This window comes from Hymenobacter gelipurpurascens (assembly GCF_900187375.1).
In the GTDB taxonomy this organism is placed as follows: Bacteria; Bacteroidota; Bacteroidia; order Cytophagales; family Hymenobacteraceae; genus Hymenobacter; species Hymenobacter gelipurpurascens.
Window position 1 is genome coordinate 230,687 of the sequence record NZ_FYEW01000003.1, and the last position, 115,343, is coordinate 346,029.

97 protein-coding genes, 1 tRNA gene and 1 pseudogene (2 of these 99 running past the window's edge) are annotated in these 115,343 nt (G+C 56.0%); 62 read left to right on the forward strand and 37 right to left on the reverse strand.

The features are described from left to right. From CFT68_RS19260 to CFT68_RS19310, 11 genes are all read left to right on the forward strand, one after another. A protein-coding gene (locus CFT68_RS19260) for a DUF4272 domain-containing protein (RefSeq protein WP_170934867.1) crosses the window boundary here: on the forward strand, positions 1-486 show its 3' portion. The gene continues 228 nt to the left of window position 1, outside the view; 486 of the gene's 714 nt are visible here — the last part of the coding sequence; its start codon lies beyond the left edge, outside the window; the stop codon is at positions 484-486. Positions 487-601: 115 nt separating this feature from the next. Next, positions 602-1,972 carry a hypothetical protein gene (locus tag CFT68_RS19265; RefSeq protein WP_088845313.1) on the forward strand — a complete coding sequence of 457 codons (1,371 nt, stop codon included), beginning with the start codon at positions 602-604 and terminating at the stop codon, positions 1,970-1,972. Positions 1,973-2,146: 174 nt separating this feature from the next. Next, positions 2,147-2,539: a hypothetical protein gene (locus tag CFT68_RS19270; RefSeq protein WP_141106632.1), complete on the forward strand. Its 393-nt coding sequence runs from the start codon at positions 2,147-2,149 to the stop codon at positions 2,537-2,539. A gap of 99 nt (positions 2,540-2,638) precedes the next feature. Continuing rightward, complete coding sequence (locus CFT68_RS19275; protein ID WP_088845315.1) at positions 2,639-4,087, forward strand: hypothetical protein; 1,449 nt, start codon at positions 2,639-2,641, stop codon at positions 4,085-4,087. A 299-nt stretch (positions 4,088-4,386) separates the two neighbouring features. Then, positions 4,387-7,854 (forward strand): hypothetical protein, encoded by a 3,468-nt coding sequence (locus CFT68_RS19280; RefSeq protein WP_088845316.1) that lies wholly within the window; start codon positions 4,387-4,389, stop codon positions 7,852-7,854. Positions 7,855-8,068: 214 nt separating this feature from the next. Then, positions 8,069-9,568, forward strand: a complete 1,500-nt coding sequence (locus CFT68_RS19285) for a hypothetical protein (RefSeq protein WP_088845317.1) — start codon at positions 8,069-8,071, stop codon at positions 9,566-9,568. 224 nt (positions 9,569-9,792) lie between these two features. Further along, positions 9,793-11,253, forward strand: coding sequence for a hypothetical protein (locus CFT68_RS19290; RefSeq protein WP_088845318.1), 1,461 nt, complete (start codon positions 9,793-9,795; stop codon positions 11,251-11,253). A gap of 129 nt (positions 11,254-11,382) precedes the next feature. After that, positions 11,383-12,060, forward strand: coding sequence for a hypothetical protein (locus CFT68_RS19295; protein ID WP_088845319.1), 678 nt, complete (start codon positions 11,383-11,385; stop codon positions 12,058-12,060). Positions 12,061-12,146: 86 nt separating this feature from the next. Continuing rightward, a complete protein-coding gene (locus CFT68_RS19300) occupies positions 12,147-14,348 on the forward strand; it encodes a prolyl oligopeptidase family serine peptidase (protein ID WP_088845320.1) in 2,202 nt (733 codons plus the stop codon). Positions 14,349-14,475: 127 nt separating this feature from the next. Next, positions 14,476-14,709 carry a hypothetical protein gene (locus tag CFT68_RS19305; protein ID WP_088845321.1) on the forward strand — a complete coding sequence of 78 codons (234 nt, stop codon included), beginning with the start codon at positions 14,476-14,478 and terminating at the stop codon, positions 14,707-14,709. Positions 14,710-14,999: 290 nt separating this feature from the next. Next, a complete protein-coding gene (locus CFT68_RS19310; RefSeq protein WP_170934868.1) occupies positions 15,000-15,488 on the forward strand; it encodes a GNAT family N-acetyltransferase in 489 nt (162 codons plus the stop codon). 108 nt (positions 15,489-15,596) lie between these two features. Here the strand turns inward: CFT68_RS19310 and CFT68_RS19315 are convergent, their stop codons facing one another. From CFT68_RS19315 to CFT68_RS19345, 7 genes are all read right to left on the reverse strand, one after another. After that, complete coding sequence (locus CFT68_RS19315) at positions 15,597-15,899, reverse strand: DUF4286 family protein (protein WP_088845322.1); 303 nt, start codon at positions 15,897-15,899, stop codon at positions 15,597-15,599. 132 nt (positions 15,900-16,031) lie between these two features. Further along, positions 16,032-16,481, reverse strand: a complete 450-nt coding sequence (locus tag CFT68_RS19320; protein ID WP_088845323.1) for a DUF6526 family protein — start codon at positions 16,479-16,481, stop codon at positions 16,032-16,034. Between the two features lie 99 nt (positions 16,482-16,580). Beyond that, complete coding sequence (locus CFT68_RS19325; protein ID WP_088845324.1) at positions 16,581-16,958, reverse strand: hypothetical protein; 378 nt, start codon at positions 16,956-16,958, stop codon at positions 16,581-16,583. Positions 16,959-17,025: 67 nt separating this feature from the next. Next, a complete protein-coding gene (locus CFT68_RS19330; RefSeq protein WP_088845325.1) occupies positions 17,026-18,297 on the reverse strand; it encodes an MFS transporter in 1,272 nt (423 codons plus the stop codon). Between the two features lie 65 nt (positions 18,298-18,362). Then, positions 18,363-19,298, reverse strand: coding sequence for a cation diffusion facilitator family transporter (locus CFT68_RS19335; protein WP_088845326.1), 936 nt, complete (start codon positions 19,296-19,298; stop codon positions 18,363-18,365). Between the two features lie 265 nt (positions 19,299-19,563). Beyond that, entirely contained in the window at positions 19,564-22,011 is a 2,448-nt protein-coding gene (locus CFT68_RS19340; protein WP_088845327.1) for a TonB-dependent receptor, read from the reverse strand. A 228-nt stretch (positions 22,012-22,239) separates the two neighbouring features. Beyond that, positions 22,240-22,581, reverse strand: coding sequence for a hypothetical protein (locus tag CFT68_RS19345; protein ID WP_088845328.1), 342 nt, complete (start codon positions 22,579-22,581; stop codon positions 22,240-22,242). Positions 22,582-23,279: 698 nt separating this feature from the next. Between CFT68_RS19345 and CFT68_RS19350 the strand changes: the two genes are divergently transcribed. From CFT68_RS19350 to CFT68_RS19360, 3 genes are all read left to right on the forward strand, one after another. Further along, the gene (locus CFT68_RS19350; RefSeq protein ID WP_141106633.1) at positions 23,280-23,609 is read left to right on the forward strand and encodes a hypothetical protein; all 330 of its coding nucleotides are present in this window, start codon (positions 23,280-23,282) and stop codon (positions 23,607-23,609) included. Between the two features lie 164 nt (positions 23,610-23,773). After that, on the forward strand, positions 23,774-25,609 hold the full coding sequence (gene htpG / locus CFT68_RS19355; RefSeq protein WP_088845330.1) for a molecular chaperone HtpG: 1,836 nt from the start codon (positions 23,774-23,776) through the stop codon (positions 25,607-25,609). Between the two features lie 194 nt (positions 25,610-25,803). Beyond that, positions 25,804-26,766 carry a toxin-antitoxin system YwqK family antitoxin gene (locus CFT68_RS19360; RefSeq protein WP_141106634.1) on the forward strand — a complete coding sequence of 321 codons (963 nt, stop codon included), beginning with the start codon at positions 25,804-25,806 and terminating at the stop codon, positions 26,764-26,766. A 41-nt stretch (positions 26,767-26,807) separates the two neighbouring features. Here the strand turns inward: CFT68_RS19360 and CFT68_RS19365 are convergent, their stop codons facing one another. Then, positions 26,808-27,167, reverse strand: coding sequence for a YraN family protein (locus CFT68_RS19365; protein WP_088845332.1), 360 nt, complete (start codon positions 27,165-27,167; stop codon positions 26,808-26,810). A 292-nt stretch (positions 27,168-27,459) separates the two neighbouring features. Between CFT68_RS19365 and lipB the strand changes: the two genes are divergently transcribed. The 10 genes from lipB (at position 27,460) to porN (ending at position 37,858) form a co-directional block, all read left to right on the forward strand. Continuing rightward, positions 27,460-28,251, forward strand: a complete 792-nt coding sequence (gene lipB / locus CFT68_RS19370) for a lipoyl(octanoyl) transferase LipB (protein ID WP_088845333.1) — start codon at positions 27,460-27,462, stop codon at positions 28,249-28,251. Between the two features lie 10 nt (positions 28,252-28,261). After that, positions 28,262-28,681 carry a hypothetical protein gene (locus CFT68_RS19375; RefSeq protein ID WP_088845334.1) on the forward strand — a complete coding sequence of 140 codons (420 nt, stop codon included), beginning with the start codon at positions 28,262-28,264 and terminating at the stop codon, positions 28,679-28,681. A gap of 68 nt (positions 28,682-28,749) precedes the next feature. Next, complete coding sequence (locus tag CFT68_RS19380) at positions 28,750-29,817, forward strand: MraY family glycosyltransferase (protein WP_245815453.1); 1,068 nt, start codon at positions 28,750-28,752, stop codon at positions 29,815-29,817. Between the two features lie 22 nt (positions 29,818-29,839). Next, the gene (locus CFT68_RS19385) at positions 29,840-31,012 is read left to right on the forward strand and encodes a DUF4271 domain-containing protein (RefSeq protein WP_088845336.1); all 1,173 of its coding nucleotides are present in this window, start codon (positions 29,840-29,842) and stop codon (positions 31,010-31,012) included. A gap of 78 nt (positions 31,013-31,090) precedes the next feature. Beyond that, positions 31,091-31,921 (forward strand): uroporphyrinogen-III synthase, encoded by an 831-nt coding sequence (locus tag CFT68_RS19390; RefSeq protein WP_088845337.1) that lies wholly within the window; start codon positions 31,091-31,093, stop codon positions 31,919-31,921. A 138-nt stretch (positions 31,922-32,059) separates the two neighbouring features. Continuing rightward, entirely contained in the window at positions 32,060-33,052 is a 993-nt protein-coding gene (locus CFT68_RS19395) for a PorP/SprF family type IX secretion system membrane protein (RefSeq protein WP_088845338.1), read from the forward strand. Between the two features lie 238 nt (positions 33,053-33,290). Next, a complete protein-coding gene (porK, locus tag CFT68_RS19400; protein WP_088845339.1) occupies positions 33,291-34,310 on the forward strand; it encodes a T9SS ring complex lipoprotein PorK/GldK in 1,020 nt (339 codons plus the stop codon). Between the two features lie 109 nt (positions 34,311-34,419). After that, positions 34,420-35,226, forward strand: coding sequence for a type IX secretion system motor protein PorL/GldL (porL, locus tag CFT68_RS19405; RefSeq protein ID WP_088845340.1), 807 nt, complete (start codon positions 34,420-34,422; stop codon positions 35,224-35,226). Positions 35,227-35,285: 59 nt separating this feature from the next. After that, the gene (gene porM, locus CFT68_RS19410) at positions 35,286-36,866 is read left to right on the forward strand and encodes a type IX secretion system motor protein PorM/GldM (protein WP_088845341.1); all 1,581 of its coding nucleotides are present in this window, start codon (positions 35,286-35,288) and stop codon (positions 36,864-36,866) included. 47 nt (positions 36,867-36,913) lie between these two features. Further along, positions 36,914-37,858 carry a type IX secretion system ring subunit PorN/GldN gene (gene porN, locus CFT68_RS19415; protein ID WP_088845342.1) on the forward strand — a complete coding sequence of 315 codons (945 nt, stop codon included), beginning with the start codon at positions 36,914-36,916 and terminating at the stop codon, positions 37,856-37,858. A 120-nt stretch (positions 37,859-37,978) separates the two neighbouring features. Here porN and uvrC read toward each other — a convergent pair whose 3' ends face one another. The 3 genes from uvrC to porW form a co-directional block, all read right to left on the reverse strand. Continuing rightward, the gene (gene uvrC / locus CFT68_RS19420; RefSeq protein ID WP_088845343.1) at positions 37,979-39,781 is read right to left on the reverse strand and encodes an excinuclease ABC subunit UvrC; all 1,803 of its coding nucleotides are present in this window, start codon (positions 39,779-39,781) and stop codon (positions 37,979-37,981) included. A gap of 208 nt (positions 39,782-39,989) precedes the next feature. Beyond that, positions 39,990-42,329, reverse strand: coding sequence for a penicillin-binding protein 1A (locus tag CFT68_RS19425; RefSeq protein ID WP_088845344.1), 2,340 nt, complete (start codon positions 42,327-42,329; stop codon positions 39,990-39,992). Positions 42,330-42,424: 95 nt separating this feature from the next. Then, on the reverse strand, positions 42,425-45,523 hold the full coding sequence (porW, locus tag CFT68_RS19430; RefSeq protein WP_088845345.1) for a type IX secretion system periplasmic lipoprotein PorW/SprE: 3,099 nt from the start codon (positions 45,521-45,523) through the stop codon (positions 42,425-42,427). Positions 45,524-45,822: 299 nt separating this feature from the next. Between porW and CFT68_RS19435 the strand changes: the two genes are divergently transcribed. The 8 genes from CFT68_RS19435 (at position 45,823) to atpG (ending at position 51,772) form a co-directional block, all read left to right on the forward strand. Beyond that, entirely contained in the window at positions 45,823-46,074 is a 252-nt protein-coding gene (locus CFT68_RS19435) for an AtpZ/AtpI family protein (RefSeq protein ID WP_088845346.1), read from the forward strand. Positions 46,075-46,082: 8 nt separating this feature from the next. Next, entirely contained in the window at positions 46,083-46,490 is a 408-nt protein-coding gene (locus CFT68_RS19440) for a hypothetical protein (protein ID WP_088845347.1), read from the forward strand. A gap of 33 nt (positions 46,491-46,523) precedes the next feature. Further along, complete coding sequence (atpB, locus tag CFT68_RS19445; RefSeq protein WP_088845348.1) at positions 46,524-47,576, forward strand: F0F1 ATP synthase subunit A; 1,053 nt, start codon at positions 46,524-46,526, stop codon at positions 47,574-47,576. A 53-nt stretch (positions 47,577-47,629) separates the two neighbouring features. Then, positions 47,630-47,887 carry an ATP synthase F0 subunit C gene (atpE, locus tag CFT68_RS19450; protein ID WP_088845349.1) on the forward strand — a complete coding sequence of 86 codons (258 nt, stop codon included), beginning with the start codon at positions 47,630-47,632 and terminating at the stop codon, positions 47,885-47,887. Positions 47,888-48,057: 170 nt separating this feature from the next. Then, a complete protein-coding gene (locus CFT68_RS19455; protein ID WP_088845350.1) occupies positions 48,058-48,552 on the forward strand; it encodes a F0F1 ATP synthase subunit B in 495 nt (164 codons plus the stop codon). A gap of 86 nt (positions 48,553-48,638) precedes the next feature. After that, positions 48,639-49,199, forward strand: a complete 561-nt coding sequence (atpH, locus tag CFT68_RS19460; RefSeq protein ID WP_088845351.1) for an ATP synthase F1 subunit delta — start codon at positions 48,639-48,641, stop codon at positions 49,197-49,199. Between the two features lie 5 nt (positions 49,200-49,204). Further along, entirely contained in the window at positions 49,205-50,788 is a 1,584-nt protein-coding gene (gene atpA / locus CFT68_RS19465) for a F0F1 ATP synthase subunit alpha (RefSeq protein WP_088845352.1), read from the forward strand. 93 nt (positions 50,789-50,881) lie between these two features. Beyond that, positions 50,882-51,772, forward strand: a complete 891-nt coding sequence (atpG, locus tag CFT68_RS19470; protein ID WP_088845353.1) for an ATP synthase F1 subunit gamma — start codon at positions 50,882-50,884, stop codon at positions 51,770-51,772. 224 nt (positions 51,773-51,996) lie between these two features. Here atpG and CFT68_RS19475 read toward each other — a convergent pair whose 3' ends face one another. Continuing rightward, complete coding sequence (locus CFT68_RS19475; protein ID WP_088845354.1) at positions 51,997-52,722, reverse strand: HAD family hydrolase; 726 nt, start codon at positions 52,720-52,722, stop codon at positions 51,997-51,999. Between the two features lie 178 nt (positions 52,723-52,900). Between CFT68_RS19475 and pafA the strand changes: the two genes are divergently transcribed. The 5 genes from pafA (at position 52,901) to CFT68_RS19500 (ending at position 59,453) form a co-directional block, all read left to right on the forward strand. Beyond that, positions 52,901-54,613, forward strand: a complete 1,713-nt coding sequence (gene pafA / locus CFT68_RS19480; RefSeq protein WP_088845355.1) for an alkaline phosphatase PafA — start codon at positions 52,901-52,903, stop codon at positions 54,611-54,613. 138 nt (positions 54,614-54,751) lie between these two features. Continuing rightward, on the forward strand, positions 54,752-55,333 hold the full coding sequence (locus CFT68_RS19485; RefSeq protein ID WP_088845356.1) for an inorganic diphosphatase: 582 nt from the start codon (positions 54,752-54,754) through the stop codon (positions 55,331-55,333). Positions 55,334-55,468: 135 nt separating this feature from the next. Further along, on the forward strand, positions 55,469-56,152 hold the full coding sequence (locus CFT68_RS19490; RefSeq protein ID WP_245815454.1) for a DUF6766 family protein: 684 nt from the start codon (positions 55,469-55,471) through the stop codon (positions 56,150-56,152). 62 nt (positions 56,153-56,214) lie between these two features. Continuing rightward, positions 56,215-57,123 (forward strand): UbiA family prenyltransferase, encoded by a 909-nt coding sequence (locus CFT68_RS19495; protein ID WP_088845357.1) that lies wholly within the window; start codon positions 56,215-56,217, stop codon positions 57,121-57,123. A 44-nt stretch (positions 57,124-57,167) separates the two neighbouring features. Beyond that, positions 57,168-59,453, forward strand: coding sequence for a GH92 family glycosyl hydrolase (locus tag CFT68_RS19500; protein ID WP_088845358.1), 2,286 nt, complete (start codon positions 57,168-57,170; stop codon positions 59,451-59,453). On the opposite strand, the gene CFT68_RS19505 is transcribed toward CFT68_RS19500, so the two are convergent. Beyond that, positions 59,436-60,956 (reverse strand): NAD(P)H-hydrate dehydratase, encoded by a 1,521-nt coding sequence (locus CFT68_RS19505; RefSeq protein WP_088845359.1) that lies wholly within the window; start codon positions 60,954-60,956, stop codon positions 59,436-59,438. The two genes, CFT68_RS19500 and CFT68_RS19505, sit on opposite strands and share 18 nt — an antisense overlap. Positions 60,957-61,011: 55 nt before the next feature. Here CFT68_RS19505 and CFT68_RS19510 point away from each other — a divergent pair, with 55 nt between their 5' ends. From CFT68_RS19510 to sdaAA, 3 genes are all read left to right on the forward strand, one after another. Further along, positions 61,012-61,860, forward strand: a complete 849-nt coding sequence (locus CFT68_RS19510; protein WP_088845360.1) for a M949_RS01915 family surface polysaccharide biosynthesis protein — start codon at positions 61,012-61,014, stop codon at positions 61,858-61,860. Positions 61,861-61,968: 108 nt separating this feature from the next. Beyond that, positions 61,969-62,430 (forward strand): peptide-methionine (R)-S-oxide reductase MsrB, encoded by a 462-nt coding sequence (gene msrB, locus CFT68_RS19515; RefSeq protein WP_088845361.1) that lies wholly within the window; start codon positions 61,969-61,971, stop codon positions 62,428-62,430. 187 nt (positions 62,431-62,617) lie between these two features. Continuing rightward, positions 62,618-63,523, forward strand: coding sequence for an L-serine ammonia-lyase, iron-sulfur-dependent, subunit alpha (sdaAA, locus tag CFT68_RS19520; protein ID WP_088845362.1), 906 nt, complete (start codon positions 62,618-62,620; stop codon positions 63,521-63,523). 26 nt (positions 63,524-63,549) lie between these two features. Here sdaAA and CFT68_RS19525 read toward each other — a convergent pair whose 3' ends face one another. From CFT68_RS19525 to ispF, 5 genes are all read right to left on the reverse strand, one after another. Then, complete coding sequence (locus tag CFT68_RS19525; RefSeq protein ID WP_088845363.1) at positions 63,550-64,599, reverse strand: hypothetical protein; 1,050 nt, start codon at positions 64,597-64,599, stop codon at positions 63,550-63,552. Between the two features lie 87 nt (positions 64,600-64,686). After that, positions 64,687-66,090 (reverse strand): LutB/LldF family L-lactate oxidation iron-sulfur protein, encoded by a 1,404-nt coding sequence (locus CFT68_RS19530; RefSeq protein ID WP_088845364.1) that lies wholly within the window; start codon positions 66,088-66,090, stop codon positions 64,687-64,689. Between the two features lie 256 nt (positions 66,091-66,346). Further along, the gene (locus tag CFT68_RS19535; RefSeq protein WP_141106636.1) at positions 66,347-67,987 is read right to left on the reverse strand and encodes a M28 family peptidase; all 1,641 of its coding nucleotides are present in this window, start codon (positions 67,985-67,987) and stop codon (positions 66,347-66,349) included. A gap of 153 nt (positions 67,988-68,140) precedes the next feature. Continuing rightward, entirely contained in the window at positions 68,141-69,832 is a 1,692-nt protein-coding gene (locus tag CFT68_RS19540) for a M28 family peptidase (protein ID WP_088845366.1), read from the reverse strand. Between the two features lie 49 nt (positions 69,833-69,881). Further along, positions 69,882-70,361 (reverse strand): 2-C-methyl-D-erythritol 2,4-cyclodiphosphate synthase, encoded by a 480-nt coding sequence (gene ispF / locus CFT68_RS19545; RefSeq protein ID WP_088845367.1) that lies wholly within the window; start codon positions 70,359-70,361, stop codon positions 69,882-69,884. Between the two features lie 234 nt (positions 70,362-70,595). Between ispF and CFT68_RS19550 the strand changes: the two genes are divergently transcribed. The 5 genes from CFT68_RS19550 (at position 70,596) to CFT68_RS19570 (ending at position 77,997) form a co-directional block, all read left to right on the forward strand. Beyond that, positions 70,596-71,210 carry a TetR/AcrR family transcriptional regulator gene (locus tag CFT68_RS19550; RefSeq protein WP_088845368.1) on the forward strand — a complete coding sequence of 205 codons (615 nt, stop codon included), beginning with the start codon at positions 70,596-70,598 and terminating at the stop codon, positions 71,208-71,210. 24 nt (positions 71,211-71,234) lie between these two features. Beyond that, positions 71,235-72,911, forward strand: a complete 1,677-nt coding sequence (locus CFT68_RS19555) for a TolC family protein (RefSeq protein WP_088845369.1) — start codon at positions 71,235-71,237, stop codon at positions 72,909-72,911. Between the two features lie 75 nt (positions 72,912-72,986). Further along, positions 72,987-74,108, forward strand: a complete 1,122-nt coding sequence (locus tag CFT68_RS19560; RefSeq protein ID WP_088845370.1) for an efflux RND transporter periplasmic adaptor subunit — start codon at positions 72,987-72,989, stop codon at positions 74,106-74,108. A gap of 82 nt (positions 74,109-74,190) precedes the next feature. Then, positions 74,191-77,607 (forward strand): efflux RND transporter permease subunit, encoded by a 3,417-nt coding sequence (locus tag CFT68_RS19565; protein ID WP_088845371.1) that lies wholly within the window; start codon positions 74,191-74,193, stop codon positions 77,605-77,607. A gap of 129 nt (positions 77,608-77,736) precedes the next feature. Next, positions 77,737-77,997 (forward strand): acyl carrier protein, encoded by a 261-nt coding sequence (locus tag CFT68_RS19570; RefSeq protein WP_088845372.1) that lies wholly within the window; start codon positions 77,737-77,739, stop codon positions 77,995-77,997. 385 nt (positions 77,998-78,382) lie between these two features. On the opposite strand, the pseudogene CFT68_RS22440 reads toward CFT68_RS19570, so the two are convergent. Both CFT68_RS22440 and CFT68_RS19580 read right to left on the reverse strand, forming a co-directional pair. Beyond that, positions 78,383-78,458 (reverse strand): annotated as a pseudogene (locus CFT68_RS22440) (YkvA family protein); the annotation flags it as partial. A 454-nt stretch (positions 78,459-78,912) separates the two neighbouring features. Next, positions 78,913-79,524, reverse strand: a complete 612-nt coding sequence (locus tag CFT68_RS19580) for a C40 family peptidase (protein ID WP_088845374.1) — start codon at positions 79,522-79,524, stop codon at positions 78,913-78,915. 317 nt (positions 79,525-79,841) lie between these two features. On the opposite strand from CFT68_RS19580, the gene CFT68_RS19585 reads away from it, so the two are divergent. Together CFT68_RS19585 and CFT68_RS19590 are read left to right on the forward strand one after the other, a co-directional pair. After that, positions 79,842-80,219, forward strand: a complete 378-nt coding sequence (locus CFT68_RS19585; RefSeq protein ID WP_088845375.1) for a hypothetical protein — start codon at positions 79,842-79,844, stop codon at positions 80,217-80,219. A gap of 394 nt (positions 80,220-80,613) precedes the next feature. Further along, positions 80,614-81,204: a hypothetical protein gene (locus tag CFT68_RS19590; RefSeq protein WP_141106637.1), complete on the forward strand. Its 591-nt coding sequence runs from the start codon at positions 80,614-80,616 to the stop codon at positions 81,202-81,204. Between the two features lie 76 nt (positions 81,205-81,280). Here the strand turns inward: CFT68_RS19590 and CFT68_RS19595 are convergent. Then, positions 81,281-81,353 (reverse strand) — tRNA-Thr (locus tag CFT68_RS19595). Positions 81,354-81,513: 160 nt separating this feature from the next. On the opposite strand from CFT68_RS19595, the gene CFT68_RS19600 reads away from it, so the two are divergent. From CFT68_RS19600 to CFT68_RS19610, 3 genes are read left to right on the forward strand one after another with little or no spacing between them, the layout of a single operon-like run. Next, positions 81,514-81,972, forward strand: coding sequence for a hypothetical protein (locus tag CFT68_RS19600; RefSeq protein WP_088845377.1), 459 nt, complete (start codon positions 81,514-81,516; stop codon positions 81,970-81,972). A 39-nt stretch (positions 81,973-82,011) separates the two neighbouring features. Further along, a complete protein-coding gene (locus CFT68_RS19605) occupies positions 82,012-82,788 on the forward strand; it encodes an FkbM family methyltransferase (protein ID WP_088845378.1) in 777 nt (258 codons plus the stop codon). Beyond that, positions 82,788-83,075, forward strand: a complete 288-nt coding sequence (locus tag CFT68_RS19610) for a DUF4834 family protein (RefSeq protein ID WP_088845379.1) — start codon at positions 82,788-82,790, stop codon at positions 83,073-83,075. The genes CFT68_RS19605 and CFT68_RS19610 overlap by 1 nt, the downstream gene beginning before the upstream one ends. Positions 83,076-83,331: 256 nt before the next feature. Here the strand turns inward: CFT68_RS19610 and CFT68_RS19615 are convergent, their stop codons facing one another. From CFT68_RS19615 to CFT68_RS19625, 3 genes are all read right to left on the reverse strand, one after another. Beyond that, positions 83,332-85,962: a DUF5686 family protein gene (locus CFT68_RS19615; protein WP_088845380.1), complete on the reverse strand. Its 2,631-nt coding sequence runs from the start codon at positions 85,960-85,962 to the stop codon at positions 83,332-83,334. 127 nt (positions 85,963-86,089) lie between these two features. After that, complete coding sequence (locus tag CFT68_RS19620) at positions 86,090-87,070, reverse strand: ferritin-like domain-containing protein (RefSeq protein WP_088845381.1); 981 nt, start codon at positions 87,068-87,070, stop codon at positions 86,090-86,092. Between the two features lie 40 nt (positions 87,071-87,110). After that, positions 87,111-87,872: a ferritin-like domain-containing protein gene (locus CFT68_RS19625; RefSeq protein WP_088845382.1), complete on the reverse strand. Its 762-nt coding sequence runs from the start codon at positions 87,870-87,872 to the stop codon at positions 87,111-87,113. A gap of 427 nt (positions 87,873-88,299) precedes the next feature. Here CFT68_RS19625 and CFT68_RS19630 point away from each other — a divergent pair, with 427 nt between their 5' ends. Next, the gene (locus tag CFT68_RS19630; RefSeq protein WP_088845383.1) at positions 88,300-88,800 is read left to right on the forward strand and encodes a regulatory protein RecX; all 501 of its coding nucleotides are present in this window, start codon (positions 88,300-88,302) and stop codon (positions 88,798-88,800) included. 12 nt (positions 88,801-88,812) lie between these two features. Here CFT68_RS19630 and CFT68_RS19635 read toward each other — a convergent pair whose 3' ends face one another. The 4 genes from CFT68_RS19635 to CFT68_RS19650 form a co-directional block, all read right to left on the reverse strand. Continuing rightward, positions 88,813-89,442 (reverse strand): DUF4230 domain-containing protein, encoded by a 630-nt coding sequence (locus tag CFT68_RS19635; protein ID WP_088845384.1) that lies wholly within the window; start codon positions 89,440-89,442, stop codon positions 88,813-88,815. 135 nt (positions 89,443-89,577) lie between these two features. Then, positions 89,578-90,483 carry a 1-aminocyclopropane-1-carboxylate deaminase/D-cysteine desulfhydrase gene (locus CFT68_RS19640; RefSeq protein WP_088845385.1) on the reverse strand — a complete coding sequence of 302 codons (906 nt, stop codon included), beginning with the start codon at positions 90,481-90,483 and terminating at the stop codon, positions 89,578-89,580. A gap of 200 nt (positions 90,484-90,683) precedes the next feature. Then, positions 90,684-93,296, reverse strand: coding sequence for a YfhO family protein (locus CFT68_RS19645; protein WP_088845386.1), 2,613 nt, complete (start codon positions 93,294-93,296; stop codon positions 90,684-90,686). 208 nt (positions 93,297-93,504) lie between these two features. After that, positions 93,505-94,398 carry an EamA family transporter gene (locus CFT68_RS19650; RefSeq protein ID WP_088845387.1) on the reverse strand — a complete coding sequence of 298 codons (894 nt, stop codon included), beginning with the start codon at positions 94,396-94,398 and terminating at the stop codon, positions 93,505-93,507. Positions 94,399-94,541: 143 nt separating this feature from the next. Between CFT68_RS19650 and CFT68_RS19655 the strand changes: the two genes are divergently transcribed. The 3 genes from CFT68_RS19655 (at position 94,542) to CFT68_RS19665 (ending at position 99,620) form a co-directional block, all read left to right on the forward strand. Then, positions 94,542-97,055, forward strand: coding sequence for a bifunctional UDP-N-acetylmuramoyl-tripeptide:D-alanyl-D-alanine ligase/alanine racemase (locus CFT68_RS19655; protein ID WP_088845388.1), 2,514 nt, complete (start codon positions 94,542-94,544; stop codon positions 97,053-97,055). A 428-nt stretch (positions 97,056-97,483) separates the two neighbouring features. Further along, entirely contained in the window at positions 97,484-98,902 is a 1,419-nt protein-coding gene (locus CFT68_RS19660) for an alpha/beta hydrolase family protein (protein WP_088845389.1), read from the forward strand. A gap of 100 nt (positions 98,903-99,002) precedes the next feature. Then, positions 99,003-99,620 (forward strand): OmpA family protein, encoded by a 618-nt coding sequence (locus CFT68_RS19665; RefSeq protein ID WP_088845390.1) that lies wholly within the window; start codon positions 99,003-99,005, stop codon positions 99,618-99,620. Positions 99,621-99,766: 146 nt separating this feature from the next. Here the strand turns inward: CFT68_RS19665 and CFT68_RS19670 are convergent, their stop codons facing one another. Then, positions 99,767-100,669 (reverse strand): carboxypeptidase-like regulatory domain-containing protein, encoded by a 903-nt coding sequence (locus CFT68_RS19670; RefSeq protein WP_088845391.1) that lies wholly within the window; start codon positions 100,667-100,669, stop codon positions 99,767-99,769. 221 nt (positions 100,670-100,890) lie between these two features. Here CFT68_RS19670 and CFT68_RS19675 point away from each other — a divergent pair, with 221 nt between their 5' ends. Together CFT68_RS19675 and feoB are read left to right on the forward strand one after the other, a co-directional pair. Next, a complete protein-coding gene (locus CFT68_RS19675; RefSeq protein WP_088845392.1) occupies positions 100,891-101,154 on the forward strand; it encodes a FeoA family protein in 264 nt (87 codons plus the stop codon). Between the two features lie 18 nt (positions 101,155-101,172). Continuing rightward, positions 101,173-103,347, forward strand: coding sequence for a ferrous iron transport protein B (feoB, locus tag CFT68_RS19680; RefSeq protein ID WP_394340119.1), 2,175 nt, complete (start codon positions 101,173-101,175; stop codon positions 103,345-103,347). 91 nt (positions 103,348-103,438) lie between these two features. Here the strand turns inward: feoB and CFT68_RS19685 are convergent, their stop codons facing one another. The 8 genes from CFT68_RS19685 to CFT68_RS19720 form a co-directional block, all read right to left on the reverse strand. Further along, entirely contained in the window at positions 103,439-104,143 is a 705-nt protein-coding gene (locus CFT68_RS19685) for an SAM-dependent methyltransferase (RefSeq protein WP_088845394.1), read from the reverse strand. Positions 104,144-104,218: 75 nt separating this feature from the next. After that, entirely contained in the window at positions 104,219-105,001 is a 783-nt protein-coding gene (locus CFT68_RS19690; protein ID WP_088845395.1) for an alpha/beta fold hydrolase, read from the reverse strand. A 63-nt stretch (positions 105,002-105,064) separates the two neighbouring features. Beyond that, positions 105,065-106,966, reverse strand: a complete 1,902-nt coding sequence (locus tag CFT68_RS19695) for a sensor histidine kinase (protein WP_088845396.1) — start codon at positions 106,964-106,966, stop codon at positions 105,065-105,067. Between the two features lie 178 nt (positions 106,967-107,144). Beyond that, entirely contained in the window at positions 107,145-107,738 is a 594-nt protein-coding gene (locus tag CFT68_RS19700; protein WP_088845397.1) for a hypothetical protein, read from the reverse strand. 12 nt (positions 107,739-107,750) lie between these two features. Then, positions 107,751-108,809 (reverse strand): selenide, water dikinase SelD, encoded by a 1,059-nt coding sequence (gene selD, locus CFT68_RS19705; protein WP_088845398.1) that lies wholly within the window; start codon positions 108,807-108,809, stop codon positions 107,751-107,753. Positions 108,810-108,833: 24 nt separating this feature from the next. Further along, the gene (locus tag CFT68_RS19710; RefSeq protein ID WP_088845399.1) at positions 108,834-109,223 is read right to left on the reverse strand and encodes a VOC family protein; all 390 of its coding nucleotides are present in this window, start codon (positions 109,221-109,223) and stop codon (positions 108,834-108,836) included. A gap of 11 nt (positions 109,224-109,234) precedes the next feature. Then, entirely contained in the window at positions 109,235-110,260 is a 1,026-nt protein-coding gene (mnmH, locus tag CFT68_RS19715) for a tRNA 2-selenouridine(34) synthase MnmH (RefSeq protein ID WP_088845400.1), read from the reverse strand. Between the two features lie 94 nt (positions 110,261-110,354). Then, positions 110,355-111,068: a pyridoxine 5'-phosphate synthase gene (locus tag CFT68_RS19720; RefSeq protein ID WP_088845401.1), complete on the reverse strand. Its 714-nt coding sequence runs from the start codon at positions 111,066-111,068 to the stop codon at positions 110,355-110,357. 233 nt (positions 111,069-111,301) lie between these two features. On the opposite strand from CFT68_RS19720, the gene CFT68_RS19725 reads away from it, so the two are divergent. The 6 genes from CFT68_RS19725 to CFT68_RS19750 form a co-directional block, all read left to right on the forward strand. Continuing rightward, entirely contained in the window at positions 111,302-111,766 is a 465-nt protein-coding gene (locus tag CFT68_RS19725) for a GatB/YqeY domain-containing protein (RefSeq protein WP_088845402.1), read from the forward strand. Positions 111,767-111,864: 98 nt separating this feature from the next. Beyond that, positions 111,865-112,386 (forward strand): CvpA family protein, encoded by a 522-nt coding sequence (locus CFT68_RS19730; protein WP_088845403.1) that lies wholly within the window; start codon positions 111,865-111,867, stop codon positions 112,384-112,386. A 73-nt stretch (positions 112,387-112,459) separates the two neighbouring features. After that, on the forward strand, positions 112,460-113,077 hold the full coding sequence (locus CFT68_RS19735; RefSeq protein ID WP_088845404.1) for an anthranilate synthase component II: 618 nt from the start codon (positions 112,460-112,462) through the stop codon (positions 113,075-113,077). 4 nt (positions 113,078-113,081) lie between these two features. After that, the gene (locus tag CFT68_RS19740) at positions 113,082-113,864 is read left to right on the forward strand and encodes an alpha/beta fold hydrolase (RefSeq protein WP_088845405.1); all 783 of its coding nucleotides are present in this window, start codon (positions 113,082-113,084) and stop codon (positions 113,862-113,864) included. Positions 113,865-114,034: 170 nt separating this feature from the next. After that, on the forward strand, positions 114,035-114,712 hold the full coding sequence (locus CFT68_RS19745) for a CBS domain-containing protein (protein ID WP_088845406.1): 678 nt from the start codon (positions 114,035-114,037) through the stop codon (positions 114,710-114,712). After that, positions 114,712-115,343, forward strand: partial view of a POTRA domain-containing protein gene (locus CFT68_RS19750; protein WP_088845407.1) — the 5' portion only. Its footprint extends 859 nt past the window's final position; only the first 632 of its 1,491 coding nucleotides appear in the window; its start codon is at positions 114,712-114,714; its stop codon lies off the right edge, out of view. The genes CFT68_RS19745 and CFT68_RS19750 overlap by 1 nt, the downstream gene beginning before the upstream one ends.

Here is a 115,343-nt window from a genome sequence, read left to right on the forward strand (position 1 = left end):
ATCAATATCTCCTTTCAGGCACCTGTTGCCGTCATCAGAGAGTGGCTCACGACAGAGAATCTGTTAGCTCACGTTTCACCGGAAGAAGCCGCTATACTGGCAAAAAAGGATGAGCAGCTGACGGACCAGGAATTGACAAACCTGCGCTGGAACTTGGAAAGCTTATGGGCTATGATGTGGGCCACGCAGATGGTGCACGAACTAGACCCCGTGAAGTGGTGCGGCGACAATATGGCGTCGCTGTTGCCCAACCTAGAGAAAGGGGAGGGGAATGAAAAGCTAGCAAAGGTTCAGGCGTTGAGACCAGCGGCTGAACTGTACCAGATGCTGGACTTTTATTATCGCCTGCATTGGTATTGTGTAGATGAGCGGATACACGGCCGGGCTGCTACTGTGTCAGAATCCTTGGTGTATGAGCGACGGAAGGCATTAGAATGGATTTACAGCAACCAGGATGAATGGGACACTGTAGAAATGAACACATAATTTTTCTGCATCTACAGAGCAGTTAGGAAAGAATGACGCAGTAGAAGTAGGGAACCCGCAATTTCTCAACTACCACATGTATCCGGCGCGGCCATATTGTCGTTACTTTAGCCCGATGCGTCACTCCTCTTCCTTTTCCCGCCTGCTGCCTGTTCTAGGCCTGTCCGTTTTGTTACTGCCAGGCTGCTATTCCCGCTCCGACATGAAATCGGAGGATAGCGTTGCCAAAGGAACACCCGCCTCCGTGCCTCCCGAGGAAGCCCCCGGAGCCGTACCGGCCAAACCGCAAGCCGCCGATGCCGAAACTGCTGGCGCTACCACGCAGCCACTAAAGGCGGTGAATGTGTTTCTGGAGGTATCGGGCTCGATGGAAGGCTTTATGCCCAAAACCGGTGCTGGCGGCGAGAATACCAAGTTTCAGCAACACGTGGCGCAGTTTCTTTCGGAGGTAAACCGCACAGGCGCGGCGCGGCAGAAGATGTTTTATCGCATCAAGGAAAAGCCGTATCGGGATTCTTATCAGGGCATTTCCACCACCGTGCGTAGCGGCATTCAGCAGCCCGCCAAGAGCACCGATATCCCCTCGGTGCTGGATACGCTGATGACCAATTACTACCAGCCCGGCACGGTAAGCGTCCTGATTTCGGACTTTATCTACTCCCCGAAAAACACGGGCGCCATTCCGTACATCAAAACCGACATCACCGACGCCCTCACGCGCAGCGGCAGCCACCCCGAGTTGGCGGTTTCCGTGTATGGCTACACCTCCGATTTTCGCGGCACCTATTACCCAGCTCTGGTAGCCTCGGGCAAGAAAACTAACTGCTGCGACACGGAGATACCCTATTATATATGGGTGGTGGGCCCCGCCGATGCTGTGCGGCAGTTCGATAAGGCCTTGCTGGAGCAGCAGCCCGCTAAACAGGCCCACTTCGGCGTCACGTATCCGCAACCAAATTATTCGCTGCTGAGCAAATACCAGAACGTAGGAAGTTGGTACTACGGCGACGCCGGCGCCAGCAAGCGCAACGCCGAAAGCTACCGCGTAATAGCGGTGAGCGAAGCCTCCGCAAAGCAGCCTATAGAATTCGTGGTGGGCCTCGACCTGAGTGGCCTACCAGGGCAGTACCGTGACGTGGCCTACCTCAAACAAAACCTGAAGCTGGAAGGCGTTGATACCGATGCCAAACTGCTCGATGTGTCGGCTGCTACTGCCCAAACGAAGGCCAGCAGCGGCCCGGAAAGCAAGTTCACTCACTTCGCCAAAGTGCGCCTGACCCGGCAGCCCAAGGCCGCTAGGCCACTCGTGCTGCGCCTGCAGGACCAGCGCCCGGCCTGGGTTGCCCAGTGGACTACCAAGAACGATGCTACGCCCGCGCCCAAAACTTTCGCGCTTAGTGGCTTGCTCGATGGCCTTGAAGCACAGGGCGGAGAGGAAAGAAAGCCCATTTTTGAATTGCCATTGACCTTACAACCAGCCGAGTAGGTGGTTTGAGTGGCTCCTAGGCCAGTGCTGACCAAGCAACTTCAGTGCAATTGGAATGGTTTTAGTTCATTAACGAACCGAAATGCTTCCCGTACTCGGTTGCGGCCCTCACAATTTCGTTCTACCCTCATCGTTCAACAGGTTGCCAGCTGCATGTTGGCGCTACTTCCTTTCATGAAAGCACTCTTCCGCTCCATCTACGAACTCATCGGCGCCCCTCAACCTCCCGCCGATACCCCCGTGTACCGCGACGTAGTATTCCCCAACATTGGCCTGCTGAACATTGGTATCTCGCTCGCACTGGTAGTCATATTCTACTATGTCATCAACCGGATGATGGGCGTGGCCACCTTCAATAAAGGACGGCATTGGGCCATTTTCCTGGTGCTGAATGCCCTGATTGCTTTCGGAATAGCCATCGGCCAGGCCCATGCCCAGCAGGTCACCGACCATAGCTACATCTACTGGCTGGCTACCTGGAACGCCATCCTAGGCCTGTTCTGGTTCTTCATCTTCTCCCTGATTCTGCGCAAAGGCTCCACCAACGCCAGCACCACGCCTTTCTAGATTTCGAGAACTGAGAGCTTAGAACTGAGAATCGTTCTGCTGCGAGGCAGTTACCTCAGCTAGCTCTCCGTTCTAAGCTCTCAGTCTTCCTTCCAACTCATGGCTAAACTCTTTTTATTCGGTATTGGCGGCACGGGCTCCCGCGTGATTCGCTCGCTCACCATGCTGCTGGCCGCGGGCGTAGAATTGCCCAACTGTGACCGGGTAGTACCCATCATCATCGACCCGGACGCGCACAACGGCGACATGAACCGCACGGTGCAGCTGCTGCAGAGCTACCAGCAGATCTATAAGCGCCTCGGCCCCCGCGAAGAAGGTTTCTTCAAGACCGATATCAGCACGCTGAGCGGCATTTCGCAGGATGTAAACGGCTCAGTGAAAGATACCTTCATCTTTGACTTCGGCGGCATCAACCAAAGTTTCCGCCAGTATCTGAGCTACGACGGGCTGTCCGTTGACTCGAAAGGGTTGGTGGATTTGCTCTTCACGCAGGACAACCTGGAAAGCCCGCTAACCATTGGTTTCCGTGGCTCCCCGAACGTGGGCAGTATCGTGCTGAACAAGCTCGTGGAAAGCCCAGAAATGCGGTTTTTTGCCGATAACTTCCAGGATGGCGACCGGGTGTTTTTCGTATCGAGCATCTTCGGTGGCACGGGTGCGGCGGGTTTCCCGCTCATGCTTAAGAACCTGAAGGACACCAACACGCGCCTCAGCAACGCCCGCTACCTGCGCGACGCGCCTACTGGCGCCGTAACGGTGATGCCCTACTTCGCCCTCCAGAGCGAAGACAACGCCGTCATCGACTCCAACAACTTCCTGACGAAAACCAAGGCAGCGCTCAGCTACTACGAGCACAACCTCCAGGGCCTCGACGCGCTGTACTACCTCGCCGATACGCCCGATACTCCCTACGAAAACCAGCCTGGCGGCACCCAGCAGAAGAACAAGGCCCACGTAATTGAGCTTCTGGCCGCTCTGAGCATCGTGGACTTTATGCGCTACTCGCCAGCCGAGCTATGCACCGGCGGTCCGCACTTCCACGAGTATGGCCTACAGACGGACTCGCCAGAAATCCAGTTCAGCCACCTGCCCGAAGAGTCGCGCGAGATTATTGCCAAGCAGCTCACGCAGTTCCTCTACTTCACGCGCTACCACAAGCAGCACCTGCCCACCGATAAGGCGCCCTACGCCGACAACCTGAAGCTGGACTACGCCATGCGTAACGAACCCATCTTCCGGGAGCTGAACACCTTCCTGCACAGCCCCGACTCCGGCGTGGATCAGTGGCTGCAGGAGTTGGCCCAGAATCGTCGTTCTTTCCGTCCCTTCGACTTGCAGACCGACGATTTCAACGCCATGATTCTCGGCAAGCCCGTGGAAAAGAAGTGGAACGACTTCTTCAACAAAGGCCTCAGCCACAACTACCTCCTCGACAACCTCAACAAAACCGAGAAGTCTATCCAGGAACCCGACAACTTCCGCAAGATGCTGGAGCTGTTCTATGATGTGACCGACAAGGCATTTGAGGAGAAGGTGAAGGTTGTTTAAATAGAAGAACGAAAACTCCCCTCCTCAGCTGAGGAGTGGGCGCCGCCGCAAAGCGGTGGCTGGGGTGATTGACCTCGTTGCTGATGTTGTTTAGCTGCTTCGCTAGGCCAGTATGACTTCTAAAGTAGAACGTCATGTTGAGCAGAGTCGAAGCATCTCTACCTCTGGCTAATTACTGACCTAGACATCAACAACAAAGCGGTAGAGATGCTTCGGCAAGCGCCTAGGCTACTCAACCACCCCTAAATCCTCCTCATCTGAGGGGTGAACTAGCTTTCTAGAATAGATTTCAGCAGCACATGGCCAAAGTCCTTCGCTTACATAATAATGGCTCCCAGCAGGTTCAAGGCTGGCAGAAAACGGCGCCGGTAACGAGCACCGAAATCAATACCGTTACGGACCCAGCGGGCGGCAAATCCCGCAACCTGGCCGTGAGCATCCCGACGCCGTTTGCGCGGATGCACCTGTTTGAAACGGCTTTCGACTTCCTGGCCCGCGAAGGGCAGCGCAACCCCGGCTCAGTGTACCACGAGCTGACAACACACTTCTGGGACCTACTGGAGCTGCTCTATAACTACCACCTGTACACCCAGGCCGGTCGTAAAATCACGCTGCGCCGCTGGAATGCGGAGGCAGAAATCCGCCGCATGCGGCAGGATGAGGGCACGCGCCTGCTGGGTGAGACTTTGCAGCTGTACATGCAGGATGAGCGGTTCCGCGACTTCACTGACATGTATCTGGTGTACTATGAGTCGCCGGAGCTAGCGGGCGGTACGCGCCTGCTAGGTGGTACCTCGCCGCTAACCATCCTCTTTACTGGCCCTGCCGTAACGCCCCTTGACTTGGAGCGCCCGCAGGCCCGCGGCCATTACTTCGACAAGCAAACGGTGCTGCTCGAAGATCGCGACCCGCAGTTTCGGGAGTTTGTGTACGAGTTGTTCCTGGCCTACCCGCAGCTACAGCGCCGCGAGTTTGCCGGCAGCGTGTATGCTGGCTTTGACCGCTCAAAAATCAATCAGCTCCAGATGCAGGGCGACCGGAGCGCGCAGCAGTTTGCTACCCGTTACCCAGCTCTAACCGATGTCCAAGGCAACCTGGTAAGCGTGAAAGGCGTGCCGCTACCCGGCCGCGCCGACCAGTCGGCTGTAACTAGCTCCGACCTGTTCATTCAGCCCACGCGGGAAGCCATTGCTGGTCGACCTAGGCCACTCGTGCTGCGCCCGAACCTTACGATGCCCGGCGCCAACTACCTCAACGGCCAGCCCTGGGACGACCGCACGCCGGTTCCTTATTATGATGAAGTAGCGCTGGAAAGCCGCGTGCTGCCCGGTAAAGGCTTCAAGTACCCGTATCTCACGGTAGGCGACTTGCTGGAAGATTCGCTGGTAGAGCTGCCCTACGAGTTGAATACCCAGCGCTTCCACATCGGCAAAGTCACGTTCCAGTATGGCGCCGATGGTCAGGGCCGGGCACGTTTCCCCTACCTGCTGCCGCTGAAGCAAGCCTTCTTCGAGTATTTCACGGAAAACGAGCTGGCTGAATTGCTCACCTTCACCATTGACCTGAGCCACGTGCGCGTGCAACTGCGGGTGCCGGTGCAGGCGGGCCGCTTCATCACGTTTGAGCGCAGCTACTACACTAATCCGCAAAACCCGAAGGATGCCCAGGGCCGCGAGATTCTGGAGAAGGGCCGCATTGTGAAAGCCACCGTAGGCGTGGGCGTGTTCCCCTTCTACAAGGTGCGCTACCAGCCCGAGTACAACGACCTTTATAAGGTGATGCTGGTGGACGCCGATAACTCGCCCACCATGCTCAGCCGCCGCTACGACCTACAGTTCTTCGTGAACGGGGAGCGAATTACGGACCAGGGCGCCGCCCGTCGGGCCACTCGCTACGAGCGTACCCAGAAGAGCATGGCCACCGCCGGCAGCACCTATTATGAGGTTACCGGCACTCACTTCGACCTCGTGGAGCTGACCTGCCCACCCGCCACCATTGGCGCCGAGCCAGCCCGCGGCCTGTTTGTACCGCGCTGGCGCGAGCTGGACCGGGGCACCCGCCGCTTCACCTTCGCGGTCGACTTTGGTACCACCAACACCCACATTGCCTACGCCGATTCGCCCACCGCGCACCCGCGCCCGCTGACCATTGGCGAAGCTGATGTGCAAGTGGAATGGCTGCACGCGCCCGTAGCCGATGCGGGCCTTTCGGCCGCGCAGCGCTACCGCACTGGCGCCGGCCAGATCTGGACCTACATTGCTACCCTGCAGAACCGGGAGTTTGTGCCTTCGTTCGTGGGCGAAGGTGGCTCGGTGTATGAATTCCCGATTCGGACGGCGGTTTGCGAAACAACGTCGTTTGCCAATGAGCCCGCCAAGGTGCTCAGCAACATCAACATCGGCTTCAGCATCAACACCGAAAATGCTTCGGAGCTACCTCAGAACCGCTTCATCACCAACCTGAAGTGGTCGGCGGAGCTGGACCCGCAGGGCGTGTCGCGCATTGAGGCCTTCTTCAAGGAAATCTTGCTGCTGCTCCGCCACAAAGCGGCGCTACACGGCGGTATTCTGGAAGATACTCGTGTGGTGTGGTTTGCGCCGCTTAGCTTCGATGGCTTCCTGCGCAACCAGTTCCAGCAGGTCTGGGACGAGTCATTCCAGCAGGTGTTCAAGGCCAAGCGGCCTACCATCTGCCTCACCGAATCGGTGGCGCCGTACTACTACCTCACCGCCACTAACCAGGTAGTGCCCAACCGCGACGAAAACGTGGTGAACATCGACATCGGTGGTGGTACTACCGACTTGTTGCTCTTCGCCGATCAGAAGCCGGCCTACAGCACCTCGTTCCGCTTCGCCGGCGACGACCTGTGGGGCGACGGCTATGCCCGCGTGCAGGGTGCGCCCAAGCAGAACGGTTTGCTCCGCCTCGGCGTAGGTCACGCCGAAAGCCTGCCCGACTCCGAGCAAAACCAGGAGTACAAAGGCTACCTGCGTGCCGCGCTCAGCAACACTGATTTCGGCTCCGCTGACGTGACCAGTTTGCTATTTAAATACGATGATGCTCTGCGCTTTACCCAGGCCCTAGGCCTAGGCAAAGGTCGGCAGCTGCGGGTACTGTTCTATCTGCACTACACCAGCATCATCTACCATACGGCGCAGCTCACCAAGCATCTTGGCTTGAAAACGCCGCGCTACCTCTGTTTCTCCGGCAAAGGCAGCCTCTACCTGCGTCTGCTGGCCGGTGGCAGTTCTCTGGTTTCTATTGAGAAGATTACGAAAGCCATCTTCCAGGCCGTAACCGGCACCGAGCCGCCCCACAACTTCCGCGTTATCCTGGCCGACAACCCCAAGGAGGCCACCACCAACGGCGGTGTGCTCTTCGAGGAAAAGACCAACACGTCGGACTACGACAACATCAAGCCCGTGAAGTACAGTGGTGCCGTGGAAGGCACCGAACTCAATCAGCAGCGCTTGAAACTGAACCAGGTAGATGCTGACTTGAAAAACACGGTGCTCGAAAACGTGCGCAACTACCTTACCCTCGTGCTGGAAGGCGACGAAGTAGCTCCGTTGCTGCGCGAAGTAGGTGTAGACGTGGACCGTCAGCGCGTGAAGGACATTCTGCAGCGTGAAATCGAGGACAGCCTGAGCCTAGGCCTGCACCAGTTCCAGCGCCAGCTTTCCTCCGACGAAACCTTGCCGGAGACATTGTTCTTCCTGCCGCTGAAACAGGCTTTGTATAACCTGAGCCGCGAGCTACAGGCGTAGATTACATTGAAAAGTCGTTGTCATGCTGACCTGGTCGAAGCATCTCTACCGCAGTGCTACCTTCATTTGATTAGCTCCGGTAGAGATGCTTCGACCAGCTCAGCATGACAGCAGTTTGTGAGTATATAATAGTTAAGTACGTTTAGCTATTCCTGACAGAAACTGGGTGTTAACTCCAGATTTTCTCCTTTACCTGCTCCCTACCTAACACCCTATGACCCTTTCCCGTCGCGCTGCTTCTTTGCTTACTGGCCTACTGCTTTTGGCGGCGGGCACCCGTGCCCAAACGCCGCTAGGCCAGCCCACCCTGGATGAGCAGAAGGTACAAATCTGGTGCGCCACGGTGCGCTACGTGTACGACGATAACGGACGCTCCAACCTCAAGAGTAAGTTGCAGTGTGGTAGTTCACTGAATGCGTTTGAAGCCAGCATCAAGGCCGATAGCCAGCGGGTATACAGCGCGTTGTACCAACCGTTGGAGGGGAAGGGCGCGATGTACAAGGGTCTCGGCTCCAACTCGTCGCGGTTACAAAAGCTGACGACGGAAATCATTACCCGGTTGAAAGCTTCGCCTGCCCGCCGGGCAAACTCAGCCCGGATGCAGCGCCTGGCTACGCTGGAAACAGCTCTCAACAACTACGTGCAGAATGGTACGCCTATCGGCGACCTCAGCAACGCGGAAGTAGCCACGGAAGTAGTGGACACTACCGCCACTTCTGATGACACCATGAGCGCTGCCACTGGTGATGCTGGCCTAGCCGAAGCAGGCGTGGCCTCCACTACAACCACTACCAGCAGTGGAGCAGGAGAAAGCCTGATGAACAAGTTCTTTGGGCCGCTGGCCCTGATTATGTCGCTGCTGAGCCTCGTGCTTTACTACTTACTACGGAAGAATATCGACGGGTTCCAGAAGGAATTGGGAGCACGGATTGATAAGCGGCGCGACGAGATTCTGGCGTTGCAAAATGCTCCTGCCGGTGGGCCTAGGCCTACTGGCTCGCCCGCCACTGACCGCCTCACGCCGGCTCAACAGCGCGAAGTAGAGAAGCTAGTGCAGCAGCGAGTAGAGGAAGAAATAAAGAAGCTAGGTGGGCAGCTAACAGGCAATTCTGTAGCTGGAAATGCACCCACGGCACCTTCTAAGCCGGCGCAGCCAATAGGCAAACCGGCCCCTGCTCCGGCGCCAGTAGCACAACCCGCAGCTCCAGTTACGCAGGTTGCGGCTCCAGCGGCTGTGGTGTACTCAGCGCCTACTCAACCTACGGAGGTTCCGGCTATGCCGCCCGTGATACCTGCTGGCCCGCCATCTGCCTCGCCCCGCGACGAATTCGAGAGCCTGGTACCACCCGTGCAATTACCTGCCCCAGTTGTAACGGCAGAGCCTGCCGCCGCTCAGCAGCAAACCCGCTTCGTGAAAGTGCCCGTGAACGGTGCCTTCAGTGAGTACGACCTCAGCGCCGAGCCCCAGCACGACAGCATCTACGAAATTCACCTTGACCCGCAGTGGCCGGAGCTGGCCACATTCAGCGTTACCTCCAACCAGGCAGTACACGCCTACGCCATCCAGAGTGCGCAATATTCTTTGCGCGAAGCCTGCAAATACCAGCAGCCTACTAGCCCGGTCACGCGCATCGTGACGGAGGAGGAAGGTGTTTTGCGCAAAATAGCCGGCGCTTGGCAGATAGAGCAGAAGGCCGCCATTCGGTTTGAGTGACTAAAGATCTGCTTAACAAGCTGTTAGACAACAAAGAGCGTCATGCTGAGCGGAGCCGAAGCATCTCGCGTGCTGACATTGGGTTACTAACTCAACATCAGCACGCGAGATGCTTCGGCTCCGCTCAGCATGACGTTCTTTTACAATGTTTCAAATTAGGCTGGTTCCTGCAACTGCTCCGAGCCAGGGAGGGAACTGGTTTTTAGCCGTAGCTTCGTAGATGTATGCTTGAAATTGTTCTTGAAGTGCTGGTAGTAGCCGTGGTGGTAGGCCTGCAGATCCGCACGTTTCTGCGGACGCGGGCCAATGCGCTGCGTCTAGGTCAGTTGTACCCGCCCAAGGAAGCCTTGCGCGTGGAGCACCGCATTGTGCTGCCCGACGGCCGCGACCTGCCGGATTACGCCGCCGACGCCCCACCGGAATCCTTCGCCTCCAACCTCATCAAGGCCGAAAACGCCTCCCCGGAGTTCCAGGAAATTCTGCTGGACACCAACGACTACCTGCGCCACAACAAAGGCGCGGCGGCAGATTTCGGCATTCTGAAAGACATTTCGGAGCGCCAAAGTGAGGTGCTCGATAACAGCGTGCAAGCCAATGTAGCCACGCCGCTCTACCTAGGCCTGTTAGGTACGTTTCTAGGCGTAATTCTGGGCCTAGTAGGCATTGCCCGCAACGGCGTATCGGATGAAAATGCCCTGACGCCCTTCCTCACCGGCGTGCTGATTGCCATGACGGGCTCCTTCGTAGGCCTGTTGCTGACGCTGCTCGGCAACGGGGTGCTGCGCCAGGCCCGCGAGAAGCTGGATCGGCAGCAGAACCAGTACTACACGTTTTTGCAGGCGCGCTTGCTGCCGGTGCTGCACGCCGATATGGCCAGCTCACTCACCAACCTGAAATCGGTGCTTGATGCGTTTAATCAGCAGTTTGTAGGCCAGGTAGAGCTGTTCAACCCGCTCATGGAGAAGGTGACCCAGAACATCCGGGTGCAAAGCGACTTCCTGGAACGCCTCGATACTATTGGCTACGATAAGATGGCCGCCGCCAATATTGCCGTGTTTGAGAAAGTGCGGGAGTCGGCGGAGATGTTTGGTGCCTTTACGGGCTACCAGCAGAAGCTGAACGAGATGCTGGCCAATGGCTACCAGTCGGCGCAGAGCGTGAACAGCATTCTGGACCGTTTACGCGGTTTCGAGAAGGGCATCAACGACCTAGGCCAGTACGTGGGCGGCAACAACAACTCTGTGCAGCTGATGCTGGATTTCTTCCAGAAGCACCAAGTAGAGCTGCGCAACCTCCGCGACCGGGCCGAGCAGCACATCGACCAGGCCGGCGTATCCCTGGCCGACATCATGACCCAGCGCCAGTCCCAGAACGAACGCCAGGCCCAACTGGCCTACGAGAAGTGGCAGCAGTATTTCGAGAAGCTCAACGCCGATAACATCTTCGAGAAGCTGCTGAAACAGCTGGAGCCATTCCAGAATCTCAATGTGCAGCAAGCCGACCTCAGCCGCGACGTAACAGCCACCCAGCGTGAGCTCTTACGAAAAGTTGAGCTGGACTCGCAGATTCAGGCCAAGTTGCTCTCCGAGCTTTCCAACCTGAATACGGTGCTGGTGAAGGCCACCTCCAAAAACCGTTTCCAGCGATTTATGGATAAGCTGTTTGGGGGCGTGCAGCCGCAGTAACCCCACCCCAACCCCTCCCCACAGGGAGAGGGGCTCTAGTTTCTAGTTTAAAAGAAAAGTTACCCCGAGCGCTCTTCGTCTGGCTCCCCCTCTCCCGGAGGGGAGGGGGTCGGGGGGTGGGGTCAAGCCATGAACAACACCACCTCTAACAAACGCCAAAGCAACGACTTCTTCTGGCCCAGCTACGTGGACCTGATGACGTCCTTGTTCGTGGTGATGCTGGTGCTGTTTGTGTATAGTTTCAAGCTGTTCAAGGACCGGGAAGGAGAGTTGAAGCAGGCCAATGGTGAGCTGAAAGCTAAGGCCATTGAGCTGGAGCAGATAACCAAGATTCGGCGCTCCTTGCAGCAGCTAGAGGGCAAATACTTTAAGTACGACCCTGCCAATGAGCGCCACGAGTTGCTAGTGCCCGTGCAGTTCAAAGCCGGCCGCGACGAGATACAGGAGGCCTACAAACCTGCCCTGCTGCAAGCGGGCCGCACGTTGCGCTCTGTCCTCAAAAGCATCAAAACCGACCAGCCCGTGCGCTACCTCGTGATTGTGGAGGGCATGGCCGCCCGCTACCCCCAGGGCGACCCGCGCAACACCCGCGAGGAGCAAACCACCTACCAGCTCAGCTACCGCCGCGCCCTGAACCTGCTGAACTTCTGGCGGCAAAACGGCATCAATTTCAGTCAGGACCGCAGCATTGAGCTCATCATTGGGGGCAGCGGCTTCTACGGCACCGGCCGCTACCAGGGCCGCCGCGAGGGCGACAACAAGCGTTTCCTGATTCAGGTGATTCCGAAGGTGGGCCGCATGCAGTAGGATGCTTTAACAAACCTGCCGCCTAGGCCTGTTCTCTCTCCTGAAGTTGTGGTTTAACTTCGGCGCTTCTCTCGCTATTCTCCCTCATGCAAAAACTCACAATTCCCGTATTAGCCCTGGCAGCGCTGGCCTCGTGCCGGTCTGCTCAGCCGAGCGCACCGGCTAAGCCGGTTGCCACGCCCAAGGCAGCTGGTGCCGCTACGAAATCTACAGCTACTTCTTCCGTGCAATACCCTGAAACCAAGAAAGGTACCGTCAAGGACGATTATTTCGGCACGCCTGTGGCCGACCCTTACCGCTGGCTCGAAGACCCCGACTCGCCGGAAACCAAGGCGTGGGTAGAAGCCGAAAACAAGGTCACGTTTGACTACCTGGGCCAGATCAAGTTTCGGGACAAAATTCGGGAGCGGCTCACGAGCATCTGGAACTATGAGCGGTTCGGGATTCCACAGCAGGAAGGCAATCAGCTGTATTTCAGCAAGAACGACGGCCTGCAGAATCAAGCCGTGCTCTACACCCAGCAAAACGGGCAGGAAGGCCAGCCAGATGTACTGCTCGACCCCAACAAGTTCTCCGCCGACGGCACTACGGCGCTAGCCGGCACCTATTTCTCCAATGACCACCGCTACCTGGCCTACGCCACCAGCGGCGGCGGCTCCGACTGGCAGCAGCTGAAGGTAATGGACCTGAAAACCCGCCAGCCGCTCACCGATGAGTTGCAGTGGGTGAAAGTATCGGGGGCGGCGTGGTATAAAAACGGCTTCTTCTATAGCCGCTACGACGCGCCGAAGAAAGGCGAAAACCAGCTTTCCGGCAAAAACGAGTACCACAAGGTGTACTACCACCAGCTCGGCAAACCCCAGAGTACCGATAAACTGGTGTACGAGGACGCCAAAATGGCCCTGGGTTTCCGCACCGTGGGCACTACTGAGGATGAGCGCTTCCTGGTGCTCTACCTCACCGATGGCAAAGCCGATGGCAACCGCCTCTCGGTACGTGACCTGACGGACCCCAAACAGGCTAACTCCTTCACGCCGCTCATCAGCAGCTACGAGCACAACAACTCCGTAGTCGGCAATGTGGGCGGGCAGCTGCTGGTGCTCACCAACTACAAGGCGCCGCGCTACCGCGTCGTGCTCATCGACCCCAAAAAGCCCCAAGAGGCCAACTGGAAAGAAATACTGCCCCAAACCGAGAACAAGCTGGAAGGCGTTGACCAGGTAGGCGGCTACCTCGTGGCCTCGTACCTGAAAGATGCCAGTAGCCTCGTGAAAGTATACACCGAGAAGGGTGTATTTAAGCACGATGTAGCCCTGCCGGCCATTGGCACGGCCTCGGGCTTCGGCGGCAAGCGCGAATCGAAGTCGGTGTACTATGCCTTCACTTCGTTCACCTACCCGACGACTATCTATAAGTACGACCTCGCCACGAACACCAGCACCGTGTTCCGGGCGCCTACCGTGGATGTGAAGCCCGATGAGTACGTGACCAACCAGGTGTTCTTCGCCAGCAAGGACGGCACGAAGATTCCGATGTTCATCACCCACAAGAAGGGCATCAAGCTGAACGGGCAAAACCCCACGTACCTCTACGCCTACGGTGGCTTCAATATCTCGCTGACGCCGGGCTTCTCGGTAGCCCGCATGCTGTGGCTGGAAAACGGCGGCGTGCTGGCCGTGCCGAACCTGCGCGGCGGCGGCGAGTATGGCGAGGCATGGCACCAGGCCGGCATGACGCCCAACAAGCAGAACGTATTCGACGACTTTATTGCTGCCGCCGAGTACCTGAAAGTAACCGGTTACACCACCACCGAGAAGCTGGCCATGGCCGGCGGCTCCAACGGTGGCCTACTGGTGGGCGCCACCATGACCCAGCGCCCCGACCTCTGCGGCGTGGCCTTCCCGGCCGTGGGCGTAATGGATATGCTGCGCTACCAGAAGTTCACCATCGGCTGGAACTGGGCCCCCGAGTACGGCACCTCCGACAACTACAACCAGTTCCAGAACCTCTACCGGTTTTCGCCGCTGCACACCCTGAAGCCCGGTACCAGCTACCCCGCCACTATGATTACCACCGCCGACCACGACGACCGCGTGGTGCCGGCGCACTCCTTTAAGTTTGCTGCCGCGCTGCAGGCCGCCAACGAAGGCCCTAGGCCACAGCTCATTCGGGTGGATGTGAATGCGGGCCACGGCGCCGGCAAAAGCACCAAGCTGCAGATTGAGGAATGGGCCGATATCTGGGCGTTTGCCTACCAGAACATGGGCGTGAACCCGTATAAGAAATGAGTTGCCGGCTGCCGGTGGGCAATAGTGGGTTAGCAACTATCAACTGGCAACTGGTAACTAACAACTCATTTACCGTATCTTCGCGGCCGCAACTCGCGTAATTGCCTCTGTTCTTTTGCTTTCAGATATGAAAAAAACGCTTCTGTTCGGTCTGTTGGCCGCCTCGATGACGCTGTCCGTAACCTCTTGCCACAACCCCGACTACAAATCGGATGAGGATATTGTAGAACAGCCGCTGCCCCCCATTCCGGCTGCTCCTGACACTACCGGCGGCAAAACGGCCCCTGCTAACGCGGCCAACCGCGAAATTAACGCCGTCAACGCCACGGAAGACATCAAGAAGATGCAGCCCGTCATGTAATTTCAGCCACCTGGCTTTATATACGCAGCGCCCACTTGCTCCCAGCAGGTGGGCGCTGATGCGTTAGGTGGCCTAGGCTATGTTGAACGACAGATAAAGAAAACGTCGTTAAAAATAAACGTCATGCTGAGCGCAGCCGACGCATCTCGCGTGCTGGCGTTGAGTTACTATTGCCACATCAGCATGCGAGATGCTTCGACTGCGCTCAGTATGACGTGCTTTATGTTTTCCACACACCCTAGGCCACTTGCCTGACGAAAATCAGCGGATTCTTGCTGTACCTTTGCGCCATGTCTACTCTGTCTATCCGCCGTGGCCGCGAGGCCGATTTGCCCCAGGTCTTAGCCCTGATTCAGGAACTGGCCGTGTATGAGCGCGCCCCTGATGAAGTCACGAATACGCTGGAAGATATGCAACGTGACGGGTTCGGGCCGGACGCCATCTTTAAATTCTTCGTGGCAGAGCAGGAGGGCAAAATACAGGGCATTGCGCTGTACTACACGGCTTATTCTACTTGGAAAGGCCGCATGCTGTACCTCGAAGACTTAGTAGTGACGGAGAAGCTGCGCGGCACCGGCATCGGCAAGCGCCTGTTCGATGCCGTGGTGGCCGAAGCCCGCCACACCGGGGCGCACCGCATGAAGTGGCAGGTGCTGGAGTGGAATGAGCCCGCCATCGGCTTCTACAAGAAAATCGGCGCCAACCTCGACCCCGAATGGCACAACGGTAACCTCACCGCCGAGCAGCTACTGGCCTACAAATGTGAAGTGGTGAAATAGGGATTTAGTGAAATGGTGAAGTTGATGTTTTAGTGGCCTAGAACGTGTCATTGCGAGCGGAGCGAAGCAATGACACGTTCTAGGCCACTAAAACATCAACTTTACCGCCTAGGCCACTACTTCCAGCATCGTGCGGAAAGAGGCGTAGCGGCCGCCAAAGTGTTTCTCTATCTCGTCGCGGAGGGCGGGGGCGGCGAGGCGCTGGTACTCTTCCAGTTGCTCCAGGCTCACGCAGTAGTATTGGGCAGCGTAGGTAATGCCATCGTCTTCTTCGTTGAGGAGACGGCAGAGTTGGCTTTTGAGGAAAAAGCCGGTTTCCATCACCTCAGGCATATGCGTATCGCGCATGTAGGCCACCCACTGATCGGCAATTTCGGGGTCGAGGCTGGTGGTGACGTTGTAGAGAATCATGGGGCAAAGGGTAAGTGACGACGGGCATTGTCGCCAGTAAACGCAGTAGTAGTGCGTAGAAGCACTTTTCAGGGAACAAAGTTCGGGCATCGGCCCGCCATTTTCGCTACTTCTGCTCGTGGAGTTTCAGGATCAAACCCGCATGGGGTCGAAGTGAAAGTCTTGTATACGGCTCTGAATATCCTTGGGAGAAAGCTTTTCCCGAATAGCGGATTGCACCAAGCCCGGCAGTTCGGCGTCGCCGGCAAAGCGCAACGACAGCAATTGGCTAAGCGAAAGTTGCTCTTCCAGGGGGCGCAGACTCTGGCCTGTAATCTCAAAATAGCGCTGACGCACTTCCAGCCGAATAATGCGGTCCTGGAGCGTGAGGGCGTAGTGCTGGCGCAGCATCAGCAGCACCCCAAAGCTCACCACGGCCAAGGCCATCAGGGTAAACCACAGCCTGGATTCTTCGGTGTCGTCGCCGGCCACGGCCAAGTAACGCCGGATGCCGTAGCCCGAGAGGATGAGCAAGGCCGGCAGCAGCACGAAATGGTGCCACGGATACAGCATAGGTGTGTTTTTGGTTGGCTGGTTGGCCATAGGGCAGCGGTTGAAAAGTGAAACAGGTTGGGGAGTTACGAAAAAACTCCAGCTACAAGCTGGAGTTTTCGAATTCTAGTAAGTGTAGACCACTTGGGCTTACATTTTGCTGGCCTTCTTGGCTTCGCGGGCTTTCTTCTTTTCCTCACGCATAGCCGTCTTGGCGGCGCTTTCCTGACGGCGCGCTTCTTTAGCTACGTCCTGCTGGCGGCGCAGCTCCAGCTTCTGCTCTTTCATCTGGCGCTTCTGCTCGCGCATGGCGCTTTTCTGGTCGTTGAGCTGAGCTTTGGTTTGATCTACGCTGCTGCGCGACTGGGCGCTTTGCTGCTTCTGCGCCTCCAGCGTGGTTTTGGCGTCGGCGGCGCGCTGCTGCTGCATTTGCAGCTTAATTTGGGTAGAGTCAACTACCTGGGCTTGAGCGGTATGGCTGCCGATGGCAATAAGTGCGACGGCAGTTATTTTAAAGAAATGTTTCATAGGGGAAGAGGGAATAACCTCGACCCCTAATACGTTTCCGCATTACATTAGTTTGGCACCGGAGGCGCTATTCCTCCACGTAGTCGAGGTCCTTGCCAAACGTTTCGGGCAGGGTGCTCACGGCCCAGAAAGCAATGAGCAGCGACACGCCACCCACCACGGCTCCACTCGCAATCCGGTCGGGGCCTTGCGCCGAGCCGAACGCCAGCGCCACCGCATTGAAGATAGGAACCAGTGCCACCACCGAGCCGCGGGCAAAGTTGGGAGCCGTGGTGGCCACCGTGGCCCGCAAGTTGGTGCCGAATTGCTCCGCCGCCACCGTAACAAACAAGGCCCAGAACCCCACCGACATGCCCAGTACAAAGCAAACGGTGTAGAAGGCCGTGGGTGAGGCGCCGCGTAACCCAAACAGATACACGCCCACCATCAGGCCGCAAAAGGCCAGAAACAACTGCAGCGCCCTGGTTCTGCTACGCATGAGCTGGCTGAGGCTACCGCTGAGAAAGTCGCCGAACACTAGCCCGAAATAGCACCAGAATACTCCTAGGCCTGCCGTAACGGGGCCCGTGAGGCCGAGCGCTTCGCCAAACTCGGGGGCCAGCGTAATTAGAATGCCTACCACAAACCACAACGGCACCCCAATGAGGAGGCACTTGAGGTAGCGCGCCAGGCGGGGGCCGTTGGTGAACAGAGCGAAGAAGTTGCCGCGCTCCACCGACGAAGCCTTTTTCACCTGCTCAAACATCCCCGATTCGTACACGCCCACGCGCAAAGCCAGCAGCGCTAGGCCTAGGCCACCTCCCACGAAGTAGGCGTTGCGCCACCCGAACCGCTCCCCCACCCAGTAGGCCAGCATTGCGCCCGATACGCCTACGGTGGCCACAATCATGGTGCCGTAGCCGCGCTTTTCCTTGGGTAACGTTTCAGATACCAGCGTGATACCGGCGCCCAGTTCGCCCGCTAGGCCTATGCCCGCAATCAAACGCAGCCAGGCATATTGCTCCATCGTCTGCACGAAGCCGTTGGCAATATTGGCCAGGGAGTAGATAAGAATAGAGCCAAACAGCACCGAGAGCCGGCCACGCTTATCACCCAGAACGCCCCACAGAATGCCGCCGAGCAGCATGCCACCCATCTGCATATTGATGAGATACAGCCCCTCGGAGGTAACGGCATCTTTGGCCGTGATGCCCAGATCATTGAGGCTGCGCACCCGCACGATGCTGAACAGAATCAAATCGTAGATATCGACGAAGTAGCCCAAAGCGGCTACTACCACAATGGCACTGAGCAGACCGGTGGTTTTGGGCGGAATAGTAGGAGGGGAGGCGGTTTTCATTAAGTAGGAATTGAGAACCGCAGATTACGCAATTTTCCTCGGCCTACCAGCCCTCCGTGAGTGGCCTAGGCCACTAGCTCCTCGCAGCAGCCATGCGGGCCCATGCCCGGCATATTGTCCTCGAGCTGCACCGTGGAGTGCCCGATGCCAAACTCGTGCTCCAGATCGTGCTGCAGGGTTTGCAGAAACTTATTGTCGAGGCCGGGCTGGCCGGGGCGCACGAGGTGGGCCGTAAGGGCGGTGTCGCGGGTGCTGAGAGGCCAGATGTGCAGGTCGTGGACTTGCGTAACGCCGGGGCGCGCCAGCAAAAACTCCCGGACAGCGGTTACATCAATGCCTTCGGGCACGGCCTGCAGACTGAGCTGCACGGTTTCGCGCAGCAAACCCCAGGAACTCACGCCCACTACGCCCAGAATCACGAAGCTGATAACCGGATCGAGCCAGAGCCAGCCCGTAAAGTACACCAGCGCGCCACCCACTACCACGCCCACCGACACGAGCATGTCCGTGAGCATGTGCAGATATGCCCCACGCACGTTCACGTCGCCCTTTTGTCCGCTCCGGAAAAGCCAGGCCGTAAAGCCGTTGATCAGGATTCCTAGGCCAGCCAGCAGCATCACTGCCGAGCCATTTACCGGGGCCGGATGGCGCAAATGGTCAATGGTTTCCCACAGAATAAACCCCAGGGCCAAATAAAGTAGGGCGGCATTTACCAGCGCCGCCTGTATGGTAATGCCCTTATAGCCATAGGTATATCGCTCCGTAGCGCGGCGGGCGGCTAGCACAGAGGCACCCCAAGCCAGAGCCAGGCTCAACACATCAGATAGGTTGTGGCCCGCATCGGAAAGCAGGGCCGCTGAGTTGGCCCATAGGCCACCCGCTGCCTCGCCTGCCACAAAGAGCAGGTTGAGAATGATGCCCCATTTGAAGGCCTGGCTGAAATTGCCATCGGCGGGAGGGCCGTGGTGCGCGTGGTCGTGTCCGGAGTGGTCGTGGGGCATAGCAGTAAGGTACGCCAGAGAACCCAGGACGGTTTACGGACAGTGGCGTTTGCGGCTGTCGGTTGAGCTAGCAAGTATTAATAAGGAACGTCCTGTTGAGCGGAGTCGAAGCATCTCTACCCCTTCTCTAGGCCAGTTAGTTAGCCAGAGGTAGAGATGCTTCGACTCCGCTCAGCATGACAGATACTTGGGCAACGTCAGCACACGAGAGGATTCGGCTGCATCTCTACAGCCGTTCGTAGAGCATGGGCGCAAACGGATCTTACTATTTAAAGCTCAGCGGTATTACCAGTTTTACACTCATAGTGCGGCCCATGTTGTACACGCCCATGCGGCCGGTGGCGTAGTTGACGGCCGTGTATTTCAGGCGGCTCAGGTGATTCTGGTAGGCCACATCGAACAGGTTGTTGGCGGCCAGATACAGCGAAAACAGCGTTTTGTCTTCGCTATTCACGACGTCGGTGCCCAGACCTACGTTTACGAGCGTGTAGCCGGGCGTGCGGGTTTCCGTGTCGAAAGCGGAGAAAATGCGGTTCTGCGCGAAGTTGTGCTCCACGGCGCCGCGGGCATACAGATTGTGCAGGCGCGAGGTGCCCACCTTCCGGAAGTTCACCCGCAGCTCCGATTGCAGCCTATCGGCGGGAATGAACGGCAGGTACTGCTGGCCTTCAGGCTGGTCGAACTCCAGGGCGCGCACCATCGAAAAGGAGTTCTCGAAGTGCAGCCAGTCGAGGGGGTGGGGGTGAAGGTCGATGCTGACCTCGCCACCCGCCAGCCGGGCATCGCCCTGGCCGTAGCGGAATACCCGGTCGCCGTCGAGGCTCAACGAATCGGAGCCGGCGGCACTAGCGATGCGGCGCGGGAAGATGTAGTTGCTGATGCGGTTGCGAAACGCGTCCACTGACAGGCTTACGTGGTCGGAAGTGAAGTCTAAGCCACCATCCAACTGGAAGCTGGTTTCGGGCTTAAGGTTGGGCTCCCCGATTTCGTAGCGCGTGGTGCCTTCGTGCACGCCGTTGGAGCCCAGCTCGGCAATATTAGGCGCCCGGAAGCCGCGGGCTACGTTGGCCTTCACCAGCCATTTCTCGCTCAGGTTGTAGGCCCCGCCCACGCTGCCGCTCACATTGCGAAATGTACTTTTGAAGCCCGGAAACTTGGTTTCGCCCTGGCCGGCTGGTACGGGCAGCTCGTCTTCATTCAGGTACAGCGCATCGGCCGTGATGCGGCGAATATCATAGCGTAGGCCACCGCTCAGGTCCAACTTGCCGAAGGATTTCTTGGTGACCCCAAACAGGCCGCCATCCAAGAGGCTGTAGGCCGGTATCAGGAATTCGACGCCCTTGTTCTGGTTTTGCTGCTGCATGCCGCTCACGCCCACGGTGGTGTTCCAGCCGTTCAGTTCGGGCAGAAACCAACGCAACGCGTAGTCTACGGTGCGCAGCTGGAAAAACAACGACTTCTCGTCGTAATCGGTGGGGTTACCGAACTCCCGGCGCAGGTTCTGCTGCCAGCCCACGTTCAGGGTAAGCCGGTGCTGGCCCAGAATGAAGTTGTTATCGGTGCCGATGCGCAGGTGGTTGATCTGCTGGCGTGGCACATCCAGCCCGTAGCCCGAGAAGCCGCGGCCCGTCACGATTTCTGTTTCATCGAGGCTATTGGTGCGCAGGAAGCGGCCCGATACAGAGTCCCGCTCACCTTCAATGAGGCCTAGGATCTGGTTGAAGCTATTGAACGTGAGGTGCGAGTAGCCCCAGCTTTTATTGACGCCCACGTAGCCGCTGCCGTTCAGCTCCCGAAAACCGGAGTTGTACACGCGGCCATCGTAGCGGTTGCGGTAGTCGGCGGCTACTTTGCCCGAGCCGCGCACCAGCCAGTTGAAGCCGTTCAGGTTGCCGGCGTTCATGAGGGAGTAGCCCTGCTGGTAGTTGTTGGTCTGGTAGTTAGCCGCCACCGAGCCGATAATACGGCCATCTTCCACGGGGTCTTGGGGCAGGAAGTTGATAACACCAGCCAGGCCATCGGAGCCATACAGCAGGGAGCCGGGGCCTTTGATAATCTCGGCCCGATCAATGCTGAATTCGTCAATCTCGATGCCGTGCTCATCGCCCCATTGCTGACCTTCCTGCTTGGCGCCGTTGTTGAGCGTAATCACGCGGTTCGAGCCCAGCCCCCGGATTACGGGTTTGCTGATGGCAGCACCAGTCGTTATCTGGCTAACGCCGGGTGTGTGGGCAATAGCATCAACGGCATTGGTAGCGGCGGCCTGGCGCAGGCTCGTTTGGTCTACAATGCTGGTCGGGATGGAGGAGCGGCGCATCTCGGTGCTAGCCGAAACCCCCGTGACAACCACCTGCCCGATTTCGGTTTCAGTAGGTGTAAGCGTTACTTCCAGGGGCTGCCCGGTGCTGGTATCTACGGTGCGCGCCACGGTGGTGAAGCCCACAAAGCGCACCTGCATCAGAAACCGCCCTTTGGGAAGATTGGCGAACTGAAAAGAGCCATCGGCAGCGGTAGAGGTAGCCTGCCGCAAGTCAGGGAAAACTACGGTGGCGCCTGGGAGTGCCTCGCCAGAAGCCTCATCCGTAACGCGGCCTTTAACTGGAACGGCGGCAACCGCCATCCGCACTGGCCTAGCCGCATTTGGCGCTGGAGTTTGAGCGAAAGCACCACCAGTCAGCAGCGCTAGGCCAGTAGTGAAAATAAATCGGGACATAGTATGCGAATTACGCAGAAGCCAATGAGTGAAGCATGAGGATGCGCAGACTGCACAGCAGCCGCAAAGCATGGCGCAGCACCAAACAAAAGCTGTTGGTGCCTGCACGAGAATCCTCAGAAAAGTAAGTGTACTTGCAGGGGCCTCGCCCGGAAAAAATCAGGCGGTGGCGTAAACCACACGGTAAAAGCCCGTGAATAGGCAGCTGCAGGTAGAAACGGAAGTGGCCTAGGCCAGACTAGGTGGGCCACGTAGGCCTGTCTTCGGAGTGAAAACGGCGAATGCACCGGGCAGCGGCGGAACTGCGGCCGCTGAGCGGTAGATAACGAGTTCCAGCGGCAGCGCTAACGGCTCGGGCGTTTGGAAAAGCTCCTTGTAAAACTGATCGACGTCGCAGTGCTGGTGCTTGGCAGAAAGCAAGGCTTTCTCTTTGGGCCAGTTGCGGGCCTGGGTTGGTTCCTCGGTGGTGTGTTCGTGCGCGTGCAGGGCCAGTACCCATGCATCGGGCAACAGCACCCGCGCAAAGCACAGGAGCAGCACCAAAGCCAGCCGGGACCGAAGAGTACGCATTTGCAACAATGTGTCGTTTGTGGAACAAATGTAAAGCTAAATCCTCACCAACCTACTCAACTGGCCTAGGAAGCTCCATCATCCTTCACGCAACCTTAACTCTCTGAGAACATGCAATAAATATGCTTGTCCGAGCTTTGCAGCATCATAATCCTGTAAACAAGCTTCCTATGAAAACGCTCTCTTTCCGTCTGTTGCTGCGCCTGGCTGCCGTATTGCGTCCTGCCCCGAAACCAACCGCATTAGGTAGTGCCGAGACCTTATTTATATGAGTGGCACGGCACAGCCATCGTTCGGATATCGGCTTGCACGTTTCGGGTATCGTTCAGCTGATAGTGCGAGACGACTACAAGAAGTTAGAAGTAAAATTATAAACTTTTCCAAGGCTAGTATATCTGCCAAGCCAACATCAGGGCAAGCTATAAGAGCCTGATAGATGCGTTATTAATTGCTTGTCGTTGGTATGGAGAAGTTCAACGAGGGAAAAGTTTACTCTATCTATAATTGAACGAAACTAATAAGTGCTCAGGTTACCTTTGTATATACATCGGTTAGGTTCCGGTGGATGAGGTATCTGCAGTATGGTTGGTGTGTTTGGGTCTTTGTGCGTGCAAGTAGCGCCACAGGGACAATTGTTGCGGTGGAAATGGCAGGATGCGGCTTCGTACGAGAGTTTTCAGCAGTCTTTTGAACTGATAGTGGCGGCTTCCCGTGACCATAGCGTGACGCAATGGCTGGCCGATCTTAGTACGATGTCTCCTTTGGGCATCAATGAGCAGCAATGGCTTAGTGAAAACTGGCTGGTACAGTTTGCCGCGTTGGGTATTCACCGGATAGCGCTCATCGAGCCAAACAGCCTGCATAATCAGCTCGTTATTGAAAGCGTATTGGCCGATGGCCGACGCTACACCCACGCCGACATACAGTTCTTCGCCGATGTGCCCGCCGCCCTCGATTGGCTGACCATGTCGGATGCAGGCGTGATAGAAACGCTGGAGCAAGAGTGGCAAGCCGTGTTGGCGGGGTAGAGAAGCCGGGAAAAGTGGCCTACTAACAGGCGTTTGCGCTGCCAAACTGGCAGCTGTATTGGAAGTGGAATGTGGTTTGAAACGCGAATGATCCGCCCGCTAGCCCCTGGCTTGCTGGCATTTCGTCTGATTTTTCGTTTTTAACTCCACTTTTCCAACGCACCATGCAAGAGAAAGGCAGCATCTCGATTCATACCGAGAATATCTTCCCCATCATCAAGAAATTCCTGTATTCTGACCACGAAATATTCCTGCGGGAGTTGGTCAGCAATGCCGTGGATGCCACGCAGAAGCTGAAGAGCCTAGGCCAGTTAGGTGAGTTCAAAGGCGAACTAGGCGACCTGAAAGTGAAGGTAAGCGTGGATAAAGAGGCCCGCACCATCACCATCTCCGACCGCGGCCTGGGCATGACGGGTGAGGAAATCAAGAAGTACATCAACCAGATTGCTTTCTCGGGCGCTTCGGAGTTCGTGGAGAAGTATAAGGAGCAGGATGCCGCCACCAAAGACCAGATCATCGGTAAGTTTGGTATGGGCTTCTACTCGGCCTTTATGGTGGCCAGCGAGGTAGAAATCTTCTCCAAAAGCTACCAGGAAGGCACTGAAGCCGCCCACTGGACCTGCGACGGCAGCACGGAGTTCACGCTCGAAACCGCTGACAAAACCGACCGCGGTACCGATATCGTGCTGCACGTAGCCGAAGACTCCGATGAGTTTCTGGAACCGGCGCGCCTGCGCACCATCCTCACCAAGTACTGCAAATTCCTGCCCATCGAAATCGAGTTCGAAGGGACGGTAATCAACCAGACGGCTCCCATCTGGACCAAGCAGCCCGCCGAGCTGACCGACGAAGACTACAAGAAGTTCTACCACGAGCTCTACCCCATGTCGATGGATGAGCCCTTGTTCTGGATTCATCTCAACGTCGATTATCCGTTCAACCTGACGGGTATTCTGTACTTCCCGAAGGTAAAGGACGAGCTGCAGTTCCAGCGCAACAAAATCCAGCTCTATTCGCGCCAGGTGTTTATTACTGATGAGGTAAAGGACGTGGTGCCCGAGTTCCTGATGCTGCTGCACGGCGTTATCGACTCGCCGGATATTCCGTTGAACGTGTCGCGCAGCTTCCTGCAGGCCGATGCAGCCGTTAAGAAAATCAACACCTACATCACGAAGAAGGTAGCTGACAAGCTCTCCGAGCTGTACCGGAAAGACCGCGCTGGTTTCGAGGAGAAATGGTCGGATATCGGGCTGTTCGTGAAGTACGGCATGCTCTCCGACGAGAAGTTCTATGAGAAGGCCAAGGATTTTGCACTGATGCAGAACGTGGCCGGCAAATTCTTCACCCTAACGGAGTATCAGGAGCACGTACAGGCCAACCAGAAAGACAAGAACGACCAGACCGTGGTGCTCTATACCACCGACCCCGAGGCGCAGCACACCTTCGTGCAGGCCGCTCAGGATCGGGGCTACGATGTGCTGAAGTTGGATGCCGTACTGGACCCGCACTTCATTGGGCAGCTGGAGCAGAAGCTGGAGAAAACCACTTTCAAGCGCGTTGACGCCGACACGGTGGGCAAACTCATCGAGAAAGAGGAGCAGCAGGAAAGCGTGCTCAGCGACGATGACAAAACCAAGCTGCAGGAGCTGTTCAAAGGTGCCATCAGCAACGACCAGATGCACGTGCAGGTAGAGGCGCTTTCGCCGCAGGATGCCCCGGTTATCATCACGCTGCCTGAGTTCATGCGCCGCATGAAAGACATGCAGCGTACGGGCGGTGGCGGCGGCATGCAGATGTTCGGCAACCTGCCCGATAGCTACACGGTGAGCGTCAATGCCAACCACCCAATTTCACAGCGTGTACTGAAAGCGGATGGTGACGCTGGCAGCAAGCTCGCCCGGCAGGCCTACGACCTGGCGCTGCTGGCGCAAGGTATGCTGAAAGGCGAAGCGCTAACTGCGTTTGTGAAGCGCAGCGCTGATTTATTGGCCGCTGAGTAGTCTTAAAAAGTATTCATAGTATAAAGTAGTACAAACCCCTTGGCCTTATAGGTTGAGGGGTTTGTGTTTACAGTGTGTTTATGGAAAGTGGCCTAGGCGTTGGCAGAAGGAAGGTTTAAATGGCTGATCAATCTGGCGGGCACCAAACTCCTATATATTTACGTTCGATGCTGCGAATTCCGTCTGTCCTCCCCATGCGTCTGTTAGGTTCCCCGTTTCCTTTACTCCTAGGCCTGTTGCTGCTGGCAGGTGCCTGCTCCCGCAAAACGGTTTCGTTCAATAGCAAGCCCGAGCCGACTGGCCTAGCCGTTGCGACAGATACTCTTTCCACAACTCGCGACACTACGCAGGCGCCTTCGTTGGTAGCTAAGCGCGTATCGCTTACCAAGGAGCAGGAACGTGCCGCCAAGGAAAAGGAAAAAGCCGCGCAGCGCAAGCCCAAGAAAAAGAAAAACATCTTTTTGGGCGAGCAAATCAAGAAAGGCTATGTGAAGTCGGGGGGTAAAGGCAAAAACCAGAGAATCGAGACGTTCTATTACCTGCGTACATTCCAGCAGCCTAATCCCTACGCCCCAGCCCGGTACGTCTACGACCCCAAAAAGCGCCGGATTCTGAAGGCCAACGGAGAGATTGACGGCAACCAGTTCCGGGTGCTGCACGGGCCATACAAGAAAATGGAAGGGGGCAAAGTAGTCGAAACCGGCTACTACGCTATCGGCACCAAGCACCTGCGCTGGGAAACCTTCACCCGCGACAATATCCTGCTCAATAAGCAGCACTTTGAGATGGGTTTCCCGCGCGACGCTAACGTAACGTACTACGACGCGGGCCAGAAGCAAGTGAAGGAGGTGATACCCTTCGTCAATGGCAAGCTGGAAGGCGATTATGTGCGCTACAATGAGAATGGCCAGTTGGAGTGGGACGGCCAGTTTGAGAACGGCAAGCGCGTCGGGAGCTGGAACCGCTACTGGGGCTTTCGCAACGCCCGCAACCGCCTGCGCTACGAGTACCAGTACGGCGAAACTGGCTACGACCCCGAAGTAACAGAACCCTTGCTGGTGAAAGAGTACAACCGCAATGGGGTTCTGATCTATGAGAAAGATAAGCTGGACAAACGAGGCGAGCCCGATACGGCTAGGCCAGGGTTGAAGAAGTAGGAGAGGCGCAGGGGCAAGTAGCCCTTGGCGCCTCTTTTTTATCAATAGAAAGCATCTTCAAAGTGCTCCACTTGTAGGCCACTGGCAGTGTGGGTAAGGGCCAGAATATCGAAGCGAATATCTCCGGTCCAGTCTAGATCCTCCTGCAGCTGCTCCGCTGCCCGCCGAAACAGCTCCTGTTTGCGAGGCGTCACGAACTCTTCGGGGTAGCCATAGCGGGTGGAGGAGCGCGTCTTGACCTCGACGAATACCAGTAGTTGCTGGCCTAGGCGCACAATCAAATCTACTTCGGCGCGGCCATGGCGGTAGTTACGATGCACTAACTCGTAGCCTTGCTCGAGCAAGTAGGCTAGGGCGGCATCTTCGCCGGCCTGGCCTAGCGCATGGGCAGAAGGTTGCATGTAAACAGAGCAGGCATGGAGAAAAGAGCAGGTGCAAGGCCCCGTTGGTAAGGCACTTTGGCTAGTAGAATCAGGCTTTTGGCTCCGAAGCAACTAATGGAGGTTGGGACTAAAACTAGTACCTTTGCGCCTCTTCTGAGAAGCAGTGGCTCTTACAGTTGCTGTTTTTGCAAAAGACTTTGCCTGCTCCCAGAATGCAGCCTGTTCAGCTTAGTGGCTTTCTGCTAAATAACTAAATTGCTGAATGATAAGGGTGGCCTCGGGTCAGATAGACGCTTAATTTGCCTGCTCTATGGATTTTATTTCGGCTTGCGTAACGCCTTCTACTCCGGTAGCCGCTCCGCAGGTGGCGCCTATAGTACCCGGGCAAAACCGACAGATTGTGGTGCGCCGGCTAGGCCTGGTAGAGTATGTGCCAACCTGGAATCTGCAGGAACAGTTGCTAGCCGATACGCTGGCCATTAAGGCCAGCAACCGCCAGGCCCAGGAAGCCAGTGAAGCGCCAGCCCAAACCCCCAACTACTTGCTGCTGTGCGAGCACCCGCACGTGTACACGCTTGGCAAGAGTGGTAAGCCCGAGCATTTGCTGCTCGATGAGAGTGGCCTAGCAGAGCACGCCGCTACCTTTCACCGCATCAATCGAGGCGGCGACATCACCTACCACGGTCCCGGCCAGCTCGTAGGCTACCCTATTCTCGACCTCGACAATTTCTTTACCGACATTCACCGCTACCTGCGCGTGCTGGAGGAAGCCGTTATCCTGACGCTGGCCGAGTATGGCCTACAGGCCGGCCGTATTGCAGGCCTTACCGGCGTCTGGCTTGATTTTGCAGAAGGCGCCGCCAACCCCCGAAAAATCTGCGCTTTGGGCGTGAAGTGCAGCCGCTGGGTAACCATGCACGGCTTCGCCCTGAACGTTAATACTGACCTGGCCTACTTCGGGCATATCGTGCCTTGTGGCATTACCGATAAAGCCGTTACCTCGCTTCAACAGGAGCTAGGCCACTCTGTGCCGGTAACAGAAGTACAGGAGCGGCTCTTGGTGCATCTGGCCGGGTTATTGGGTGCCGACCTCAGCTCCTGAGAATTTACCTATGAAGAAAGATATTTCATTTGATCCGGTTGAGGGTATCTCCATTGCCATTGTGCCCGACGACCAGGCGGCCACGGAAGAAGGGAAGCCGGGTTGGCAGGTGTACCTGCTCAACCATAATGAGTACCCCATCCAGAACGTCATCGTTAGCTCCAATGGCTATGGCGTTAATCCTGCTGACGGAGAGCCTGTTCGAACTTCTACGCTGCGCCACGTACTACTGGAAGTAGAGCCTCATACCGCGGTGCCCATCGAGCCCATTGATCCGGCGTTGTTTCATTTGAACAACCAGTATTGGGTGAGCTACTACCGCGACAAGAATATCTTCGATAAGAAATTCATTTTCGTGCCCGATTCTATCGTGCCCGAGAATCTCATTCATATTGCCCTGCTCGACCGCTCCGGCGTACTGCATAGCTAGGCCTTCTCTTCATTGTTTCAGCCGACATTTTTCGGCGAGACGTAGTTTTCTGCTTGAGCCGAACCACCATGAGTCACCTTGGAATTCAGTTGGGCCTGTCCTCTCTCTGGGCATTTCTGGTATCGATGTTTGCGGTGCCATCTATCATCTACATCGCCCACCTGAAAAACATGCTCGATACGCCCAATGTGCGCACCGTGCATGAATCCCTGACGCCCCGGCTCGGTGGTGTAGCGGTGTTTGCGGGCTTCATGTCGGCACTCACCATCTTCGCCGATTTAGGCCATGGTATTCAGCAACTGCTGGCTGGCTGCATCGTGTTGTTCTTCGTCGGCCTGAAGGATGACCTAGTGAGTATATCCGTTGCCAAGAAGTTCATCGGCCAGTTACTCGCCACCGGCATCGTCATGATTATGGCCGATGTGCGCATCACTAGTTTCCAGGGAATTCTGGGGGTACAGGAGCTGCCCGTCGGCATCAGCTATGCCTTTACGTTCCTGGTTATCGTGGGTATAACCAACGCCATCAACCTGATTGATGGCCTAGATGGCCTGGCGGGTACCATTGTACTCATTATTGTCAGCACCTTCGGCTATTACTTCTACGCCTACGGCGGACCCAATTACCAGAACTACGCATTCGTATCCGTTTGCGTAATTGGAGGTATGCTGGGTTTTCTTCGATATAACTTCCACAAAGCCAGTATCTTCATGGGCGATACTGGCTCCTTGCTGTGTGGCTTTATCGTTTCTATCCTCACGATTCAGTTTATCGAGATGGGCCTGACAGTAGGCCAGCCATTCGCTTCAGCATCTCCTTCGGTAGCGGCAGGAATTCTATTCGTTCCTCTCTTTGATACGCTGCGCGTGTTTACAGTACGTATGCTGGCGGGCCGCTCGCCTTTTGCCCCCGACAAAAACCACGTACACCACCGGATTCTGGCCATGGGCTTTCAGCAGATCAGTACGGTTATGCTGCTAGGCCTGCTTAATATGGTTGTGATTCTTTTTGTTATCAACTTCGCTTACCTCGGCAATACACTGCTGATTGTTGGGCTGGTAGTATTTTCTGTGCTGTTGAGCTTTCTGCTAGGCGTTTACCAAAGCCGTAGTGCCCGCCAGCGGGTAGCTTCGTAGCCCTGGCTTTTATCTTTCGTCTGTGTCTCGCATTCGTCTTCTTGTGTTGTGGCTTGGGTTGCTTTTGGCCGCCTGCAATACGGCACGTGCAGCCGAATACAAGCCGCTGCCGCCATCTCCCCGGGGTGGCCTCACGCAGGATTGGCTTATTCATGATGAAGCAGGAAACCGACTGATTCTGTACCTGCCAGATTATCATGCCCCCGCCCATGCCTACTATCAGTGGCTAACTATCCGGCCTAGCAAGGCACTGCCCATAAGTTTCACAGCTCGTCAGGGGCTCAGCTTGTTCCTAGACAATCGGCTGGTTTTCACCGCGCGCCATCCGGCCACCTACACCGTTGATCTTGCGAAGTTGCTGCCCGCTGGCGCTCCTATAGGGGTACATTTGCTGTGCGTTTGGGAACCCGAGGCATCTCCCAATTTAGCATCTTTTGCAAACGCCACTTCAACGGCAATAGCACCAAAAGGCAAAGAAGTATCCCGACCCTTGGTCGCTCAGCCGCGCCCTCGCGGCCATCAGGGCCAAACTGTATTCCTGTGCTTCCTGCTGCTGATCGGACTGGCCTACGGCGGAATCCGGGCTACGTATCAGCCGGGCTTTGCCAGAATCTACCAGGTAGAAGGGCTGTGGGGAAAAGCTGCGGCCGAGCAGGATTTTCTGACCAAACCCACTATTACTTGGCTTAATCTAGGGCTGGTTTTGCTCTTCTCCTTCTCCTTTGCCTTACTGTTGGTTGCCATTCATACCAACATCCAAAGCATCGTGATTCTGCGGCGGCTATTTGATGTTCCAGAGTCGGCAATTGTCGTCCGGGTACTGCTTTACACTGCCCTTATAGCCGTATTTATAATTGGTAAATACCTTTTCCTGGAGCTGATGGGCTACATCTTCGATGTAGCGGAACTAGTGATGGTCCAGTACCGGGAATTCGTGCGCACCATTCTGTTTATGGGCCTATTCCTGCCCTTGGTTATGTTTCTATACTTAGGGCTGAATCAGCGTCTCCCCGAAACAGTGCTATGGGTATCCAACGGGGTGGTTTCCTTGCTGTTGATAGGTACTGTGTTACGAGTAGCCCGAACCTTGAGTCAGAAAGCGTCGCTGCTAAATCTACATTTGTTTTCGTACCTTTGCGCCACAGAAGTAATACCTCTGGTAATTCTGCTGAAGCTGATTGTTTTTACCTACTGAACAACACATTACTGCTCGCCTATTCGCGCTGCAGTGTCTGCAATCCCACCTTATTGCCCTAGACTTACTTTTTAACTTATGGCCGAGAGCAACGACAAACCGGGAACGGGCCGTCATGCCAAGCGTATCTCCACTATCCTTGTCACCCAGCCCAAGCCCACGAACGACGTGTCTCCTTACTTTGCTATTGCTGAGAAGTACGGTATTAAGGTAGACTTTCGTGAGTTTATTGAGGTGCAGCCTGTTTCCTATAAGGATTTTCGCAAGGAGAAGGTGAACATCGCCGATCATACGGCCATTATTTTCACGAGCCGGAATGCAGTTGACCATTTCTTTCGCATTTGCCAAGAGGCGAAGATCGAAATGCCTGCCGAAATGAAATACTTCTGTATCTCTGAGCAAACGGCCAATTATCTGCAGAAGTATATTGTACTGCGTAAGCGTAAGCTATTCGTAGGCCAGCGCACCGCCGCCGATCTGTTTGATGTTATTAAAAAGCATAAGGGCGAAAAGTTCTTATACCCCTGCTCCGATATTCGCAAAGACGATATTCCTGAGTTTATGCGGGCCAACGGCTTCAAGTTTACGGAAGCCGTAATCTATCGCACGGTTGCTAGTGACCTCTCCGATTTGTCGGATGTAAAATACGACTGCATCGCCTTCTTCAGTCCTTCAGGCATCAGCTCCCTGTTCATCAACTTCCCTGATTTTGAACAGAATGGCACCCGTATTGCGGCGTTCGGTCCTACAACTGCTAAGGCAGTAACAGAAGCTGGCCTAGAGTTGGATATTGAAGCACCACAGCCAAATGCGCCTTCCATGACGGGAGCTATTGAGGCTTATATTCGTTTGCATCACGGCACTGATAATAGCAAGGAAAAGAATAAAAGCGGCAAGCAAAGCGCCTGATTCTGAGCGCGGGATAACTAAGTAATATGGTTTCCCGTTTGTTTCTTACCAGGATTGGTTACAGAGGGTTTTTTGTATACATTTGGAAGCCGCTGTCTTCTTTATACCTGTGTAACTTACGCGAAGTCAGCTGCTTATATGAAGAGAATTATATTTTCTGCTTGCTTCCTGTTTGCTGTAGCAGGTACTGCTGTGGCTCAGCAGCAACCTCAGTTCAGCCATTACGGCTTCAATGGCATGTATCTTAATCCTGCTTATGCCGGGATCAAAGGCCAAGGGGAGATAACTGCTATCGGCCGTTCACAATATTATGGTTACAATGCCACCTTTGATAACGGTGGTTCGCTTCAGACCGCTTCTTTAACGGCATCAATCCCAGTAGCTGCTATTGGCGGAGGGCTTGGTATTGGAATCTATCGCGACAAGGTAGCGCAGTTAGCTACCACCAATGCTCAGCTTTCTTATTCTAAGCATATCAAAATAGGCGAAGGACGATTAGGGTTGGGTGTTCAGGCGATTTTCAACAATATATATCAAGGCACCTATCGGTTTGTTGACGAAGGGGATGTCAAAATCCCTAGAGAAGGATCTGACCAGAAATTTGACGCGGGTGCAGGCGTTTGGTATGAGTCTGAAAAGCTTTACGCAGGCCTAAGCGTTAATAACCTGTTTCGTTCCGGATATAAGTTTAATAGCGAAGTAGTAGGAGGTAAGACCGCTGAGTATATCAACGAGAACCATGCCTACCTCACAGCCGGCTATAATATTGAGGCCTCCTCTTCCGTTGTTGTCACACCAACTGTGTTGATGAAAATGGTGATGCCAGGTAAATTTGGTGACAACAACAAATTCAGCTTCAAAAACAACTCGTATGAAGCTGGCGTACGCGCCACTTTCGATGATCGGTTCTGGGGAGGGATAGGATATAGGTACGATGAATCGTTTACTGGCATGGCTGGCCTGAGTTTTGCTAAGGATAACGCAATCAGGGTGGGATTAGCCTACGACCTAGTTGCATTTAATCAAGATGCGCGGGCCTTGAGCTCTTTTGAGCTTTTACTCTCCTACCGTCTCCCCAAACCAGGACTGCTTACGCGTCCTGCTATCCGCACCCCGCGATACAGCTTCTAGTTATAAGAGGCAAAAACAGGGCTGCGGATGCTCTGACTCAGTGGTATCTATGAAATTTAGCTTATCTGTACTAACTCACTGCTTTCCATCGTTTAACCGAAAGCAACATCGGTTTATAAACATTTGGGATGCATTGTGTGAAAGGCTTGTGTACGAACGTACAAATAGCTAGATTTGCCGGCTCACAAAATTGTAATCTTTGGGTATCGCCGCCTGAACAGTCTTTTTTCTTCCTCACATGAACAAGTTTCTCATTTTGCCTCTCGTTGCGTTTTCAACGCTCTTGCTGGGAGGCTGTGGTTTTGGCAAAGGACCGCAAGGCGACCTGGTCGGGGCAGAGGATCGTCCCGAGTTCAACCCACAAGAGGTGCCTTTTGGTATGGTGCCTTGTCCAGGCGGTACATTCCATATGGGCCAAACCGACCAAGATATTTCGGCCTCTATGGTCAACATGAACAAGCAGGTGACCATTGCCGGCTTTTACATGGATGAGACCGAGATTACCAATAATGAATATCGTCAATTCATGAATGCTATTCGTCAGGACTCTATCGATGTACTGGGCGAAGAATATGTGATGACGGAACTCTACCCAGATACCACGGTATGGGTACGTGACTTCACCTATCACATGGGTGACCCTCTGATGGAGTATTATTATACCCATCCTGCTTTCGACGATTATCCAGTAGTAGGTGTTGATTGGTTTGCTGCAAAATATTTCTGCAACTGGCGCACCAAAAACAAGAACGCAGCCAACGAAGAAGCTGGTGTAGCTCCTACCCCGAACTTCCGTCTGCCTTCCGAAGCTGAATGGGAATATGCTGCTCGTGGTGGCCGCGATTTGGCTACGTATCCATGGGGCGGCCCTTATCTGCGCAACTCCAAGGGCTGTATGTTGGCTAACTTCAAGCCTGGTCGTGGTGATTATGCCTCTGATGGATATGCATACACTTCGCCTGTTGGAGCATTCTTCCCTAACGATTTTGGCTTGTACGACATGTCTGGCAACGTAGCAGAATGGTGCGATGATGCTTATATGGAGGCATCTGTTCCAGTCGTTTGGGATATGAACCCTACCAACCCGGATGATAATGAGCCCCGGAAAGTAGTACGTGGAGGATCTTGGAAGGACATTGCTTATTTCCTTGAGACCGGCACGCGCAACTTTGAATACCAGGACTCTGCCCGCTCTTACATTGGTTTCCGCACTGCCATGATTCAAATCGGCATGGGAACAAATGGCAACCTGCAATAAGGATAACTGCTGAACAGCATAACCTATATTAGCTCACCCCGCCTCATTACACCTTCTGCATTCCCTTTTACTTCATCAACTTCACCAACTTCTTTTTTAATTTAACAACATGGCAGCAAAAGGCGGTAACTTCATGTATGACGTGGTTATGCCCAAGGTGTATGGCATCGGGGCCGCAGTCGTAATTATCGGAGCATTGTTCAAGATTCTGCACTGGAAAGGTGCTGACGTAATGCTTATGGTAGGACTAGGTACCGAAGCACTTATCTTCTTCTTGAGCGCATTCCAACCTAATCCCAAAGACGTTGATTGGTCTTTGGTTTATCCTGAGCTAAGCGAAGGTTACGATCCTTCTACCAATAGCAACAAATTTGTTGAGCAGAGTACCGGCACTGGCCTGACGCGCAAGCTGGACGATATGCTGAAAGATGCTAACGTAACTCCAGAGGCCATCAACTCGCTAGGCCAGGGTCTGAACCGTTTGAGCACTACTACGCAGCAGCTTTCGCAACTTGGCGATGCTACCAACGCTACGGATGAGTACACGACTAAAGTTCGCTCAGCCGCTCAATCTTTGGAGCGTATCAACGAAGCTTACGGCAAAACTGCTCAGGCAATGACTGCCATGGCTGATGCTACTTCTGATGCCAAAGAATATCATCTGCAGGTACAGAACGTGACCAAAAACTTGGGCGCTCTGAATGCAGTGTATGAGATGGAATTGCAGGATGCTAACACGCACCTGAAGTCCATGAACAAATTCTACGGTACCCTGTCGCAGGCTATGGAAAACCTGACCGAGGCCGGTAAAGAGACAGAGCAGTTCAAGCAGGAAGTAACCAGCCTGACGACCAACCTCAGCTCACTCAACCGTGTTTACGGTAACATGCTGAATGCAATGCGTGCTACTAGCTAAGGCTAGTTTGCTCTCATGTTTCAGGTTTAGTTCACCCAGTATAGAATAGTCAATACACGATGGCGGGAGGTAAAGAGACTCCACGGCAGAAGATGATCGGGATGATGTACTTGGTACTCACCGCTCTTCTGGCCCTTCAAGTAAACTCAGCAATTCTGCTAAAGTTCAAGTTCCTTGACGAAAGCCTCGGTTCCATTAACGATAAAGTATCGAATGCGAACGAAGGTGCGGTAAAAGGAATCAAGGCTCAGGTTGAGAAGAACCGTAACCAAGCACGGGACCTTGCTGTATTAAAGCAAAGCGAAGAAATTCGGGACCGTACCAAGCAAACTCTGTCTTACCTTGATGAAGTGCGCAGCAAGTTGCTGACTGCTACTGAAAACAAAGGCAAGAATGAGTTCAAGAACATGAGCGCCGAGGATAAGGTAGCCATCACTATGTTGGGTGGTAGCCGTAACGGGGAGGCGTATAAAATGAAAGATGAGCTGAACAAGTATTCAGCTTATATCAAGCAGTTTGTTCCTAATGCTGGTTTGTTGGCACTTGATGCCCGCGAAGACAACATGGTGACAGACCCTGATCAGAAAAGCAAGAACTTTGCTGAACTGAACTTTGAGAACACGCCGGTAGTAGCAGCTTTGGCTGTGCTTTCACAAAAGGAAGCCGAAGTACTCAAGTACGAATCCGATGCTCTGGCTGCGCAGGCAGCTAAAGTTGGAGGTAGTGTTATTGTATTCGATAAGATTGGCGCTTTCGCCAGTGCTGAGTCAAATACCGTTGCCGCTGGTACTAAGTACAAAGCTGAGCTATTCTTGACCGCTTCTGCATCTGGTCTAAATCCTTCTATGACGCTCAACGGTTCTCCGTTGGCAGTGGGCCCAGATGGCAAAGCTAAAGTAGAGTTTACTGCTCGTCCTGGTGCATTCGATGCCGGTGGAAACGCCAAAGCTTCTTGGACTGGCACTATCCGTTTCAAGCAAAATGGCCGCGATACTACTTTCAAAGTAACGGTTCCTTATACTGTTACTAAGCCAGTAATGCAGGTACAGTCTGCTTCTGTACAGGCACTTTACTTTAAGTGCGGTAACAAGCTTAGCGTGCAGGTGCCTGCTCTAGGCGCACAGTATGATCCTAGCTTCTCTGCTTCAGGTGCTTCTACTATTAAAGGTTCTGCAAAAGGAGAAGTAACTCTAGTTCCAAATGCTAGAGAGGTAACCCTGAGCGTTAGCAGCGGCGGTAACGCTATTGGCTCGCAAACTTTCCAGGTGCGTCCAATTCCTAAGCCTGAGATTAAGTGCATCGTTGGTGGCCGCGAGGCTAACGAAAAACAAGGTACTCCAATCATTGCTGTCCGCAACTTGCAGTTGCGTGCTGTAGCTGATGCTGGCTTTGCTACCTTCCTGCCTGATGATGCTCGTTTCCGTGTAACCCGCTACGAGGTTACGCTGGTTCGTGGTCCTCGTCCAGTAATGCAGACCATTCAGGTTAATGGCCCTGCAATTGATTTGAGCAGTGTTGTAAATACTGCCCGTGCCGGTGACCGTCTGTACATTGAGGTGAAGGAAGTGCAGCGCAGAAACTTCCAGGATAATACGGAGCAGGTTAATGTTTCTAAGCAGTTCAATATTCCACTGCTATAATCGTTACTGTACCGAACTAACTTCAGCGCTTTTTTGATTACCACGGTATGAACAAATTCCTCTCCTTCGCCGCTCTGACGGCCGGCTTGATGCTGTCGGTGGCAGCCTCGGCTCAGGAACAAGCTACCACCGCTAGCAGCAATGGCTCGTACCGCCCGATTCCTAATTCGGACATCATGTTCCGGAAGACGATCTGGCGCGCTATTGACCTACGCGAGAAGCAAAACAAACCGATGTTCGCTGAAGGCAAAGAGATTAGCCGCGTTATCATTGACGCTGTAAAGCGTGGTGAACTACAGGCTTATCGCAATGACTCTCTGACTTCTACATTTTCAGCGAAAGAACTTTCGTCGAACATGTCATATGCCGAAGCCAGTGCGGGCCTCAGCGATGAAGAAAGAGCAGCCGGCTTCACCGAGGAAAGCGCTGACGATAGTTGGGATAAACCTGCTGCATCTACCAGGAAGCCAAAGCTTGATGCTAATGGTAAGCCGATGAGAGACCGTAGAGGGAATATCATCTACCAAACGGTAGCTGCTGCTCCTGCGGCGCCTGCTGTTCCTTCAAGCTACGAGTATCGCCCCAAGGACCTCTACCAGATGGAAATGAAGGAGGATATGATCTTCGACAAGAAACGGTCGCGGATGTATCACGACATCAAAACCATCACGATGTTGGTGCCTTCAACGTTGGCTGCTAACGTTTCAGGTATTGAAAAAACTATCGGAACGTTCAAATACAGCGATTTGGTGAAGGTGTTCCGGAATAATCCGGATAAGGCTATCTGGTTTAATCCCCAGAACGATGCCCAGCACAAGAACTTAGCTGATGCATTTGAACTGTGGCTTTTCAACTCCTACATCGTAAAGGTGTCGAACCCAGATGACTCCCGCCTCGACGCAATATATGGCAGCCAGCAGCAAGGCATCTTAGCCTCGCAGCAAGCAGCCGCAGATTTGATTGAGTACGAGTACAACCTCTGGAGCTTCTAAGCATTAAGCAGTCAAAAAAAGGCCCTCATGGATATTCCATGAGGGCCTTTTTTATTCTCAAGTGTAGCATCAACATCAAACAATAAAGCTAGATGCCTTACAACTTAAAATCTGGCCTAGCTATTCACTTTGGGTAAAATAATCCAGCAAAATTCGGGCTTTAGCTTTACCCACTTCAGCTACTAATTCAGTCTCTGACAGCTCCTTTATCTTTTTAACGGACTTGAATTTTGTAAGAAGCTTGTCAGCTGTAACTGGCCCTAAGCCCTTTACATCGGTTAGTTCGGTCTTAAGGGTAGCAGCATCGCGGCGGCTGCGATGGAAGGTGATGCCGAAGCGGTGCACTTCGTCGCGCATGCGCTGGAAAAGGCGTAGCGATTCGCTTTTCTTATCTATGTACAGGGGCAAAGGGTCGTTGGGAACGTAGATTTCTTCCAGGCGTTTCGCTATGCCGATGACGGCCATCTGGCCCCAGAGGTTAAGGTCTTTCAGGGCTTTCACCGCCATGCCAAGCTGGCCTTTGCCACCATCCACAATAACGAGCTGTGGTAGGCTTGCCCCTTCATCAATAAGGCGGCGGTAACGGCGGGTCACAACCTCATACATGGAGTCAAAGTCGTTAGGACCGATAACCGTCTTGATGTGGTAATGTCGGTAGTCCTTCTTGCTAGGCCTAGCATTGCGGAAACAGACCATAGCGGCTACCGGATTATCTCCTTGGAAGTTGGAGTTGTCAAAGCATTCTATGTGCTTAGGTAGCTCCGTCAGGCGTAAATCCTTCTTGATGGTTTCCATGATCCGGACCTCATTCAGGTCCTTGCTTCGGTCATTCATGCTTTCCTTCTCCTTGCGCAGATAAAGCACGTTTTTCAGGCTCAATTCCATGAGCTTGCGCTTATCACCGATCTGAGGCTGTGTTACGGCCACGCCGGGCAAGGGCAGGGTAGGCGTAGCAACATTCGTCAGGATTTCCTTCGACTGGCTTTCGAATTCCTGCCGCATCTGCATAATCATAGAAGTCAGGATCTCGTCATCGGGCTCATCGAGTTTCTTCTGAACTTCTACTGATTGCGTCAGAATAATACTGCCATTCATCACCTTGAGATAATTGATGAAGGCTGACTTCTCATTAGAGGCAATACTGAACACATCGATATTGGACAACGACGCATTGACGATTGTGCTCTTGCTCTGAAACTCGTCCAGCTTGTCGAGTTTCTGCTTGAGCTGATGCGCCAACTCATACTGTTGTTCCTGAGCTGCCTGCATCATCTTCTCGCGGAAATACTGCTTGGGTAAGCGTAAGTCGCCGTTCAGAATCTGCCGGATCTGCTGGATATACTGATTATAGGTTTCCTCATCCTGTAGGCCTTCACAAGGCCCTTTGCAGTTGCCCAGGTGGTACTCCAGGCACACTTTGAACTTACCTGCCTCCACATTCTGAGGCGATAGGTTATAGGTGCAAGTGCGAAGCGGATAAAGTGCCCGAATCAGCTCCAAAAGCAGGTTCATACCCGTTACGTTGGCATACGGGCCATAATAGCGTCCGTCGCCGGGCTTCTTATTACGGGTCGGAATCAGGCGTGGAAAACGCTCATTGGTCAGCAGCAAATAAGGATACGTTTTGCCATCTTTCAGCAGGATATTGTATTTGGGCTGATGCTGCTTGATCAGGTTGTTTTCCAGCAGGAACGCGTCAGATTCAGAATCAACTATCGTGAATTCGATTCGGTTGATGTTCTTGACCAGTTGCTGGGTCTTCTTATTGTGGTCTTGCTTCGTGAAATAGCTGCTCACACGCTTGCGCAGGTCAATGGCCTTCCCCACGTAGATAATGGTGTCGGTTACATCGAAATACTTGTAGACGCCCGGACGGTGAGGGAGTTGGCGGATTTGCTCCTGCAGATGGTCTTTCGCAGCCATGTAATACGGATTGTCACTGTTAGCCTTGCGTACGCGGCCGCCAGCGACTGGTTGGGGAATTAAGGAGTAAGCCTGCCCGCTGGCGCTAGGCCACTTGGGTGAGGCGTGGGCTGATCAGTAACAAAAATTGACCAGCAAAAGTCGCTGGTCAATTTCATTTTCTCAGTGAAAAAGTGGCCTAGGCCTAGCAAAAGAGCGCGCTAGTGGCCTAGATGTCCTGGTCCTGCAGATCATTCAGGTCCACTTGGTTTAGCTTTTGGTCGTAGGGAATTGTATCGCGCTGTGCCCCGCCGTAGTAGCGTGAGCAGTCGATTTCGATGCTGAGTGGCTTTTCAGGTTTAGGGAAAGGACCCATATTAATGCCAATGCTTTTGTCGGCGTAGACTTTGCGCATAAACAAGCCATAGATAGGCAACGCTAAGCGCGAACCCTGTCCGTAGGCTCCCGTGCGGAAGTGGACGCTCCGGTCCTCGCCACCCACCCAAGTGCCACATACCAAGTCCGGCGTCAGGCCCATAAACCAGCCATCGGAGTAGTTGCTGGTAGTGCCGGTTTTAGCGCCCATCTCATACGGGAATTTAAAGCCGTTTTTGAGGATGATTGACGTGCCGCCCTGCTCTTCGGTAGCGCCGCGCAGCATATACGTCATGAGGTAGGCCGTTTCCTCGCTGAGCGCTTCTCGGGTCTGGGGAGTGAAATCGCGCAGTACGTTGCCGTTTTTGTCTTCAATGCGCGTAACCATGATAGGAGAGGTCCAGACGCCTTTGTTCACAAACGTGCTGTAGGCTCCCGCTAGCTCGTAGATGCTCACATCGGAGGAGCCAAAGCCCACTGCCGGAACGGCCTCGATGGGTGAAGTGATGCCCAAACGCTTAGCGTAGCTGACAATGGTTTCTGGCTCTAGCTTTTGCACCAGCCAAGCCGTAATGGAGTTCATGGAGCGTGCCAGTGCCTGCCGAAGCGTGAAGGAGCGACCGGAGAAGCTGCCCTCGAAGTTTCGGGGGGTGTAGGCCGGCCGGCCGCGCTCAGCAGGGAAGGTGGTGGCTACGTCGGGGCGCTGATAGCAGGGTGAATAGCCTTGGTCGATGGCAGCTACATATACAAACGGCTTAAAGGTAGAGCCAGGCTGACGTTTGCCCTGCTTCACGTGGTCGTACTTGATGTACTTGAAGTTGATGCCACCTACCCAGGCCTTCACTTGGCCATTCAGCGGGTTCATGGCCATAAAGCCCGAGTGCATGATGCGCTTGTAGTACGCCAGTGAGTCCATTGGCGACATCAGCACTTCCTTCTCGCCGCCCTGCCATGTGAAGACTTTCATCTTGTACTTCTTATTCAGATAGTACTTGATGGAGTCTTTATTTCCCTCAAAACGATTGGTAAGTGACTTGTAACGCTCCGTGCGCTGAATGCTGCTGTTCAGGAAGTTGGGGATGACTTTGCCGTTCTCATCGCGCCACGGCTGCTGTCCTTTCCATTGCTGATCAAACCACTTCTGCTGCAGCTTCATGTGCTCTGCCACCGCCGATTCTGCATATTTCTGCATGCGCGAGTCGATGGTGGTATAGATTTTCAGGCCATCGGCGTACAGATCGTGGTCGGTTTCCTTGGCCCATGCTTTCAGCATTTTGCTTACCTCTACCCGGAAGTAAGGCGCAATACCTTCGTTCTGATTCTCAACTTTGTAATCAAGTTTGATAGGCCTAGCCACCGCAGTCTGATAGGCGGTTTGGTCTATATACTTGTACTTGTTCATTTGGCTCAGCACCCAGTCGCGGCGGCGCTTGGAGCGCTCCGGGTTGCGCACTGGGTTAAACCACGATGGGCCATTGACCACGCCCACCAACAGGGCTGCTTCCTCCAGCTTCAAATCAGCCGGTTTCTTATTGAAGAAGGTTTTCGCTGCTACCGTAATGCCGAAAGCATTCGAGCCATATTCGGCCGTATTGAGGTACATGCGCAGAATCTCGCGCTTGGTATAGTTGCGCTCCAGGCGCACGGCCATAATCCATTCCTTGGTCTTGATGATAATCATCCGTAGGCCAGGTACATCATTCAGGCTGCCGTCGTTGAGGTCTTCACGAGTACGGAATAGCATTTTGGCCACCTGCTGGGTGAGCGTGGAGGCACCACCGCTTTTGCGCATCGTTACAATGCCAGCCGCCGCGCGGCCCAGACCCTTCAGGTCGATGCCGGAGTGCTCCTCAAAGCGGGCATCTTCTGTGGCAATAAGCGCATCTACTAAGTGTTGGGGGAGTTCCTCATATTCAGCAGGGGTGCGGTTCTCGTGGAAGTATTTGCCCATTAGCTTGCCATCGGCCGAATAGATTTCGGAGGCCAGCTCGCTTTTCGGGTTCTCAAGCGTTTTGAGGTTGGGCATGCGCCCAAACAGGTTCAGGAAGTTGATACTAACGGCCAAGACGAACAGAATCAGGCCCAGAATTCCGGCTCCGAATAATACCCAAAAGGTGCGGGTAATGCCGGTAAACCGGCCTGGGGAGCTAGACTTGCGGGACGTAGATTTGGGCTTGGTGGCGGGCTGAGCCATTTGGTTGAGTAGGTGATGAAGAGCAAAGCAAGGAAAAGAGCTTTACTGCAAAGTAAATTCAGAAGCTGGACACTATTGCTGATAAGGCTTTCAGCCTAGCGGTAGTTCTGCTGATAGAAGCGCTGGTATTCCTCCAAGTCTTTCGATTGGAGTAAGAGGGGCATGTTATCAATACCGATAACTAGGGTTTGGTAACCCGCACCGCGCAGTTTGCTCAGGGGCGATTGGGGGCCGCGCAGCTTCAGGGCATAGCTCTGCGCAACTTTCGCGCCGGGTAAAGCCTGGATCAGAACTAATTCCTGCGCGTCTCCAAAAGCCTGTTGCTGCACCTTGAGTTGGCTGGCTTTGTAAAAACGAGCATTGTAGGCCTCTAGTTGAGCTGGTAGGCCAGTAAGTGGTGCCGCACCTTTCGGGAATACCAGCACCACCATATGCTGCGTATTCTGATCTGCCTTGAATGGGGTTACTGGTTTGGCGGGTGCAGCCGGGGGGGAGCTGGCAACGGCCGCAGCCGGTGAAGCGGCTGCAGGAGCCTGTGTGGGAGTAGCAGGAGTAGGAATAGTAACAACAGCTGTATCCGTCGGCGGCGTTTTAGGCTGCGCGGGTAGCTTTTTGCCGCGGGCCCGAGCCTGGGCGGCCGCTTGCCGGGCTGCTTTCACTGGGTCAATCGGGGGCGTAGCTGGAGCAGTTGGTTTAGTGGGAGCAACAGCAGCTGAGTCTGTTGAGGGCACAGGTGAAACCGGCGTAGGCGTTGTGGTGGGTGCAGCCTGCGTCGGTTCTGCTGGTGTGCCAGCCTGGCCTACGGGCTGCTTGGGAGCGGCTACCGGCGCTGGTACTGCGGGTGCGGCCGGCGACTCATTTTCACCATAGAAAATACGCATCCGGTTTTCAACCTCGCCGGGGCGAAAAGCCGAAACAACAGGCTTGTCCATGGAAGCCAGTGCCCCCGTAATTTTCCCCGATTCGTACTCCTTGTACATCGCCATCAAGGAAGCGGCCTGTGGGGCAAGCGGGCTTTCAGGATAGTCTTTGTAAAACTTCTCCACTGCTGCTTTTGCCGTGCGCGGTGGCTGGGTGCGGATAGCTAGCAGCGTGTTGAGAAACGCAAGTCGGTCGTTGAGGTCGTTTTCTGGGTACTGCTTATTGGCTCGCGCCAGCACGGCGGTAGCCTTTTTAAACTCCTGCTTTTTATAGAACGTGAAGGCTGAATCTACTAGAATGCCCACCTGCGCATTAACCAGAGACGTGCGACGCAGGTATTCCGGGTCCGCTACCAGACGTGCATAAGAGGAATTGGCGTATTCCTGCCGCAGGCGTGCAGCATAGGCTTCGGCTTTGTCGGCCTCAGGCTTCTCCTTATAAATAAGGTAAAGAATATAGAGGGTCTCGGCGGTATGCGGGCCTTTGGGGAAGCGAGTGAGGAGTTTCTCGTAGGTGGCTGCCGCCGGAACAGGCTCTCGTAGCTGCTGATTGTAGATGCCGCCCAATTGGTAGAGTGCCTCCTGTACCTGAGCCTGCGAGGCCTGCATCTGGGCATCCGTAAGCGGCAGGTTCTGCCGATAGCTAGCTACTAGGCCCCGAAGCTGAGCTGCGGGGTCGGTGGCAGCGGCTGGCTGATCTACCAGACCCGGATTGTTGACGGTGCTGCTGCCTACTCCCGCAATGGAGACAGGCACGTTGCCCCCTTGCGGCGTAACGGGCGAGTTGCTGGCCTGTGTCACGAAGCGCCAGTTATCCTGCAGCGGCCGGTCGCCCCACTTCCGCAGAAACTCGCTGCGAGCCGTGCTCAGTGATGTTGGGTTATCGAAATACCATTTGGCGCCCGTGCTCATATCAGCAAAAGCCGCCGGATCCATGTTGGGCTGTCCGTCGCGGGCCGTACTCACGCCCGTGGAGGTCTGCAACTCGCGCTGTGCTTCCTTGGCTTGGCGGGCGGCTAAGGCTTCGGCCTGCTGTCGCCGCTTATCGAACTCTGTTTGGGCGTAGGCCACTAAACGGGTTCGTAGGGTGGCAGTATCCAAGCGAGCCAGAGTCTGCAGGCTATCCTGCGTCTCGATGATAGTCAGCTGCTGCGAAAAATCCTTTAGCGTAGCCGCCCGCTCGGCAATGGCGGCATACTCCGGCGCTTCCTTGGGCAATGCTTGTACCGTGCTGTCGTAGTAGGCGGCAGCCAGGCGGTAGCGCTGCAGGTTTTCGTAGTAGATGCGCCCCGCTAGCAGGTAGGTATAAGACTTCTGGCTCCGATTGGTTGAGGGCGTGCGGGCCGACTGCTGCAGCAGCGTCAAGGCCTCCGGGTAGCGCTGCTGCCGGTAGTTCAGCCGCGCCATCTCGTAATAAATCTTGTCCCGGTACTCCTTGTTTTTGTTGTCTTTAAGCAGCTTCGCAAAGTACTTGTCAATGCGGGCGCGGTCAGTCTGATTTAGGTCCGATACCTGGCCTAGCATCAGCTTGCTAAAGAAATCCAGCTCATAAGGCGGGTTCTTCTTCAGAATCTGGTTCAGCTCCGCATATGCTTTCTTGTCATCGCCTTGCGCTTGATATAGCTGGGCGAGGATATAGCGCGTGCGCGACTGCTCATCCTTTGGCGTGATGAGCGAGATAGCACGCTCAAGTTGGTCAATAGCTTTGGCTTGTTCCCCGACACGCAAGTAGTACTCGGCCCGCGTCAGGAAAAGCTCCCGCGCATTCAGTGGGGTGCCCTGTTCTTTATCCAGAATATCTGATACCGCTGCGGCACTTTCAAGCTCTTTGGTGGCCAAAAAAGTGCGCATCAGCCAAATCAGCGCCTCGTGGCGGACATTAGGATCCTGGCTGGTGGTGTTTACATATTTAAAAGTCTTGGCTGCGTCTTCGTACTCCGCCTTATAGTAGCGGGCTTTCCCCACCAATACGTAGCTGTCATCAGTCCAGTCGGAGCCAGGCCGGTGCTGAATCGGCAAGGATGCTTTCTTGATAATATCTTCCATGTCGGCCGCAATTCGGCCTACTGTTGCCTCATCAAGCGTCGGAAACAAGGGAAGAACTCGGTTGTAGTCGTTTGGGCGGGACTTCTCCAGCAGAGAAAGCTCTGTCGCCTTCATCTTTTCCCGCGCCAGGAAATAGGCATTGTCGCGGGCAACTATATTATCATAGGTGTGGCCTACCAAGGAGCGTCGCTCTGATGAGCAGCCAATGGCGCCCACCAGCAACAGCAAAACTGCAGTTGGCGCAAGTACTAGACGGAAGAGGGAGGTAGACGTCGGATTTGTCACAAGGCAGCTTAAAGGCTCGAAAGCAGGAGCAAGCAGAAAACGCGCTGTTCCTGCCTATTCGTTCGGAAGGAGTGGAGCTACTTCTGTAACGCAGCACTAGGGGTAAAATTACGGCATTAATTTTTGACCGTTGTCGGCGTCAGAATCCGGTGTTTCTCAAGTTCTGCGGGTGGCCTAGGCCAGGTATGCCAACCTGCTGGGCGTAACCTCGTACTTTTGCATCCCCTTTGGTAGCACCCACTATGCCAACTCCCACGCCCACACCACCTAAGCCCACCGATGACGGCTCCTCGCAGGACCGTTTGCGCAGCTTTGCCCGCTACTCTGGCATAGGAGTTCAGATGCTGGCTACTATTGGCTTGAGCACCTGGGCCGGCTACTGGCTCGATGGGCACTTCCAGAACAAAACCCCGTGGTTTACGCTGAGCTTGATGCTGCTAGGCCTGTTCGCTGCCTTATATAATGTGATTCGCTCGGTCACGAAAAACCAATAACTGTTCCTGTGAAGCCTTTCCTTCGTCCGTATCTGCTGTTCTGCCTACTCACAGGCTTCGTGCTGTATGCGCTCTACACGCAGTTCGGGCCGCGCATCATTCATCCGTTCACGGCCTATACGTTTGCCTTCTTCACCGTGCTTACGTTTCTGACCTACTGGGCTACCGCTAAACTGGTGCAGGCCAACCCAGAAAACTTTCTGGTGGCCTACTTCGGCTCCATGGTGGTTCGGCTGCTTTTGTCGCTTACGCTGGTGCTGGTGTACCTTTTTGCTGGTGGCGGACGCGAAGGTGATGGGCAGTGGGCTTTCCTAGGAAGCTTCTTTATCCTGTATTTTCTCTTCGCCGGGTTTGAAGTGTGGGCCGTTCTGAGTAACTTGCGCCCGTTTTCAAAACCGGGTGAAATCACAAAATGAAGATTTCGTGAATATATCCCTAAGCCCCTCTGAATGAAGCGCTTATTACTAGCACTCTTCTGTCTTATCTCGTTTTCCGTCTACGCCAACGAGCCGACGGCAACGACCGCAGAAGCCACCGACAAGGAGGCTTTCAGCCCCGGCGAGATGATTTTGCACCACATCGGCGATTCGCATGAGTGGCATTGGTTCTCGACCGACAACAATCATTTTACTACCTATCTGCCCATCATTGCCTTCCGTCCGGGTCAGGGTCTGTCGGTATTCTCTTCGCGTCATTTGGCCGAAGGTGAAGTGCATGAAGGCCTGAAGCTGGAGCACGAGCACCTCGTGTCGGAAGATGGTAGTAAGGTATACGATTTCTCCATTACCAAAAACGTAGCCTCGCTGATGCTGAGCGCTGCCGTGTTGCTGCTGGTGTTTACGGCCGTAGCCCGTGGCTATGCTAAGCGTGGCACGGGTGCCCCCAAAGGCATTCAGTCCTTCTTCGAGCCAATCGTTGTGTTCATTCGCGACGAGGTAGCCAAGAAGTCAATCGGTCCGAAGTACGAGCGCTACATGCCGTATCTGCTGACGATCTTCTTCTTTATCTGGTTTAACAACCTGATGGGCCTGATGCCCGGCGGCGCTAATCTCACCGGCAATATCGCCGTGACGCTGACGCTGGCTGTCCTGACACTGCTTATTACACTGTTCAGCTCCAATAAAAACTACTGGCACCACATCTTCGCCACTCCCGGCGTGCCGAAACTGTTGCTGCCCATCATGATTCCGGTAGAACTAATCGGTATAGTGGTGAAACCGTTTTCGCTCATGGTGCGTCTGTTTGCCAACATCACAGCAGGCCACATCGTGACGCTGAGCTTTATCTCGCTCATTTTCATTTTCCGCAGCTTGGCGGTTAGCCCCGTAACGTTGGCGTTTGGCTTGTTCATCAATATGCTGGAGCTGCTGGTAGCTATCTTGCAGGCCTACATCTTCACCCTATTGACGGCCATGTACATCGGTGGCGCAGTAGAGGAGCATCACGATGCCGACTACCAGATGGGTGGGGGCGATGGTGCCGAGCCGGCCCACACCCACTAAGCATCACATTCCCCTGATTTTTTTCGTTTTTCACTCCCCACAAACCATTTTTTATGCTTCTTTCTCTGTTGTTGCAGATTGCTAATTCCGCTGGTCTGGCTGTTTTTGGTGCCGCTATCGGTGCTGGTCTGGTTGCTTTGGGTGCTGGCTTGGGTATTGGCCGCATCGGTGGTCAGGCTATGGAAGCCATCGGCCGTCAGCCAGAAGCTTCAGGCAAGATCCAGACTGCTATGCTGATTGTAGCTGCTCTGATTGAAGGTCTGGCGCTGTTCGCAGTAGTAGTCTGCCTGCTGATTTCGTTCAAACTCTAGGGATAGAGGTAGTCTAAGAGCAGCCCGCTGCGCGCGTCGCTTCAGCGCACGGCGTAGCGGGCTGTCTTGGCTTTTCTGGTAACGCGAGGCGGCATTAGGCAAGAGTCCGCATTTTGCCCTTGCTGCCAGAGACGCCAGTATCTATCACTCACTACCTACTAGTTTCTACGATGCAAATTGTAACGCCCGAATTAGGCCTGATTTTCTGGCAACTGGTGATTTTCGGCATCGTGCTGCTGTTGCTGCGTACGTTTGCCTGGAAGCCCATTCTTGCTTCTCTGAAAGAGCGTGAAAGCTCTATTGAAGGCGCTCTGCGCATGGCCGACCAGGCCAAGCTGGAGATGCAGCAACTGAAAGCTGGTAACGAAAAGCTACTGGCCGAAGCCCGTCTGGAGCGCGACCGGATCATGAAGGAAGCCACCGACGTTTCCAACCAGCTGATTGAGCAAGCCAAAACCAAGGCTACCGAAGAAGGTAACCGGATGATTGAGCACGCTCGCGAAGCCATTCAGAACGAGAAAAACGCAGCTTTGGCCGAGGTGAAAAACACCGCCGCTAAGCTCTCCATCGATATTGCGGAGCGCATATTGCGCCGCGAGCTAACGGACCAGCCGGCACAGCAGCAACTCGTGGACTCGTATCTGCAGGAAGTAAAACTGAACTAAGAAGTCAGGAGCTAGAAGTCAGTAGCTTGAAGCCCAGTGTGGGTTTTCTGCTGGCTCCTAACTCCTAGCTCCTAACTCCTACAAGAATGTCTGAACTACGAGTTGCCTCCCGCTATGCCAAATCACTGATCGATTTGTCGGAGGAGCAGGGTACGCTGGAGCAGGTAAAGCAGGACATGGACTTGTTCAACACGGTGCTGAACGAGAACCGGGACCTGCGCCTCTTACTGCGTAACCCCATCGTCAAGCACGACAAGAAACTGGCTATTCTGCGCGCCGTATTCGGTAGCAAGGTGTCGGACCTCACCATGAAGTTCTTCACCATTATCACGCAGAAAAACCGTGAAAGCGCCCTGGAATACATCGGCGTGGAGTTTCTGACGCAATACAACCTGTTGCGTGGTGTGCAAGTGGCCGAAGTCACGACGGCTACGCCACTCAATGCCAGCACCCGCGAGCAGGTGTCTGCCCTGGTTCGCCAGCAGACTGGCCTACAGCAGGTCACGCTTACCGAGAAAGTTGATCCAGCGCTTATAGGCGGCTTCGTGCTGCGCGTAGGCGACCGGCTCATCGACGACTCGGTTAGTTATCGTTTGCGCAAGCTGCGCAACGAATTCTCGAAGAACCCCTACCAATCTCAACTATAAGCGTCATGGCAGAAGTACGTCCGGATGAAGTATCCGCCATTCTGCGGGAGCAGCTGTCTAACTTCAAAACCGAAGCCGAACTCGAAGAGGTTGGTACGGTTCTGCAGGTAGGTGACGGTGTAGCCCGCATCTACGGTCTGGGCAAAGCCCAGTCGGGGGAATTGATCGAATTTGAAAACGGGCTCCAAGCCCTCGTGCTCAACCTGGAAGAAGATAACGTAGGTGCCGTAATGCTCGGCGACTACTCTGAAATCCGGGAAGGCGCAACGGTACGTCGTACCAATAAAATTGCTTCCATTAAAGTTGGTGAAGGCATTGTAGGCCGTGTGGTAAACACGCTAGGCCAGCCCATCGACGGCCGTGGCCCTATCCAGGGTGAGGTGTACGATATGCCTTTGGAGCGTAAAGCTCCGGGCGTAATCTTCCGCCAGCCCGTAAACGAGCCCATGCAGACGGGTATCAAGGCTATCGACGCCATGATTCCAATCGGACGTGGTCAGCGCGAGCTGATCATCGGCGACCGTCAGACGGGTAAGTCAACGGTGGCTATCGATACCATCCTGAACCAGCGCGAGTTTTATGACCGTGGCGAGCCGGTATTCTGCATCTACGTAGCCGTAGGTCAGAAAGCATCGACGGTAGCTCAGGTAGTTAACTCCCTGACGAAGGGTGGCGCCATGGACTATACGGTGGTAGTGTCGGCTTCGGCTTCTGACCCTGCTCCGATGCAGTTCTTTGCTCCCTTCACGGGTGCTGCTATCGGCGAGTTCTTCCGCGATACGGGTCGTCCGGCACTGGTAGTGTACGATGACTTGTCGAAGCAGGCAGTGGCCTACCGTGAGGTGTCGCTGTTGCTGCGTCGTCCTCCCGGACGTGAGGCATATCCCGGTGACGTATTCTACCTGCACAGCCGCCTGTTGGAGCGTGCCGCGAAGATCAACGCTTCGGACAGCATTGCCCGCGACATGAACGACCTGCCCGAGAGCATCAAGCACTTGGTAAAAGGTGGTGGCTCCCTGACGGCTCTGCCGCTCATCGAGACGCAGGCAGGTGACGTTTCGGCGTACATCCCCACGAACGTAATCTCGATTACGGACGGTCAGATCTTCCTCGAAACTAACCTCTTCAACTCGGGTATCCGCCCCGCCATCAACGTAGGTATCTCGGTATCGCGCGTAGGTGGTAACGCGCAGATCAAGTCGATGAAGAAAGTGGCTGGTACACTGAAGCTCGACCAGGCGCAGTTCCGCGAACTGGAAGCCTTCGCTAAGTTCGGCTCCGATCTCGATGCTTCGACCAAACTCACTATTGAGCGTGGCCGTCGTAACCTGGAAATCCTGAAGCAGCCTCAGTTCTCGCCCCAGAAGGTAGAGGATCAGGTAGCTGTGATTTACGCCGCTACCAACGGTCTGCTCGACCAAGTGCCTGTAAACAAGGTGCGTGAGTTCGAGAAGGAGTTTGTGCAGGTAATGAACACCCGCCACCCCGAGGTGCTGCAGGCCCTGAAGGCTGGCAAGCTGGACGACACCGTTACTGGTGCCATCCGTCAGGTTGCCAAAGACCTGTCGGCAGTATACGCTTCTAAGTAATCAGTTGCCGGTTGCCGGTTACCAGTTGCCTGTTCAGAAATGAATGGATAAAGCAATGGTAACCGGCAACTGACACCTGCCAACCTATACAAAATGGCTAGCTTAAAAGAAGTCCGCAGCCGCATCACGTCGGTTTCAAGCACGCAGCAGATCACGAAAGCCATGAAAATGGTGGCCGCGGCAAAGCTGCGTCGGGCCCAGGATAACATCCTGCGTCTGCGCCCTTATGCGCAGCGGCTCAACAATATTCTGGGCAACCTGACGGCACTGGCTGGCGATGATGTGGTAAGCGAATATGGCGTAGCCCGCGACGTGAACCGCGTCCTGATTATTGCCATTACCTCTGACCGTGGCCTAGCGGGTGCTTTTAACAGCAACATCTTCAAAGGTGTTAACGCACTCATTCAAGAGCGTTACGCGGCTCAGGCAGCGGCTGGCAACGTAACAGCGCTGGCTATTGGCCGCAAGGCCCACGAGTACTACGGTAAGCGTTTTCCGCTGCTGGGTAACTACACGCACGTATTCGGCAAACTGTCGTTTGATACCGTGCGGGAAGCTGCCGAGCAAGCTATGGAAGGTTTCCGCACGGGCCAGTACGACGAAGTAGTAATGGTTTACAACGAGTTCAAGAACGTAGCTACGCAAATCGTGCGCGCCGAGCAGCTGCTGCCGCTGGTGCCTGCTGAGCTGCCCGCCAACGTTCAGGCTACGTCGAATGTAGATTACATCTTCGAGCCCTCGAAAGAGGAAATCGTGCAGACCCTGATTCCGCAGTCGATCAAGGTGCAGTTGTACAAGGCGGTGCTGGAAAGCAACGCTTCGGAACACGGCGCCCGTATGACGGCTATGGAGAAAGCCACGGAAAACGCTGGCGAATTGCTCAAGCAGCTCAAGCTGACCTACAACCGGACGCGTCAGGCGGCCATCACGACCGAGATTCTCGAAATCGTGGGTGGTGCTGAAGCGCTGGCAGCTAGTCGCTAAGCAATACTACGATTACAAAAGGCCCGCTTCCGTAAGGAGGCGGGCCTTTTTGCTTTCCGGGTGAGACTGACTGGCCTAGAATGATATTCGGTAAAGCATCCAATCGGCACGTCATCCAGAACTGCGAAGGATCTGTCAGGTCAGAACGAGTTGTTCCAGGTAGGTCGTGCCGACATGAGGAGATTCTTCGCAAGCTCAGGATGATGTACTTAACTAGGAAGTTCCTAGAGCTTAGCATACGTCTTTTCAGCCAGCTTCTTGCTGGGCTTGGGAGTTACGGGGGCTTTCTCCAGCAACTCCAATATCTGCGCGGGCGTGATGTCCTGGAAGTTTCTGATGACTTTCAGGGGAGCCTGGAATTTATCGGGCTTGATGGAGGAGCTGAGGACAATGCACCGCATACCGGCTTTGTAGGCCGCTTGCTCGCCCATGAGGGCATCTTCAAAAACCAGGCAGCGCTCGGGCGCAATTCCTAGCTTCCGGGCCGTCACGGTATACGTATCGGCGTGGGGCTTGCCGCGGTCTACATCGTCCTTGGTCACCACTACATCGAAATAGCGTCGCAAGTCGAGGTGGTCGATGATGTAGCCGATGGTGTCATTGCCAGAACCGGTGCCTAGGCCTATCCGGAAACCGGCGGTGCGAGCTTCTTGCAGGAACTTGCTGAGGCCCGGCATCTCGCGTCGCTTCTCCCAGTAGAGTGTGCGGTACAGAAATTCGCGCTGGTCGGCGTAGGTCTCCAACTGCTTCTTGGGAACTGGGTTAGTAAAAACGGTTTCCAGGATTTTGGTGGCCGGCATACCATTGAGGCGCCGCAGTAGCTTAAGCGCATTGGTGGTGAGGCCCAAGTCGCGGAACAGGAGTTGAAAGGCGCGGGCCTGGAAAGAGGTGTTATCGATTAGGACGCCATCCATGTCAAAAATGAGGGCGTAGGGGTTGGAATCGGGCATATCGGAAAGAAAATAGCAGGGGGAATACGCGAGGAACACTATGAGACTGGCCTACGGGGCAGCCCAGTGCTTCGGCTATTACGGCTGCAGAAGAGGTAAGTCCAGCCGTTGCCGCTTATCTTTACGGCCACTTATTTCAGCCGATGTAATTGCCTCGGTTACTTAACTTTCTTTCGCCTTGAAAAAACGCCTGAGCCTGTTGCTGGCGGCTACGTTGGCCCTGCCGGCTTTCGCCCAGAAATCCAATAAACCGCTAGACCGCCCGAAACTGGTGGTGGGAATCGTGGTAGACCAGATGCGCTACGATTACCTGTACCGCTTCTGGAGTAAGTACGGGAACGGTGGCTTTCGGCGGCTTTTAGGCGAAGGATTCAGCTACGAAAACGCCCACTATAACTACGTGCCCACCTACACCGGGCCGGGCCACGCCAGCATCTATACCGGTACTACGCCCTCGGTGCATGGCATTGTGGGCAACAACTGGCTGGTGCGCGAAGAGGGCAAGGGCACGTATGTGACGGAAGATAAAACGGTGCAGGCGGTAGGTGGCACGGCAGTAGCCGGCCAGCAGTCGCCGCGCCATATGCTCACGAGCACCATTACCGATGAGCTGCGCCTGGCTACCAACTTCCAGAGCAAAGTTATTGGCGTGTGCATCAAAGACCGGGGCTCCATTCTGCCGGCCGGGCACGCGGCCAATGCGGCCTACTGGTACGACGGCTCCAATGGTGCCTTCATTTCCAGTACCTTTTATCAGGCAACTTTGCCAACCTGGGTGCAGCAGTTCAACCAGAAGCAGCTGGCGGCGCAGTACCTGAGCAAGGCTTGGGAAACGCTGTTGCCCATAGCCCAGTACACGGAAAGCTCGCCTGATGATGTGGCTTGGGAAGGCGCCTTCAAAGAGGAAGCAAAGCCCGTGTTCCCGCACGACCTCCCCACGCTCAGCGCCGCGCCCATCACGCCCGTAAAGCAGAATATGCAGACGGAAGGGGAGAAGACGCCCGTGGCCACGCCGCGCAACCTCGACCTGATCCGCTCCACACCGTTCGGCAACTCGCTCACGCTAGACTTTGCGCTGGAAGCCCTGAAAGCTGAACAGCTAGGCCTACGCGGCCAAACCGACTTCCTGGCCCTGAGCTTTTCCAGCACCGACTACGTAGGCCACCAGTTCGGGCCCAATGCCATTGAAACCGAGGATACCTACCTGCGCCTCGACCGCGACCTGGAACGCCTCTTTGCTTACCTCGATAAGGTAGTAGGCAAAAAGCAGGTGCTGGTGTTTCTGAGCGCTGACCACGGCGCTGCGCACTCGCCCGACTTCCTGCGCGACAAGCGGATTCCGGGCGGCTCGGTGGGCCCCGGTCTCATGCGCGACTCCCTGCAGCGGAAGCTAGTAAGCCTGCACGGCCCTGGCCAGTGGGTGCTGAGCTACGAAAACCAGCAGGTGTACCTGAACCGTCCGCTGATTGAGCAGAAGAAGCTGGACCTTTACCAGATGCAGCGCGAAGTAGCGACCCTGATGACAGGCTTTGCCGGCGTCACGCGCGCCATTACGGCTGAGGATCTGCAGAAGTCGCACTGGGAAAGCGGCATGCTGATGTATCTGGAAAACGGCTACTTCCCTAAACGCTCCGGCGACGTAATGGTGGTGTTGGAGCCCGGCTGGCTGGAATCGTATCAGTACCCTATTAACAAGGGAACCACCCACGGCTCATCGGGCAACTATGATACCCACGTACCGATTGTGTTTTGGGGGTGGCACGTGAAGCACGGCGAGTCGTCGGCTCCCACCAAAATCACCGATATTGCGCCCACATTGGCCCAATGGCTCCACATTCAGGAACCGGATGGCTCAACGGGTACGCCCCTGCAGGAAGTGTTGTCGCGGTAAGAGCAGCAGGATGGGCTGAGGTTCACAAGCTTAGCCTCACCAACCCGACATCACTAAACGCAAAACCTGCGTATAATCACGTCTTTAATACTTACTACATACTACGCGGGAACTAGTCCGCGTCCACTTTCCTCTCACATGGCTCATTTTAACCCCTGGCACGACGTTGAGCGTGGCGAAAACGCTCCGGCCGTTGTGAACGGCATCATTGAAATTCCTAAAGGCTCTAAGGGTAAATATGAGCTGGACAAAGACAGCGGCCTGCTGAAGCTGGACCGGGTGCTGTTCTCGGCAGTGCACTATCCGGCCGCCTACGGCTTCATCCCGAAGACCTATTGCGACGACAAAGACCCTTTGGACATTCTGGTGCTGTGCTCGGTGGATATCGTGCCTATGTGCCTGGTTGATGCCAAAGTAATTGGCGTCATGCAGATGATTGACCAGGACGAGGAAGACGACAAGATCATTGCCGTGGCCGCCAACGACGTATCGGTGAACCACTACAACGATATTTCCGACCTGCCCCCACATACCCTGCTGGAAATGCAGCGCTTCTTTGAGGACTACAAAGCTTTGGAGCACAAGCATGTGAGTGTAGAGCGCTTCATGGGCCGCGAAGATGCGTACCGCATCATTGAGGAGAGCATTAAGCTCTACAACGAGACGTTCCCGAACGGCAATCCGCAGGATAAAGCCGATGTGCAGGAAGCTCTGAGCTAAACCGAAGTGGCCTAGCCGACAATTGAAACGCCTCGTTGGGTCTTAAACGGACCCAGGGAGGCGTTTTTTATTTTAGCAGGATAGCAAGCTCAGGCGTAGCAGCCTTTTGGGTGGTAGAACCGTACCTAGGCCACTATGCCGAAAAAGCCCTATTCCTCGCCCTTGTTGCGTTGGCTGTATGAGAACAGCCTGCTGTTGGTTGGTACAGTACTGGTTATCGCGACGTTAGCGGGCCAGATATTCACTGGCTGGCTCGATAACAACAGCGACCTGGAGGAGATGAATCTGCTCCCGCTCTCGCTAGGCCAGTACCTGACTTCGGGCCATTTTCTGGAGGCCACTTTCGAAAATTGGGAAAGTGAGTTTTTGCAGATGGCCCTGTACGTGGTACTCACCATCTGGCTGCGGCAGCGTGGCTCCAGCGAGTCGAAGAAGCTCTACGAAGAGGAAGAGGTAGACAAGGAGCCAGACCCTAATAAGAAGGATGCGCCCGGCCCGGTGAAGCACGGGGGCTGGCAGCTGGCCCTGTACCGTCGTTCCCTGAGCATTACGTTCTTTCTGCTATTCATCGGCGCTTTCTGGCTGCATGCTACAGGTGGGGCCGAGGTGTACAGCATTGAGCAACAGCATGAGGGCAAACCAGCCGTGACAACTATGGAGTACATGCAGACCTCAAGATTCTGGTTTGAGTCGTTTCAGAACTGGCAGAGCGAGTTTCTGTCCATTGTTTCCATCGTAGGCCTGTCCATTTTTCTGCGTCAGCATGGCTCGCCCGAATCGAAGCCGGTGGATGCCAGTAACGACGAAACCGGCGAATAGCCTTGCGGGCTTCTATCTTCGCGCTGGCCCATCAGCTTAGATGGTAACGCGTAATAAGTAGTATGCCCTCCGCTCACTCATCGTCTTCCGCTTCAGACCCTCAGCGCGGCCCTTCGGGACTGCAAGGCGGGCTGGATGCTGTGCTCTACAGCAGCACTTGGTTGGCGCTGGCGGCGCTAGGCCTCACCTGGGCCACCTTTCTGTTCTGGCAGGTGCACATTCCGTGGCGGCTGGGCACCATGATTTTCACGGCCACGCTGTTTCTGTATAACCTCGACAGCGTGCTGCCCTACAAGCACAGCCAACCCGTGGCGCTTTCGGGGCGGAAAAGCTGGATGCGGGCCCACCGGCGAAGCTTATTTTTCCTGGCGATGGTGGCGCTGGCGGTGGCGGGCGGCTTATTTCTGTGGGATGGCTGGCAACACCTGATTGGGTTTATCGGGCACCTGGCCGTTATCTCGCTGCTATACTCCTTGCCCATCGTGAAGGTGAAGGGCCGGTGGTGGGCCCTGCGCGACTTTCCGCTGCTGAAGGTATTCCTCATTGCCTATGTGTGGGCGGCCGTCACGGTCTGGATTCCGGCCTTGTACCTGCACCGGCCCCTGTTAGACCCAGTAGTGCTGGTACTTTTTGCCCGCCGTTTGCTGTTCATTCTGGCACTGGCCTTTGTATTCGATATTCGGGATTTCAGCAAGGATAAGCTGATAGGTACGCGCACATTTCCGGGCGTTTTTGGTGTGCGGGCTACCAAGCTGGTAGCTCTGGCGGCGCTGGTAGGCGCGGCGCTGCTGGTACCGGTCGGGATGCCGGCGCAGCACCAGGCGGTGTATCTGTTGCCGCTGCTGCTGGCGGGCGGCGTTATCTGGTTTGCCGATGAGTCCCGGTCGGATTATTACTTCGCTTTGCTGGCCGATGGGGTGATGGTGGTGCAGTTTCTGGTGGTATGGGTGGCTGGCATGTTTCTGACCTGACGAATGAAGTGTAGTTTGCAGCCGAGCCACTTCCCTCCGCTGCTATGCCCAGATTCCTCGCGTTGTTTGCTGTTCTCGGATTATTCGTTGTTGCTAAACCCGCGCTAGGCCAGTCGGCGGACCCGGTGCACTGGGTGAACCCATTGATGGGCACTGACTCCAAGCCGGAGCTTTCCCATGGCAACACGTACCCGGCCATTGCGCTGCCCTGGGGCATGAACTTCTGGATGCCGCAAACCGGCAAAATGGGCAGCGGCTGGGCCTACCAGTACAGCGCCGATAAAATCAGGGGCTTCAAGCAGACCCATCAGCCTTCTCCCTGGATGAACGACTACGGGCAGTTTGCCCTCATGCCCATCACCGGCAAGCTGCGCTTCGAGGAAGATGAACGCGCCAGCTGGTTCTCGCACAAGGCCGAAACTGCCACGCCCTACTACTACAGCGTGTACCTGGCCGACCACAACGTAACCACGGAAATAGCGCCCACCGAGCGTGCCGCCCGGTTCCGCTTCACCTTCCCGAAAACCGATAGCGCCTACGTGGTGCTTGATGCGCTGGATAGAGGATCCTACGTGAAGCTGTTACCTCAGCAGAACAAGATTATCGGGTACACCACCCGCAATAGCAAAGGCGTTCCGGCAAACTTCAAGAACTACTTCGTGCTGGAGTTCGACCATCCCTTTACCAGCACCACTATCTATCAGGATAAAAAGTTGGATGCGAGTGGCCTAGAGGCCCAGGCCAACCACACCGGCGCGGTAGTAGGCTTCCGGACGCGCAAGGGCGAGCAGGTGAACGTACGCGTGGCCTCATCCTTCATCAGCGCCGAGCAAGCCGAAATCAACCTTCGGGAAATCGGGCAGGATGATTTCGAGGCCGTGAAGCAGAAGGCCCGGCAGGCCTGGAATCAGCAACTCAGCCGAATTCAGGTAGAAGGTGGCTCTGATGACCAGCTGCGCACGTTTTATTCGTGCTTGTACCGCTCCCTGTTGTTTCCGCGCAAGTTTTATGAGCTGGATGCCGCCGGCAAGCCCGTGCACTACAGCCCCTACAACGGCCAGGTGCTGCCCGGCTACCTGTACACCGATACCGGCTTCTGGGACACCTTCCGGGCCCTGTTTCCCTTCCTGAACCTGATGTACCCGAGCGTAAATGCCCAGATTCAGGAGGGCCTGGTGAATGCCTATCAGGAAGGCGGCTGGCTACCGGAGTGGGGCAGCCCCGGCTACCGCAACATCATGATCGGCAACAACTCGGCCTCGGTGGTAGCTGATGCTTACCTGAAAGGCGTCCGCGGTTACGATATTAACAAGCTCTACGAAGCCCTGATTCATGGGGCCAACAACGCCGGCCCGATGGACGCCGTGGGTCGGGCGGGAGTGGCCTACTACAACAAGCTCGGCTACGTGCCCTACGATGTCAAGATCAACGAAAACGCGGCGCGCACCCTGGAATATGCCTACGACGACTTCACGATTTACCAGCTAGGCAAGGCGCTGGGCCGGCCGCAGAAAGAAATAAACGTGTACGCCAAGCGCAGCCAGAACTACCGCAACCTGTTCGATAAGCAAACCGGCCTGATGCGGGGCAAAAACCAGAACGGCAAGTTCCAGACGCCCTTTAACCCCTTCAAGTGGGGCGACGCCTTCACGGAAGGCAACAGCTGGCACTACACGTGGTCGGTTTTTCACGATGTGCAGGGCCTGATGGATTTGATGGGCGGCCGCAATAAGTTCGTGTCTACTCTGGATACCGTGTTTACGTTAGCCCCAGTGTTTGATGAGTCGTACTACGGAGAGGTGATTCACGAAATCCGGGAGATGCAGATTGCTAACATGGGCAACTACGCCCACGGCAATCAGCCCATTCAACACATGGTGTACCTCTACAACTACGCCGGGCAGCCCTGGAAAACGCAATACTGGGCCCGCGAGGTGCTCAACCGCCTCTACCAGCCCACCCCCGACGGTTACTGCGGCGACGAGGACAACGGCCAGACCTCGGCGTGGTACGTCTTCTCGGCGCTGGGCTTCTACCCCGTGTGCCCCGGCACCGACCAGTACGTACTCGGCGCGCCCCTCTTCAAGAAGGTGACCTTGAACCTGGAAAACGGCAAGCAGGTGGTGCTCAGTGCGCCCAACAACAGCGCCGAGAACCGCTACATCCAGAGCCTGACTGTTAATGGACAGGCCTACAACCAGAACTGGCTTAGTCATAAGGAGCTTATGCAGGGCGCTACGCTCGATTTCAACATGGCTCCTACGCCTAACACCAGCCGGGGCACCAGCCAAGAGGCCGCACCTTATTCCTTCTCAAAGCCGCGCCGGTAGCGTCGTGAGTTTGTGTAAGGCCGGGCCAATAAACCGCGCTATGTCGCCGGCTACTAGGCCTGCCTGGCCAGTTTCTTCGGCGGCTAGGTCGCCGGCGCGGCCGTGGGCATAGAGGCCTAGCAGGGCCGCATCGAGGGGGGAGAGGCGCTGGTCGGCGCGCAGGGCCAGCAGCAGGCCAGTTAGCACGTCGCCGCTGCCGCCGGTGGCCATGCCGGGGTTGCCGGTGCTGTTGAAGTAAAGTGTGCCATCGGGCGCGGCCAGGGCGGTGTAGGCACCTTTAAGCACGCAGTAGCAGCGGCGCTGACGGGCAAAGTCGCGCAGCAGCTCCAGACGGTGGTAGTCGTCGCGGGCCGGCTCGGTGAGGCGTTCAAACTCCTTGGGGTGAGGTGTGAGCAGCGTATCGGGCGGCAGCAGGTCCAGCAGCTCCCGGTTGGCCCCAAGCAGGTTCAACGCGTCGGCATCAATAATTAGCGGCACCTTGGCTTCGCGCAGCAGCTGCTCCAGCACATCTCGGGTGGCCGCTTCCTGGCCCAGGCCCGGCCCTATACCGATGGCGGCGTAGGGCTTCAGGTCCGGCAGCTCGGTCACAAAGTCGGTAGCTGGGTCGGTGAGGGCCATGGCTTCCGGCGCTGAACTCTGCAGAATATCATAGCCCACAGCCGGCACCCGCACCGTGAGCAGGCCTACACCGCCGTGCAGGCAAGCCCGAGATGCCAGCACAGCCGCACCTATTTTTCCGCGGCTACCCGCGAGTAACAGGGCATGCCCAAAAGTGCCTTTGTGGCTGAACTGCGTGCGTTGGGGTAGCCTGCCTGCCAGGAAAATTGCGTCCACGAAGTAGTTATCCACAGATGTATTGTGGATAAACTCGGTGCTCAACCCAATGGGCAGCACGTGCCACTGGCCTACAAAGGGCACATTCTGGTGCAGCAGGAACGCCAGCTTCGGCAGCTCGAAGCTGATGGTGTGTCGTGCCTGCACCACCACGCTGTCTGCGGGCTGAGGCGCATCGGTAAACAGGCCCGACGGTACATCTACTGCAATAATCCTCGCCTGGGCTTTGTTGAGGTGCTTGACTACTGCCGCCGCGTCGCCCTCTAGCGGGCGGCCTAGGCCAGTCCCGAACAATGCATCCAACACAATGCTGTGCGGGAGCAGGCGCGGCAGCTTCTGCGGGTTTAGCTCGGCGCAGGGTAGCTCCTCGGGCAGGTGTTGGCGGTTGTGGGTGAAATTGGGGGAGTATTTGGTAGCCGGCAGCAGCCACACGCGCACCTTGTAGTCCGCTTCATGCAGGTATCTTGCAGCGGCTAATCCGTCGCCGCCGTTGTTGCCGGGGCCGCAGAAGATGTGAATTTCGCCAGATTCCTCAGGCGCTACGCGTTCCATGAGCCAGGCGCTGAGAGCAGCAGCGGCGCGCTCCATCAGCTCTTCGGAACGGATGCCCTCAGCTTGGATGGTGGCCTGATCGGCTTGGCGGGTTTGGTCGGCGGAAAGGATTTTCATCGGTAGATTAATAACCAGTAGCTTGTCGGAGAATCAGCAACTGAAGTAGAGATGTATGCGGCAGCGGTGCACCATTGGCTTACTGGTCTTTCTGCTGGTGAGTTGTTCTGAAAAGCAGGAAAGCAGCACTGCGGCGCTGCCCCCGACGAATGCTAGGCCAGGCGCCAATGCTGCGGATGCTACGGCTGCGTCTCGTCCGGAAATCAAGCCTCAGGCCGTGCCGCTGGCGCAGATTCCGGCCCCACAACGGCTACCGGGCCAGCTGCTGGAAGCCTGGCGCTGGCAGGATGCTAATGGTGAAAACCTGCTGGTGGTATTTCGTGCGGTAACGCTATCCAATCAGCAGCGCGCTAAACAGGCGCACCCCGCTACGGCCCCCGACTCAAACGAAGTAGAGGAAATGGGTGACTTTGAACGCACCGCTCGCCTCATGGCAAAGCAATATGTGCTCAAGCAAGGGAAATACACCGTGCTGTGGCGCCTGCAAGATGGCGTAGCGGCCTGTGCTCTAGACATGACGCTGGGATTGAAGCCCAGCAGTACAACTATTACCGACCTAGACCAGGATGGGCAGGGCGAAACAACGTTGGTCTACACGGCAGCCTGCCGGGGCGACGTAAGCCCGGCTAGCTTAAAACTGATTATGCGAGAAGGCCCCGACAAATATGCGTTGCGCGGTTCTACCGTGGTGCAGTATGATTCGGTGCCCGTGTTGCAGCGGCAGCCTGCCGTGCCTTGCTGCGCCGAGAAGCTCAGCAAGGCCCAGCGCGAGCAGGGAGATGACGCCGGTTATTACGAGACAGAAAAGGAATTTCAGAGAGCACCGCCCGCTTTTCTGTCATTTGCGCGGCAGCAGTGGCAGAAATTCAGCATCGAAAAAGTGGAAGACCACACCGAGATATAGGAGTGTCAGGCAAGCATCTAGGATGCTTAACTCAGCCATAGTAAACTTCCGGCTGGGTTGGCGCGTTTGCACTAGCAACTGATCCTTCTGAACCAAGCTTCACAACCCATGCAAACCTGGAACGATGTAATCCGGCTGGCCAACCACGGCAGCCCGGCCCCCGATAAGCGAGTAGAAAAAACCGACGCTGAGTGGCGCGCCCAGCTCACGCCCGAGCAGTACCACGTAACACGCGAGCACGGCACCGAGCGCGCCTTCACCGGCGAATACTGCGAAGCCCACGAAGCCGGCCTCTACGCCTGCGTGTGCTGCGGCACCCCGCTTTACGACTCGCGCACCAAGTTCGAGTCGGGTACGGGGTGGCCTAGCTTCACGCAGCCCGTGAAGGAAAACGCCATCCGCTATAAGAAGGACACCAGCTACGGCATGACCCGTGTGGAAGTGCTTTGCAACACCTGCGACGCCCACCAGGGCCACGTTTTTCCTGATGGTCCGCCGCCCAGTGGCCTACGCCTGTGCATCAACTCGGCATCAGTGAAGCTGGTGAGCGAGCCAGCCAATGTGGCCTAGCACTGAGTTTTTCGGAAAGTATGTAACAGCCTCCTTGCCATTGGTGAGGAGGCTGTTGCTCTTTTAGAATGAGGCCGCGTACATAGGGCGCAGCACCGGAAAATTGACGATTTTCGCACCCCCTTTTGCTAACATGTGTTGGCAGACAGAACCACCCATTTCTCTCACGCTCTAGGCCACCCCACCCATGTCGCTACTTTTCAACGATTTCGCCAGCTGGAAAGCGCATTGCGCTGCCACCCAGGAACCACTCTACCAGCCCGTACTGGCCTACGAGATTGAGCAAAAGGGAAGAACTGAAGAGGAAATATGGAGTGGCCTACAGCGCGCCTACGACGTGATGCGCGATGCCGTGCACACCGGCCTGACCCAGGACATGACCTCCCGCTCGGGCATGGTGAACAATGGCGCCAAGAAAATTGCGGCCTCGCCGGTCACGGTGCTTTCGCCGGAGTTCAAGCAACTGATAACCCGGGCATTGGGTGCCAAGGAAGTAAACTCCTGCATGGGCCGCGTAGTAGCCGCGCCCACGGCGGGTGCCTCGGGTATTCTGCCCGGCGTGCTGGTTACGCTCCAGGATCTGCACAAGCTCCAGGACCGCCAGATTCTGGAAGGCTTGTTGGTGGCGGCCGGTATTGCCCTCATCATTGAGCAAAATGCCTCCTTGGCCGGCGCCGTGGGCGGTTGCCAGGCCGAAACCGGGTCGGCAGCGGCTATGGGCTCGGGCGCTATTGTGTACTGCCTGGGCGGCTCCGTGGAGGAAACCTTTGCCGCCGTTGCCATCACCATCCAGTGCATGCTAGGCCTCATCTGCGACCCGGTGGCGGGCTTAGTAGAGGTGCCGTGCGTGGTGCGCAACGCTTCGGCGGCGGCCATTGCCTTCTCGTCGGCCCAGATAGCCATTGCCGGCGTCGATCCAGTGATTCCAGTAGATCAGTGCGTGGCGGCCCTCGGTGAGGTAGGCCAAAGCATGGAAACGCGTTACAAGGAAACTGCCCTGGGTGGCCTGGCTAATACTACGCGTGGCCGTGAAATTGAGAAAATGGTGCTGGTACAGGACGTACAAATTCTGCCCGACGAAGACGACCAGTAGGTGGCCTAGGCCACCTGGACTGCTGATTAAATAGGCTTGGTTTCTGGTGCCATGGTCAGTTTGGCCAGAAAGGTAATGGCGTGCGTGTAGCGTGTGCGCAGCTCCTGGTACTTGGCCCATGCGGCGGTTTCGTTGGGGTGCAGTGGTAGGCCGGCTTCCGTGAGCTTCTGATAAGCCGCGCGAAAATCTGCGTGATGTGGTGTGCTGTCGGGCGTGTACTCACTGAGTGCCTTTGGGGCTTCCGTTTTGGCGGAGTTCTCAAAAAAGCGGGCTACGCGGTTGATGGCCACGCAGCCAGCCTTAAAACTCATCACCATGTGCGGGTCGCGGGGCAGGTTCACGGTGCTGATGAGCAGGGCGGCGGTGTCCAGCATCAGATCGGCGGCGCTTACCCACGACCGGCCCGGCTGTGGAGAGCGGAAAAAGGATAGAATGGGTAAGGAGGTGTGGGTTTCTTCGATATCGACAAACCACTGTTCCCAGTGCTGCCAGTGCGAGCCCTTCTCCAGCATATCCGCTTCCTGCAGCCACAGCAGTAGGTCTACGGCCGAGGCCTTTAAGCCCGCCCGCAATTCCAGGCGCGCTACCAACTGCTCCCGCCGCGAGAAAGCCTGGTAAATGGTGGGCAGATAAGAGATGAGCAGCGTAAGCAGCAACAGGCCTAGCGTCGCCTCCGAGTACGACATGATGTTGGCCAGTCCGTGCTTGCTGGGTTCTTCCGAGCCCAGCGTAAGCAAAGAGCTGTTGCTGATACGGTAGCAGCGCTCCAGGTCGCCTTCGCCAAGCGCCCAGTAACACATGGTGTAGCCCAGGCTCACCACGCCCAACCACACAATGGGCAGGGCCACGAGGCCTACGGGCGCATACAGGGCCATTACTTTGTCGCGCTGCTCGTAGGTCTTGCCCAACGAGGCCATGCCGTTGAAAACGCGCCTGATTCCCTGGAACACCCAGTTGTTGAGCAGCACCGACTCGTTGCGGGGCAGCACGAAAGACCGAATGGCCGATAACACGGTGTAGGCCACCAAAAATGCGCCGACCGTAAAGGCCAGCCCCTTAATCCCAATATCCAGCATGTAGCAATACACAACACGCGGCAGAACTACCGCCCGACTTGTACTACACTGGCGGGGCTGAGGTTGGCCAAGAGCCTGAGAACCTTGCTACTTGGCAACAGGCCGCGCCTTCCAGAGCTGCTTAAACGACTTGGGCGCAATCTGGACGGCCTCGCGGCGTTTGCTCCAGCCGGTCTGGCCCAGCAAACGGCTCAGTACCCAATTCTTTGCTGAAGCCGGCGCCAAATCCCACACCCAGCGGCGCTTCATGCCGTGCAGCCACAGCGTAATGGCGCGTTGCTCTTCTTTATCGGAAAGGCCTTCTTCTACACTCTGCTGGCGGTTTTTGAGCAGCAGGTTATGAATCGGAATCTTGACCGGGCACACGGAGGTACACGCGCCGCACAGGCTACTAGCAAAGCTCAAGTGCTTGTTTTCGGCCATGCCGCTCAGGTGGGGCGTAATGACGGAGCCGATAGGGCCGGAATAGGTAGCCTCGTAGGTGTGGCCGCCGATGTTCTTGTACACCGGACAGATGTTGAGGCATGCGCCACATCGAATGCAATTGAGGGCCTCGCGCTTATCAGGCTGGGCCAGCAGGTTGGTGCGGCCGTTATCGAGCAGAATCACGAACATCTCCTCGGGGCCATCCTTTTCCAGGGGCTGGCGTGGGCCGGTATAGATGGTGTTGTACACCGTCACTTGCTGGCCGGTGCCGCTGGTGCTGAGCAAGGGCCAGAACAGATCCAGGTCCTGCAGGCGCGGAATCACCTTCTCGATGCCCACAATGGCAATGTGCGTTTTGGGGAAAGTGGCCGAAAGCCGGGCGTTGCCTTCGTTTTCTGTCACGGCAATGGCGCCCGTATCGGCAATAATAAAGTTGCCGCCCGTAATGCCTACCTCGGCCGCCGTGTACTTATCGCGCAGCAGGTGCCGGGCTGTGAGCACTAGCTTCTGGGCGTCGTCGGTATACTCAATTCCTAGGTGCTTCACGAAGATATCGGCAATATCGAGCTTGCTTAGGTGCATGGCCGGCGTCACGATGTGGTAGGGCCGCTCGCCGTTCAGCTGCACAATAAACTCGCCCAAATCCGTCTCCACCGACTCAATACCGTTCTTTTCGAGGTATTTGTTCAGGTGAATTTCCTCGGTAGTCATGCTCTTGGCCTTCACCACGGTACGGGCCTTACGCCGATTCATGATTTTGCCGATTTCAAAAAGCGCTTCCTCCGCATTCTGCGCCCAAATCACTTTGCCACCCCGCGCCGTGAAGTTCTCCTCAAACTGCAGCAGGTACTGATCGAGGTTGTTGATAGCCTGCGACTTGAGGTAAGAAGCCCGCGCCCGCGCCAGCTCATGGTCAGCATAGAAGCCTAGGCCAGTCTGCACGGCCGCGTTGTACTTGCCAATGTTGAACCGGATTTTGCGCCGGTGCTCCAGGTCAAAGGCCTTGTTGTCGGCATCGGCCAGAAACTGCGTGGCCTTGGAAGGGGAGAGGGTCGTCGGGTTCATAGCAGCACAGATAAATCAGCAGGTAGTAGCAAAGATAAAAGTCTGCAGTCTGCAAATAGTTTCTAGGCCACTTATCTGAGCGGCAGTGGCCTAGGATGGAGCTAGAATACTTGAAAATCAAGAACGTGTCATGCTGAGCTTGCCGAAGCATCTCTATCGGAGCTAATCAGTTGAAGTTAGCACTGCGGTAGAGATGCTTCGGCAAGCTCAGCATGACAACGGTTTTGTTCTAGGCCACTCTCAAGCCGTAAAGGCTTTACTTCACCACTACAGCAGGGCGCTGGTCGCGGTTGGCTAGCTCCCAGGCGGTGTGGAACACGAGGCGGGTGCGCTGCTCCAGTTTATCAAACGCAATGCGGTCTACATCATCGGTGGCTTTGTGGTAGTCCTGGTGTAGGCCACTGGTGTAGAAGATTACCGGAATGCCCTGGCGTGCGAAGTTGTAATGGTCGGAGCGGGTGTAGAGCTGCTCGGGGTCGTTGGGGGCGTTGTATTTGTAGTCGAGCTTGAGGCGCGTGTAGCGCTTGTTGGCAGCCTCATTGAGCGCGTGCAGTTCCGGGCTGAGGCGGTCTGAGCCAATCAAATACACATAGTCACCTTTATTATTATGGTGTGGATCGTTGCGCCCGACCATATCAATGTTCAGGTCGGCGATGGTGCGGACTAGGGGCGCTACGGGGTTGCCGGTGTAGTATTGGGAGCCCAGCAGGCCCTTTTCTTCGCCGGTATTCAGCAAAAACAGAATGCTGCGCCTGGGCCCGTGGCCTTCCGCCTTGGCTTTGGCAAACGCATGGGCCAGCGTCAGTACGGCACTGGTGCCGGAGCCGTCGTCATCGGCACCGTTGTAAATGGTGTCATTCTGAATGCCCAGGTGGTCGTAGTGTGCCGAGATGACCAGCACTTCATCCTTCTTATCGGTGCCTTCCAACAGGCCTAGCACGTTTTCCGAGATCAGCTCGTCGCGGGTTTGCGGGATGGAAAACGTGAACGGCTGCGGCTGAAAGTTGACTACCGGCGGCTTGCCGCTGCTGTAGCTGCTCAGGACATAGTTCTGCAGGGTTTCGTTGGTGGTGCCTAGCATCGCCAGGCCCAGATCAACAGACGTAATGTAGGTGCCAATGCCTTCTGGTGGGGTATCGGCCAGCGCTTTCGCATCAAGCGGCAATACGGGCGGTTTGGCCAGAGAGTAAGCGGGCTCCGCTAGATAGTCCTTCAGGCCGGCTCCCATCGACTCAAACTGCGCGGTACCCGCAAACGTCACAACTATTACGCTACGGGCGCCTTTATCGCGGGCCAGAGCAGCTTTGCGGTAGCCGGAGCCCCAGGTGCTTTCCTGTTTGCCGCCGGAAAGTAGGTAATGGTCGCGGCCATCGGTGGGCTCGCCCTGCAGCACTATCACATCCTTGCCCCGGATGTCGGGCTGGTTGGCGTAGTCGTTGTAGCGGTCAGTCTCAATTCCGAAGCCCAAAAACACAGGCGCCGCTGGCGTAGGTGTGCGAAAAACGGAGGGGCCAAACCCAAAAAAATCGCGCATGCAGTCGAAATAGCGCCCATCAATGCTGAAAGAAGCATAGCCATTGGGCGCAGTGCGCACCAGGCCAAACGACTGCCAGTAGGGGTTTTTCGATTCCGTAACGGGGCCGCGTAGGCCTAGCGTTGCGAACTGCTTGGCCAGATAGTCGGCGGCTTTCTTCTGGCCGGGCTGGCCAGTTTCGCGGCCTTCGTAGGCATCCGAAGCCAGCTCCGTAAGATGGCGGCGCAAGTCGGCGGCCGTGACGGTGGCCGCAAACCGCACGGCCGGATCGGGAGTGGTAGCCGGAGCCACACTTCGTTGCTGAGCCCAGGCCCCCGAAACGCACGTGAAACCGAGGAATGCAGAGAATAGAAGTTTGTTCACAGATAGAATGAGGTGTAGCGGCTGGGTATAAAAAAGCTGTCATCTGGTGCCCGGCTAGGCCAGTACTCCCGAAGCGCATCTTGTAAAGGATGGTCGCTGTACGGGAAACAGGCCTAGCCGGGCGCCGGATGACAGGTTTAACGGCTGTATAGTTTACTTCTTATTCGAGTCGACTACAATGCGCTGGTCGCGGTTAGCCAAATCCCAAGCGGTATAAAACACCAGGCGGGCGCGCTTCTCCGTCTTCGGAAACTCGATCTTCTCTACTTCGTCGCCGGCACCGTGGTAGTCATCGTGCACGCCGTTGAAGAAGAAGGCTACCGGAATCCGGTGCTTCGCGAAGTTGTAGTGGTCGGAGCGGTAGTAGAAGCGGTTCGGGTCTTCCGGATCGTTGTAGCGGAAGTCGAGGTCCATTTGGGTGTACTTCTGGTTGGCGTTCTGCAGAATGGTGTGCAGTTCTGAGGAAAGCTTGTCGGAGCCAATCACGTACACATAGTCGCCTTTGCCTTCGTGGTCCTTATCGGTACGGCCCACCATGTCGGTGTTCAGGTCGGCAATAGTGCTTTCCAGCGGGAAAATGGGGTGGTCAGTATAGTACTCCGAGCCCAGCAGGCCTTTTTCCTCGCCGGTTACGGTCAGGAACAGGATGCTGCGGCGCGGGCCGTGGCCTTCGGCTTTGGCTTTAGTAAAGGCCTGCGCCATTTCAATCACGGAAACTGTGCCCGAGCCATCGTCGTCGGCGCCGTTGTTTACCTCACCGTTGATGATGCCGATGTGGTCGTAGTGCGCCGAAAGCACCAGCACCTCGTTCTTGAGGTCGGTGCCTTCCAAGTAGCCCAGCACGTTTTCCGTCGTGAAGTCTTCGTGCTTTTTAGGCGCTTTCAGCAGCACTTTAGCTGGCTTGAAGGCGCTGGCGGCAGGCTTGCCGGCTTTGCCGGTAGCGGCCGTGTATTTGGTAACGTTGGCGGCCGTGGTGCCCAGGAGCTTGTAGCCCAAAGCCGGCGACACAAAGAAAGCCACCGTGCGGGGCGCTTCCTTGGCATCCTTGAAGGAAATACTGGGCCGGCTGATGTAAGGCGTCATGCGGGCCGCCAACTTCTCGAAATTGCTGTTGGGGTTGAAATCGACGAAGAACACCGAGCGGGCGCCTTTCTGCGAAGCCAGCGCAGACTTGGCGCGGAAATCGGTGCCCCATTTGCTGTTTTGGCCGTCTTTGCCCAGCACGGCGGTGCCCTTCTCATTCATGGGCTCGCCCAGCATGATAATCAAGTCTTTGCCTTTCACGTCGCCTAGGCCACTGTAGTCGGAGTAGCCATCTTGCTCAATACCGTAGCCCGCGAAAACCGGCTGAAGGGCTGTTTCCGTCTGGAAAGGCGAGTTGCCGGTGCCGTAGAAATCCTTCATCCAGGTGTAGGTCTGGCCGCCTACTTTCAGCGTGGCGCCATCGGCCCAGGTGCTGCGCTCCATCGTGAAGTGCTGCAGATACGGGTTGTCGGAGCCTTGCACCGGGCCCGTCAGGCCGAGGTCCTTGAACTGCTTGCTGATGTACTCCGCCGCCATTTTCTGGCCTTTCTCACCGGTCTCGCGGCCTTCGTACGCATCCGAAGCCAAGATGGTCAGGTGCTGACGCAGGTCGGCCTGCGTGATGGTTTCGCCGTACGTACGCGCCCAGTCGGCATCAACGGGAGCCTGCTTGGTGGGCTGGGTTTCGGCCGTGGGCGCGGTGGCTTCGGTTTTGTTCTTGCGCTTTACTTTGGTCTTGACCTTTTCAGGGGCCTGTTGGGCTACCGCCGAAGTAGCACAGCTAGCCGCTAGTAGCAGGGCTAGGAGGGAAGGTTTGTACATAGAGACAGAAAGGAGGGTTGGGAAGTAGGTGAAAGTCCGCGTTACGGGCCTAGGGTTGCACAATGAGCACCGAGGCATAAGCCGCAACCCCTTCGCGGCGGCCTACAAAGCCCAGCTTCTCGGTGGTAGTGGCCTTGATGCTGATGTCGTTTTCTTCGATGCCCATCACCTCGGCCAGCACGCGCTGCATCTCGGCAATGTGCGGATTCACCTTGGGCGCTTCCAGGCAAATGGTCGAATCGATGTTGGAAACCGTGTAGCCACGCTCCCCGAGCAGACGCATCACCTCAGCCAAGAGCCGCTTGCTGTCGATGCCCTTGTATTGGGGGTCGGTGTCGGGGAAATGGAAACCGATGTCGCGCAGGTTGGCGGCGCCAAGCAGCGCGTCGCAGATGACATGGATGAGCACATCGGCATCGGAGTGGCCTAGCGCGCCGTGGGTGTGCGGCACCTGAATGCCGCCAAGCCAAAACGGCAAGCCTTCCTGCAGTTGGTGAACGTCGTAGCCGAAGCCGGTACGGATTTTCATAAAGGCGAAAGTATGAAGGGTATGAGGTGGCAAGTTACAGGAACGCGCCGGTCTGGCAGCGCTAGGCCACCCTGCTGAAAATTACACCAGAAAAAGTGCGCTAGAGCTAAAGTAAAAGGCGACATCAATCGTCAAGAAGAACGGGGAACTATCCGTAGCTGAAAATTGATAGTAAAAAACCTATGGAAACTTAGGAATCGTTTAAAGTTTCCATAGTACCTTTGCCCCGAAGACATGGAAGTGAAAGACAGAATTCTGCAAGCTGGCCGCGAGCTTTTCACGCGCAACGGCATCAAAAGTGTTTCGATGGACGACATCGCCACGCACTTGGGCATCTCCAAAAAAACCCTATATAAATGGTTTGAGAACAAAGACCAGATTGTGTCAGCGGTTATGTCCAGCCACCTGAACGGGGTGCAGGGCGAGTGCGAAATGATCATCGGCAAGACCCGCAACGCGGTTGACGAAATGGTGCAGATGATGGACTGGGCCAAACGCCAGTTCGCCGACATGAACCCAAGCGCCATTCACGATCTGCGCAAGTACTACCCTGCGGCCTGGAACCTGTTTCATGCCCATAAGAGCAAGTACATCCTGAGCCAAATTCAGGATAACCTGCGCCGGGGCGTGGCCGAAGGCCTCTACCGCGCCGACCTGGACATTGAAGTGCTTTCGCGCCTGCGCCTAGCCCAAATTGATATTCTGTTCGACCCCACCGTGTTTCCGCATGCCGAGTTCGATCAGCCGCGCGTGCAAATGGCATGTAACGAGCATTTCCTGCTGGGGATGGTCACGCTGAAAGGCCACAAGCTGATAAATGAGTACCGTCATGTGACGGAAGAAGAATAGGCTTCAACACCCGCTTTTGACTATATGAAGAAGAACCTCCGCGTTTTGTTGCTGGCTGCCGGGCCGGGCCTGCTGGCCCCCGCTGGCGCCGCCCTGGCGCAGACTGCCCCCGCAACCCAGCCCGCGCTGGGCGCGCAGCAAGCCATCGGCACATTGCCGCTGACGTTGCAGCAGGCCATCGACTACGCCATTCAGAACAAATCGACGCTGCTGGCTACGCGCTTAGGCGAGCAAACGGCCCGCGCTAAAGTGGGTGAAATTCGGGCAGCCGGCTTGCCTCAGGTGAACGTAGCCGCCAACGTGGCCGACAACTTTAAGCTGCAAAAGAGCTTGGTAGACTTTGGCGCACTAAGCGGTGCCTCGGCTACCACCCTTACCAGCGCCGATATTGCGGCTGCACAGGGTGGCCAAACGGTAAACCTGAAGAACATAACGCTGCCCTCTGAGCCCATGCCACCTCAGGCATTTGCCTTTGGTTTGCAGTGGGCCGGCAACAGTAGTGCCTCGGTATCGCAGCTGTTGTTTGATGGCGCCTACCTGATTGGCCTGAAAGCCGCGAAAGTGTACGAGCAGCTTGCTCAGAAGCAGACGCAGCAGGCCGAAATTGATGTGGTAGAGCAGGTAAGCAAAGCCTACTATAGCACTTTGGTGGCCCGGGAGCGTCTGCAGCTGCTTTCGCGCAACGTGCAGCGCCTCGATACCTTACTTTACCAAACCAACGAAACCTTTAAAGCAGGATTTGCTGAGAAGTTGGATGTGCAGCGCCTACAAGTGCAGCGTAACAACCTAGTGGTAGAGCAGCAGAAAGCCAGCCGTCTTACAGAGCTGAGCGTGGCGCTGCTGAAGTTCCAGATGGGCCTGCCCCAACAGCAAGGTGTGCAGCTTACCGATTCGTTGAGTGCTGCTGTGGTAGATGCCGGTGCTCTGCGCCAGCGTTTGGGCGGAGCCAACTTCGCCACAGGTGGTGGGGTTTCTGGCCTAGGCCAGGTGCCCACGGCTCCTAGCAATGCCGACGCGCAGAACCGTCAGGATCAGCAGACGGCTCTTAGCGGAGCCCGCACGGGTCAGTTGGCCGCAGCCTTCAACTATAACAACCGCATCGAGTTCAGTACCCTGGAAACCCAGCAGGCGTTGGCTGGCCTAGACCTGGCCAACCGTCGGGCAGGCGCTTACCCTCGCTTGTTGGCTACGGCTGCGTACGGCTTCTCGGGTTCTGGCAAGACGGCTGGCGACCTGTTCGCGTTCCGCGGCCCTGACTCCCGGGCGGGCAATGGTTTCCCCAACCAAAACTGGTTTGGTTTCGGCAACGTGGGTCTGAGCCTGCAAATACCGGTGTTTGATGGTTTTCGCCGCAAATACCAGGTGCAGCAGGCCCGCATTCAGCAGCAAACCATTGAGCGCGGCTTCGAAACCCTGCGCCAAAGCATTGACTTGCAGGATGCGCAAAGCCGCACCACGCTCATCAACGCCCTGGATGTACTCGATAACCAGAAAGCCAACTTGGAGCTGGCCAGCGAAGTTGCTCGCGTGTCGCGCATCAAGTTCAAGGAAGGCGTCGGCTCCAACATTGAAGTGGTAACCGCTGAAACCTCCCTGCGTGAGTCGCAAACCAACTACTACGCCGCCCTCTACGATGTGCTGGTAGCTAAAGTAGACCGCGACAAGGCGACCGGTGAACTGTACAATCAAGCCAAAAAATAAGCAGCAACGAGCCCTCCTCACCATGGCCTACTGGCCTACAACCTCAGACTCTTGCTCCATACTAGCTTCTTCCAAATGAAATACTCTACTTCTGCCGTTGTGTTAGCCCTAGGCCTGTTGGCCTCCTGCGGCCAGAAAGACGCCAAGACTGAATTGGCAACCCTGAAGAAAGAGCAGGCCGCCAACCAGGCTAAAATAGCCGAATTGGAAGCCAAAGCCGGCGAATCAGGCGAAAAGCCCGCTATTCAGGCCGCTCCGGTATCGGTTATTAAAGTCGCTCCCGAAGCTTTCAATAGCTACTTGGAGCTGCAAGGCCGCATCGACTTCGATCAGAACGCCACAGTAGCTTCTCGTGCTGCTGGTACACTGACGAGCCTGCGCGTGCAACGCGGCGACCAAGTGCGCAAAGGCCAAGTGCTGGCTACTGTAGATGCCGCCGTGCTGGATGCCAGCATTTCGGAGTTGCGCACTCGCATGGATTTGGCCCGCGTGGTCTATGAAAAGCAAAGCCGCCTCTGGAAGCAGGAAATCGGCACCGAGATTCAATACCTGCAGGCTAAGAACAACTACCAAGCTCTGCAAAGCAACCTCTCTACCCTCAACCGCCAGCGCGCACTCTATAGCGTAGTGGCTCCTTTCGCAGGTACGGTGGATGATGTACTGCCTAAGCTCGGCGAAACGGTAGCGCCTGGTGCGCCAGTCGTGAAACTGCTGAGCAGCGGCAGCACCGGCAAGATTGTGGTAGATGTATCGGAGGCCTACGCATCGCGCATCAAAGTCGGCGACAAAGCGCTGGTAACTATTCCCGATCTAGGCGCTGAGGATTTGCCCGCTACCGTGCGTGTAGTAACCAGCACCATCAACCCTACCAGCCGCACCTTCACCACGGAGCTGCGCCTGAACAGCAATAAAGCCGGTCAGCTGCGCCCCAATATGGTGGCCAACGTGCGCATCCAGAACTACAACCGTCAGGACGCCACCGTGCTGCCGGTAGATTTGGTGCAGAAAGATGAACAGAACAGCTTCGTGCTGGTAGTCAATGACAAAGGCGGTCAGAAAGTGGCGGCCAAGCGCATTATCCAGATCGGAAACACCTACAACGGCAAGGTTGAGGTCAAGAGTGGCCTACAGCCCGGCGACCAGGTGATTTCCGCAGGTTATCAGAATTTGAACGAGGGACAGGCCGTTAGCCTGTAGTTGTCGGGCAGCTAGGCCTATCCAGCGGTAGCCAGATAGGCCTAGAAGCGAAGCCAACACCAGAACGTCAAAACCAGAACTCATGCAGGATCCAGAAAAAGAGTTCAAGCCGACCTCCTGGTCGATTGATAATAAAACCAGTATCTACATTATCACCTTGCTGCTATGCGTGGCGGGTATCTTCTCCTACATTAAGCTAGGGAAAGAGAAGTTTCCGGACATCGTGATTCCGCGTATCATCGTGGCCACGATTTACCCCGGCACTTCCCCCACCGATATCGAGAACTTGGTAACGCGCCAGCTCGAGAAGGAAATCAAGTCGGTGAACGGGGTGAAGAAAATCTCTTCGACCTCTAACCAGGACTATTGCATCGTGGACGTGGAGTTCAACTCCGGCGTTGACGTGCAGTATGCCAAGCAGCTCATCAAGGATGCCGTGGACAAGGCCAGCAACGAGCTGCCCAACGACTTGCCCACGCCGCCTACCGTGCAGGAAGTGAACCTCTCGGAGCTGCCCATCATGAACATTAACCTGGCCGGCAATCTGCCCGTGAGCCAGCTGAAGAAGTTTGCCGATGACTTCCAGGACAAGATTGAGGCCCTGCCCGAAATCACCCGCGTCGACATCATCGGTGCCCTGGATCAGCAAGTAAACGTGGATGTGGACCTGAACCGCCTGCGGGCTTCCCGCCTGAGCTTCGGCGACATCAGTGCCGCTATTGCCCGCGAGAACATTACTATCTCGGGTGGTTCCGTGAACGTAGGTGAGCAGAAGCGTGCAGTACGCGTGGCGGGCCAGTATGTGCGCGCCGCTGATATTGCCAACATTCAGGTGAAGAACCTGAACGGCTCGGCCGTACGTCTCGGCGACATTGCCACCGTGACGGATGCTTTCAAGGACCGCGAATCGTATGCCCGCCTTGATGGTAAAACGGCTGTAACCCTAAACGTCATTAAGCGCCAGGGCGAAAACCTGATTGATGCCTCGGATAAGATCAAGCTCATCATCGAAGACTCGAAGAAGAGCCTGCCCAAGGAGCTGACTATCACTGTAACCGGCGACACCTCAAACGATACCCGCGTTACCCTCCACGACCTGATCAACACCATCATCATCGGCTTCATTCTGGTGACGCTGATTCTGATGTTCTTCATGGGTACTACCAACGCACTGTTCGTAGGCCTGTCGGTTCCCATTTCCATGTTCCTGGCGTTCGTGATGCTGCCGGTGTTCGGCTTCGCCCTAAACATGATCGTGCTGTTCGCCTTCCTACTGGCCTTGGGTATTGTGGTCGATGACGCCATTGTGGTAATCGAAAACACCCACCGTCTGCTACATGAACACCCCAACCTGACGACGGCCCAAGCCGCCAAATATGCGGCCGGCGAGGTGTTCATTCCGGTGCTTGCTGGTACGCTGACCACGGTAGCACCGTTCGTGCCGCTCATGTTCTGGCCAGGCATTGTGGGCTCGTTCATGTTCTACTTGCCCGTAACGCTGATTCTGACCCTGATGTCGTCGCTGATTGTGGCCTTTATCATGAACCCGGTGTTTGCCGTGAGCTTCATGGAGCGCGAAGACCACCACGCCGAAGATAACAAGCCCAAGCTGACCCGCAACTTCTTGATTGCCATGGGTGTGCTGACCCTGATTGCCGTGATTGGCTACCTGGCCGGCTCTACCTTCGTGGGCAACCTGACGCTGACCGTTATTGCGCTGTGCTTCCTGGATAAGTTCGTGTTCATTCACATGATTGCGGGCTTCCAGACCAAAGTGTTACCCCGCTTCCAGAATGGCTACGCCAGCCTAGTAGGCTGGGCCATCAAGCACCCAGCGCTCATCATGGTGAGCATGGTAGTACTGTTCTTTGTGTCGATTTTCGCAGTAGGAGCCCGCAGCCCAAAGGTGGACTTCTTCCCCAGCGGTGATCCGAAGTTTGTGTACACCTACCTCAAGATGCCCGTGGGCACCCGAGTAGAGGTAACTGACTCGGTGGCCCGCGTGCTCGAGAAGCGCATTGCAGGTGTAGTGGGCGCCAATAACCCCGACGTAGAATCCATCATCACTAACGTGGCCATTGGTGCCAGCGACCCTGGCGAAGCCTCTGCTTCCGGTACGTCGCAGTCGAACCTGGCGAAGATTGCCGTGGCGTTCAAAGAAATGAGCGAGAGGACCGGACCGGCAACCATCACGTACATGGACAAAATCCGGGAAGTGGTGAAAGGCATTCCGGGCGCGGAAATCTCCGTGGATAAGGAATCAAGCGGCCCGCCAACGGGTAAGCCGATTGCCATTGAAGTTGCCGGCGACGACTATCCAACCCTGATTGCGCTATCGAAAAACGTAGCCCGTTACATCGATTCCTTGAAGATTGGTGGGGTAGAGCAGCTGCGCTCGAACCTGGAAGACCGCAACCCCGAAATTGCGGTGGATATCGACCGGATTCGTGCTAACCGTGAAGGCATCAGCACCGCCCAGATTGGCTCCGAGGTTCGGACCGCCATCTACGGTACCGAAGCCAGCAAATTCAAGACTCCTGACGACGAGTACCCGATTCAGGTGCGCTACGCCGAGCCCTACCGCTCTGATGTAGATGCTATCCTGAACTCGCCCCTGACGTTCCGCGATGCTACTGGTGCTATTCGCCAAGTGCCTATTTCCTCGGTGGCTGATGTGCGCTACGGCACTACCTATGGTGGTATCAAGCGCAAAGACGTGAAGCGCGTTATCACGATTTCCTCGAACGTGCTCAGCGGCTTTACTGGTCCCGATGTAGTACGTCAGATTGAGACGGCCCTGAAAGCTTATCCTACGCCTCCCGGCTACACCATCAAGATGGGTGGTGCACAGGAAGACCAGCAGGAAACCAGCAGCTTTCTGGGAGTAGCCGCCTTTGGCGCTATTGCCCTCATCTTCCTGGTGTTGGTAATGCAGTTCAACTCAGTGAGCAAGCCTATCCTGATCCTGACGGAAATCCTGTTCTCCATCATTGGCGTTATGCTAGGCCTAGCCATTACGGGCATGAACATCAGTATCGTAATGACGGGGGTAGGGGTAATTGCACTGGCCGGTATCGTGGTGAAAAACGGTATTCTGCTGGTTGAATTCACCGATATCCTGCGGGCGCAGGGTATGCCACTGCGCGAAGCCATTGTACTGGCCGGCCGTACCCGCCTCAACCCGGTTATCCTGACGGCAACTGCCGCTACGCTAGGCCTCATTCCGCTGGCCATCGGCCTGAACATCGACTTCTATGAGCTGTTCAACTCCGGTCACGCCAACTTCTTCATCGGGGGTGAGTCGGTAACATTCTGGGGCCCGCTGGCCTGGACCATCATTTTCGGTCTGGTGTTTGCGACCGGCATCACGCTTATTGTTGTGCCTGTTATGTATCTGCTGACCGAAAGCCTCAAGCTGCGGGTGTTCAAGAAAACAGATACGCTGATCAATGAGACGGAAGTAGAGGCGGCCCGTCCGCCAGTGCTGGCCGAATACTAACTGATTTTTACTGTGGTGCTTGCAACCATTTTGCAAGCTCCGATACTCCTTCGCCCGAATGGGCGGGGGAGTGTCGGACCCACCACTCGCTCTCCCTTTTTAGTACCCTCGTTCTTTGTCGTTTCCCCTATGAACATTTCGACGACTCTCGCCCCCAAAACCATTGAGCAGCAGGTGCTGCGCATCATCAGCAAGCGCAAGGCTATTAAGCCGCGGCGCCTGCGTGTAGGTAGTAGCCTGAGCACGGAGCTGGGCTTTGATACCGTAGATGTGGTAGACATTATTCTGGAGCTGGAACGTAACTTCCACATTGTCATCCCCGATGAGGTTCCCCTCGCTACCGTGGGCGACTTTGTGAACTACGTTGCCTCTCACGCGAAGGCGGCCTAGGCCACTCTACCAGTTAAGTCAACACAAAAAAGGAGCCTGCAACAGCTGTTGCAGGCTCCTTTTTTGTGTTTAAGTTGAAACGTCTAACGGACGTTTCCGCCGGCATCACCGCCGCTGGGGCGGGCTTCGGCAGACGTATTGGGCTCGCGGCTGCTATCGGTGGTGTTTGCGGCCGTATCGGTGTGGAGACGGGCTTCCGCAGCTTGCTTGTCGGTGTCGTTTGCCGTAGGCCTATCGGCGGCTGGCGATTCTACTGGTGCTACGGAAGAGGCAGCCGTAGCGGCAGAGCCGGTCACAGGCTTTTCTTCCTCAACCACCGTAGGCCGGGTTTTCTCCCATTCCAGGAAGCGGTCCATTTCCTCTTTAATAGTCGTGCTGAACCACGCTACCAGCGCCACGTCATCCAGGAGGCCTAGCACCGGAATGAAATCTGGAATCAGGTCAATGGGGCTCATGAAGTAAATAGTCACGGCCACAGCCCCTATAACTGTGCTGGTAGGCAGGCCTGTGTACTCGCCCGATACGGAACTGCGAATAAGGCGGAATAGCGTCTGGAGGGTTTCCCAGGCTTCGTGCGCCAAGGAACCTACATCGTTTTTCTCGCTAGCCTTATGATAGGCATCATTGAGTAATTGCTTGAGGCGCGTAGGCTTCTGAATGTATTCTTCGGCCTTGCCTACAAATTTCTTGAAGAGGGGCGACGAGGCGATATTTTCGCCTTTGGGAGTTTCCTTATCCATGATAGGTAAGCAAAGTAGGGAGGAGTAAAAAGGTTGGCCAGCAACAGATAGCCAGCGGTTTGCTATACTGTTTCAGGCCAAAATAGTTTTACAATTGAGCGCCGCGCAAAAGTCAACAAAAAAGCCTTGTTCCGCAGAACAAGGCTCTAAAGTAGAACTGAAGTAAGGAGAACCGCTAGTTGTTTTCCACGCGGCCAGCAGCGTAGAAGTTGCGGCTGTAGTAGGCCTGGTTCAGGGAGCTAACCATGACGCCGCCGTTGGTGGCCGAATGGGCAAACTTGCCGTCTTTCAGGTAAATGCCTACGTGGTAGATCGGCTGGCCTGGGCCCCGACGAAAGAAAACTAGGTCGCCGGTCTGCATGTCGTCTTTCTGCACGTGCTTCACGTTGGCAAACATGGAGCGGGAGCTACGCTGCAGCGTTACGCCATACACTTCCTTGAATACGCGGGTCACGAAGCCGGAGCAATCGGTGCCGCTTTTGCTGTTGCTGCCGTAGCGGTAAGGAGTTCCTAACCAGGAAACTACCGTAGCAAGCAGATCTTTGTTGGTATCGAAGCTGGGCTCAATGCCCAGGCGTTGTGCGTATTTGCTGTATTCCGTCGAGTCCGAAGCAGTGCGCAGCGTGGCGGTGTGCGGCTCCTCTGTGCCTAGTAGGCCACTAAGGAAGGACGCTTCCTGCGCTACAAGGGCGCCCTGTGCTGTCGGGTGAGTTGCGGGAGTTCTTTCAAAGAAAAAAGAGAGGACCATCGAGGCCGCGGCGAGGCAATACAGGATGCTGTTTTTCATTGTCCGTCGGGAAGTGGCAAAAGAAGGTAACCGAGGCTGTCGGCTAACCTGAGTGGGTGCTGTTTTTTCGAGAGGAAAGAGACCTGAAAACGAAAAAATAAGAGGGTAAAAGAGCGTTTTAAGCTGGCTTGTTGAGCCGGATAGTTCTCCGAGCCAGTTGTTAAAGCTAACCCCAAAAATCCGGGATGACCAAGCTTCGTACCCCAAATAGGTTAAAGTTCTTCTTAAAGCCCAACTATATCATTAAAAAATTAAGGCCAATATGCCAACTGCTTGGCTAAAAGGTGCGTATACTCGGCCCGATTTATTCGTTTGTTATGGAGTTGCCCCGCATCATTGAAAACTCGCCCTTCGCTCGGGCCGCGCGCCTCAAGCTAGGCGCCCGTAGCGTGGCCTTGGTACTGGGCCAGAACATCCATCTGAGCGGAGCTACCCGGGAGGAGTTTCTGCGCGACCCGCATTGGGTAGCCCACGAGATGGAACACATCCGACAGTTTCAGGAGCACGGCCACTTTGGTTTCCTGTGGCGCTATCTGGTCGGGTGGGTTCGATACGGTTATTACAATATTCCTTTTGAGGTAGCCGCCCGCGAAGCCGGGGAGCGAGATGCCCTGCTGTATGCGCAAGGCCAAGCACTTCCTTCTCCCGAGCAGCGGCATGCCTCGCCGAAAGGCCCAAGAAACTTACCAAGCTAGTTCTACTGAGGCTTATAGGTGAGATTCTAGGCCATCTAGAAATCAAGATTCGTCTTCTAGGCCTCTTAGCACATTTGGTATAGCGTCTTGGTAAGGGGAAAGCTGGCCTAGGCCACTGATAGGTGCTGTAGAAGTATATAGCGTGGTTGCTATAACCAGTTGGCACTCAACTCAACCACAACTTTTCTGCAGGTTTTCACGAATACAAGGGGGCAACTGCCCGCCGGCAGCTTGAGTTAGTTTTATCACGCAACCCCTCACTACCATGGAAAACAAGCAAAACCAGCCTAATAGCGGCTCTAATCAGAATTCTAATTCCAACAAAAATATTTCTTCTGCTCCTACCTCAGCTGGTGCTGCAGGCACTCCAGCACCGGGCAATTCCGCCTCGGCCATGGATTCAGAAACGAACAAGTCGCAGGCTACTAGCAAGTCCGCTGCTTCGGGTAGTGCTTCCAGCTCAGACCAGAGCGCAAGCGGCAGCAACCGTAGCAACACCTCCAATTCCGATCAGAGCTCGTCCCGCTCCGGCGGCAACGACAGCCGTTCTTCGTCCTCATCCGCAGACCAGAACTCAGGTCAGAGAAGCCAGCAAAACAGCGGCAGCCAGCAGAAATCATGGCTGGATCAGCAGCAATGGCTGAAAAACATTGATGTAAACCAGCTTCCCCAGCAACTGAAGGATTTCGGCAGCAAAGCGGCTGAGCAGGTAAACAAGCTCACGCCCACGCAAAAAGTAGTAGGCGGTGCTCTTCTGGTAAGCGGTCTGAGCTGGTTGGCTTTGCGCTCCAAGAGCAATGCTTCGAAGGGAGAGGCCTACCGCTCGTACCGCGGCTCTTCCGACACCGATTCAAAATCGAAGTGGGGCAACGACTCATCGAAGTGGAACAAGGATTCCGACTCGAAGTGGAATAGCAGCAGCGACTCCGTATACCGCGGCAGCACTTCGCGTAGCTACGATGACGACTACTCCAGCGACCTGTAAGATCAGCTGATGTCTGATGACAATGAAAAAAGGCCCCGTGTACATACCAGATGTACACGGGGCCTTTTCTTGTATGAGCCTCTTATTGGACTCGAACCAACGACCTGCTCATTACGAATGAGCTGCTCTACCAACTGAGCTAAAGAGGCATTTCCGAGGCGGCATATCCGTCAGGGGCAGCAAAGATAGGCAGCTCCGGAATCAATACGCAAATGACGAAGCGGCTTTTTTGCAAAGTAATTCCGGTTGACAGGCGTGGAATGCGTATAAAATGGCCTCTGTGTGGTTCTTCTAACCAACTACAAAACAATGAAACAATCCTCTCGGCTAACCCAGGCGCTTGGCAGTGGCCTAGGCGGCGCTTTGGTACTCAACATTCTACACGAAACCGTTCGGCACTTGCGCCCCGAAGATGCGCCCCGCATGGATGTGCTGGGCAAACGTGGCCTACGCAAGCTGATCAGCAAAGCCGATGCTCCGCAGCCCGATGACGACACCGCGTACGGCCTCACTATGCTGGGCGACTTGGTGAGCAATGGCGTGTACTATAGCTTCGTCGGGACGGGGAAAGTCGTATGGTGGCGGGGTGCCGCGCTAGGCCTGGCGGCTGGCATCGGTGGCGTAGTGCTACCTGGCCCGATGGGACTTGGGGAGGCACCCAGCAACCGAACTACCCAAACGAAAGTCATGACGGTAGCGTGGTACCTGATAGGTGGCCTAGCAGCGGCCGGCATTTCCAGCGCCTGGAGCAAGAGCCGCAAGAGGTAGCACGGCAGAGCCAACGGAGCTGCTACCTTTGCGGCCATCATGATGAAACAACTCCGCAAACTGTTGGTCCGCACGCTCGGTTTCGAGTCGTATATCCGCTTGGTAAGCCGCGTGTATTTGCGGCTAGTGGGCATGGGCTGGGGACGGCAGAAATATCCGGAGCTCTTCTTCCTGGAGAAAATAGTGCGTCCCGGCTATGTTTGCGTGGATATCGGAGCTAATCTGGGCTACTACTCCGTAGCATTGTCGCGGCTGGTGGGTGCGCAGGGAAAGGTGCTGGCCGTGGAGCCCATTCCCGATTTCCAGGCTATCTGGAAGGATAATGTGCTCTTAAGTCACTTCAACAACCTCACGCTGTTGCCTTATGCCCTGGGCGGCGAGAACACCACCGTGCAGATGGGCACGCCCGAGCGCGACGGCCTGCTGCACCACGGCATGACGAAAGTAGCCGCCAGCAACACCCAAGAGCAGTACGCCCGCACCTATGAAGTGCCTATGCGCGTACCCGACGAACTGTTTGGCCAGCTAGAGCGCCTTGATTTTGTAAAATGCGACGTTGAAGGCTTCGAGTACGAGGTATTCCGACATATGCAGGATACGTTGCGCCGCTTTCATCCGCTTATTCAGACGGAACTGAATGGCCTGGAAAACCGCCGCGGCGTGGCGAAACTCCTGGCGGAACTTGGGTACAAACCATTTGTGCTTTCTGAGCGTTCTGAATTAGTACCGTGTTCTGAGGCGCAACTAGAAAGCGCCGTCACGGCTGATTTTTACTTTCAACCAGCTTCCTCTGCTCTCAACCAGGCAACCCGTTAATGGCCACATTCCTGCTCATCCTTCTCGTCCTCTTTTTTGTTGCACGCTTCATTCTGCCCATCGTGTTGCGCATGGTCGTCGGCAACTTCGTGAAGAAGCAGGCGCGCCGCTACGGACAGGCGGCTGGTGGCAATTCGTTTGGGGCACCGTTTGAGCCCGCCCGGCCCCAGAGCACCGCTGCCTCTTCCGGAGAGGTGCATGTTGATTACGTGCCACCCCGCGAGAAGCCGCAAAAGCCCAAAGAGTTTAAGGGAGGCGACTACGTCGACTTCGAGGAGGTGAAATAGGCTGATATAAATTATACAATGGCCTAGAGGTTGTCATGGCGAGGAGGCACGACGACGCCATCCTTCCTCGACACTGCACTAACCGTTGAACTATCAAAAAGCCCTTACTTCCACACAGGACGTAAGGGCTTTTCAGTTTTTAGGTGTTCGTACTACGACTAGGAAGGATTGGGTCGTTGTGCCTCCTCGTAATGACGACCTCTAGGCCACTTGAACATAAACTCACCACTTCACTAGTTCACAAGTTCACCTTTCATTAAAACCCAATGCCTACGCGTAGGCCAGTCCCTACTCGTTTGCCAGATTGTAGGCCAGTATAGAAGTCAACTCGGAGCAGTTTGAAGACGTGCTCAACGCCTACACCCAACTCCAGGTAGTGGTTGGCGGTGGGCGTGGTCAGGTAGTTGAGCGAGGCCACTTCCTGCCACTTCAGACGACGCAGCAGCGGTATTTTGTTCAGCAGGAACCCATTGAAGTGGTGATTGTAGTGGGCTTCCAGGTACCTGTCCTGAGTGCTGAACCGATAATAGTCGAGCAACTGGAACTGGCTGAAGTCGCCGGTCAGGTAGGTGCGGTTGCCACTGAAATGACGGAAATCCATGAACTCCAGTTTCGGCGAGCCAGGGAAGAAACCAGCCGACACGCGGTAGTTGCTGGTACCCAACAGGCCTAGATTAACAGAATGGCGCAGGCCGGCTTCCAGCAGCGTATAGCGCACATCGGAGCCTAGCACGCCGCCCACGCCTTGTCGCCACCGCAGCAGAAAGGTAGGATACTTAGAGCCTAGATTGACCTTACCATTGGGGCGGGTGATGAAGCGCTGTCCCGGCCGGAAAGAGGCCGTGATGTCTGTGGTAAGCGCTTGGCTGCGCCCAAAGCTGGTGCCCAACGGAAGCTCTTCGTTGATGGGTGTATTCGGCGTAAATCCCACGCTGGGCTTATCAATGAGCAACTTGCCTGTGGTATTATACAGCTCGCGCCTAGTAAAGTAGCTGGTGGTTGCCTGCACCGTGAGGCCATTCAAGGGTTCCCACTGGTAGCCCAGCTCCAGGCCATCGCGGCGGTAGAGCTTGGCGTAGTTGCGGTTTTCCAGCAGCGTGTAGTAGGAGTTGATGAAGGGCGTAAGCTGGCTGTTGGGGTCAAAGTTCTCGATAGTGCGCCCGGCGCTCAGGCTTAGGCGGCCTAGCTTCACGGGGTCATATTGCCAGGAGGCCGACACGCTGGGGCTCAGAAGCTTATTGCTGAATCCGTAGCGCAAAGAGGGCGTCACGGACCACACGCGCCGGTCGTCGGTGCGCTGGGTAAAGGTGACCTGCGGATTGACCACCAGCCCTTCCACCGTATTAAAGTTCACGATATTAAAGACCGGTGCCACGTACCACTGGCGCTTGTAATAGGTCTGGTTATAGAAGTAGCCCGCGAGCAGCAGCTTGCCAATTTCCACCTCGTTGCGCTTGCGGTCCAGAGAGTCCTGGTAGGTGCGCGACGTGCGGATAACCTCTGTGCTGTCCTTCACCTGATAGTCCTTTTCTTCTTCCGAAGTGAGCGGAATAGGCCTCACCGATGCCCAATAGCTGGTGTCGCGTTCATTCACGCCTTTCTCCACTAGCATTACTTCGCCGCGCTTCAGCTTGCCCATGCCTAGGCCACTCGTGTCGCGCTCGGCCTGTTTGGCCTGGCGGCGCACAGCGGCGCGCAGGCCCTGTAGCTTGGGCTTTTGCTTCTTCACATCAGCCACGGTCTCTCGCGTTACGGGAGCATCAGCCGCTTCTTTGCTGGTGGGCGTGGGCGCTGCCACGGTGGGAGCCGGGCGGTTGGGGTAGGTAGGAACCACTTTGTAGTTCGATAGTATGGCCGTGATGTAGCCATTGCCCTTGAAGCCCAGGGCCGTAAAGCCCACCGTTACCTTCTGCGACTGCATCACCCACACATCGGAAGGCCCCGGAGCGGGCGCAAAAATCTGCTCGATGTGCAGGTTGTCGACGTAGTCGAGCTGGGCATCTTTGTTCAGGTTGAGCGATACTGAATGCAGGCGCCAGGTGCCATCCACAATGTAGATGTGGCCCGAGAAAACGGGGTCGGAGCGGCGGCGGGGCGTTACCTTTATTTTATGGATCAGTAGGCCACCCTGCTGGGTGCTGCCTTCTAGCTCGTAGCGGTAAAACAGCGGCCCGTTTGCCGCAATCGGCGACACAAACCCGCGCTCCGAAAAGCCGCTTTTTAGCACACTCTGGTAGAAATTGAGGCCCCGGCCGGCGCTGGCCCGGTTGAAGCTGATGCCTTTGGTGTCGCCGCTTACGCGGGAGGAAATCATGCGCTCCTGCACCACATTGGGCTGGCGGAAGCTCATTTCTGAAACTGTTTCGGAGAGGTAGAATATACCTGGCTTGAAATCGGGCCCCACTTTCACGAGGCCCATAATCTTGCCCGGCACATCGGTAAAACGAGCGAGGGTTTTGATATAGGTGCGCGCCTTGAAAGCGGCCACTTCGCGCTGGTGGTAGTTGCGCCACTGAATGGCTTGCTGCACAATAGTGTAAGCCGGGTCCTTGTCGGAAGAGCGTACCACCACCTCCCGCAGCTGGTAGCTTTCCGGTGCCAGTGTCACGTTGAGCACGGTGGCCGTGTCGCCGCCCGCCACGCGCACGGTTTCCAGGTGCGGCTTGTAGCCTACATACTGAAATACCAGCTCATAGGTGCCGGCTGGCAGGCGCAGCTGGTAGTTGCCCTGCTCGTTGGTAGCCGTATTGGTGGGGGTGCCGCGCACCGCTACATTAGCAAAAGCCAGCCCCTGGCCTTTAGCATCAGAAACGAGCCCCCGGACGGTACCAGCCTGCGCAAACGGGAGATATAAGAAGAAGCAAACCAGCAGGAAAACAGAACGCATAAGAATAGAAGTCACAAGCACGTCAAGATAGATATAATCCGGCCCTGCATGGTTGCCTGTGCCCTGGAGCAAAAAAAAAGGGCAGCCCTGGGGCTGTCCTTTTTGAAGCTAAGTTTAAGCGGGGTGCTTACACGAACAGGTTAGGAGCTACTGTAGCATTGACAAAGTTGCGGGCAATAGACTTCACCGTAGCAGCGTCAAGGGGCTCATCAAAAGCTTCCGAAGCGGCCGCGGCGTTTAGGCCAGCAATGGTAGAAATTTCTACTCCGGCCTGCAGGGTGTTGTTTTCAGCGGGGAAGATGATGGCCGTGGAAGCCCCGGTAGCCGGGTTGCCTGGGCCGTAGGTTGGGGCCGTAGAGGGGTTTGTTGTTGGTGACGGGCCTCCGTTATCGGTACCCGAAATCCAGCTTTTCGGCCGGGCATTCAGGTTGCTGAGGTCACCGGCAACGGTGGTAGCGGCCTGCCCACTTTGTGAAGCCGCCAGGCCACGGCGCACGGTGCGCACGTGAGAGGAGTGGCGCGCTTCAACCGAGTGAATGTTGAGGGCGGCTTCCAAAATATCCTTGTTAGGCATTAGGGTAGGAGCGCCGCCTTTGTAGGCGCGTATTCCCGTATCAACGAATGCCTGCGACGAGCCCAAGTAGAGAGCATAATTGTTAATAAGAGCCGCTGCGAAAGGCCCCGTTCCGCTACCGCGGCCACCGCTGTAGTCGAAAGCGGCCCGGGTAGGATCGGGAATAGCCGCCGAGCCCAGTGCCCCACGAAGCACTTTTATGTGCCCCGACTCATCATTGCGGATTTTCTCAAACGCTGGGCGGTCGGCGGTCGGAATGAGGTTGGGAGCTTTTAAACCACTATCGTAGAAATAGTACTCCAGATACTCCAGGCTAAGGGCCAGGTTCAGGACGGCAACTATATCGGCGGGCAGCGCGGTGGTTTGGCCATATGCCCGCGTGAAAAGCCCGCTTACCAAACCGGGCAGCACCGCGGCAGTCACGGCTTTGCCGGCTAAGCCGAAGTGTTTGAATACCCGGCGGCGCGAATCGAGGCGCTCATAAATTTCCGGGTCTACTTTTTCTATGTCTGAAATTATTTTGAAGAGGTCCATGACGAAAGGCGAAGGAGTTAAGGGAAGAAGGAGGCGAGGCTTATTTCAGGTTGTTGGCGCTCAGGCGAGAACCTTCTTTAAGGAATGTATTAGCCTTCGTCAGGACATCACTCGGTTTCATGGAGCGCTCCAGGCCAGTGCCATTGCCCTCGCCGGGGGCCGAGGTGGCGGAGGTAGGAGTAAACAGGTCTACCACATCGGTGTCTACAAAGCTATTGTAGCTGATCAGGTCCCGAATAAGGGCGGCATGACGAGCCTCCACGGACACAATTTTGCCAGCCACAACCAGGTAAGCGGCCGTCTGGATATAGCGCCCGGCGCCATTGTAAGCGGCTACTCCCAGGTCTTCAAATGACTTGGCCGCATTCAGCACGCTGGTCCGGTCATTGAAGTTGATGCTGCTGAAGTCGGCCTCCAGCGCTTTAATGGCATTAGCCGCCAGCGCCGTCTTGAAGAATTCGGCGTGTGCCTTTTCGTGCAGAGCCAGATCGTCAAAAATCTGCTTTTCGGAGGAACTGGCCGCTAGGTCAGTGTAGTACTTTCCGGTTTTCACCTGGGCATAAAAAGCGGCCTCAAGTTGCTCCAGTGCATACGCATAATTGAGCACACCAAAGTCGCCGGTGCCTACATCAATGAAGTTGCCGGAATCGATGGTATCCTCGTCATCGTCGCAGCCAGCTAGTAGCAAGCCAGACATGGCTAAGCCAGCGCCGGTGTACCGCAAAAATGAACGACGCTGCAGGGGCTGCAGAAGGCTATTGTTCGCCTGATCTGACGCGCCCAAATCGTGAATCTTGGACATATAAAAACAGCTTATAAAGAGTGAAAGATTACTGAGACCTCTTACGCTTACTGTCCGGAACACTAAGGGATAACCTAGGTCAATTACGTAGTTGTACTCTGAAAATAAGTATTAACACTTATGATATAAGTTATTGATTGCCAATATATAAGGCAAAATTATATAATCGAATTTCGAAAACATTTTGGCCAGTTAACTGATTCGTGCCTTGGCATAGCAAGCAAACTGAGCTAGGTATTTACTATTAAGCCACTTGGCAAGGCCACAATTTCTGACTTGCATAAGCTCACAGGAACTAGGGCCCAATAGATTATCCTGCTGGTGCGAAGTCACTTGCAATTAGAGGCCAGGAACACTCGCTTACATTCCGAACGATTCAGTAAAATCACACGTCGTATGGTGCGTAGGCCACTTATCGTTTTGCTTTATGATGCAGCCCAAAAAGAAGTTTTATACCCCCGCCGAAGCCTTGCAGAAAATAGCTGCTTTTTGCGCCTACCAGGAGCGCAACCAGAAGGAGGTGGAGGCAAAATTGCGGGAGTACGGGCTGGACGAGGACGAAGCCGGCGAAATTATCATCCGGCTGAGCCGGGAAAAGTTGCTGGATGAGGAGCGCTTCGCCAAAGCCTATGTACGCGGCCATTATCGCAACAAAAGGTGGGGCCGCCGCCGCATTTTGCAGGAGCTGAAGCAAAAGGGTATCTCCGATTACTGCATCAAATCGGGCATGAAAGAAATTGATGGCGACGAGTATTACCAGAACCTGGTAGACTTGCTCGAGAAAAAGGACCGCCAGGAAAAGGAGAAAAACCCCCGGGTCCGCCGACAGAAAATACAGGTGTACCTCACCGGCAAAGGCTATGAATCGGACCTCATCAAGATGGCCCTAGATGATTTGGGTAAAGCCCCTGAGGAAGACGAGGATTAGGCAAGAAGTGGCCTAGCGCTTGGCGGGAGGCTGTGGATTTTGCATCTGCTGCGTAAGAATCACGCGCCGCCCGGTGAGGGTTTCGAGCATAGGGCGCAGAATTTTCTCGGCATTCAGCTGCGTTTGGGCCAGAATGCCCGATTGCAGCGCGGCCGTACGCACATTAGCTTCGGCGTATTTATAGCCAGCGTCCACGAGTTCGGCATCCTGAAAAAAGCCGTTTTCTACACTGTATACCTTGCTTTTGGAGTGGTCTATCTGCCAGGTGCAGAGTTCTGGGGCGGGCAAGGCCACGCGCACTATAGAGTCGCCCTCCATCACTACATCTTGAGAGCGAAGCTTGCGCAGGTCGAGGCAGCCCACGGCGTCGCCGGCCACAATGAGGGCTACTTTGGCATCGGGCAGGAAGCGGTAGGTACTCTTTTTGTACTCTACCACATCTTTAAAATGGTACTGCACTAGCTCCAGGCGGCCGAGGTCTTCTACTTTCTCCAGCACCGTGTTGTGCGTCACGGTGATACGCGGCTCGGGGTTCAGCGGGTTTTCCAGCAGCGTAGGGCTGACTTTGGTCCAGAGAAACCAGCCTAAACCAACTAAAAAAGCAAGTGGCAGCAGGCGGCGGAGCATACGGGCAAGAGGCATAGAACAGGGAAACGCGACAGTAGACTTCTGATAGCGTACGAGCCAGAACGAATTGAGGTGCGGTTACGCCAGCTTCGGGGGCAGGAGAACGGCTGTTTATAGAACTCCTAGGCCACCTGCAAAGCCCAAGCAATGCTAAAGCCCAAGCTCATGGCGCTCCTGAAAGCCACCCCAGGCCTGTAGGCCACCCGTATGCACCGCCACCACGGTGCTGCCGCGCCGGAAGTAGCCCTGCGCCAGCAAATCCAGCACGCCTACCAGCATTTTGCTGGTATAAATGGGGTCAAGCAGCACGCCATGACGCTCCCGGAATTCCCGGATAAACTGCATCAGCTCCGCAGACAGCTTGGCATACCCGCCGCCGTGGTAGCCGGTCTGTAGGGTCCAGTTAGTATAGGTATGGCCGGTGGCCTGCTGCGTAAGTTGGTTGATGTCGTGACGTAGAAAGTCGGCGCCTTTCAGCGCGGCAAATCCTGCTGCTTCGTGGTGGCCCGCTAGGCCAGTCAGGAAGCCCGCGAGGGTGCCACCGGTGCCGCATGCTACGCACAGGTAATCGAACTCAGTGAGGGCTTTCAGCTCCGTCACTAGTTCGGCGCAGCCCGGCAGTGCCAGCGTGTTGGAGCCGCCTTCCGGAAGTACATAGGCTGGCCCAAGCGTCTGCAGCAACTGGCCTAGCACCGCCGGCTCGTGCTTGCGGCGGTAGGTCGCGCGGTCCAGGAAATGCAGCTCCATGCCATCGGCGCGGGCCTGGCCCAGGGTGGGGTTGAAGGGCAACAGGCCTAGCTCTTCGCCGCGCACTACCCCAATGGTGCGTAGGCCCGTCAGGCGGCCCGCCGCTGCCACGGCCGCCAAATGGTTGGAAAAAGCGCCGCCAAACGTGAGCAGCGTGTGGTGGCCTAGCCGCTGGGCTTCGGCCAGATTATACTTGAGCTTCCGCCACTTATTGCCCGGCAGCTCGGGGTGTGTCAGATCATCACGCAGGAGCAGCAGCCGCACACCGGCGCGGTCGGCGGCTGGCTCAGCAAGTGGCTGCAGAAGCATGCGGTGAGGTATTGATGTAATGCAATTAGGGAGAAACGGAAAAGCACGTCATCCTGAGCTTGCGAAGGATCTTATCACGTTTGGACAATCAGTTGAACGACTGGCCTACAACGACTCGTGCCGGGGTGATAAGATCCTTCCCAAGCTCAGGATGATGTACTTTTATGTGCTGGCTGATAGGCTTTTCTAGTGTTTCACCACTATGCCAGCATCGTGTCCTGAACGGAATGCGGCTCGGGGCGGTGCTTGATGGCGTAGTACAGCGCCGCCACCATCAGGGCAAACAGCACAATGGAGGAAACCATAGATATGGTGTTTCCTAGAGCGTACTCCTTGGGCTCAAAGCGGAACTCGATGGTGTGCGTGCCGGCAGGTACCTGCATGGCGCGCAGCACATAGTTAGCGCGTACGTAAGGTACCTGCTTACCGTCGAGGTAGGCATTCCAGCCATCCTTGTAATAGATTTCAGAAAAGACCGCAAAGGCCTCCTGCGTGGTGTTGGCGCGGTACGTAAGCTTATCGGGCTCGTAAGCCGTGAGGGCAATGGTAGAGCCGGGCGCCGCAAAGCTGGTCTTATTTAGCGGGAATTTAGAGGCATCGACAACAGCCGTAGTGGCCGGGTTCAACGCGCTCAACGACTGAATCTCCTGATCGGGGCTCTGAACTTTCTGGACTTCCTGTACAAACCAGGCATTGCCCAGGGCGCCGGGGTTGCGCACCACCTGCTCGGGCTGCTTAGCCTGTTCATTGGCCGGAATGATGAGGTAACGCATGTTCAGCATATTCAGCACGGGAGCTGCTTCGGGCTTGCTCTGCTTGAAAATCTGCTGCAGCTGGGGTTCCATCTGCCAGTCGTAGAGTTCCTGGTAGCGGCGCAGCTTGGCGCCGTGGTAGCCGCCAATGCTCTTGTGGAAATAGGAGGTGTTAGCCTCCCGGAACGGGCTGGTCAGGTTCAGAACGCGGTAGCTCAGGTCTTTGTCCTGCAGAATCTGCTGGTCACTGGGCGAGGGTACGAATTGTTCTACTACCGTTTCGCGCTGGAAGTTGGCATCGTTGAGGTAGCGCTTATCTACGCCCCACAGATCTACCAGCGTGAGCAGGCCTATGAGGGCTGCGGCCATGCTCACCGAGAGCTTACGCTGCAGATAAAACCACAGCACACCACCCGCCAGCGCAATAAATACCAGGGAACGGAACACATCAGCCCGCAATAGAGAAGCACGGTCAGCGCGCAGAGCATCTAAAGGGAAGCCTTGCTGCTGCAGCTGCGCATCAACAGGCGCCGCGAAGTCAGAGACCAGGCTCGCCAGGAATGCCAGCGCGCAAATGCCGGCCGTGATACCCAGCGCCAGCAACACTTTGCGCTTCGTGTGCGTCGTGTCGGCGTCATCGGCGGGCTTGCCAGCCAGGGCGGCCAGGCTCGGGTGCATGCTGCTGCCGGCAACAGGTGCTGCCATACTACGTGTGCGCAATACGCGGGCCAGGGCCAGCACGGCTAGCAGGGGCATAGCCAACTGGGCAATAACCAGGGACATGCTCACGGACCGGAACTTGTTGTAGCCAGGGAAGAAATCGAACATGAGGTTATTGAATACCTCGAAATTCTTGCCCCAGGCCAGCATAATGGACAGGATAGTGCCCGCTAGCAGCCAGATGCGCGTGCGGCGGTCAGCAATCAGTAGGCCTAACACAAACAGGAAGCATACTACCGCGCCCACATACACAGGGCCGCTGGTGCTGGGCTGGTCGCCCCAGTACAGGGGCATTTGAGCTAAGTAGTCGCTGAGCTGCACGGGTGGCACGCCAGCGGCGGCCAGCGCCTTGCCGGTTTCGGAGTTGTCGCTGAGCTTGCCCTGCGAGGCACCTCCGTAGAAGTTAGGAACAAGTAGCGTAATGGTTTCGCCCACGCCATAGCTCCAGCCAAAAGCATAGTCGCGCTCCAGGCCCGAGCCACCTTCTCCGCCCGTTGCTGCGGCCGGCTGACCCGGCGCTGTGGGGGCCGATTTGGTCAGTTCCGATTTGCCGCGGATAGAGTATTTGCCGTATTCCTCCGTGATGTAGAGTCGGCCGAAGCTTACGCCTACCGCCACCACAGCCCCCAGTGCCAGTAGGCCTGTCCGCCGAAGCATATCCGGCAACCGGTTCTCACGAACCGCAAAAATCAGCTCTACTACTCCAAAAATCAGCACCAGCAGGAGCAGGTAATACGTGATTTGCAAGTGGTTGGCCCTTATGTTCATGGCGAGGCCCAGAGTAAAGAGCGCCGCGCCCAGCCACATATTGCGCCGGAACGTGACGAGCAGCCCCGCCAGCACCAGCGGCGCATAGGCAAGCGCCAACGACTTGGTGTTGTGGCCCGCCGCCAGAATCACAATGTTGTAGCTCGTGAAGCCCAACGCTATGGCACCCACCACCGCCAGTAACGGCCGCAAGCCCAGCGCTACAAACAGGGCATAGCCGCACACCAGCGCCAGAAACAGGTTGGCTACTACAGCAGGTAGGCCTAGCGTAAACAGGTTATGCAGGTAAATACTCAGATCGCCGGGAAAGCGGGTGCTGATGAGGTAGGTCGGCATCCCTGAGAACATGGAGTTGGTCCAGAGGGCTTCTTGGCCAGTTTTGGCGCGCCACTCGGCTGCCTCGTGGGCGCCACCGGTAAACTGCACGATGTCGTGCTGGGCCAGGGTCTTGCCATCGAAGAGGATGGGAGAGAAGTACACGGCGGCCAGCACCAGGAAAAATAGGATGGCCAGTAGGTGCGGCAGCACCCGCTGCCAGAGCGGCGCGGCGGCCGGACGGGAAAGAGTTGTCATTCGGCTTAAGGAAAGTCGGAAAACGATTTGTCGGGCCCCTCGGTCCGGCAAAGCAGGCCGAAGGTAGCCGTTTTCGGGGTTTGTAGCGGCGTTGATTTATGGGCTGTAGGCCAGGTAATAACGGCAAGCACCACCCAAAACGCGCCCAAAAGAACTGTGGTATCTAGCAATGCCGTTCAGCCTTCAACCAACCGCCACTTACCTTCAACTAGCTGCGCTTGCGGCCTAAGGTGCTGTTATACAGAATGACGGAGAAAAAAATCACGCCGTAGGCCGCCCCCTGGAGGGCCGTGGCTTCTTCGCCGAAGTACACAAATGCCAGCGCGAAGCTCACAATTGGGTTCAGGTACATCATGATGCCCACCGTCCCGGAAGGCAGGGCATTGAGGGCGTATAAATTCAGGAACAGCGGAATAACAGTGAAGACCGAGCTCAGGATGAAAACGACCCCTAGCAGGCGCGTATCCTGAAAGCCAGCCCACGGATCGGCGCCCAGCAGCGGGGCCAGGGGCAAAATAACCAGGGCCGCCAGCAACAGCTGCACCGTGAGCAGTACCAGCCGGTCGTAGCCCTGCAAACGGCGCTGACTGATAAGATAGGCCGCATAAGTTGTAGCCACCACCAGGCTCATGAGCACATTGCGCAGCTCGCCGGCCCCCAGCAGGGCACAGCTCAGGGCGCTGAGCCCAATGGCCAGCCACTGATTGGGCCGCAGCCTTTCGCGCAGCACCACAAAGCCTAGCAGGGCCGTTAGGATGGGGCAGATGAGGTAGGCAAACGAGCCGGCCTGTACGCTTACCTTATTGATTACATAAATAAACAACAGCCAGTTAGACGTCAAAAGCAAGCCGCCTACTACCGTGCTGATGCCTACGCTGCGCCGCTCAGCAGCAGGAGCCGCCTGCCACTGTGCCCACACCTGCCGAACCGCCGCGCGCCGCGCCAGGCCATGCAACAGCAGCAATATGGAAAGAGAAAGCAGAATCCGGAAAAAGAGAATCTGGCCGCTGGCATAGCCGGCCAGCCAGCGCAACGGAATCGGGAAGAAGCCCCAAATAAGAAAGGCCGCCAGAGCGGCCAGGTGATGACGCGAAAGTTTCAAGAGGAAAGCCAGGATTGAAAACCGGCGCGCAAAGGTACGCGGCTAGGCCGCGCGGAGCGTTACCCGGCCCAACAAAACTGGCTACGCGGGCGCAAGCCTCTCCGCTGCTTTACCTAGGTCACTCGTTGTACCTTTGCCGGGCTATGCTTCAGCTCCCTGACTTGCCCGCCTGCACCGGCGGCACCCTGCTCCAAACGCCCGCCAAGGCAACGCCTATTCATCAGCTGCTCATCGACAGCCGCCGTGTAGGCCAGCCAGCGGGTGAGTTGTTCTTCGCCCTGCGCGGTCCGCGCCACGATGGGCACCGTTATCTGGCCGAGCTGTACGGCCGCGGGGTGCGGCTATTTGTAATTGAGCAGGAGGAAGCCGTAACGGGTGGCCTAGGAGCTTTTCCCGAAGCCGGTTTTCTGCTGGTGCCGGATGCCCTCCGGGCGCTGCAGGCCGTGGCGGCTTGTCATCGGCAGCAGTATCGCCTGCCGGTGTTTGGCATCACGGGGTCCAATGGCAAAACCATTGTAAAGGAGTGGCTGGCCCAGCTGCTGAGCCCCGATGAGCTGATTTGCAAAAGCCCGCTGAGTTTCAATTCGCAGGTAGGCGTGCCGCTGAGCGTGTGGGAGCTGAACCCCACGCACACGCTGGGCATCTTCGAGGCCGGCATATCCGAGCCGGGAGAAATGGCGCGTCTGGCCCGCGTTATTCAGCCTACGCTAGGCCTGTTCACCAACCTGGGCACGGCCCACGATGCCGGCTTCACGTCTGCCCGCCAGAAGACGGAGGAGAAAATGCAGCTCTTCCGCCACGTAGAAACCCTTTTCTACTGCGCCGACCATACGCTTATTCACGAGGTGGCCCACGCGCAGTTGGATACTCGCCGAACGGTATTCTGCGCTTGGACGCGCCAACGCGGGTTATTCGAGGATAAGCAGGCCGATCTGCTCATTACCATGCACGAAGCCTCTGCCGACCGTACCGTCGTGCGCGTGGAGCGCGCTAGGCCACTGCCCCAGGAGCACACGTTCACGCTGCCTTTCGCCGATGAGCCTTCCGTAGAAAATGCGCTGCATGGGCTTTCGGTGCTGCTCTGGCGCCAGGTGGCACCCGCCGAAATCCAGCGCCGCCTCGACCGATTGCAGCCCGTGGCCATGCGCCTGGAGATGAAGCAGGCCCTCAACGACTGCTACATCCTCGACGACACTTATAACAATGACTTGGCCGGTCTTAGCCTGGCCCTCGATGCCCTGGCCCGCCAGCCGCGCCGTGGCCGCCGCACCCTCATTCTGTCTGATGTGCTGGAATCGGGCCTCGCCGGCGCCGATTTGTATGCGCGCGTGGCCGCGCAGGCTACTGCTCATGGGGTAGAGCGCCTTATTGGCGTTGGGCCGGAAATCAGTCAGAATAAAAATGCCTTTGCCGGACTGGAAACAACCTTCTATGCCGATACAGAAGCCTTCCTGAGCAACTTTCAGCCTGATCGGTTTCGTCACGAAACCATTCTGGTAAAAGGAGCTCGCCGCTATGGTTTCGAGCGGATTGTGGCCGTGTTTCAGCAGAAAATACATGGCACGGTGCTGGAGGTAAACCTTGATGCGCTGGTGCACAACCTCAACTTCTACCGCCGCCGTCTGCAGCCGGATGTCAAGCTGATGGTGATGGTGAAGGCCTTCGCGTATGGCAGCGGGTCCTACGAAGTCGCCAATCTGCTCCAGTTTCATCGGGCCGATTACCTGGCAGTGGCCTACACCGATGAAGGCGTGGACCTGCGTCAGCATGGTATCAGCCTGCCCATCATGGTCATGAATCCGTCGCCGGATTCTTTCCAGAAGCTGCGGCAGTATCATCTAGAGCCCGAAATCTACTCCTTCGAGCTGCTCGATGCGTACCTCGCGGCGGCTCAGGAAGGCCCGCTGCCCGCCATGCACCTCAAGCTTGATACCGGCATGCGCCGCCTGGGCTTTGCTGAGGAAGATGTACCGGCGCTTTGTCAGCTGCTCCAAACCCACGTAGGCCACCTGCGCGTCGCCAGCGCCCTCACACACCTGGCTGGCGCCGATGAAGAGCAGCACAACGACTTCTCGCGTCAGCAATTAGCGGCCTTCCACCGCATGACGCCCCAACTGGAAGCCGCTCTAGGCTACTCTATCCTCAAGCATGCTCTCAACTCGGCCGGCATTGTACGCTTCCCAGAGGCCCAACTGGATATGGTGCGCCTCGGCATCGGGCTATATGGCGTAGAGGCCACTGGCCGCGAGCAGGAAGCCCTGCGCCCCGTGAGCACATTGCGGACTACTATTTCACAAATCAAAACCCTGCCAGCCGGCCATACTGTGGGCTATGGCCGCCGTGGCCAGGCCCAGCCGCACGAGCGCCGCATTGCTACCCTAGCTATCGGCTACGCCGATGGTTACGACCGGCGCTTCGGCAACGGGGCCGGGCACGTCTTGGTTAGGGGCAACCGTGCCCCCTTAATCGGCAATGTCTGCATGGATATGTGCATGGCCGATGTCACGGGCATCCCCGAAGCACAGGCCGGCGACCTGGCGGTAATATTTGGGGAGGGCCTGCCGCTGCCGGAGCTGGCTGCCCAAATCGGCACGATTCCCTATGAGTTGCTTACCAATGTAAGTGAGCGGGTAAAACGCGTTTTTGTGGCGGAGTAGCAGCTTGCATAGCTAGCACAACCAAAGAATAGTCTTCTAAAAATACTTATAGCCTAGATGCTTATTTATCAGACTATAAGTAATAATTTTGACCCCTCAAATTGAATAGTTGGAATTGCGCAAATGAGCTTTTCTAGTCTGTTTAGCCGCTTTAAGCATCGGCAGAATCCTAGAGTAGAATAGTTTCACCTCAGCCAACAGCCAGCATAGTGCACTAGGCAAAGCAACAAATCCTGGTAAGCCAGCTTGCCTTGCTGTTCTAGGCCACTCAGGTTTGTATTCTCTCACGCTAGGATGACTATTCTGGGACGATGGAGACTGTTCCTTGTCTGAATTTTGACTTATGTAGCGTAGGCTGCAGTACCCGTAAAGCCACATGCTGTGGTGGCTAAAAGTGAACATACACAGCGTTACTTGTAACGAATCACATGAATACACTTGTACGCTTGCCATGGTGGCGGCAGGGCCTGGTTTGGCTCGTGCTTCTGCTCACAATGGCCACGCGCACCTTGGCCGATGATGCGCCGGCTCCTCTTGATGGCTACTGGAAAGGACCTTTAAAGGTGCCCGGCGGGCAGCTGGAAGTAATTTTCCGGCTAATAAAGCTGACAGACGGCACCTACTTTGCGGCCATGGATGTGCCCTTGCAGAAGGTTAGCCGCATGCCCGTAGCCGTTTCGGTGCGCGGCGATACAGTTTCTATGTTGGCGGAAGAGGCGGGTAGCCGCTTTTTGGGTCGTATAACCTCCGATGGTAAGAAGATAGACGGCACCTGGAGTCAGCCGGGCTTTGCAGTTCCGATGACGCTGGAATTTGCACCCGCTACTATTAATACCAACCCTAAGGCACGCCTCACGCCGCCTTATCGCGAAGAAGAGGTGTTGTTCACGAATATCCCGGTAGACCTGCGGCTGGCAGGCATGCTGACTATTCCGGCGGGCCAAGGGCCGTTCCCGGCGGTAGTATTGGTGTCGGATGCAGGCGCTCAGGACCGGGACGAAACCATTGGCGACTACCGGGTGCTGGGTTCACTGGGCGATTATCTTACCCGGCGTGGCATTGCGGTGCTGCGCTTCGATGACCGCGGCGTAGGCCAGTCGGGTGGCACTATGGGAAAAGCTACGGCCCCCGATGTGGTATCGGATGTGCAGGCTGCGCTCAACTATCTGCGCACCCGGCCCGAAATTGATCTGGAGCATATGGGCGTAATCGGGCACGGAGAAGGTGGCAATGTGGCCCTCCTGGCAGCCTCCCAGCCGTTGCCCCCCAGCTTCGTCGTGACGCTGGCTGCTCCTGGCCTACCAGGCAAAGTATTGCTGGCGCAACGCCAGGCCAACACGCTGAAGGCTGCGGGCACCGCGCCTGCCCAGATAGATGAGGCCCTCAAAAAGCAGATGGCTATGTTCGATGTTATTCTGCAGTCGACCGACGCAGCACAAGCTCAGACCATGGTAGCCAATATGCTGCGCCAGAGCAACGCGTTGCTGGATGCCGCTGGAGCTCAGGAAAGTGCCCTCGACATGACTTCGCCGCACTATAAAGCATTCCTGACTTTCGACCCGACAGCTAAGCTAGGCGACGTGAAGTGCCCGGTATTGCTGCTCAACGGCACTGCCGACCTGAATGTAGGCGCCGATGCCAATCTGGCTATCCTAACCAAAAACCTGAAAAACAGCCCGAGCGTTACGCCCCGTAAATTGCCCGGCGTCAATCACCTATTCCAGGCCGACCCGTCGGAGTGGCCTCTCGTAAATGGGCAGCAAAAGGAGGTTTTCTCCCCCGCTGCACAAGAGGCCATTCGGGAGTGGATTGTACTGCAAACTAAGGCGGTTAAGGTCAAAAAATAGCTTCAGACTCAGCTGATAAGCTTAAGGCGGGACGAAGGAGCTTTACCTTTCGTCCCGCTTTACGTATGCGCAAAATCATCTTTTCCCTCTCTCCCTATATATGAAAAAGCAATTTCTTTCCCTGCTGGCTGCTACAGCCCTCCTGACAGCCTGCGGCGACCTGAAAAACCCCGAAACGAAAGATCAGCCCCAGGAAGCCACTGCCGATACGGCCGTAGTTTACCGTGATGGCAAAACTGCCGCCGATGCTGCTGGTGATGGTGCTTCCTCCGTGAGCAACTCCTGGGACATGACCAAAGCCGAGCTAGCGAATGAGAAGCTGGAAGAAATAGACCTACCCGAGGTATCGGTGCGCAGCAACGATGAGTACAACGTGTATGGCCTAGAGGAAAAAATCCTGTTCGACACGGACAAAGCTGAAATTAAGCCTACGGCTACCCGCGCTCTTGCTGAAATCAGCGGCTCTATCGGCCGTCGTTTCCGCGACAAGCAGGTTCGGGTGCTAGGCTTCGCTGACTCGCGTGGCGACAAAGCCTACAACCGTGAGCTGGCTGCCCAGCGTGCCGAGTCGGTGAAAAACTGGCTGGTGAAGAACGGACAGATGAAGGCAGAAAACGTTAGCATTGAGTCGTTTGGCGAATCAGCTCCGGCTGCTTCCAATGCCACGGCTGCCGGCCGTCAGGAAAACCGCCGCGTAGAAATTGCCGTGCGTAAGTAGGATCACGGATTCAGTCGGATTCGTCGAATTTCGCGAATTCAGAACCACACAAAAAAGCCGCTTGACGCAAGTCAAGCGGCTTTTTTGTGTGGTTCTGAATTCGGCTTGGCTAACCTATGATCAGCTTAATCCGACTGAATCTGTGATTAGTCTTTGAACATGTCTACTTCGGCCCGGATCATGGCGTTGTAGCGCTGTCCGTTGTTGGCGAGCGTAATAAGGCTCCAGCCGCGGCCAATGGTGTAGTTCCAGGTCCGACTCTCTTTAAATTCAAACGTAGGACGCAGAATCTGGCCGTAGGGCGTGTAGTTGTCCATGAAGTTGGTGGTGTAGAACTTATCACCGCTCACAATCCACTCCATAGCTACGAAGAAGCCTTCCTTGGGGGCTTCAATGTTGTACTGGGTCAGGTCGATGGTGTACCACTCGCCGCCTTTTGGTGCCGAAACCACGATGTTGTCGGTCAGCAAATCGGTGTTAGGCGAGTTGTAGTTGCCATCTGCCTTGTATAGCCGCACCCGGAACGGCTCACGTGGGAAACCGTTTTCACCGATATAGAACGACACGGAGCGCACGTTGCCGAGGTTTTTACCCTTATCGTTCTTCACGAAGAAAGCATACTGGCTGCCGGGCATCCCCTGAATCATGCCTTCGCCGGGCGTGGTCGACTTAGAGCCCAGGTCCAGGTTTTTGATTTTGACGGAGCTGGTTACTTTCACCTCTTTCAGCGCAATAGCACGCTTAGGTACCTCAATAATCATATCCTGCACCTTAATGCCGGGTTTGATCAGTACTGCCTTGCGGAAATAGCCCAGGGCATTAATAATGAGGGAGTCCTGAGGGTTCTTCTCCGGCATAGCCAGCTGGAAGTAGCCGTACTCGTTGGTGAGAGCACCAGTCTGTTCCTCGCGTAGGCCTATAGAGGCAAACGGAATAGGCTCTTTGGACTTTTCGTCCACGATACGGCCTGATATTTTGTTTTCCTGTGCAAAACCAAGTGCCGGCAGGAGTAAAGCAAAAAAGAGAAGAGAGAGTACGCGTTTGAGCATATGCAGGCAGAATAAGACTATGCCAAAACTACAATGAATTCGGCCATCAACTACAATGTCTCATAGAATATTTATAGTTGTGCAATTTGTTGGAAGAATAGTTATAGGCCAGAGTGTGACCATTTTGTCCTCTTCTTAGGCAGGTAAGAATTGTGGCTTTTGGCCGAAACCTAAAAGGGTGGTACCTTTGTTTAAAGTAAGTCTAAATAATCCTCCCGCCCGTGTCCACTCGTTCCACTAGTGCCTTGCCCGCCATTCCCCGTAGCGTGAAAGATTTACGTTTGGGCGAAACCGGCACTATCTGCTGCTTAAAAGACCCCGAAATGGCCCTCAAGCTGTTAGAAATGGGCTGCATTCCGGGTACGCAAGTGCGAATGAACAGCCGGGCTCCGTTGGGTTGCCCGATTACGCTGGTAGTAGGTGAGAGCGAAGACTATACCTTATCGTTGCGGGTAAGTGAAGCCGCAACCATATTCCTGAAATAGCACAGTAGAATGGCAGGGGTGGAACTCATTACCGGCCGGGCTGGCGCAGGCGCATCGGCCGCCGTACTGGAAGCTGCCTCTCCTCGCCACCCTGGCGCCCTCACGCGGATTGCGCTGATTGGCAACCCGAACTCGGGCAAAACTTCGCTCTTTAATCAGCTGACGGGTCTAAACCAGAAGGTTGGCAATTTCCCTGGGGTAACCGTCGACCGTAAAACGGGCGTCAGTCAGCTTACCTCGCAGCTTCGGGCCGAAATTATAGATCTGCCCGGTACCTACTCGCTCTACCCGAAGAGTCTGGATGAGAAGGTTATCACAGACCTGCTCTACGACAGAACCAGTTCTCAGTACCCCGATTTTGTAGTGGTAACGGCCGACGCTAGCAATTTGCGTCGGAACCTCCTGCTATTTACACAGCTCGCCGACCTAGGCCTGCCGGCGGTACTAGCCCTGAATATGATGGATGTGGCGGCACAGCACGGCGTCAACATCGACATTCAAGCCTTGCAGCAGGAGTTGGGTGTACCTATTATCCCGATGAATGCTCGCAAGGGCATTGGTATTGCGGCCCTCAAGATTGTGATGGCGCAGATGCTGGATGCCCCGGCTACGCATTTCTACGAGTTGCCGGAGGAACTGCTGCCTATGCTACGGCAGATTCGCTACTATTTTAACCTGCACAACGACTACCTGGCGCTGCACTATGCGCATCAGTTTCGTCAGATCAGCTTCCTGACGCCCGACGACCGGGCTTACATCGGGGAGCTGGTGCAACAATACAACTTCGAGGCTACGCCGCGCCAGGCCCAGGAAACCATTGACCGGTACGCCCGCATCAATGATATTCTGCTCAACACCGTGTCGGTGACCCGCACGGTGCGCAACGAGCCGTATAGCAACCGCCTCGATAAAGTGCTGACCCACAAGGTATGGGGCTACCTGATTTTCTTTGGGGTGTTGTTCCTGATGTTCCAGGCCGTATTTGCCTGGGCCAGCTACCCCATGGAGCTTATCGATCAAGGTGTGGCCTGGATTAATAGCCTGATCCAGACCAACTTCGACGGGCCTCTGGTGAACCTGCTTACCGAAGGGGTGCTGGCAGGCCTAGGCGGGGTCCTGATCTTTATTCCGCAGATTGCCTTGCTCTTTGCTTTTATAGCGGTGCTGGAAGAAACGGGCTACATGGCGCGCGTCACGTTCATGATGGACCGCATCATGCGCAAGTTTGGGCTGAACGGGAAAAGCATCGTGCCCCTGATTTCCGGGGTGGCCTGCGCGGTGCCGGCCATCATGAGCGCGCGCACCATCGAAAACTGGAAGGACCGGATGATTACCATCTTCGTCACGCCCTTGATGAGCTGCTCGGCCCGGATTCCGGTGTATACGGTGCTGATAGGCCTAGTGGTGCCCGACGAGCCGGTACTGGGGATTTTCAATTTGCGCGGCTTTGCCTTAATGGGGCTGTACTTGCTGGGCTTCCTGGCCGCCATCTTATCGGCGTGGGCCATGAAGGCACTGATGAAAACCAAAGAGCGCAGCTACTTCATCATGGAGTTTCCGGTGTACCGCTGGCCACGCTGGAAAAACGTGGGCATCACCATTGTGGAGAAGGTAAAAGCCTTTGTTTTTCAGGCCGGTAAGGTTATTCTGGCCATTTCCATACTGCTCTGGGTGCTGGCTTCCTATGGCCCCTCCGATCAGCTGGAACAGGCCGAAAAACGAGCCAGGACAGAAGGACAGGCCAAAGGCCTAACGGCTACTGAAATTGATTCGCACGTGGCATCACAGAAGCTGGAGAGCTCCTACGCTGGCCACTTTGGGCACCTGATTGAGCCGGCCATTCGGCCGCTGGGCTTCGACTGGAAGATTGGCATATCCTTGCTTACTTCTTTCGCAGCCCGCGAGGTGTTCGTCGGAACGATGTCGACCATCTACAGTGTAGGCCAGGATGCGGATCAGCTGACGGTGCAGCAGAAGCTGGCGGCCGAGAAAGATGCCAATGGCCAGCCGTTCTTCACGCCGGCGCGGTCCTTTTCCTTGCTGATATTCTATGTGTTTGCGATGCAATGCATGAGCACGCTGGCTGCCACGTACCGCGAAACCAAAGGCTGGCAGTGGCCCTTGATGCAATTGCTCTACATGACTGGCCTAGCGTACTTCTCCTCGCTGCTGGTGTATCAACTCATGAAGTAATACTGGCCTACAAGCCATGTAGCAACCGAGCCTCTGCGGTCAGTCCACCAAGACTAACCACAGAGGCTCAGTTGCTAAAGCAGTGGCGCGGTTACTTACCAATCAGGAAAACGGCGGGCTGCTTATGGATTTCGGGCAGCTTGCCTTTCCAACCGGCCACCGTGTCAGTCCGGACATACTCGTTCTCGGCGGTGAGGCTGGCCGCGATGCACAGGCGCGTGCCTGGGTGCAGCGTGGTCAGGAGGTCTTCCAGCAGCGGCATGTTGCGATACGGCGTCTCGATGAAAAGCTGGGTCTGATGCTGGGTCAGGGCCTGTTTTTCCAGCGTTTTGATGGCGGCCATGCGCTGGCTGCGCTCAATGGGCAGGTAGCCGTGAAAGGCAAAGCTCTGCCCGTTCATGCCGGAAGCCATCAGGGCCAGCAGGAGCGAAGAGGGGCCTACGAGCGGCACCACCCGAATGCCCACTTGGTGGGCCCGGCGCGCCAGCTCCGCGCCGGGGTCTGCAATGCCGGGGCAGCCGGCTTCTGAAATTACGCCGGCATCTTGGCCATTGAGCACAGGCTCCAGCGCCGCCTGAATTTGGGCTTCGGTGCTGTCTTTATCAATCACGCTGATGCGCAGGCTCTCGATGACGTGCTGCGGAGCCACACTTTTGATGAAGCGCCGCGCCGTACGCGCATTTTCTACCAGAAAATACGTCAGGTCTGCGCAGGTACTCCCGATCTGAGGCGGCAGCACCTGCGTAGCTGTATCCTCGGCCAGGATGGTAGGAATGAGATAAAGCGTGCCTTTCAAGGGAGAAATTTAGTAGGAAGGGAAAGCTGAAATGCTGTGAAAAGATGGCCAGAGTGGCCTAGAGGCTAGCTTGGCCTAGCCCTGTGTAGCAAACGCCTGCACCAGCGAAAATACGGCGTCGGGCGCTTCGGCATGTACCCAATGGCCAGCATTCACAACGGTTTCAACCTGAGAATTGGGGAAAATGGCCGGAATGCCATACAGCTTGTCTTCGGTTGTGATGTAGTCTGATTTGCCGCCCCGGATGAACAGCGCCGGCTTCAGAAACGGTTTGTCGCTGCTGATTTCGGCGCCCAAATCCTCCATGTGTTCCGTTAGGGCGGCCAGATTTTGCCGCCACGCAAACGTGTTGTCTTCTTGGCGGTACAGGTTCTTGAGCAGGAACTGCCGGACACCGGGCTGCGGCACATGTTGGGCCAACGCTTCTTCAGCCTGTTGCCGGCTTTCGAGTGTGGCAACCGGAACGGCATTCAGGCCAGTCAGAATATCATCCTGGTGATGCATGGTGGAAGCACGCGGCGCAATATCTACTACCACCAACCGCGCCAACCGGTCCGGGTAATCCAGCGCAAAGCGCATGGAGGCTTTGCCGCCCATGCTATGGCCTAGCAACGTAGTGGTGGCGCCATCCAGCTGCAGATGGTCGAACAGGCCTAGGATATCCTGCGACATGAGCTCGTAGGAATGCTCGGCCGAGTGGAAGGAGCGGCCGTGGTTGCGCAAATCGGCTACGATAACGCGGTGGCCAGCTTCGGCCCAGCGCCGGGCCAGCGTCTGCCAGTTATCAGAGAAACCAAATAGACCATGAAGAATAACCAGAGGAGCGCCCTGGCCCATTTCGCGGAAGTGAAGAAGCATAGCCAGAAATACGGTAGTGAGGCGGCAAAGGTCGGAAGCCGGCGCCACAAACGTGCGCGTTCCTTACTCGTAGCGGGCCGCCGGCAGCGTTACGGAAACAGTAGTGCCCTGGCCCTCGGTGCTTTCAATGTGCAGCACGCCGCCCTGCCGCTGCGCGAAAGCACGGCACAACAGCAGGCCTAGGCCAGTGCCCGAACGCGGACCGTACTTAGGCAGAACAGGAGTATTGGTGTCCTGAAGGCCTTTTAGCTGTTCCGGCGTCATGCCGGAGCCTGTGTCCGCCACACTCAACTGAACAACGGCCTCCGCCGACGTGCTGGCCAGCAGCTGAATGCTGCCTTCGGGCGGTGTAAACTTCAGCGCATTGCCGATAAGGTTGCGCAGAATAGTGCGCGTCATGTGCGGATCGGCCCACACTGCTAGGTTAGGGGCGTAATCAATGCGCAACGAAATCTGCTTGGCCTCGGCAGAAGCGCTATACAGACTCACCATCTCCACCAGCAGCTCCGACACGGGCAGGCGCGCCGGTCGGAAGGCCAGTTCACCGGTCTGGCTGACGGCCCAGTTCAGCAGGTTGTCGAGGAGGCTGTTCAGGTTCTGGGCGGCCTGACGTACCATATCAGGCAGGCGACGCAGGCCCTGCTCATCACCACGCTGCAAGTAGAAGTCAATCAGCTCCGTAACGCCCGCAAAGGAAGTCACGGGCCCGCGTAAATCGTGGGCTACAATGGCGTAGAGGCGGTCTTTTGAGGCAGCCAGCTGGCGTAGCTCGTGGGTGGCTTCCTGCAGCGCTTCGTTGTTTTTGGCAAGCGCCGAGCGGCTTTGGCGCAGCTGGGTATACAGGATAGCCATGCCGCCCAGGCCGAAGAGGAGCAAGGCTACGGCGCCCCAAAGCTCACGGTTATGGCGCTGGTCGGTCTGGCTGCGTTGAGTTAGTAGCCGGATCTGATATTCTTTCTCAGCCGTCTCGTAGCGTGTTTGTAAGGCGGCCAGCGTCTGGAGTCGGGAGCGGCTGTTGAGGCTGTCGTTGAGCTGCTGGTAGCGGGTTTGCCATTCGAACGCTTTCCCGAACTGCCGCCAGGTAGCATGAATTTCCGACAGCAGCTTGTAGGCCTCCAGTACGCCTTCTTTGTAGTCAATTTGCCGCGCTGTTTCCAGCGCCCGGCGCGTGAGCTGTTCTGCTTCCGTAATCTTTCTTTTTTGAATCAGGACGGAGGCCAGCATTTCCAGGTTGCCCGCCTCGAAGCGGGGGCGGGCCAGGGGCTCAATCAGCGTGATGGACTCCCGAAGAAGGCCTTCGGCCGTATTGAGCTGGCCCATCTGCTGATAGTAAGAGCCCATATCGGCCAGATACAGGGATTCGCCTGCCAGGTCGCCGGTAGTGCGGGAGAGCTGCAACGCCCGGCGGGTGTACAGTAAGCCTTCTTCCTGCTTTTGGAGGCTGAAATACAGGTTGCCGAGGTTGCCAAATAACAGGATCTGCGTGTGAGGCCGCACACCGGGCTGGTAGGCCAGGTCCAGCGCCCGCCGATAGTTCAGCAGGGCCGCGGTGGTATCGTTGCGCTCGTGATGGACGCCACCCATGCCCGTGTAGCTACGCACCATGCCATCGGTATTGCGCAAGCGGCGGGCCAGCGACAGGGCTTGCTGCTGGAGCTGCAACGCATGAGGGCCTTCGGAAAGATTGGCGTAGCAGCTACTGAGCACCAGCAAACTCCGGAGCAGGCCGGGCTGGTCGTGGAGGCGGCGGGCCAGCGTTACGGCCTGTTCGCCGTAAGTCAGCGCCTGGCTGGGGGCCGAGTCGTGGAGCTCATAGCACAGCAACGCCAGCCGTCGTACCCGGCCGGTATCGGCCGGTTGGGTAGCTAGCTGACGTTGGATAGCTTCTACATTTGGCTCCAGGCTGGTTTGTCCAAATCCTGGAAATACAATGAGCAGCAACCACAAAAGCAAAAAGCGCTGCATCAAATCAAATAAGCACAAAGAGAGGTCTACAAATATATAGAGCTATACGCTAGTTATACCGAGTTAAAATCAGGTTTCATCGAATAATATACCGATAGCACGGTAGCCTATCATCTTGAACGCCAAATTCTTTCATCTCGTGTGTAGACACACCTTTTAAAGTGCCAGCCTGACTGACCTAGACGATGCAGAACCAGCGCTGCCGGTGTTCCAGTGGTGTATTGCGCAAGAATTCTGCTACCGGTGCAAGCTTGGTAAGTAAGGACGTAAGTGTGAGCACCTCACCGGTCTGCAAGTGCAGTTTCAGGTACTCATAATTGCTCCAAAACATGCGGCGCGAGGTGCAGGTTACCCATTCTACCCGCACCAAGTCGCTTTTGGAGAACGGGATGCGCACTCGCTCTTCGTACACTTCCAGTACGTTTTGTTTAGGGTCGAAGACCAGGGTAGTGTGCAGGTTGCGGGCGTAGTATTGGGCGTGCAGCAGTAGGGCAGGCAGGGAAAATCCCAGCACCACAGAAGCCAGCAGGATAAGCAGCACCAGCTCGTAGGTGGATATGGTGCCTATGTAGAAGAAGGACATCAGAAACGGCATGCCTACGCCCAAGCATAGGAGCGGCCAGAAAGCCAGGGCAAATTGCCGCAAAAATGTAGGCCGGTACACGCGGCTTTTGCTGGCGAAAAAGCTGGTGATAAAGCGCAAGCCTACCGCCATAAGCGTGATGGCGGCCGCTGCTTCCAGCAACGGCCGCAGAAAAGGAATCAGCTTCACAAGGGGAGTGGCCTAGCGCACCGAAATCCAGGGCTCCCCAGCAACGTGCTCGCGCAACCGGCCAAAGGTCTCCAGCTGCAAGCCGTACTGCTCGAAAATAGCCTGTACCTCGGCCTCGCCGCCGGGCTCCACGCACACCAGCAAGCCACCGGAAGTCTGCGGGTCGCAGAGCCAGGCGCGCTGCTCGTCGGTGATTTTGCCAATTTTATGGCCGTACGAATCCCAGTTGCGAACCGTGCCGCCGGGTACGGAGCCCTGGGCACGGTACTCCTCGGCCTCCGCAATAAGGGGTACTTTGCTGAACTCCACCTCTGCCGTGAGGTTGCTGCCTTCGCACACTTCGGAAAGGTGGCCTAGCAGCCCGAAACCCGTAACGTCGGTCATGGCGCGCACGGCGGCAACCTGGCCTAGCGCCTGCCCAATCTTATTGAGCTGCATCATGCTGTGCGGGGCCAGTTGCTCGTGCTCGGGGCGCAATATGCCGCGCTTCTGAGCCGTGGTGAGCATGCCTACGCCCAAAGGCTTGGTGAGGTAAAGCTCGCAACCGGCCGTAGCGGTGTCATTTTGTTTGAGATTTTTGATGTCGAGCAGGCCCGTAACCGCCAAGCCAAAAATGGGCTCCGGCGAGTCGATGCTGTGGCCGCCAGCCAGCGGGATGCCGGCTTCGGCGCAGATGCTGCGGCTGCCTTCAATTACGCGGCGCGCTACTTCCGGCGCCAGCTTATCAATAGGCCACCCCAGCACAGCAATGGCCATGACGGGCCGGCCGCCCATGGCGTACACGTCGGAAATAGCATTGGCCGAGGCAATGCGGCCGAAATCGTAGGCATCATCCACAATCGGCATGAAAAAGTCGGTGGTGCTGATGATGGCCTGCCCTCCGCCGATATCGTACACGGCGGCATCGTCGCGGGAGGAGTTGCCTACCAGCAGCTTGCTGTCATGGGGTTGCGGAATGCTGGTGTGCAGAATCTGATCCAGCACCTTGGGCGCAATTTTGCAGCCGCAGCCCGCGCCGTGGCTGTACTGGGTCAGGCGGATCTGGTCGGTGGTTTCGGAAGTAGCGGACATAGGAGCAGAGGTGTTGCGGATTAGTTAGTATTCCCAGTTGGCGTTTTGCAGCACCACCCGGTAGCCATCGGGGTCTTCGAACGTGAGGCCCTGCAGGTCCCAATAAGGATTGTAGGCCACTACCGGCGCAAAACCGTGCGCCTGCATTCGTTCGATGGCGGCCTGCCATTCCGGGCGGTTCGGCAGGTAAAATACGAGTAAGTGTTCGGCAGAAGGTGCAAGTGGTGCCGAGTGGTGGTGTTGCACCGTAAACTCTAAGTGGTACGGTGCCTGCGGGTGGCCTAGCATTACGCCATCAAACCCATCATGATTGGAAAAAGAGCAGATTTCCGTCAAGCCCAATCCGTCGCGGTAAAAAGTCAGGAGTGGGCCTAGAGCATTGGTTGGCCGTGCTACGCGCAACTTCGGAATCATGCGAAACAGACTTAAGAAGAGAAACCGGATTTACGCATAGCCTGCAGTACTAACTCCGCATTCACGGTTGGGTCGCAGGTGTCGGAGCTGACGCGGGTTATGGGCCGGCTTTCCAGCCCGTGGCTGTACGTTTTATCGTAGTAGTCGAGTACGAGGCTCACCATCTTCTCCATGTCTTCTTCGCCGATGGCCGACAGCGCCTCTTTCGTGGCCAGGCCACCCAGGCGCTTCCGGATTTTGAGAATAGAAGCGGCCAGAGCCGCCGGGTCCTGACGGCCGTATTCTTCGGCCAGCTTGCGCACGCGCACTTCCCGCGGAATGTCCAGCACCAGCAGCGGAGCCTGCATCATTTGCGCGAATAGAGGAGGCGGCACGTGCACGCCGCCAATGGTGCGGCTCTCGTCCTCCACCCAAATGGGGCCAGCCTCGGGCAGTGCGCTCAAAACAGCGGCCAGGTTGTTCTCGAACTGCTCCTGCGTGGGCTGCGTGGGCTGACCAATGCTACCGAAAGCGGAGCCTTTGTGGTGCGCAACGCCTTCGAGGTCGATGATAGGCTGCTGCTGGGTCCGTAGCGCGTGCAGCACGTCGGTTTTGCCGGAGCCCGTGAGGCCACCCAGCACGAGCAGTGGCCTAGGCCGCTCAAATTCCTGCAGTACCCAGCGGCGGTAGTCTTTGTAGCCTTTTTCCAGCAACTGCACCTGAAAGCCGGCCAGCTCCAGCAGCCAGAGCACCGCTCCGCTGCGCATGCCACCGCGCCAGCAGTGCACGCGCACCTGCTTATTGGGGGCCAGCTTTTTGACCTGCCTCACCATCTCGCTCATCTTCGGCCCGAAGAAATCGAGGCCTAGCAGCACAGCTTTATCCTGGCTGACTTGCTTGTAAGTAGTGCCAATGCGCGCGCGCTCCTCATCCGTAAACAACGGGAAGCTCAGGGCACCCGGAATGTGTCCGTGCTGGTACTCGATAGGAGCGCGCACGTCCAGGATGGGAGCATCAGCGGAGCCTTGCAGAAAATCGGAAAGAGGAGAACGGGGCATAGGTGGCCTAGAACGAAAGGCTGCGCCAAGGAGCACAGAAACAGAGGAGACACCCCTGGGCAGCACAGGGTTTCAAGGTGTCGAAATATGTATGCTAGGCCAGCTGTCGGCGGTAGAGCTGAATGGTATTTTCCAGCCCCAGGTACAAAGCGTCGCAAATCAGGGCGTGGCCGATGCTGACTTCAGCCAGACCTGGCAGATTCTGGTGCAGATAGGCCAAGTTATCAAGGTCGAGGTCGTGGCCGGCATTGAGGCCCAGGCCTAGTTCCTGCGCCAGCTCAGCCGCCGCCCGGTAGCTGCGGATAGCCGCGGCCGGGTCCTGCGGATACTGGCGGGCGTAGTCTTCGGTATAGAGCTCAATACGGTCGGTGCCGGTGGTAGCGGCGGCGCGCACCATGTCCAGGTCGGGGTCGAGGAAGATGCTGACGCGGCAGCCTAGCTCCTTCAGCTCCCGCACAATACCCTGCAGATATTCCTGGTGCTGAATGGTGTCCCAGCCGGCATTGGAGGTAATGGCATCGGGCGCGTCGGGGACCAGGGTCACCTGCTCGGGCCGCACTTCGCGCACCAGGTCCATAAAGTCGGGCGTGGGGTTGCCCTCAATATTGAATTCCGTGGTTACCACTGCTTTCAGGTCACGCGCATCCTGGTAGCGGATGTGGCGCTCATCGGGCCGCGGGTGCACCGTAATGCCTTGGGCGCCAAACCGCTCACAGTCGCGGGCGGCCTGCAGCAGATCGGGGCGGTTGTGGCCACGGGCGTTCCGCAGGGTGGCAATTTTATTTATGTTTACGCTAAGCTTCGTCATACGTCGGGGTGAGCTGAACGGGTGGTACGTGGTCAAAGATACAACCCCAAACAGCCTAGGCCATTTTCCGGTTACCGCCCTGCTATATCAGCCGCTTTACGCTGGCCCTCGTTGAGGAAACCCACGGGCTTCCAGAAAGAGTTTTGGGCCCGGTGGCCTGTAGCCAGAACTGGCCTAGCGCGGCCTGTCTCGTGAATAACCCGTAATCTTGCACCTTCCTTACCTCGATACTTATGGCTCTCAAAGAAACCATCGACGCCGATATCAAAAAGGCCATGCTGGCCAAAGACAAAATGCGCCTCACGGCCCTGCGCAGCATTAAGTCGCAGATTATGCTGGCCGAAACGGCCGAAGGCCAGCACGGCGCGGCCCTCACGCCCGACGCCGAAATGAAGCTGCTGACCAAAGCCGCCAAGCAGCGCCGCGAAGCTGCCGAAACCTATCAGAAGCAATTCCGCTCCGATCTGGAGGAAGTGGAGCTGGCCGAGTTGGCCATTATTGAAGAATACCTGCCGCAGCAGCTTTCTGAGGCCGATTTGGTAGAGAAACTGGTAGCCATTATTCAGCGCGTTGGCGCTACTGGTCCATCAGACCTGGGCAAGGTAATGGGCGTAGCGGCCCGCGAGCTGGCTGGCCAAGCCGATGGCCGCGCCATTTCGCAGACTGTCAACAACCTGCTCAATAACACCAACCTCTAAAGATAGAATTGTGAAGTAGTGAATTTGCCGTTCTGTTGGCGCATTCTAGGCCAGTAGAACAGCAAACGCACCACTTCACCATTTCACCACTTCACCTCATGTCTGCCTTCGACCTGCTGTTGCTACTGCCTTTGGGCATTGGAGCTGTGAAGGGCTACCGTCGAGGCTTGGTCCTAGAAGTGGCCTCGTTGCTGGCCTTCGTATTGGGTGCCATTGGTGGCCTAGCCCTTCTCAACGATGCTATTCCGCTGGTTCGGCACTACGTAGGCGAGGCTTTCGGGCTATTGCCGTTGGTGTCGTTTCTGCTGGTGTTTGCCGCCATTGTGTGGGGCGTGCATCTGCTGAGCAGCTTCATTAAAACAGCCGTGCATCTTACGCCGTTGGGCGTGCTTGATAATCTGGGCGGCGCGGCCAGTGGCGTACTGAAATGGGTGCTGGGGCTGAGCTTGCTGCTGCACGGTATAGGCCTAGCGGGCCTCAACTTAGTGTCGCCGCAATTGGTGGCGCAGTCGCAGGTGCTGCCGTGGGTGCAGCAGGCCACGCCGGTGGCGCTGCAGGTGGTGAGCTTCGTGATGCCATTTGCGGGCACACTGCTGGAGCGGCTCCGAGGCGTATTCTAAGCCCAAGAGTGGCCTAGAAGCGCCTGGAACCAGGTCCAATATCTGCCCACGAATACTCTGACTATGCTTGCTGATGCGTTTGCTGCTGCTCGATAACTTCGATTCTTTCACTTACAACCTGCTGGATTATTTCCGGCAGTTGGAGTGCGAGGTGCTTGTGCGTCGCAATGATGTGTCGCTGGAGTCGTTGGAGGAGCTGAAATTTGAGGGTATAGTGCTTTCGCCAGGGCCCGGCACGCCACAAGAAGCCGGTATTCTAGGCCAGGTGATTGAGGCCTGGCACCAACGGGTGCCTATGCTGGGCGTTTGTCTGGGCCACCAGGCGCTAGGCCAGTTCTTCGGGGCGGAGCTTACGCGCGGCGCCCTGCCCATGCACGGCAAAGTGTCAGAAATTGAGTGGATGCAGCCGGATGCGCTCTGGCAAGATCTGCCGGCCCGAATGCCCGTGACGCGGTATCATTCGCTGATACTACAGCACCTGCCGCCGGCGTTGGAGGTCTTGGCCTGCACCGTCGACCTGCACCAGGAAATTATGGCATTTCGTCATCAGTCTCTTCCCTTATATGGCGTGCAGTTCCACCCCGAAGCCCTGCTCACGCCCGACGGATTGGCATTGTTAGGCAATTGGGTCAAGAGTTGTATCATTGCACAGACCGGTTCGGCTCCTGTTTCCGGCAGTAGTCACCCCTGAGAAAATGGAATTGCAGATAAAACAGAAAAACGATTTTCAGTACGTAGAGGAAGGCACCGGCGAAGTGCTCTTGCTGCTGCACGGCCTGTTTGGCGCCCTAAGCAACTGGCAAGATGTAGTGGCGGAGTTCAGCGCCGATTACCGGGTAATTATTCCCCTGCTTCCTATCTATGATATGCCACTGACCAAAGCCGGGGTGCCTGGCCTAGTACAGTTCGTAGAAGATTTTCTGGCCGAAATAGGCCTGACGGAGCCGTGCACGGTGCTGGGCAACTCCCTCGGCGGACATGTGGCCCTGGTATACACGTTGCGCAACCAGGCCCGCGTAAGCCGGCTGGTACTCACGGGCAGCAGTGGCTTGTTTGAGGATGGCATGGGCGGCTCATTCCCGAAGCGTGGCAACTACACGTACGTGCAGGAGAAAGTGGCCTACACTTTCTATGATCCTACTGTAGCCACCCGTGAGCTGGTAGATGAGGTGTTCAATGTCACGAACTCTAACTCTAAGTGCCTGCGTATTATTAGTATAGCCCGCTCCGCACAGCGCCACAATCTCTCCAAAGAGCTGCACAAAATACAGGTGCCTACACTGCTTGTTTGGGGGTTGAATGATACCATTACTCCGCCCGTAGTCGCGCATGAGTTCAACCGCCTATTGCCCAACTCAGAGCTGCGCTTTCTGGACCATTGCTGCCACGCGCCCATGATGGAGCGCCCGCAGGCGTTCAATCAGCTGCTGCACCAGTTTCTGGTAAAAAACCAGATCGGGGTAAACTCCGTTGGTTGATACAACAGAAAGGAGGAAAAACGAGTTTAACCACTGACTGCAACCATAGGCCAGTTCATTCGCTCTTTTGCTTGCCTGAGTGTATAGTTATCCGGTAAAAAACTTTTCTTTGAATTGGTAGGCCAGTCGTGCGTGCTGCTTCTTGTTTTCTGTTCTCTTCCCACCGCCCGATGCATTCAATGATAGCCGAAGACCTGCTGAATCAGATGATTCCGCCACTTAAGCTGACGGATTCGACGGAAAAGGCTGCTCGGTGGCTCGAGGAATTTCACGTAGGCCAGTTGCCGGTGCTCGAAAACCGGCAGTATCGCGGCCTGATTACAGAAGCAAACCTGATTGATTCGGACAAACCCGATCAGCTGCTGGCCGATGTGCCGTTGGGCTATGCGGATGTGCATGTGCAGCACGATCAGCATTTCTATTCCATTATAGAGTTGGCGGTGCAGAACAATGTGCAGCTGGTTCCGGTCCTTGATGACCAGCAAGAGTACATGGGCGTAGTCACAGTTAGCGATACGCTGGCTGCTTTTGGTAAGGTGCCCGTAGCTACCGGCCAACAGGGTATTCTGGTGCTGGCCATGGAAGAGCGCGACTATTCGCTGAGCCAAATCAGTCGCTATATCGAGGAGAATAACGCCAAGATCATGAGCGCCCATGTGGCACAGGACGAGCACGACCCGTACAAAATTCGCCTTACGCTCAAGCTCAACACGCCCAACCTGACGCGCATTATTGCCACTCTCGAGCGTTTCGGCTACTCCATCACGGCCCAGTTCAGCGGCGCAGCCGAGGTGAGCGAGGATGAGCAGGAGCGCTTTGATGCACTCCTGAAGTACCTGAGCCTCTAATGCCCCCACGAGCGTTCGGTGTCCCTTTCTCCGCTATTCTGAAAGGGCTGATTTGCCTATTGGCGCTGTGGCTGGGTAGTTTTTCGCCAGCAAACGCCTACTCTGTTGTTCTGCCTGATTCGCTGCGCCAAACGTCTGCGGCCGATAGCTTAGTGCTGGCGCAATGCCCTGGGTATACCGAGTTGCGCGTTGGAAGTGTGCTGTTTGTCGGCAATAGCGTCACGAAAGAACGGGTATTGCGGGCTGAGCTAGATTTTCGGGAAGGCGATACGCTAACGGCGGCCACTCTATCGCGCCGCCTGGAAGCTAACCGGCTGCGGCTCTACAATCTGCAACTGTTCCATCAGGTGCTGGTGCAGGCAGTCTGCCGCGACGGAAACCTGACGGTGCTTTTCAGTATGCAGGAGCGCTGGTACACGTTCCCTATTCCCATCTTCTCCCTCGCCGACCGCAACTTCCGGTCCTGGCTCGACCGCCCCGACCGATGGAACCGCATCGACTATGGTGTACACTTGGTTAGGCGCAATTTTCGGGGCCGCAACGAGCAGGTGCTGGCCAATGTGCAGCTTGGCTTCAACCGCAAGTATGAACTATTCTACGAAGCGCCCGGCTACGGTAAGCGCCGACGTAT

Coding starts and splice junctions, on each gene's coding strand:
- CFT68_RS19725 (WP_088845402.1), top strand. CDS start 111,302: ATGGCTCTCAAAGAAACCATCGACGCCGATATCAAAAAGGCCATGCTG.
- CFT68_RS19315 (WP_088845322.1), bottom strand. CDS start 15,899: ATGATTCTCTACAACGTCACCACCAGCCTCGACCCCGAAATTGCCGAT.
- CFT68_RS19670 (WP_088845391.1), bottom strand. CDS start 100,669: ATGCTCAAACGCGTACTCTCTCTTCTCTTTTTTGCTTTACTCCTGCCG.
- CFT68_RS19600 (WP_088845377.1), top strand. CDS start 81,514: ATGAAACAATCCTCTCGGCTAACCCAGGCGCTTGGCAGTGGCCTAGGC.
- CFT68_RS19305 (WP_088845321.1), top strand. CDS start 14,476: ATGAAAAAAACGCTTCTGTTCGGTCTGTTGGCCGCCTCGATGACGCTG.
- CFT68_RS19335 (WP_088845326.1), bottom strand. CDS start 19,298: ATGCCCCACGACCACTCCGGACACGACCACGCGCACCACGGCCCTCCC.
- CFT68_RS19525 (WP_088845363.1), bottom strand. CDS start 64,599: ATGCTGGATATTGGGATTAAGGGGCTGGCCTTTACGGTCGGCGCATTT.
- CFT68_RS19560 (WP_088845370.1), top strand. CDS start 72,987: ATGAAATACTCTACTTCTGCCGTTGTGTTAGCCCTAGGCCTGTTGGCC.
- CFT68_RS19615 (WP_088845380.1), bottom strand. CDS start 85,962: ATGCGTTCTGTTTTCCTGCTGGTTTGCTTCTTCTTATATCTCCCGTTT.
- CFT68_RS19340 (WP_088845327.1), bottom strand. CDS start 22,011: ATGTCCCGATTTATTTTCACTACTGGCCTAGCGCTGCTGACTGGTGGT.
- CFT68_RS19585 (WP_088845375.1), top strand. CDS start 79,842: ATGGAGTTGCCCCGCATCATTGAAAACTCGCCCTTCGCTCGGGCCGCG.
- CFT68_RS19695 (WP_088845396.1), bottom strand. CDS start 106,966: ATGCAGCGCTTTTTGCTTTTGTGGTTGCTGCTCATTGTATTTCCAGGA.
- CFT68_RS19500 (WP_088845358.1), top strand. CDS start 57,168: ATGCCCAGATTCCTCGCGTTGTTTGCTGTTCTCGGATTATTCGTTGTT.
- CFT68_RS19295 (WP_088845319.1), top strand. CDS start 11,383: ATGAACAACACCACCTCTAACAAACGCCAAAGCAACGACTTCTTCTGG.
- porK (WP_088845339.1), top strand. CDS start 33,291: ATGAACAAGTTTCTCATTTTGCCTCTCGTTGCGTTTTCAACGCTCTTG.
- CFT68_RS19425 (WP_088845344.1), bottom strand. CDS start 42,329: ATGGCTCAGCCCGCCACCAAGCCCAAATCTACGTCCCGCAAGTCTAGC.
- CFT68_RS19740 (WP_088845405.1), top strand. CDS start 113,082: ATGGAATTGCAGATAAAACAGAAAAACGATTTTCAGTACGTAGAGGAA.
- sdaAA (WP_088845362.1), top strand. CDS start 62,618: ATGTCGCTACTTTTCAACGATTTCGCCAGCTGGAAAGCGCATTGCGCT.
- CFT68_RS19455 (WP_088845350.1), top strand. CDS start 48,058: ATGCAAATTGTAACGCCCGAATTAGGCCTGATTTTCTGGCAACTGGTG.
- CFT68_RS19540 (WP_088845366.1), bottom strand. CDS start 69,832: ATGTACAAACCTTCCCTCCTAGCCCTGCTACTAGCGGCTAGCTGTGCT.
- atpG (WP_088845353.1), top strand. CDS start 50,882: ATGGCTAGCTTAAAAGAAGTCCGCAGCCGCATCACGTCGGTTTCAAGC.
- CFT68_RS19550 (WP_088845368.1), top strand. CDS start 70,596: ATGGAAGTGAAAGACAGAATTCTGCAAGCTGGCCGCGAGCTTTTCACG.
- CFT68_RS19590 (WP_141106637.1), top strand. CDS start 80,614: ATGGATTCAGAAACGAACAAGTCGCAGGCTACTAGCAAGTCCGCTGCT.
- CFT68_RS19475 (WP_088845354.1), bottom strand. CDS start 52,722: ATGCCCGATTCCAACCCCTACGCCCTCATTTTTGACATGGATGGCGTC.
- porM (WP_088845341.1), top strand. CDS start 35,286: ATGGCGGGAGGTAAAGAGACTCCACGGCAGAAGATGATCGGGATGATG.
- CFT68_RS19380 (WP_245815453.1), top strand. CDS start 28,750: ATGAGTCACCTTGGAATTCAGTTGGGCCTGTCCTCTCTCTGGGCATTT.
- CFT68_RS19655 (WP_088845388.1), top strand. CDS start 94,542: ATGCTTCAGCTCCCTGACTTGCCCGCCTGCACCGGCGGCACCCTGCTC.
- CFT68_RS19645 (WP_088845386.1), bottom strand. CDS start 93,296: ATGACAACTCTTTCCCGTCCGGCCGCCGCGCCGCTCTGGCAGCGGGTG.
- CFT68_RS19390 (WP_088845337.1), top strand. CDS start 31,091: ATGGCCGAGAGCAACGACAAACCGGGAACGGGCCGTCATGCCAAGCGT.
- CFT68_RS19345 (WP_088845328.1), bottom strand. CDS start 22,581: ATGCGTACTCTTCGGTCCCGGCTGGCTTTGGTGCTGCTCCTGTGCTTT.
- CFT68_RS19365 (WP_088845332.1), bottom strand. CDS start 27,167: ATGCAACCTTCTGCCCATGCGCTAGGCCAGGCCGGCGAAGATGCCGCC.
- CFT68_RS19510 (WP_088845360.1), top strand. CDS start 61,012: ATGCGGCAGCGGTGCACCATTGGCTTACTGGTCTTTCTGCTGGTGAGT.
- CFT68_RS19635 (WP_088845384.1), bottom strand. CDS start 89,442: ATGCCTCTTGCCCGTATGCTCCGCCGCCTGCTGCCACTTGCTTTTTTA.
- CFT68_RS19735 (WP_088845404.1), top strand. CDS start 112,460: ATGCGTTTGCTGCTGCTCGATAACTTCGATTCTTTCACTTACAACCTG.
- CFT68_RS19660 (WP_088845389.1), top strand. CDS start 97,484: ATGAATACACTTGTACGCTTGCCATGGTGGCGGCAGGGCCTGGTTTGG.
- CFT68_RS19280 (WP_088845316.1), top strand. CDS start 4,387: ATGGCCAAAGTCCTTCGCTTACATAATAATGGCTCCCAGCAGGTTCAA.
- CFT68_RS19310 (WP_170934868.1), top strand. CDS start 15,000: ATGTCTACTCTGTCTATCCGCCGTGGCCGCGAGGCCGATTTGCCCCAG.
- CFT68_RS19325 (WP_088845324.1), bottom strand. CDS start 16,958: ATGAAACATTTCTTTAAAATAACTGCCGTCGCACTTATTGCCATCGGC.
- CFT68_RS19285 (WP_088845317.1), top strand. CDS start 8,069: ATGACCCTTTCCCGTCGCGCTGCTTCTTTGCTTACTGGCCTACTGCTT.
- CFT68_RS19330 (WP_088845325.1), bottom strand. CDS start 18,297: ATGAAAACCGCCTCCCCTCCTACTATTCCGCCCAAAACCACCGGTCTG.
- CFT68_RS19265 (WP_088845313.1), top strand. CDS start 602: ATGCGTCACTCCTCTTCCTTTTCCCGCCTGCTGCCTGTTCTAGGCCTG.
- atpB (WP_088845348.1), top strand. CDS start 46,524: ATGAAGCGCTTATTACTAGCACTCTTCTGTCTTATCTCGTTTTCCGTC.
- htpG (WP_088845330.1), top strand. CDS start 23,774: ATGCAAGAGAAAGGCAGCATCTCGATTCATACCGAGAATATCTTCCCC.
- CFT68_RS19605 (WP_088845378.1), top strand. CDS start 82,012: ATGATGAAACAACTCCGCAAACTGTTGGTCCGCACGCTCGGTTTCGAG.
- CFT68_RS19300 (WP_088845320.1), top strand. CDS start 12,147: ATGCAAAAACTCACAATTCCCGTATTAGCCCTGGCAGCGCTGGCCTCG.
- CFT68_RS19690 (WP_088845395.1), bottom strand. CDS start 105,001: ATGCTTCTTCACTTCCGCGAAATGGGCCAGGGCGCTCCTCTGGTTATT.
- mnmH (WP_088845400.1), bottom strand. CDS start 110,260: ATGCCCCGTTCTCCTCTTTCCGATTTTCTGCAAGGCTCCGCTGATGCT.
- ispF (WP_088845367.1), bottom strand. CDS start 70,361: ATGAAAATCCGTACCGGCTTCGGCTACGACGTTCACCAACTGCAGGAA.
- CFT68_RS19710 (WP_088845399.1), bottom strand. CDS start 109,223: ATGATTCCGAAGTTGCGCGTAGCACGGCCAACCAATGCTCTAGGCCCA.
- CFT68_RS19640 (WP_088845385.1), bottom strand. CDS start 90,483: ATGCTTCTGCAGCCACTTGCTGAGCCAGCCGCCGACCGCGCCGGTGTG.
- atpH (WP_088845351.1), top strand. CDS start 48,639: ATGTCTGAACTACGAGTTGCCTCCCGCTATGCCAAATCACTGATCGAT.
- CFT68_RS19580 (WP_088845374.1), bottom strand. CDS start 79,524: ATGAAAAACAGCATCCTGTATTGCCTCGCCGCGGCCTCGATGGTCCTC.
- CFT68_RS19565 (WP_088845371.1), top strand. CDS start 74,191: ATGCAGGATCCAGAAAAAGAGTTCAAGCCGACCTCCTGGTCGATTGAT.
- porN (WP_088845342.1), top strand. CDS start 36,914: ATGAACAAATTCCTCTCCTTCGCCGCTCTGACGGCCGGCTTGATGCTG.
- CFT68_RS19745 (WP_088845406.1), top strand. CDS start 114,035: ATGCATTCAATGATAGCCGAAGACCTGCTGAATCAGATGATTCCGCCA.
- CFT68_RS19555 (WP_088845369.1), top strand. CDS start 71,235: ATGAAGAAGAACCTCCGCGTTTTGTTGCTGGCTGCCGGGCCGGGCCTG.
- CFT68_RS19630 (WP_088845383.1), top strand. CDS start 88,300: ATGATGCAGCCCAAAAAGAAGTTTTATACCCCCGCCGAAGCCTTGCAG.
- CFT68_RS19375 (WP_088845334.1), top strand. CDS start 28,262: ATGAAGAAAGATATTTCATTTGATCCGGTTGAGGGTATCTCCATTGCC.
- CFT68_RS19720 (WP_088845401.1), bottom strand. CDS start 111,068: ATGACGAAGCTTAGCGTAAACATAAATAAAATTGCCACCCTGCGGAAC.
- CFT68_RS19505 (WP_088845359.1), bottom strand. CDS start 60,956: ATGAAAATCCTTTCCGCCGACCAAACCCGCCAAGCCGATCAGGCCACC.
- CFT68_RS19290 (WP_088845318.1), top strand. CDS start 9,793: ATGCTTGAAATTGTTCTTGAAGTGCTGGTAGTAGCCGTGGTGGTAGGC.
- CFT68_RS19495 (WP_088845357.1), top strand. CDS start 56,215: ATGCCCTCCGCTCACTCATCGTCTTCCGCTTCAGACCCTCAGCGCGGC.
- atpE (WP_088845349.1), top strand. CDS start 47,630: ATGCTTCTTTCTCTGTTGTTGCAGATTGCTAATTCCGCTGGTCTGGCT.
- CFT68_RS19610 (WP_088845379.1), top strand. CDS start 82,788: ATGGCCACATTCCTGCTCATCCTTCTCGTCCTCTTTTTTGTTGCACGC.
- porL (WP_088845340.1), top strand. CDS start 34,420: ATGGCAGCAAAAGGCGGTAACTTCATGTATGACGTGGTTATGCCCAAG.
- CFT68_RS19485 (WP_088845356.1), top strand. CDS start 54,752: ATGGCTCATTTTAACCCCTGGCACGACGTTGAGCGTGGCGAAAACGCT.
- CFT68_RS19395 (WP_088845338.1), top strand. CDS start 32,060: ATGAAGAGAATTATATTTTCTGCTTGCTTCCTGTTTGCTGTAGCAGGT.
- CFT68_RS19435 (WP_088845346.1), top strand. CDS start 45,823: ATGCCAACTCCCACGCCCACACCACCTAAGCCCACCGATGACGGCTCC.
- CFT68_RS19620 (WP_088845381.1), bottom strand. CDS start 87,070: ATGGACCTCTTCAAAATAATTTCAGACATAGAAAAAGTAGACCCGGAA.
- CFT68_RS19320 (WP_088845323.1), bottom strand. CDS start 16,481: ATGGCCAACCAGCCAACCAAAAACACACCTATGCTGTATCCGTGGCAC.
- CFT68_RS19570 (WP_088845372.1), top strand. CDS start 77,737: ATGAACATTTCGACGACTCTCGCCCCCAAAACCATTGAGCAGCAGGTG.
- CFT68_RS19275 (WP_088845315.1), top strand. CDS start 2,639: ATGGCTAAACTCTTTTTATTCGGTATTGGCGGCACGGGCTCCCGCGTG.
- lipB (WP_088845333.1), top strand. CDS start 27,460: ATGGATTTTATTTCGGCTTGCGTAACGCCTTCTACTCCGGTAGCCGCT.
- CFT68_RS19490 (WP_245815454.1), top strand. CDS start 55,469: ATGCCGAAAAAGCCCTATTCCTCGCCCTTGTTGCGTTGGCTGTATGAG.
- selD (WP_088845398.1), bottom strand. CDS start 108,809: ATGTCCGCTACTTCCGAAACCACCGACCAGATCCGCCTGACCCAGTAC.
- CFT68_RS19625 (WP_088845382.1), bottom strand. CDS start 87,872: ATGTCCAAGATTCACGATTTGGGCGCGTCAGATCAGGCGAACAATAGC.
- CFT68_RS19270 (WP_141106632.1), top strand. CDS start 2,147: ATGAAAGCACTCTTCCGCTCCATCTACGAACTCATCGGCGCCCCTCAA.
- uvrC (WP_088845343.1), bottom strand. CDS start 39,781: ATGGCTGCGAAAGACCATCTGCAGGAGCAAATCCGCCAACTCCCTCAC.
- atpA (WP_088845352.1), top strand. CDS start 49,205: ATGGCAGAAGTACGTCCGGATGAAGTATCCGCCATTCTGCGGGAGCAG.
- msrB (WP_088845361.1), top strand. CDS start 61,969: ATGCAAACCTGGAACGATGTAATCCGGCTGGCCAACCACGGCAGCCCG.
- CFT68_RS19360 (WP_141106634.1), top strand. CDS start 25,804: ATGCGTCTGTTAGGTTCCCCGTTTCCTTTACTCCTAGGCCTGTTGCTG.
- CFT68_RS19530 (WP_088845364.1), bottom strand. CDS start 66,090: ATGAACCCGACGACCCTCTCCCCTTCCAAGGCCACGCAGTTTCTGGCC.
- CFT68_RS19665 (WP_088845390.1), top strand. CDS start 99,003: ATGAAAAAGCAATTTCTTTCCCTGCTGGCTGCTACAGCCCTCCTGACA.
- CFT68_RS19730 (WP_088845403.1), top strand. CDS start 111,865: ATGTCTGCCTTCGACCTGCTGTTGCTACTGCCTTTGGGCATTGGAGCT.